Below are 115,343 nucleotides of genomic sequence, written 5' to 3'. Positions count from 1 at the left end.
TGCCCGTAGAAACTCAAAGTTCCTCTGGATCAGGCAGAATGAACCCGAAGTCTATAACAGGACACACAAATTCGCACAGGTAACCGGTTTTTTCGTACATAAGCTCACAGGGAAATTCCGCGATTCATACGCCATGGTGTCTGGCATATCGCCCTTCGACTATAAACACCTGCGTTATTTCGGCGCACCAATGGGTTTTATATACAATGCGCTGGGGATAGAAAAAAGACAATGTGTCGAGCTTTTCCCTCCCGGAACAGTGCTGGGACATATAAGTACTGAAGCTTCGCATGCAACAGGTCTGCCTGAAGGACTGCCGCTTGTGGTTGGAGGCGGCGACAAACAAAGCGAGATGCTGGGCGCCGGAGCAATCGATCCTTCAATAGCAGTTATAAGTTTTGGCACCGGCACATCGATGGAAGTGGTTTCACGCACCTATCTGAATGATCCGACCATGCGTTATTTCACATGGCCTGCCGCAATACCTGATGTCTGGGTTCTCGAAACATTCATCATGCGCGGCTTCTGGATGGTGACCTGGTTCAAGCAGGAATTCGGATATCGTGAAGGGATTGAGGCTGCAAGGCGCAATGTTGCCCCTGAGGCAATTCTGGATGAGGTCATCAAGGATATACCCCCGGGATCGATGGGCCTCATGCTGCATCCACACTGGTCCCCTTCGGTAAGCAGCAAGTATTCTAAAGGTTCCATCATCGGATTCTCGGATGTCCATAACCGCGCATGTATATACCGTGCAATTCTTGAAGGCATATGCTTCGAACTCAGGCGAATGCAGGAAATAGTACAGAAAAGGACCCGCATTCCAATCATAGAAATAAGAGTGGGCGGCGGCGGTTCGCTGAGTAATGCTGCGGTACAGATAGCTTCAGACATGTTCAATCTGCCTGTATCCCGAATGGCGACACATGAAACGGCAGCTTTAGGCGCTGCAATGGATGCTGCTGTAGGTACAAGAATGTATGAAACAATTGATGAAGCGGTTGCCTCCATGACAGGCAGGGGTTGCACATTCCTGCCTGACCCATGCAATCACCAGATTTACAGTCGTCTCTTCGAGGAAGTGTATAAAAATTCATTTATCAGCTTGGAGCCGATTTATCGCCGGATAGCAGACATAACAGGATATCCGTGTTGAGAATAGTGTGAGCTAGAACTGATAGTCGTACGCAAGTGCGAATGTCCAGTCCATGCCCCTGCTCGAAAGGCCTTTCAATACCGAAATTCCGACTGAATTCTGCATATTCAGGTTTCTCGTATAACTCACCCCAGCAAGAACCCTCGCCGTGCCGTCTTCAAGCTGATCCGGCGTATAGCCCGAAAACTGGGCGCTTATCTCGTTTGACTCATCTGGACTGTAATCAAGTTCGGCCTGAAAGGAGTAGTTGAAATAATAATCATCCTCCTCCGAGTCGGCCAGATATGTCGAACCCAGCGTAAGCGAGACTGTGAAATCCCCGAACCCTCTGCTTGCCTCAAGCCACAGGGTAGGCTCGGCCACTGCCTCCGCAAATGCAGCCGATCCAGTAGGCAACTCCAGGTAGCCGATAAACGCCAGATTTACATATTTATCAAAAAAGTCCCACCTCAGGCCGAAAGATATATCCGAGAACCCGAAGTCGGGATTCTGATAAGTGACGGTGTCGCTTGCAAACTGGAATTCAAGTTTATCCGTTATATCCGCACTGACATAGATACCCAGGGCATAACAATCCGCATCATTCTTCTCCGTCTCCAGATACGGTGCAAGCTCAATCAGATATTTGAAGTTTCGATCCTCTCTTTTTGTATCGGGTAAAATCTGCGTTATTGCCGGTTTATAAGATTGTTCCGCTGCAAAAGCATCCTGATATAATAGAACGAACAGAACCATCAGCCATAATTCAATATATGGCCTCAGCCTTTGCTTATTATGAATTTCAGGCTTTCTTTTCATTTATTAAAATCCTCAACAGTCTTGTTCTCAAATATATAAACCTTCTGCACATCATCGCATTCATCTTATAGGCAAAATATGCTAAATGATGCCGGGATTATAAATGAAAAAAAGGTCTTTGAGGAGGACAGTCTTGAAAAACACAGCGATGGTACTATCTGTAATTTCAATTTTGCTGACATCTTCAACTGTATGGGCGGATGTCACCATAGAAAGATGGACGAGATCGGATTTCGTTATCGGTTTCGAGTCTTACTCCACATCGAAAATACAGGGGTTGAAAGAGTACAGCAGCAGCAATGTCAAATTTGACAGCAGGCTGATCGGCTTTTTTGCAAATGACACCCCTATTCTCCTGATAACAAGGGTGGACAAAGGCCTGATATGGACACTCAACGTCCAGAAAAAGACATACACCGAGATCCCCTTATCAGTCTTTGACCTCAACAGGATGATAAAAATAAAAAATGAGAACAGCAATGACAAAAAAACACGGAATGGAAATCCAGAGAAATCAAGATACCAACTAATAAAGAGCGACTTCAAGGTAAATAGAACCGGCTCAAAAATGCTCATTAACGGATTTGACTGTGAAGAATATGATGCTGTCTTAACCGCAGTGATTGAAGATATGGAGACTGAAGGAAGACTTACCGAAATAATTGAAACAAACCTCTTCACAACACCTGAAACCGGAAAAATAGTTAAGGTGCAACAGGAAGAAGCCGCCTATTATGATGCCCTCTTTAAAAAACTTGGCCTGGACGGAATGTCAGGAACGTTCTCCAGGATACTGAACATGGACAAGGTGGATTTTCCGGTAAAGCTGACAGAGAGCGATATGAAAAAATATGCATCTGAATTCTCCACGATCGAAGGTTATCCGATAAGGACAATCGTCAAGTCCCGGACAATAGAGGATGAAAAGCAAAAGGCCGCCCGCCTGAAAAGAGAACAGCAGGAAAACAAAAGCCCGACAAAGGACATGCAGAAAGCGGACAGCAGGAAGAAAGAAGCCGACAGGAGCAAACCGGTAGTATGGTTCACAAGCGAAGTCAGGAAGATAAGCATCGACCCGGTCAATGCGGATATTTTCGAGATTCCGGCAAAATATAAGAAGATTCAGGATTGAAAATTATTTTAGATTTTTAAACAAAAGGCATAATCAAAGCCTTTCTGTAAAGCAGATTACAATGAGCGGTCTTATCAGATAAAGTGCAGAAGTTGTAATCCCTTCTGCACTGTTTTTATGACGATACCTCTCAGGCAAGCGCCTTCTTGATTCTTTCAAGCCCTTCTATGATGTTTTTATCAGAGGTGGCGAAAGAAAGCCTGAAGTGCTCGTCGCTTCCGAACTCGATTCCCGGAACTATGGCAACAAGCGCCTGATCGAGAAGGAAATTAGCAAAATCGGTTGAACCCGAGAACCTGCCTATAAGCCCCTTCATTGAAGGGAAGCAGTAAAACGCACCTTCAGGCGGAATGATCTCGAGGCCGGGAATCTCCCTTATTTTGGAGACCATGAGGTCGCGGCGCTTCTCGAATATTTTCGTACGTTCGGCCACAATGCTCTGATCACCTGTCAGCGACTGGTAAGCCCCATACTGTGCGAATGAAGTAGCATTTGATGTGCTCTGGCTCTGAAGCCTCCCCATTGCCGCAATTACATCCTTGTCGCCTATGCAGTATCCGATTCTCCAGCCGGTCATGGAAAATGTCTTTGATGCGCCTATTACTATAAATGACCTGGCTGCAACTTCAGGTCCGAGTGAAGCTATGCTGGTAAAGGTATTCCCGGAAAAAACAAGCTTCTGATAAATGTCATCAGCAACTATTGCCATGTCGTGTTTGATGCAAAGTTCGGCAATCTTCTCAAGCTCCTTCTTTTCGATTATCATGCCGGTCGGGTTTGATGGAGAATTGATTATTATACCGCGGGTTTTCGGGGTAATAGCCTGTTTTACCTGCTCGGCCTGAAGTTTAAGGCCCGTGCCCCTTGTATCTACAAGAACCGGTTTGGCGCCTGCAATTTCGATCATTGCTGAATAGGAAACCCAGTAGGGAGAAGGGCATATTACCTCATCACCGGCATCGAATATTGTTACGAAGAGATTATAGAGGCTGTGTTTCGCCCCGCATGAAACAAGCACATTTGCAGGTGACATTTTAGTTCCGTACTCCTTATTGACTACATCGGCTACGGCTTTTCTGAGTTCCGGTATTCCTGCTACCGGGGTATATTTTGTCTTGCCGTCTTTTATCGCCTTAATTGCTGCCTCCTTGATATCATCCGGCGTATCGAAATCGGGCTCCCCTGCACCGAAGCCTATTATATCCTTACCTTCCGCCTTCAGCGCATTCACCTTGGCCGTGATAGCCAGGGTCGCCGACTCCTCAATGCCCGATACAAGTTTAGAAATTTTCATATCTTTTCCTCCGAGACAAACAGGTTTTATATAATGTCAATCAGTGTTCATAAACGGAAATTTCTCTTTTAGCTTATATAGTACAGGGTCCGGCACCAGTCCTCTGACAGAACCTCCTGCAGATACTGTTGCTTTTATAATCGTAGAGCTTACAAACAGATTCCTGAAATCGGTCATTAAAAAATAGGTGTCGACTTCACCGTAAAGCTTTCTGTTCATAAGAGACAGCTGCATTTCCCATTCAAAATCCGATACGACCCTTAAACCTCTTAATATTGCACATGCGCCGATTTTTTTTACATAGTCGACAAGAAGTCCCTCAAATACATCAACACTTATCCTTCCATTGGATGGAGCAACGCATTCTTTAATCATTTCTACCTTTTCTTCGGTAGTAAATAAGTCCTGTTTCAAGGCATTGTGGCCGACAGCGACAACCACCTTGTCAAAAACCCCCAGACCCCTCCTGATGATATCAATATGACCGTTTGTTATCGGATCGAATGAACCGGGACATACAGCTATTCTCTCGCTCATTTAGGGCTCCCTTCTTATAAATGTCAGCATCGTATCTCCGTACTGCTTTTGTTTGTATGTATTCATATTGAGCGCTTCTCTGGGCGAATGCTCCACCACCATTGTCCCGCCCGGCTTAATCAGAAAATATAGCTCAGGTGCAAGTTGTGAAGCAAGACCTTTATTGTATGGAGGATCCATGAAAACAAGATCAAACGAATGCCTGCATTTCCTTATATATGCCATGACATCTGATCTGATAATTACACACTTATTCTCAATGCCGAGCAGGGAAGCATTTTTCCTTATATGATTTATACTTAAGGCGGAACTGTCAACAAATGTTGCTGTTTTTGCCCCCCTGCTGAGGGCCTCTATACCGAGTGATCCGCTGCCTGCAAAAACATCAAGGACGTCAATATCCCTGAAATCGACCAGCAAAGCTGAAAACAGGGCCTCTTTAACCCTGTCGGAGGTTGGCCTGATGTCTTCAGGACAGGCTATTCTTCTTGACTTATACAATCCTGAACATATTCTCACTGACATAATATTTTGAGTTATACATCAGATTATAAATGGTCAAGAAATAAACATAAATATCCATGTGTAAAATATTTCCTAGCGACAGAAGGTAAAATCATTCGTTATTGTGTAATATATTTCCCACATATCCCTGAAAATTCTACTTACCATTTTGCCGTCAAACAGGTTATAATCATTATGTGTTGACAACGAGAACCGCGTTATTCATAATAATTTGAATTTTAAAGATTTTATGCGGTTTTCAATATGCAGGGGGAAGAGAATTCAGTGTTCACAATAATCGGGCATACCCTTTGCATTATTAAAATCCAGGAGGGTCTAAACATATGAAGAAGATCAGCAAACTTATCGTAGCGGCCTTGATACTGTTAGGTCTAACAATCTCAGCGTGCGATAAACGTTCAGACGTAACAAGAGACAGTCTTTCATTCGAAGGCATCAATACCGAAGAGGTTCTCAGCGGTGAAGATACTAAGGAGTTGAGCAAACTGCTTGGAAACCTGACATTCGGACAGGTCCTGGACCTTCTCGGAAACAGCCTGAAGACTCTTGATGCCCTTGGCAAGCAGGGATACACTACACGGGAAGACTATCAGACTCTTCTTAATATTATAAAGAATACTTATACATATATGCTGGAAGAAAAAGCCGCATATGAAGCAGACCCCGAAGCATATGAAGAAGCACATCCGGAATCTGCAAGTTCGATATCCTCGCTCTTTAAAATGGCCGTGGATGCCAAAGTAGGCGTTCTGCTCAATCAGGTCATCAAACAGGCCGGTTCACAGTGTATTACACAGAACATCTATCCCATGATAGCCTACGTACTTAATGCTGATGATGATATATTGAAAAACGCAATCAGCGGCGGATCAAACAACGCCGAAATCAATAAAATAGAACGCGCAGAGTTTGATAAGCTCATAGAACTTGTCAATAAGCTGGTTGATAAAGAAGGCGACTATAAGGCATTGCACAACAGTCTGTCCATATTCAGAACGAAACTGGATACAGAACCCAATTCAGTAACGGTCGATGACGTCAAGGCTTTATTGAAAGATCTGGATACCCTTTCAGGTCCATACGGTACATCCGAAACTGAGGAAACAGTACCCGGTCCATATACTGACGAACAGAGTAAGCAGATATGGGACAAAGCAGCGCAGGTGCTAAAGAACACCTTAAAGAACGACAGTGCGGTACAAGATGATTTAGAAGATTTTTCCAAGGCTCTCAGTATATATATGACTTCCAATGATTTCAAATCGACATTGGACGGCTTAACGTATACTCTCGCTACCGACCCTGTAATTCTGAAGAATTTCGTTACCAAGGCACTGGTAGGACTTGCCTCGTCATCAGGTTCCGATTCCATGAGCAACATGGCGCCTTATCTTGCCAATATCAATGTTAATGACATAGACGGCATAGCAAAAGGCCTTATCAGCATACTCTGGACGGACTGGTACTATAAAAGCGGTCCCAATGCGCGACCAGATGTCAAGACAAGCGGACTCAGGGCACTTATGTACATGATGCAGGAATCGGGTAATGCAAATAACGTTTTAAACAGGTTCCAGATAATAAACCTCATGTCCTCTCCTGATGACACTACATACAAGTGGATACCCTCAAACTGGTATACGAACAACGTAGCCGAATGGACAATCGGTGAAGTTGTACGGGCAGTTGACAAGTTCGGCCCGACAAAAGGCATAGATTATGTCTTATATAAAAAGCCATATAAACTGGCCGCATTTACTCTCTTTGGCATTTCTTTCAGCGCTAAAGACTATAAGGGTATGAATGCCATGATGTCTGATTCCATGATGGATATGTTCAGGGAAGAAAGCACATTAATGAAATTGGTCCAACTCTTTGATGGCAGCATTGAAGGTGTAGATGGAATTCTTGATCCGTTCCCTGCGTTCAAAGAACTTGCAGGAGGAGACGGTAAAACCGATGGAACAGCAGGAACCCGCCATAAACTGATCTGTCTCTTTGCCCCCCTGATGAAATCAGCCTGGCAGGCAGACGTCGACGATTTTCTCGGCAAGAACAACATGCCGAAAACCCGCGCAACCGTCGATATGATGGCAAAGCTCAATGAAATAAACCACGAGAGTTATCATTCTCTTAAAAGTTCGTCTCCAACATTTGTGAAGGACGACCAGGGTTCTGTAATCAAAAAGGCTGAACCCGCACTTCTGATGGCGCTAATGGACAGAAGCACCCCCGGCCAGACTGACCCCGGGCTTGTTGCACCTATTCTGAAGGTTGCAATTACCATAGCAAAAAGATTGAATGAAACCGATTGTCCTGTCGTAAACAAACAGAAGCTTCTTGTCTCCATCATCAAAGACCTCAACATGCAGCCGATGACCTTAGCAGACCAGAACGAACTGGTTGCCAAACTGTTCAGCGATAAGAACGAACAGAACCAGAAGACGCTTATAGAAAACGTAAACCTGTTCCTTACAAACATCAACACTACGACAGGAAAAACAAATACCGACAACATAGTAGAGTTCGCCAGAGTCATGGGTACAGCCATGAATACGAGCAATATAGGCGGAAGCCTTGTCGATATTATACCCGACCTGATCGCGGATTACGATGATGTATCCTCGATCATATCAAAGTTCATACCCGAATCGACCGATACAGGTGACGATTCTACATCGAGCGAGCTCATGGATTATCTTACCGCTAAAATAAACGAAGGAAAGGACGATAATCCGTTTATCGCCAATTCCAAGACGCTTCTTTACAAGGCGCTGGATGTCCAGGACGATATCTACAATCCGGGCGGATTCATTAAAGGGAGCACACCGGTAACAGGACCTGACAGCCTTCTCAAGCACCTTTCAGACCTGTACCTTGTGACAAACTGGTATGGAGGCGATATCGAACCTATAACCACTTTCCTTACCGAGGCAACCGGCACCGAGGAAGGTCAGGAAGCCCTCTGGTCGGTTCTTGACCAATTCTACAACAAAAGCGACAGCAAAGAAGTCGGCATGCTGACAAAGATTATGGGCGGCGAAGGTGCCGGTGAGAACTACATAAAGATAAGCATCGAACCTAAGTTCATAAGGGCGCTCTTCACTCCGGTTGACAACAACGGCGACGGCGTGAAGGAAGATGCGGTTGCATATGCCCTCTTCAAGCAGGTCAAACTCAGTTATGTCGATACCGACAAGGAATTCATGCAGAGAATACTCGGTGAACTTTATGATCTCACTCAGGGGTCAAGCGGGCCTTCAATTCTCAGCCCGAAATCAGAAGGTTATAACAATCTTGTTCTGACGCTCAAGAATCTACTTGATAATATTACAGTCAAATGAACAAAAAAGATTAAATCGACACGATTTCCGCTTCTATGATTTCCCGGGGGATGATGAAATATTCATCCCCTTTTAAACTATTTTATTGAAAGGGGTTACAAAATGGGCAAGAAACTGCTTCTTTTCTTATCGGTATTTCTTTGTTCAGGTCTAAGCGCCCATGCAGCCGGTTTCGCCGACACCTGGGGATTCGGATCAAGGGCCGTTTCACTGGGGGGCGCTTTTACCGCAGTTGCGGATGACTATTCAGCCGCTTACTACAATCCGGCCGGTCTTGCGATGAGCAGCAAAAATTACTTTACCCTGGATTACATGTACACCGCACCCAAGATAAAAGTCGAAGACTCAAGCGGAAACGACCTTGTCGTGACCAACCCCAACGGAAGCGTCAGGACAGACCCATCCCAATACAGGGGAAGCTCGAGGGGCCTCAATCTCTCAATACCGCTCATAGGTATCGGGATAAGCGTAAATGACATCATCAATCTGCCTGTAAATGTTCAGTTCGGTATGGCAATGTCCATGCCCGAACGCAGCGACACAATGTACAGGATATACTCCTACCCGGTCGATCAGCCGCATTTCATAAGATACGGCGATAATATCGACCGTATCCATGCCGCTGTAGGCCTCGGCGTCGAATGCTGGAAAGACCTCGTTTATATAGGCCTTGGTGCACAGACAATGCTTTACGGCGACGGCATGATATACGTTGACGGGCTTAATACAACGGAAGCAAACGGTGAAGCAGTTGCAGAGGTGAAGCAGTCAAATCTTCTGAAGATGGACCCTCTTGCAAGCATTATGGTGACACCTCTTAATAAAAAACTGAAAATCGGCTTCACGTTCAGAGACAAGGAACAGGTTGAAATCGATCCTCTACCTACGCTCATTACCGCTATATCCTCACCATTTCAGGGAAATATCGGGATAGTGATGGGACTCTATGCATTCTATACTCCGAGAGAATATTCCCTTGGCGCCTCATACGATTTTGATTTTCTTCTTGTATCGGCCGAAGCCAACTACCAGGAATGGAGCGATTACAAAGTCATGCCTGAAGAAACTGTAAATGAGCTTACGAAAACTGCATTCGCAAATATGCCCGACTTCAAGAATACAATAAATTACAGACTGGGGCTTGAATGGAGGATCAATAAAAACACGAACGTCTCTTTCGGCTATTGTCACCAGCCGACACCCGTACCGAACCAGTCAGGTGTGGTTTCCAACTATATCGATATGGATAAGGATATATTTTCTCTCGGCGGAAGATATACATTCAATGTACCATTTGCACTTAACAAACCGATGTCCGTAGGGGCGATGTTTGCATATCAGCTGCTTGATACCCTTCATGTCAACAAGGATGGAGTTCAAGGGCCGACCTGGGTAGATCAGAAGAGCTACACGGTCAAAGGTGATGCATATGCCGGCGGAATCAATCTCAGCTTTAGCTGGTAATACAATGAAGAAGGATAAGACGATGAAAAACAAAACAATCCTTTATATATCGGTAATTTTTGCAGCCGTTGTGTGCAGCTCTCCGGTTTTCGCTTCCAGCTATGCAGACACATACGGCCTGGGCAACAGGGCAATCTCACTGGGTGGAGCTTTCACTGCTGTTGCGGATGATTTCTCCGCCGCATATTACAACCCGGCAGGCCTTGCACAGAGCAAGGATTTCGGGCTGTCAATCCAATATCTGTACACATCCCCCAGTATAAAAGTCGATAAGCTAAGCGGCGGGTCGCTTAAGATATACAACAATCCCAACAACATTGATTCAGGCATCAGGAATGACCCGACCGAAGCAACAGCGGCCAACGGACTCAATCTCGGCATACCTGTCATCGGCCTCATGATGGATATCAACAGGATAGTCAAACTGCCATTCCATGTTCAGCTTGGAATTACCGCTGCCATTCCCGAAATGGGCGACGTATCATACAGGATTCATGACTGGCCGCCGGACCAGCCTCATTTCATCAGGTATGGGGATGACATTAACCGTATCACGCTGGCTGCAGGGCTCGGGATAGAAGCTGTCAAGGATATAGCCTATATAGGCGCAGGAATTCAAGCAATGCTCCACGGACCCGGAACATTTTATGTAAACGGCCTCTTCAGCGGCGGGTCGGGTGACAGCCCTTACAACAGCTATCAGGATGTCGAAGCCCAGTCTGAATTCGGCGCCGTATTCGATTATGTACCGACCGCCGGTCTCTTGCTGTGCACCCCCGCACTTGAACAAACACTCAATACAAAGATAAAACTGGGGTTCTCCTGGCGTGATGAGCAGGAACTCAAGCTTGGCCCCATTCCTGTAACAACGGTTCTGGATATAGGCGGGCTAACATATACCATGCCCATGATGCTGGACATGAATGCGTATTTCACACCTGAAGAATATTCACTGGGTCTGGCTGTCGATACCGACCCCATACTTGTTTCAGTCGAGGCGAACCGCCAGAGATGGAGCAAGTACGGCCTGTCATACACCGACAGCATAAACGGATATCCGGACCCTGACTTCAGCGATACGACAAACTATCGTGTAGGCGTATCATACAAAGGGATAAAGAATCTGAGCATAAATGCAGGCTATGCCTATCAGCCGTCCCCGATTCCAGATCAGTCCGGCAGGGTTTCAAATTACATAGACCTTGATAAGAATACCTTCTCGCTCGGTGCAGGATATCAGTTCATATTTCCATGGTGGAATCTTTTCAAACAGCCCCTCAAAGTCGAAGGCGTGCTTCAATATCAGAAGCTGAAGGAAATAACCGTGTATAAGAACGGCATATCAGGCCAGAGCTGGGCAAATCAGGTCAGTTACGAAGTCAAAGGCAGCGCCATAGCCGGAGGCTTGAATCTAAACATTGCCTGGTAGCACATTGATTTACTAAGAGGCGGATTTAAAGTCCGCCTCTTTATCTTCCGATGATATGATTCATGGAACGGTTTACTCTCAACAAGATCCTGGTACTTCTCTTCATAATAGCCGTAACGGCACTTTTTTTTTACATGATACGGGATTTTCTCATGGCGATCTTTCTTGCCGCCATCTTCTCATCCCTTTCGCAGCCTTTATACGGCTTCATATGCCGATGCGTCAGAGGCAGAAAGAATCTTGCATCGTTCATCACAATAGCAACAATATTCCTTATTTTCTTCATTCCCATTGGCGTGCTGCTGGGAATGGTTGCAAATGAGGCCGTTAAAATAAGCGCCAATGTAAAACCCTGGATTGACCAGTGGATGAACCAGCCGAATGCCTTTGAAAGGATTACTCAATATTATCCTCAGTTCAATCTTCTTGAAAACTACCATACCGTCATTCTTGAAAAAGCAGGCGAATTTGTAAGTAAGATAAGCAATATACTGGTTTCCGGTGCATCAACCTTTACACTCAAGACAATCAGTTTTGTTTTCCAGTTCTTTTTATTTCTCTATGCAATGTTCTTTTTCTTGAGCGAAGGTTCAGTCATGCTGAAAAAAATAGTCTCCTACATACCGCTTGCTGAAAGCTCCATGGAAAGAATCCTTGACAGATTTACATCGGTATCCCGCGCGGCGATTAAAGGAACGCTCGTCATAGGTATAGTTCAGGGAGGACTTCAGGGCATTGCATTCGCTTTCATGGGTATTGACAGTGCTCTATTCTGGGGAACCGTAATGGCCTTCGCCTCGATTATTCCAGTAGTGGGAACAGCCATCGTATGGTTTCCTGCAGTAATCATCCTGGCACTGACAGGGCACATTATAAAGGCCGTAATCCTTCTGCTCTTTTGCAGCATTGTCGTCGGCAGCATAGATAATCTGATGAGACCCTGGCTTGTGGGAAGGGATACCGAGATGCACGAACTGATGATACTTTTCAGCACACTCGGCGGCTTGAGCCTTTTCGGCATAATCGGCTTCATAATAGGCCCGATTGTCGCCTCGCTCTTCATTACCGCATGGAATATCTATGAAGAGACCTTTTACGAAAAAGACGGTACATAAAAATGCTTTAAAATAAATTTCCGATAGATTTCCGCTTAAGTCTTCTGAATTATTAAAGTTAATTTCATTAACCAGCTTATTCCAGAATATTAACCTTATCGTCTTCGACAACCTTCAATCCGGTACGTATGTCATCAAGCCTGAATATTATTGTGAATTCGACCTCTGAATCAACCGGCCTGCCGCTTTTCATCGTAGGCGAAAATCTAGAGGAGCTTATTCCGTTCATGGCAACCCTGTCCAGTCTCGGATAACCGGAAGACCGTTTGATCTTAACGTTCCTGGGATTGCCGGATTTGTCAATTTCAAGGTCTATGCTGACGCTGCCTTCTTCACCGCGTCTCCTTGATATCTCGTCATACCGGATATCAGGAGCCTTAAGCAGACGCGCCTTTGTAACGTCGTATTGAATGCCGCCCGGGGCGCCTCCTGCAAGGGCATACTCATTTTCTCCGTTTGCGCCTTTTGTTCCCTGCCCTGCAGTACCGGCTTCCAGAGCTTCCCCTCCCTTTTCGTTTGCCGGATTTGTGTAAACGTTCCCTGATCGAGATATTTCTGAAACATCATGGGCCTGCGCATCAAGCGCTTCTTTCATGTAAGAGGAACCTCTTACGGACTGCACATTTTCCGGCCCTGATGCCGTATCAACTTTTTCAGGTCCCGGAATTTTCCAGACAGTTTTATCTTCTCCGGATTTCTTTATGGCATCAGTTCCTGATCTGAGAGATTCCACAAGGCTCACATTCTGAACAAAAACAAAAGGCAGGCGCTTACCTGCAGGTTTATACGCTATTACAAGGCCTGCAATTATCACGTGGAATCCAATTGATAACAACAGACATGCGGCAAATAAATTTCTGTACATCACTCTTAATGATTCAGGCGCAACTCTTTTCAGGCGGCAGTCTCAATTTCAGATACAATCATCTCGACTGCCTTCACCGGATCAGCCGCCGCGCTTATGGGTCTTCCGATTACGAGCAGGCTCGAACCGGCCTTTATTGCAGAAGCCGGGGTTGCAATCCTTGACTGGTCACCTTTGTCAGCCCCGGCGGGTCTTATGCCCGGAGTTATGATTGTAAAACCTTTCGGCGCAAGGGGCTTTATGCGGTCAAGATCGGCTGCCGAGCATACCATGCCGTCAGCACCTGATTTCAATGCGACCTCGAGAAGTGTCGTGACCTGCTCCACTGCATTCGCCCTGAACCCGAGCTCTCTCATATCCGAGTCGCCAAGCGAAGTGAGCACGCTGACACCGATAATTTTCGGCCTCTTTATACCGAGATTGGCCGACTCTTCACGGGCTGCTTCAACGCCTGCTGCAATCATAGCTCTGCCGCCTGAAAGGTGAAGGGTCATCATGTCGACACCCAGCCTTACCGCCGATCTGACCGCACCGGCTACCGTATTCGGTATGTCATGAAATTTAAGATCGAGAAAAACCTTTATTCCCGCTTCCTTGACCATACCGACCACATCAGGGCCTGCTGCAGTGAAAAGCTCCAGACCGATTTTGAAGAAGCCCACCCGGCCTTTGAGAACTGATACCCATTTAGCGGCCTCATCAGTATCCGCAACATCCAGAGCAAAGATTATTTTATCTTTTGCAGCCATGATATCCTCCCGGCGGTCTGTTTTGCCGTCATTGAATAGGCCGTGATAATCGTTTCAATATCCTTAAGAGCTTTATGAAGGGAATCATTGACAACAATGTAGTCATACATCTCCCAGCAGCAAAGCTCCTTTTTCGCATTATCAAGCCTTATTGCAAGCGTTTTCCTGTCCTCTGTTCCCCTGCCTACAAGACGCTTTTCTAGTTCGGCCATATCAGGCGGGATAATCATTATATAAAGGCCTTCGGAACCTCCCGCTTTGGCCTGTCTCACGCCCTGCACATCGATATCGAAGAGTATGCTCCTCCCTTGTTTTTCCATTTCATCAACCCATTTGACAGATGTCCCGTAGTAGTCCTTATGTACATGCGCCCATTCAAGAAAACCCGATTCTGAAATCATTTTTTCAAACTCAGGTTTCTGAACAAAGAAATATTCCCTGCCGTTGAGTTCAGAGGGCCTGGGAGTGCGGGTTGTATATGAGATTGACAGGACTATTTCGGGATGGCGCTGAAGCAGCTCCCCGATTATTGTTGTTTTGCCGACCCCCGAGGGTCCGGAGATGAATATCCTCAATCCTGCTCCTTTACCGCCAGCCTGTCCTCTTCCCTGAGGGCTCCTTCGTTGAGTCTGTTTGCAATGGTCTCCGACTGGATTGCGCTAAGGATGACATGCGAACTGTCGGTTATTATTATCGAACGGGTTTTTCTTCCCTGTGTCGCATCGATAAGCTGTCCCCTTTCCTTTGCATCTTCGCGAAGCCTTTTCATCGGAGATGAAGCCGGATTCACAATGGCAATGATCCTGTTCGAAACTACACCGTTGTTAAAACCTATATTCAAAAGCTTGCTCTCGTTTCTGGCCATGAAACACCCCTTAAAAATTTTATTCAATATTCTGCAGCTGTTCCCTTATCTTCTCTAGCTCGGTCTTTGCATCTATAACAAAAATGCTGATGGAGGTATCCTGAGACTTCGAACCTATGGTATTGAATTCCCTGTTTATCTCCTGGAGAATGAATTCGAGCCTCCTGCCTGCCGCATTTGCCGATTTAAGCGTCTGTCTGAAGACATCGAAATGGCTCTTAAGCCTCACCACCTCTTCCGTTATATCGCACCGTTCGGCCATTATTGCAATCTCCTGTGCAAGCCTTATCTCATCAACCTGGGGCTTGCCCTGCAGCAGGATATTGATATTCGAGTGAAGTCTCTCGGCAAATATTTCAGGCATCCCTTGCGAAGCCTTCTCAATCGAGAGGCGTATGCCTTCAAGAACCTGTATCCTCTCGGCCATATCCCTCCCCAGCTTTTCCCCCTCTTCCATCCTTGAATCAAGGAAACCTTTCAATGCCTTTTCAAGGACAGGGCTGATCAATGCCCACAGTTCCTCCACCCTTTTCTCTTCTTCACCTGTTACGCCCGGAACTGCAATTACATCCCTGAAAGAGGGCTCTCCCCCGAAATGTCCGGCCATTGTCCTCAAATCTTCAAAAACAGCTTTTGCATAATCCCAGTTTATATTTAGCCCCTGCTTTTCAGCCTCGACAATGTTTCTGGTTATTATCACATCCGCCTTTCCTCTATGTATCGCATCGGAAACTGCCGAACGAACCTGCATTTCAATCGGGTTCATGTCTCGCGGCAGTTTCACCCGGATATCCTTATACCTGTTGTTCAATCCTTTTATTTCTACTGAATAGCCTCCCTCTTCCGCATGGCCGTAGCCTGTCATGCTGCCTGGCATCTGAGCCTCCCTTTATAAATATTTCTTATCTCTTTGAAGACCGCCCTGAGTTTATCCGAAGCATAATCAGGATATGTCCATTCAAGGCTTGAATACGTATCCCCTTTGTAAATCAATGTCACTTCAGCCCATATGCCGCGGGAAAGATATATACGGTGGCTGTAGGGTTTCGTCGTTGCCAGACATACATTCTCAAGAGAGAGGATTCCCGGATCAATATTTATACCTCTTTTCCCTTCGGTCAGAAACTTGTCTTCAATTTCATTCGACCTGATTTTCGCTTCAGGCATGAAATCTCTCGGGACAAGCCTCTTAAAAGCGACTATCATCCTTTTCAGCCCCGGGCCCATTTCCGCTTCATAATAATTCGTATAATCAAACGGCAGTTCATCACTCTGATAAATCGTGTCTCCGAATTCCTTTTCAAGAAAAGCCATCACATCATCCGGATAATGCCGGTAGATAATGCTGGAAAACAACATCACGTCCCTGGGAAGCCGTATGCTACCCACCAAGCTCCTCCATGCAGATTTGCTTCAACATCTCAAAGTCTACCGTCGCTGCACCGATCTCTCCAACAACTATTCCCGCCGCAATATTGGCTATCGCGGCCGCCTCGACCGGTGTCGCTCCTGTTGCGCTTGCAAGCGTAAACACCGATATTACTGTGTCGCCGGCGCCTGTTACATCAAACACGGTCTTTGCAGCAGTAGGGATATGGGTCACATTGTCCCTGCTCATAAAAAGGCTCATGCCCTCTGCCCCGCGAGTTGCGAGGATCATTCCGCATCCGAGCATATCAAATATCCTGCCCGCGGCTTCCGCCATGTCCCTTTCCGAAGAAATCGTCATGCCTGCGCCGAAGGCAAGCTCCTTCTTGTTGGGTGTAATGATCCCTGCATTCTTGTAATGCGGGAAATTCCTTTCTTTGGGATCAACACTCACGAGCAGTCCGTATCTGCCGGCCTCGGCGATTATATCTGCAATGAGTCCCACGCTGAGCAGCCCTTTTCCGTAATCGGAAAGGACAACGGCATCGGCTTTGTTCATCTTTTCCTTTACCGCCGACAACAGGGCCTTTCTGTTGTCATCCGATATGTGTTCCCTGTCTTCCTTGTCTATCCTGACGACCTGCTGCGTGTGGGCGATAATACGTGTCTTGACTATTGTCTTTCTGGAAACATCCCTGATGAGGCCGTCCGGACTAACACCCTCATCACTGAGCAGGCTTAATATGTTGTCGCCCTGCCTGTCATCTCCGATGACTGAAAATATCTGCACGCCTGCCTTGAGGCTGCTCAAATTCCTGACTACGTTGCCGGCCCCGCCCAGTCTGAAGGTCTCTTCCCTGACATCAACAACAGGCACGGGCGCCTCGGGTGATATGCGTTCGACCGTTCCCCAGATATACTCATCCAGCATGATGTCGCCGATAATGAGAATGTTTTTATCGGGCATCGCATCAAATATCCCGGCAAGTTTTCCGGCAGGAATTTTTATCATCGGCCCCTCAGTCAACATTATTTTTGAATAAAGCGTCCACGAAATGCCCGGCGTCAAACTCCTGAAGGTCATCCATGGCCTCGCCGACACCCACAAAACGTATGGGAATGTCAAACTCGTCCGCAATGCCTACAATGACACCGCCCTTTGATGAACCGTCCATCTTCGTAAGCACGATGCCGGTCACGCCGAGTGCGTTGTTGAACTGGCGCGTCTGCTCAATGGCATTCTGCCCGATTGTCGCATCGAGAACAAGCAGCACTTCATTCGGTGCTCCCGGCATTTTTTTGTCCAGAACGCGTTTAGTCTTTTTCAGCTCTTCCATAAGATTCTCGCGCGTATGGAGCCTGCCTGCGGTATCGATTATGAGCACGTCGTGCCCCCTCTTTATTGCTGCTTCCAGTCCGTCATAGGCAACAGCCGTCGGATCCGCCCCTTCCTGTGACTTTATGAAATCCGCGCCTGCCTTGTTCGCCCAGTGTTCGAGCTGCTCTATTGCGGCCGCTCTGAATGTGTCCGCCGCTGCAACGATTACGCTCCTGCCCTGGTTCTTAAGGAGCCAGGCGATCTTCGCAATGGTCGTGGTTTTCCCCGAGCCGTTGACGCCGCTCACCATTATGACAAACGGCTTTGATTCATCTTTGATTTCAAGGCGCCTTTCCCTTTGAGAAAGAATCCGGCTGATTTCCGCCCGCACCTTTTCCATGGCCGCATCTGCAGTGTCAACAGAAGCAATGTCCTTTTTCAGGTCTTCAAATATCTTATAGGCCGTCTTTATACCTATGTCCGTACCGACCAGCGTTTCTTCCAGTTCATTCAAGACGGCGGCATCGATCCTGTCATGCCTGCTGAAAACGGATGCTATCCTGTCTATGAAGCCCTTGTGGGTCTTTGCCAGACCTTTTTCGAGCTTTTTCTGAGCAGATACCGCCTCTTTTTCCGGGACAGGCTTTTCCGCAGGTATTGCCTTTATCTCTTCCGCAGGCGGCAGTCCGGGAGGAAGTTCTTCAGGTTTCGGAAGCCTGGGGTGTATGCCGGGCAGAGGCAATACCCAGGCATTTAAAATAAACGCTATGACGAGATATATCCATGCCGGCAGATCAACAGGAAGCAATGCCGGGTTTGACAGATCAATTGCAAAAAGGGCGAAGAAGACATAGCTTAAAATAAAGATGATATAATCGTGAGCTTTAAACGTGTAATTCAAGGGAACACCTCCAGTAGTTCATCCAAAAAATTCCTAACACAGGCCTGTCAAAAGGACAAGCCGCGGATTCTTTTTGATAAATCAGGCCGAATATATTTTCATTTGCAATAAAATCAAACCGCCGGATACCTGATGAAACATAAAAAGTCACAACAAAACTACAGCGGGCGAAAAGGCATTATTTTATGGTTTGCCTCTACAGCCATTGTTCTATATTATGTCCGATATTGCTGATCAGGCCTGATCCTCATTAAGCTCACAACCACGACTGTATGCATGACAGGAACCTGTCCGGTGAGGAGAAACCGGCCTGGATATAACAAATTAATTAAGGGAGGCTTAGATGAAATCATCCTTCAAATCTGTTTTGCTCCTTGCAATGATCCTGACCTTTAACGCCTGCTCGTCTTTGAACTGGTATTTCAAGGACTCTGTACCCAAGCCTTCGGGAACAATAAGCCTTCAGGGTATTCATTCTCCTGTGAGGATAATGAGGGACGATCTTGGCATACCCTGCATTGAAGCGCAGAACGAGGACGACCTGTTTTTCGCCGCCGGTTATGCAATGGCCACCGACAGGCTCTGGCAGATGTACCTGATGAGCATGGCCGCTCAGGGCAGGCTCTCGGAACTGGCCGGCAAATCGATGCTCGACATGGACATATATCTGAGGACAATCGACATGAGGGGCATCCTCGAAGAGAGCAGAAAAGATCTCGACGAAAGATCATTGAGGTCGCTCGAAAGCTTCTCCAGGGGCGTCACCGCATACATCAGGACCCATCCGAATCTGCCTCCTGAATTCAGGCTTACTGGCTTTAAACCCAAAGAATGGACGCCGGATGACTCCCTCCTGGCTTTATGTCTGTTCTGCTTCAGACTTTCATCCAATGCATCCGAAGAACTGGCTTTTCTCGAAATTGCAGGCAAGATCGGCTGGGACAAGGCGGCATGGCTTTTTGATACATATCCCGGAGAACCTGTTCAGACAGCGGAAGCCGGCAAACTTAAAACCATTGACATCAGAGATCTCTATCCTGACGGCGCAGCAAAAGAAGACGTCCATGCCGCATCCATATCTGGAATGGTCAATGCTGCGTCGAACAACTGGGCCATCATGGGAACAAGGACTGCCAGCGGCAAATCGATAATAGCCAATGACCCTCATCTTTTCCTCTCGATCCCCGGCCCGTGGATGATAATGCACCTTAAATGCCCGACATATGAGGCCGCAGGCGTCACGCTGCCGGGCATGCCTTTCATCGCTCTGGGTTACAACGGTAATGTCGCCTGGGGTGCAACCATGGTCATGGCCGACAGCCAGGATCTCTTCATCGAGAAGATCATGAAGGACCGTAATAATTTCAGATACCTCTATAAAGGCGAGTGGAAGCTCGTAAATGACAGGACGGAACTGTTCAAGATAAAAGGCCAAAGAAAGCCTGTGAAAAAGACGGTGCTTTCCACCATTCACGGCCCCATACTGAATTCAAACCTGACAAAAATCCTCGATACGAAGCTGCCTGCCTTCGATAAATACGGGATTGCATTCTGCGGTGCCAAAGAAGGATTCGTGGGCGCATTCAAAACATTCCTCGACATGGGCAATGTAAGTAACGCCGCCGGGATGAGGAGCCAAATACTGACCATAAAGGGCACATACTTCAATCTGGTATACGGCGATGCGGATAACATAGGCTGGCAGATTTCCGGCGCATATCCGATCAGGAAAAAAGGAATGGGTTTCTTCCCGTCACCCGGATGGGACGGAGAATACGACTGGACCGGCTTTATCCCCATGGCCGAACTGCCGCATATCGAAAATCCGGCACAGGGTTTCGTAGCAACCGCGAACAACAGGACGGTCGATGAAACATATCCCTACAGGATTTCCAATTCATGGGTGTCGGATGAACGGGTAAGCAGAATCAGGGAGGTCCTGGGCAAAACCGATAAGGCAACCCTAAAGTCCGTTATGGATCTTCAATTCGACAGAAAGTCCATATTCGCCGGCAAACTCCAGGGGGTATTATATTCCGACGGATTCAAAGGCGAACTCGAGAGGGCCATCGATTCACTGGGCGATGAAAAGAAAATCCGGAATGCAAAAGAGGCCCTGGCCTTTCTGAACCCCGATAAATTCGACGGTGTTCTTTCGCCTGAATCCGCATCCGCCGCAGTCTACGAGGCATTCCTCTTCTCTTTTGACAAAAACTTTATCTTTGACGAAACAGGCCCGTATTTCCCCGTTCTCAACCGGAATTACAACCAGATAGTATACAGGACGGATTCCCCGTTCTGGGACAATATGAAAACAGATAAAACAGAGACCAGGGCAGACGTCATTGCGATGACCCTTTCTGACGCAATAAGCCTGTGCGAGAGCAATATGGAAACCGACAGATCGAAATGGCAGTGGGGAAAGATGCATACATATTGTTTCAAAAACATGGCGTCCAAATCCGGCATAACCGAATGCCTGCTGGGAAGCTATATGAACACAAAGGCCTTTCCGGCCGGTGGCGACTGGGACACGGTGAACGTCAGCGGATACTTGATGGGTAAGAGCTTCGACTCGATTGTCATACCGTCCATGCGATTTATCGTCGATTTCGGACTGGACGAGCCTGCATGTCTTGTGTCAGTCCCTGGAGAGTCCGGAAACCCGTCCAGTCCCCACTATTCGGACATGGTGCCCTATTTTCTGAAGGGCAAAAATCACCCGTTGCCTTTCAAGGAGGAAAACATCAGAAAACAGTATTACGACGTGCTTACCATTATGCCACCTGAAAAATAGAAACTTCGGTAATCCGGCATGCCGAAAAATAAAAAAATATACTCGCGTGCAATACCGACAGAGCCTTCACCGGCCCGGTCAGGCCGGTCCCTGTCTGATGTTTTCTACCCTCTGGCCTGCGGTGCAAGCCTGCTGGTAGTCTTCTTTCTTGCCTTTTTCCCTGTTCAAAGCGAGGATATTTATATGTACCTGTCGCTGGGGCGGCTGTTTGCAGCCACGGGACATTTCCCTGCTACAGACCCGTTTCTTTTCAGCATCACCGGATACCACTGGAATATTTTACATGAGTGGGGCAATCACCTGCTGTGGTACGGTCTTTTCGTTCTGGGCAAATGGAATGCCCTGATCATCTTCAAAACCCTGGTTATTCTGGCATCAGCAGCATTGCCCGCTGTTGTTGCCTGGCGCATGAAGTTCAGGTCGCCGGTTGTGCCAGTCCTTATCCTTCTGGCCGGGTATGCCGCCTCCTGCCGATTTATCGAAAGGGCCAGCCTGTTTTCCGAGCTTTTTACACCTCTGGTGCTGACCATTCTGCTGCTGCAGATTCGCAGGCCAACAAGGCTCCCCCTTGTTCTGCCCGCTATCTTTCTCGTGTGGGCAAACTTTCATCCGGGATTTCATATCGGTCTTATGCTGCTCGCCCTGTGGGTTCTTTTCAATATAAAGGACTGGCGCCGGCCGCAGGTGCGCATCGTTGCCATAGCAACACTTGCATCAGCGGCCGCATGTTTTGTCAACCCCAAAGGCGCCGGTGGGTTCTTTTTCCCCCTGCGTACCGTGCTGAGTACGGGCTGGGAATTCTCGCGTCAATACAACAACGAGTGGATGCCGACCTTGAGCAGGATGTTTGCTTCCATGCCCGAGGTGAAGATTTTTCTCCTGCTGGTCATCTGCACCGCCTCATTGCTCATAGGGGTACGCAAGTCGCGGCCATGGTTCGAAACGGCGGCATTTCTCTTTCTGGTATATCTGGGCCTTTCCGCCATCAGATTCATGCCCGTATCAGCCTTCAGTCTTTCGGTTCTTTCCACTTATCTTGCGGCACGGTCCGGGTTCATGTCGCTTGCTCACCCTGAAAAGCCATTGCACACTTTGGCCCAGTGGCTTACTCCTGCAACCCTTGCGCTTGGCCTCATCATCGCCCTGAAAATAGCTTTTTCCGGCTACACAACGTTCATGGGTCCCCGTCATTTCGGCCTGGGTGCTGATACATTCAGTCAGCCGGTCATGGCGGCAGATTTTCTGGACGCGATCGACCTGAAAACACCGCTTTTCAATCAACAGGATTTCGGCTGCTATCTGGCATGGCACTGGAACGGCGGGCGAAAGATATTCTATCACGGTTTCGTTGATGACATGCAATTTTACAGCAATGATTACCTGGCCGTAAACCGCTCACAGGAAGACTTCGACCGCATCGTCAACAAGTACGGCATCGGCGCTTTCATGCTCAGACGCTACGATATGACGTCGCCCCGCCAGCCGCTGATCTACAGCTTACTTCTATCGCGCCCAGAGTGGCACCTGGTATATGCCGACAGCATTGCCATGATATTTCTGAAAGACCTGCCGGAAAACCGGGAAGCTATAAGCCGGTATGAGTTTCCCATGTCTGAGGAATGAAAAGGTCTGTCTGTTGCGACGTTAAATTATCCTCAGAAGCCTGAGAAATTATAATTTCAATTTTCTTTCAGGATTGATTTTCAGTGTTTTATATTTCCCTTGAGTCCAGTCCTCAAGACCTGATGCATACCACTTTGAAAACCTCCTGTCGCTGGGGCCGCCGGCAATCGAGGAGAAAAATTCCTCTTTAGCAAAATCCATTACGAACCTGTATGACGGGGCAAACGTGGTCTGTCTGTTCGCGCTTCTGTAAATCTGCCCCTGATGTATTGTGGCCCGGCCGCCGATAATCGTGACCGGGCCCCTGTCGAATCCGAGGAATTCCGGCACCTTTCCGCCCAGTAAGATATGCCTCAGCATTACCTTCTGAACATCACCCCATTTTTTGGGGTTTATTGACAATACTTTTTCAAGCGACTTCTTGTATATGTCTTCCCTTTTCCGGCCGTTGAACCAAGATGATGTTTCCATCAGCAGTATCCTGTCGAAATTCAGATAGAAATCAACAAATGCGCCTGTCTCTTTTTTCAGGAAATCCACAACCCCTGTCCCCATATTGTTTTCACCGAATACTTCCCGGTAAAGCTCTTTATAGAATTCCTCAAAAAGATAAGCTCCCTCGGATTCGGGGTCATATCTCAAATCCCAGTTGATAAGTATCTTGCCGTTTCCGGTATCAGGCAGAAGAGGTTTCAATATTTTCATGAATGCCTCAGCCTGAACGGAATAGACATCCATATGCATGCTGAAAATGTCTTCTACCGAGAATTTTTTATCCTCGCTTAAAACCTGCGCTATCCGTTCGGCCCTGTAAGGCCCCATGGGCATATTGATCGGCCTGACCTTCCCGTATTCGTTGAGGTCCTGGTTTGCAGTGACAAAAAATCCGCTTTCAGGATTTACAATGCGGGGAAGCTCTTCAAAGCTGACAAACCCTTTCCAGTCATTATCACTGATCCATCCGGGAAGCGGCACGAACCCGCTGATCCCGTCTCGCCTTACAGGCATCAATCCGCTCATCTGATATCCGATATTTCCTTTGCTGTCAGCCAAGACGAAATTCCACGAACTTTCCACCCTGCCCAGACAGTTCATCCCTTCCTCAACCGTTGCAGCATCCAGCAGTTTCAGTACGTTAATTATCGTATCCGCTCCTGATTTGCCTGTGGCCCATTTTGTCGCCAGGTAGAGGCCTTCGATGGACGGATCTCCATCCAGCACACCGTGATCGTTTTCATAAAAAATCACTTCAACGGGTTCCCTGTTTTTTCTTTTTATGATTTCCTTTCTTTTTTCAAAAGGAATCCAGCCGTCTTCCTCCCTGTAGAACTTCTCATCCCTGCATTTTTCTATCCAGGAGTCCTCGGCATCCATGAAAGTATATGTCGCACCCCAGGACAGATCGTTGGTCCTTCCTACGAAAATTCCCGGAACTCCTGGCATGGTGCCGCCATAAACAAATTTGTCTTGCTGCTCGAAAAACAATTCGCACCAGACATTGGGAAGCCTGTTAACTTCAAGATGGGGATCATTTGAAAGTATCGCTTTTCCTGAAACAGTTTTTTTGCCGGATATTACCCAGTTGTTAGAAGCCATCATCCTTGGAGCAGCAATATTCCATAATTGAGAATTCGGGACTATCCTTTCAGTCAAGACCACCTTCTTTAAAAGTTCGATATCCAGTCCGCCCAGTATTCCTGGGAACAGTTCTTCAAGCTTTTCACGGCTGATCCCTGCCTGCACCATTTCAACGAACAATCTCTCCATTTCCGCCTGGGACTGGGAAAGCGTCAGGTAGCCTATCATCCTCGATATCTGGATTATGTCTTCAATCTTCCATGGCTCGAATTTCATTCCCAGCAGTTTCAGTTCCCAGGGAAATTTTTTCGAAAACGCAACATTTGCCCCATCACAATATGCGCTCAGATATATCCTTGTCTCTTCCGGCAGTTTTTTTATTTCTTCCCCGATGCATCCGTACCAGTTCATTTTTCTGAAAAACCTGTCTATCGCAACCATCTCATCGCCGGGGTCAAGAAGTTCAGCGGCCCTGCCCTGCCCGAGAGTTCTCATCAGGATCATCTGCATGCCCCTGTCGGTTGCATGAACATAACCCTGTCCACGAAACAAGTCTTCTTTCGTTCTGCATTTTATATGGGGTATGCCGTGTTCATCTCTGTAGATATTTTCATAAATTCCCATTAGAAAACCTCCGGAAGGGTTTTATGCAGCAAAAAATATCATAAACAACACCCCTGTTCAATCATGCATGGCCATGTTTTGTATAATGATTCCTCTTTATTGTAATTCCGGACATTAATTTATGGACATGATAAAAAACCAGTATTATAATTTAAGTATAGATTCATCTGATTCCGCCGACATAATTTCCATCCATGATATCAGAAGACAATCATTAAATAACTAGGAGGAGGTTTCTTATGAAGAGATTCACATTTTTGGTACCGGCAATGATCTTATTTATCGCAGTAATCAGTCTAAGCGGTTGCACGCTGCCAATCGTGGCAATCAACAACGCAATGCTTGCGCTCGCAGCGGACTCGGGCAGCGGAACAGAATCAAATCCATACATTATTGAGAACAAGACATTCGACATGGCTGGCAAGAATGTCAATGCGGGCATCCATCTCAGGAACACAACAGCCTATCTCGAAATCCGGAACATCACGGTCAAGAACGGGATAGAGGCCTTAGGCCAGAAGGACAATCTATCGAGCGCCAACTGTCTGGGCATCTTGCTTGAGAACGTATCCCATGTCACCATCAAGGACTGCCACTTCGAAAACAACAATATGGGTATGTGGCTCGAAGGGTGCTTCAATGTATCAGCAATAAACAACACGGTTCTGAATAACCGCTACCGCGGCATCTACCTGATGGATTCCAACAACTGCAGAATTGAAGGTAATACTGTTAACAGCGACAACGCGGAATATGATAACAACATCCTACTTAACATCAATACGCAGAAGCCCGCCAGTGTATGCAAATTCAACAAGGTGTGGAATAACGAAACAAAGGAAGTCACCCTGTCCGGCAATGAAAACACGGCCTACAATGATATTACGGGCAATTCTTGGGGAGGCGTTCCGGCCGCTGTCCATGTCGGCACCAATGTAGGCCCAAACTATATCTATTAACTGAACAATTGCACTACCAGAGCCCTTTCATCCATTGCGGGGCTCTGGTAGTGTTTCATCTTGAATACAGTACGAATAAGCATCCGGGATAATTTTCATGTCTGTTTAATGTTTTCTGTATTAAGGGGGAGGTTTTCATGAGAAAATTAATTCTGATAATAATCTGTATTTTCTCCCTCACGACGGCATCATGCCTGCCTGATGCGAAAGGACAATGGCACCCTGAAAGAAGGGATTATCCAAGGACCATGTACAAGGCGTCCGACCTTCCGGTTATAAGGGAAAGGATTAATCGGGAGCCTTACAAAACGCTTTTTTACCATGTTGTAGGCAGAGCGAATTCAACCCCTGCTCCCTCGAGCGGAAGCTATAATCCTTCAGTCGAATACACTAATTCGAACATCGCAAAGGACGCCGCTTTTGTCTATGCAGTAACAGGGGACATAAGATACCGTGACAAATCTGTCGCCATACTTGAGAGGCTCAATTACGACACAGGCCTGTTAACCCCTGACCTGTTTGACAAGGGCATCCATATTTCCGAAGCGATCATGGGTTACTGCCAGGCGTTTGATATGCTCATGGGCGCCGGCATCAACCGCCTAGACAGGTACAGGATTGAATACAGACTCGAAAGACTTGTCGATGATTTCTTCGTGAAGTGGGCCAACCTCACCTGCATGTATTATGAACTTGTACGCAACAATCACCACACAAAGGCAGTGGCCGCAATAGGCATGGCGGCTATTGTTCTCAACAGGAACCCCATGGCAAAGAGATGGATCGATTATGCAATGACCGAACTCGAAACCGATCTCGATTCCATGGTCACAAGCGATGGCGCATGTGCTGAAGGACCATATTACTGGGTATACGGGGCCGTACAGGTTCTGCCCTTTGTGTGGGCATATCATAACTTTACCCATGGCAGAGGTGAAAAGTTTATGAAGCGCGACTGCCACCTGATAAAGCTTGAAGAATGCGGCGAGAAGGTCTTCGTTGACGATTACTTCAAATCGCCAAGACTAAGGGCTGCCTCGGACTGGATGATAAAGCTGAGACAGCCGGACGGCTCTTCGCCTGGAATAGACGATGCCAACCACACGGGTTATTTCGGGGCTATGGTTACCTCCATGTACAAAGACGGCACATATTCCTGGGACTGGCTGAACGCGCCCGCCGAACCGCTCTTTTCCGAACACTGCACCGACATGACGGCGGACATCATAAGCTCCTATGATGACAGCATCAGAGCTGTTCCTCCTTCTTATAACCCGAGCCTTATGCTTTATGATGGCGGCAATGCCATCTTCAGGAGCGGCTGGGGAGAGGATGACAGCTATGTGCTGTTTCTGGCAGAACACGGACAGGCTAGGATTGCAGGCGCCGGGCATGAACATCCGGACGGGCTCAGCTTCATATATTACGATCATAACCAGCTGCTTGCACTTGACAGCGGCTATATCAAATGGGAGGAGCATGGCCTTGTAAATAGAGGCAAAAACCACAACATTGTGCTCGTGGACGGCAAAGGTCCTGAACCGGATCCCCTTGGTCTTTTAGCTTTTGGAAAGGATGCTTTCTTTACATCGTTCATAACCACGAGTTTCCTTGATTATGCCCTTGCTTGGACAGAACACGATGATGCGATGCATACAAGGGCGCTTCTCTTTCCCTGGAAGAGATATCTCATTGTTGCGGATGAACTCGATTCATTAAGCCGTCTCCCGCACAGCTATCAGATGCTGCTTCACGGAAACGGCGGTGGCTCTACTGGAGGCACTTACGAGCAGCAGCCCGATGGAGGCATCTGGACAAACAAGAATGCAAAGATAAAGGCCGTCGTCACCTCACCCGAAGGGATGCCTGCTTTCAGAACATACGATGACTGGCATGGCCTTGAATACGGGCAGAAGCTTACCCATACAGTTCTCGAATCCACGGTGAAAGGAAGAGATATCAGGTTCCTTTCAGTGTTGTTCCCGGCGAAAGCAGACTTGCAATTCCCGGAGATTATCGCCCTTCCCGGGATTAAAGACGGTTCGGCGATCCTTGTCGATGAACCGGACAGCATATCAGTAACCCGCCTGCAGGCAGCAGGAAAAAGAGGGGCTTTCTGGACAATGCAGAGTCCTGACGGATATCCTTCAGTGCCAGAGTTTTGCAGTGATGCTGACATGGCTTTTCTGGAAACCGACTCCATTTCGGGACAGCTGAAGACAATCTTCCTTGAAGATTTTTCAATGCTGATATCAGACCAGAAACCATTTATCATAAGCAGCTCAAGGGGTTCCATAACAGTAAATTACAGCCCTGACGCCGTTCTCGGAAAAATCCTCTGCAAAGGAAAATGTACTGTCTGTTTTTATACAGGGAATACACCTGCAGATGTCTTCGGGGAGTCCGTAACAGATTATGCCCAGATTCCCGGGACAGGTATAACAAGTGTCACCTTCTCCGGAGATGGATGGTTTTCGATTGAAATGTAGCATAGAATACCTTTTCATGAGTATTTTCGGAAAATCAGACCGAATAATGATGGCTTCTGTTTATTATATTCTCTTATAATCCCTTGACATGCTTAAACACTTAATATTAGGTTCATCCATTATGTCGCCCGGGTGGTGGAATCGGCAGACACAAGGGACTTAAAATCCCTCGGCCTCTGAGGCCGTGCGGGTTCGACCCCCGCCCCGGGCACTCTTTATTTGAGCTTATCTGCAGATTGTCTTCCTTTTTATCCGCTTCACCCATGCCAAAAGATGTAATGCCTTTCATATAAAGCATTCCCATTGCTGCAGATGCCTGGTCATTCATAAATATCCTCCTTAAGAGTTCAGACAGTGTTGACTTTTCAGTATCAAGACAAGCAGAGCGGCACCCGACAACGGATGCCGCTCTGTAATATCTGTTAAACCTTTCAAGGATCAATTGTTACTTATATAAGCGCGGGTAAGCACCTGTCGTTGTTGGTCTCGTCTCCAAGCTGGCCGTAGAAATTCCCTCCCCAGGTCCATATCGACTCATCAATCTTGACAGCCAATGTATGATAGCCCCCACTGTCAATAACAGCCCAATTAATGTCGTTGCCAATCCTTACAGGCACATTCCTGTCAACCATCATCCCATCACCTATCTGTCCACTGTTATTGTGTCCCCAGGCCCAGAGCTCTCCACAAGTGCTTATGGCCATGCTACTATAACTTCCTGCGGCAATGGAAGCCCAGTCGCTACAGATGCCTATACGGGATGGTACATTACTGTTCGTATTGGTCCCGTCACCGAGCTGGCCTTCTATATTGCGTCCCCAGGTCCATAGTGTCCCGTCGGTCTTGATAGCGATACTATGATGGTAACCTGCAGCAATCATTTTCCAATCTGTGTTGGTTCCAATATGTGTGGGCTCATTTTTGTTTTGGAATGTCGCATCACCTATCTGACCGCAATCATTATAACCCCAGCCCCAGAGAGATCCGTCTTTTTTTACCGCAATGCTGTGGTACCCGCCTGCGGCAACAGCTGCCCAGTCTTTGTCGGTCCCTATCTGCCTGGGTACATTACTCTTAAAATAAGTTCCATCCCCCAATTGACCTGTTGCATTAAAACCCCAGGCCCATAAAGACCCGTCGGTTTTGATGGCCAGACTGTGAGCGTCTCCGGCGGAAATCACAGCCCAGTCGTTGTCAGTTCCTATCCGCTCAAAAGCATTTCTCATCGTATTCGTCCCGTCACCAACCTGACCGTCAGTATTCTCACCACAGGCCCATAGAGACCCATCAGTCTTTATGGCAAGGGTATGGAAAGCCCCTGCGGCAACAGTAGCACAGTCATTGTCGGTACCTATCCTTACGGGATCGTTTTCATTTATGTAAGTCCCTGTTCCTAGCGCCCCTGTGCCGTTATACCCCCAGGCCCATAGCGACCCGTCGGTTTTGATGGCAACGTTATGCTCCCATCCGGCAGAGACGGAAGCCCAGTTGTTCAGATAAACAGTGATCGAACAAGAAGCCGAGGACTGGAATCCCTTTAAGTCGATCACCGTGAGCTTAAATGACAGTTTCGATCCCTCGGGGACAGATGCGGTGAATCCCGCAACAGCGTTGCCGGCGTTTGTTATCGCAACAGCCGGTCCGCCGGTTTGCTCCCACTGGTAGGAGACAATATAATCGTCCAGATCGGTAGATGCAGAACCATCAAGTACAACCGCTGCATCTGTATATACGGTTCGATATGCTTTGATGACTGCTGTCGGCGGACTGGGCACTTTTATGGTCCATCTCTGCTGATCTGAAGAAGAACCATGTTCTGCCCTTACTGCAAGAACATGTATTCCTGCTTCAGCGGCAGTATATACATAGGATTTACCTGTATTTTGAATACACATCTCATCAAGAGTCCAGGTATATGTAGAATTAGCCGGGAAAATCTTTACACTGAAAGTTTTCTGCTCACCCAGATTCATAGTGACAATGCTCGCGACCGGTGTTCTTGATATGACGCATCCATTAATAATTAAAACCGATAATATGACGTACATTAAACAAATAGATTTATCCATGAAATACCTCCTTATAAAAAGTAATTAAAATTAAGACGCAAATTAATTTAATAATATTAACAAGATAGGCAAATTAAAATGCATGTCAAGATATCCAAAAGTATACCATTAAAAAGCTATTTTTAGTGCTCCAGGTAATATATTTTTGCTGGAAGATAATACAAACGAGTCTCTGAGTATCAAAAAGTATACTGTAAATTAAATTTAATGAATTTCAAAAATTTTACTCAGTGCGCCTCGGCCCAGTTGCCGCCGGAGCCGAGTTCGGCGATTACCGGTACATCAAGCGGAAATGCGTTTTCCATCTCGTGTTTGACCATGACCTTTAATTCTTCAAGCTCGTTAAATGCCGCCTCGAACAGGAGTTCGTCATGCACCTGAAGGATCATGCGGGATTTCATGGTCTTGATACGTTTCTGGATATTTATCATGGCAATCTTGATGATATCCGCGGCCGTTCCCTGAATCGGCGTATTAATCGCCATGCGTCGTGCGCCTTCCCTTTCGCTGAAATTGCGAGAGTTGATTTCCGGAAGAGAGCGTCGTCTTCCGAGCAGCGTAGTTACATAGCCGGTGGACGAGGCGGTCTCCGACATTTCTTCCATATACCTGCCGACTCCGGGGTATTTTGCCAGATAATTCTCAATATACTGCTTTGCAACCGACTGCTTTATGCCGAGTTCGACCGAGAGTTTGTGCGGCCCCATGCCGTATATGATGCCGAAGTTTATGGTCTTGGCGTATCGCCTCATATCGGGTGTTACCTCATTAAGTGCTACGCCGAACACCTCGGAGGCCGTGCGTGTATGTATGTCGATACCCGCCATGAAAGACTCCACCAGCGCCCTGTCCTTAGTTATGTGGGCCAGTATCCTGAGCTCAATCTGTGAATAGTCGGCACTTAACATGGTAAAGCCTTCGGCAGGTATGAAGGCCTCCCTTATTCTCCTTCCTATGGCAGAGCGAATCGGGATGTTCTGGAGGTTTGGGTCCGACGACGAGATGCGTCCTGTCGCCGTTACCGCCTGGTTCAATTTCGTATGAACCCTTCCTGTTTTTTTGTCGATCATTTCCGGCAGTGTATCCACATAGGTGTTTTTCAGCTTGAAAAGCCCTCTGTATTCCAGGATCTTTGCAGGCAGATCGTGTTTTTCAGCAAGATTTTCAAGGACCGCACTGTCGGTTGAAGCACCGGTCTTGGTCTTTTTTATCACCGGCAGCCCGAGATCTTCGAACAGAATCCTGCCGAGCTGCATGGGCGAATTGATGTTGAAGGTTTTTCCTGCAAGGCCGTATATTTCGTTTTCCATAAGCGAAATCTGCTCAGTTATTTCAACAGACAACTTTGCCAGAACACTTTTATCGACAAGTATTCCAAGCCCTTCCATCCCGGCCAGTACGAATGTAAGAGGCATTTCTATCTCGCTGAAGAGCTTTTCCACACCCGCTTTTTTCATATCAAGATAGAGCCCCTCTTTCAGTTCAACAAGCGCTTCGGCATGAGCGGCAAGGAATGACGCCTTTTCATCATCAGGGATAAGCCCCGGGTGGCGTGCGTTTTTTCCCGAGCCGAGAAAGTCTTTTATTGAGGGAAGCATTTTCTCGAGTCTTGAAGAGGCAAGCGTTTCAAGGCTTACGGAATTGTTAGCCGCATCGATGCAGTATGCCGCAAGCATGACATCAAAGAAACCAGCCTTTGTCGTGATGCCTTTCTCTCCTGCCCTTACAATGGCCTCTTTTGCATCATGGATGATTATCTCCGCCGATGGATCGGATAGAATCCTGAGCGCTGACGTATCATCAAAAGATGCCCATGCCCTTTTTCCGTCGGAAAGACAGCAGCCTATACCGGCAATCGAATAAAACCCGGCAATTCCTTTAAACTCTTCAGGAAATCCCTGTTCGATTTTGATCTCCCGAACCGGTGCTGTCTGCTGCACTGGTGCCTCCGGCATAAGGCCTTTAAATTCAAGTTCGGTAAATAAGCGAAGCAGTTCTTCCTGATCACCTGGCTTCAGCTTCATTCCATCCATATCCGTCTCGACGGGCACATCATGGTCGAGTTTTACAAGTTCAAGGCTCATGATCGCCTTGTCGATGTTTTCGCTGAACGATCTCCTCAGTTTCTCGGGCTTGATTGTATCAGCCTTCTTGATGATGTCTTCGATATGGCCGTATGTTTTTACAAGTTCAAGTGCACCCTTTTCGCCTATGCCTGGAATTCCGGGTATGTTGTCTGAACTGTCGCCCATTATTGCGAGCAGGTCGGCTATATATTCAGGCCCGACGCCGAATTTCTTTTCTACCCCTGCCGGATCATAAAGGACGTCCTTGAGCGTGTCCCACATCACGACATTGCCGCCTACGAGCTGCATCAGATCCTTATCACCCGATATGATGACGACCTTGTTTGTGTCCGATAGTTTTCTGGCCAGCGCCGCTATTACATCATCGGCTTCCCATTTTTCGATCTGGACAATGGGTATGCCGAGGGCCTTCACCACATCCAGTATGTATGGAAACTGCACCGAAAGGGCTTCCGGCATCCTCTGACGGGTTGCCTTATATTCTTCGTATTTCTCATGGCGGTGCGTGGGGCCTCGCGGGTCAAGCACAAAGGCCATATGTTCGGGCGCTTTATCCTTGATGAGCTTTATCAGCATCCTAGTGAGGATATAGACGGCGTTGGTAGGCAATCCCTTTGAATTGTTCAGGGCTCTCATGGCATAAAACGCCCTGTAAACATAAGAGCTCCCGTCTATAAGGTAAATCTCTTTCATAATGCATCCTCAGTGAATGCGGCTATAAAATCATCAGGCTCTATCACTTTGATTAACCCTTTAGCCCTTTCAATCTGTTCCCTGTCTCTTGAAAGAAGAACGGCCTTTCTTTCCGCCGCAACGGCACAATACAATGCATCCGCCCCTCTTATCTTCAGTCTCGATGCAATAACCGCAGCATCCCTGGCAAGTTCAAGGGTTACAGGCATTAGTTCGATGTTGGGAAGTTCGGAAACAAGCCTTGAAAACAAGATGCCTGCTTTTTCGTCACCGGTTGCACGAGAGACACTGGCTGCAAGTTCAACTATAAGTATGGAAGGTGAAAACACTGGTATATTCATCTCTTCAATTATCATCAGCGCTTTTTTGCTTTGATTATAGCCTTTTTCCCTTGGAGAACGTGCATTTATCCAGACACTGGCATCGACGGTCAACCTGAGGGTTTCCTTCTCCTGCTTACTTTTCACGGCTGCGCCTGTCATCAAGCAGATGTTTTGTTAAACCGGAACCTTTTGTACCAATTTCCGAAACTCCCTCTGTCATTTCCCAGAATCTGGCCCAGGCGTTTTTGCTGTCGCTGTCTTTCCTGTCCAGCGCTTCAAGATATGCCCGGACCCCCTTTTTGATCAGCCAGGCCTTCGGTCTGTCAAGTGCCGCTGCATGCTTTTCAAGCAGGCTGTATGTCTGGTGGTCTATCCTTAAAGATATAAGATGATTCTGCATAATATCCTCCTGCATCTTTGTATTTTATTGTATTACATTGTTGTCATTATAACCAGATAATTATTCATGTATAGATTGTCAGGATTTGTCCAAAATACTTAAACCCCGTCTATCAGATATATCCCTTAACAAGTTCCTTTAATCGCTAATCCATATTCTTTTAAAAGCTTTCTTTTTTCTGTCCCAATAAAAGAATGAATTCGCGCTCTCTGTTTGAAAAAAATTTATTGCCGGCAGCTTCAGGTTTATTACTTCCGGTTCATTCTTCTCACATTTCCAGTAACCTTTGCCGCAAGCTGTCTTGTATATATCAGGGTTAGCAACATCTACACCCATAGATATAATTGACATCTTATCTTCACTTTCATCGAGTAAGATTGGAATGTTTGAATTGCGGCCGAGTATAACGAATAAGCCCATTCTATTCTATTTATCATTAACTAAAAGGCTGGCTGTATCCTTTTTGCCATCACCGTCAAAATCAGCTTCGGCTTTCAAATAGAGATTTTTGCTTTCTTTCCTCCAGTCAATATCTCCGGCAAGTTCGGTTTTAGTGGGCTTTCGCCAGCCTGACATATCATATGAAAGAACAGGAAGCGGGATTAAAGCTAATAACAGTAGCAGACAAATTATTTTAACTTTTATTCTTTTAGTCATTTCTTTTTTTCTTCCCTGATTCGCACAAAGCATAGTCTCCAAGGATTTTGGCATGGTCAAAGGCAAGCGGCTCGGGTAAGGCGTCAAGTGAGAATATCTGCGCTTCCTCGGCATCATCATGGCCTTCCGGCACGCCCTCGGCCGTCGCTTTAAAAACGGTCGAAATCGTATGGAACCTCGGGTCCCTTGCCGGGTCGGAATACACACCCAGAAGCCCGGTGAGCTTTACATCGAGGCCGGTCTCTTCCTTTGCCTCCCTGACAGCGGCATGCTCCACGCTTTCCCCGTAATCCACAAATCCGCCCGGAATCGCCCATCCAAAGGGCGGGTTTTTTCTTTTAACAAGAACAATCCCTCCCGAGGTTTCAATAATTATATCTACAGTGGGCGAAGGCGTCAGGTATCTACCGGTATTCTTTCCGCAATGAGGACAGATGATTTTCCCGGTAGCCATCAATTGTCTTTAATTCTCAGCCTTACTGTCAGGCCTTCGGTATCGCAGACGGAAACGGCTGCATATTCCTTGAGATATAAACAGGCTGTGTCTATTGCCTCCTTTATTTCAGGGGTTAAAACAACTTCGGGACAGGCAATCGAAATTGTGTCCTCTGAAAAACCAGCCCTTATTGTCCGCCCTTTTTCCGTTGTGTCTATTATAAGGCTGATAATCGAGGTCACCGCCCATGAAAGTGCGTTATAGTCGAGTTTTGTGTAAAAAGACCTTGCGCCGTCTATGTTCAGTTCAAGCTTCGTTTCATGCTTGAATCTCATGTCCGCAAGCAGAAAATCCATTTCGCTTTTTAGATATTCCCTGATCTCTATTGCAGTGAACCCTTCCGTCGCCATCTGAACCTTATAGCTGAGATTCTTGAGAATGAAGTCTATCTTTTCCGCACCCTGATTTATGGAATCTATGTCCTTCGTATTCTTTTCCTTTGTTTTCAGAAAATCCTCGTCGTTCATAGTCCTGATTTTCTCCAGGCCCTCATTCCTTGACATAAGAAGCTGTGAGCGTCCCATTATCCACATAAGCGGGGTATTCAGGTTGTGAATCATTCCTCCCAGCAGCGAGGCTGCATGTCCAAGTACTTTATCCTTCATTTTTCCTCCAGGAATGCGAGATAAGAAAGGTAGGCGGAGTATGCATCCGCTTTGCTTGCAAGCTCGAACGGCGAATGCATCGACAGCAGAGCAGGTCCCATATCCACTATATCCATGCCGTATTCAGCCAGATGTCTTGCAATGGTTCCGCCGCCGCCTTCATCAACCCTGCCGAGTTCCCCCGTCTGCCATGGTATCCTCCTTTTATTCAAGATACCGCGAATCCAGCCCAGGTACTCAGCAGAAGCCTCGCTTGTGCCGGATTTGCCGCGTGAACCTGTAAATTTGGTCATGCATACGCCCATCCCCATCTTCGCTGCATTGGCCTTTTCATGAACCTCGGGATAATCCGGGTCAAAAGCGGCATTCACGTCTGCCGAAATAGCCCTGCTTCTGTAAAGGACCCGGGCCGGGGACAAAGTCTCATTGAACTTTTCGGAAAGCTCGTAAATGACCTCTTCAAGAAACCGGCTCTTTATGCCGGTATTGCCGTCACTGCCGGTCTCTTCCCTGTCCGCAAGAAGCACTATGGAGGTGAACGGAAGCCTCTCCGCGTCTTTTATTGCGGCAAATGCCGCCCATGCGCAGATCCTGTCATCCTGGCCGTAACCGCCTATCATAGACCGGTCGATGCCAACCTCGCGTGCGGGCCCTGCCGGCACTATTTCAATATCGGCCGAGACAAAATCCTCCTCCACGATGCCGTATTTCGCTTTCAGGATGGAAAGTATGTTTTTCTTCACCCCTCCATCCTCAGCCTTCATATCCGGGATCGAGCCTGCAATGATGTTGAGCTTTTCTCCCTGAAAGGCATCTGAGACTTTCTTGTCGTTATGGACCTTGTGTGAAAGATGAGGAAGAAGGTCATCAATTGTAAAGCACGGGTCATCCCCGTCTTCACCTATTGTTATCTCCAATGTCTTTTTGCCGGCTTTGACAACCAATCCATGAAGGGCAAGCGGCCTGGCAAGCCACTGGTACTTTTTTATCCCCCCATAATAGTGGGTTTTCAGCATGGCGATCCCCGTATCCTCGTAAAGGGGCCTGGCCTTGAGGTCAAGCCTGGGGCTGTCTATATGCGCTGCAATAATTCTTAATCCCTCATGCATCGGGGCCTTGCCTTTTCTGCACAAGGCGATCGACCTTCCCCTGTTCTTGATTTCAATGATACCGTCAGCGGATTTTGATGAAATAAACCTTACAGCCTCGCGTTCGGTTTTGGCTGCTGAAAGGAATTCCATATAATCCCGGCAATAGGCATCAATCCTTTTCTCACTCCCCTTAAGCATTTCCCAGACTTTTACTGGCTTTTCTCTGTCCCTGGCGAGTTTTGACATCCCTGCTAGCATCTCCCTTAAAATAGTAAGGAATAGTGACGGGCGATGGTCAGCAAACCAAGAGCCCGTTTTTAAATATTTCGGCGTTTGCTTGTTAAAACTTCACACTAAATAATATTTTCATAATAAATCTTTGGATATTGTCCGCTAATTTTTAAACCTTCCTGCAATGACATTGCCGCAGATCGAGCAGGCATTACCCTTGAGCCTGTTTTCGAGAACCGAAAAACCCATACGTCTGAGTACGACATTCCCGCATGAAGGACAGTATGTGTTCTCGCTCGCCGTGCCGGGAACATTGCCCGTATAGACATAATGAAGGCCCTCGGCCAGACCTGTTTCCCTTGCCTTTTCCAGTGAGGCCGGCGGAGTTGAAGGCGCCTTGTCATAACGGTAGCGGGGATAATAGCGGCTTATATGCCAGGGAATGTCCGGACTTATTGACTTTATAAACCGTGCTATATCCCTGACTTCCCCGTCACTGTCATTTTCCCCGGGAATGAGAAGCGTAGTTATCTCTATCCAGACACCTGCCTCGTAATATGCCTTTATCGCATCAAGGACAGGGGCAAGCCTTGCCTTGCAGAGCCTGCGGTAAAACCGGTCCGTGAACGCCTTCAGGTCGATGTTCGCCGCATCCATCAGTCCTGGAAATTCCTTTTTTATTACGTCCACGGATGTGAATCCGTTTGATACGATCGTATTGAGGATGCCCTTATCTCTTGCGAGCCTGGATATATCGAGGACATACTCCATGAAAACCGTCGGCTCCGTGTAGGTGTACGATATGCACTCACAACCATGTTCCGCCGCCTCCTTTATTATCGTTTCAGGCGGCATTTCCCGGCCTGTTATCTTTCCTGTCTCGGCCGGGTACTGGGAAATATCGCTGTTCTGGCAGAACGAACATTTAAGGTTGCAGCCAACAGTTGCAATCGAGAACGCCCTTGAACCCGGAAGCACATGAAACAGCGGTTTCTTTTCAATAGGGTCGATGCTGGCGGCAATCGAACTTCCCCAGACGAGAGAATACAGAATTCCGCACCTGTTTTCGCGTACCCCGCATATGCCCCTTGCCCCTTCCCTGATGATGCAGTTATGAGGACACAGCTCACATCTGACAGAACCATCATCTTTTTTCGTCCAGAATCTCGCCTCTTTCATTATCCTTGCTCGGCTTTTGTTTTGCCCATCAACCTTTCAGTTTCAGGCTTACAAGCTTCCTTTTAATCTCTATATCTGGCCCCCTTGTCTGCAGAAAGGCTCATGTCGGCGTAACGTTTGAGGATGCCGGTGAGCTTCTTTTTTTTCGGACTGAATCCCTGTTTCCTCTTATCCAGCTCCTTTTCCGGGACAAGCAGATCCAGCTTTCGTGCAGGAATGTCTATTGAAATAATATCTCCTTCTTTGACTAATGCAATAGGCCCGCCGAGCGCGGCCTCGGGGGAGACATGGCCTATCGCAGCACCTCTGGTGCCGCCGCTGAAGCGACCATCCGTGATCAGCGCCACGTCATTGCCAAGACCCATGCCCACAATATTTGCCGTTGGCGATAGCATTTCTCGCATACCGGGGCCTCCTTTGGGGCCCTCATAGCGGATAATAACGATGTCGCCCTTCTTTATCCTTTTACCCAGGATCGCATTGGAAGCATCATGTTCCGAATCGAAGACCCTTGCCGGGCCTTTTCTTTTCATCATTTCGGGCGCAACGCCCGACTGTTTTACGACCGCACCGTCAGGTGCCAGGGTACCCTTTAAAATCGCAATGCCACCTTCCTTATGATAGGCCTTTTTTACCGGTCTTATGACATCTTCATCTGAAATACGGGCATTCTTGAGGTTCTCCTTTAGCGTCCTGCCTGTTGCCGTCATTACCTTAAGGTCAAGAACCTTTAATTCAGCCAGGCGCTTCAGCACCCCCTGAACCCCGCCTGCCATGTACAGGTCTTCAAGATGATGAGGCCCGGCCGGTGACATGCTGCATATGTGTGGAACCTTAAGGCTCGTTTTGTCAAAATCGTCAAGTTCGAGATCCACTCCCGCTTCATAAGCAATCGCAGGCACATGAAGAACCGTGTTGGTGGAACATCCGAGTGCAACGTCAACGGCTATAGCGTTCAAGAAGGCTTCTCGTGTGGCTATGTCCCCGGGTTTGATATCCTTTTCGACAAGCTGCATCACGGCCATTCCGGCCTTTTTTGCAAGCCGTATCCTCTCGGAATAAACGGCCGGTATGGTGCCGTTGCCGGGAAGTCCGAGTCCTAATGCCTCGGTAAGACAGTTCATGGAATTGGCGGTGAACATCCCCGAACATGAACCGCATGTGGGACATGCGCAGTCTTCGAGTTCGTCAAGCTCGTTCTGTGACATTTTTCCAGACCTTACCCTGCCTACACCTTCGAACACGCTGATGAGGTCGACGCTTTTGCCGTTCATTACCCCTGCAAGCATGGGGCCGCCGGAGATAAAGACCGAAGGAAGGTTAAGTCTGAGGCAGGCCATGAGCATACCTGGTATAATCTTATCGCAGTTGGTTATAAACACCAGTGCATCGAACGGATGCGCCCTGGCCATAATCTCGATGGAATCCGCAATCATCTCCCTTGAAGGCAATGAATAATGCATACCTTCATGGTGCATGGCCAGTCCGTCGCATACCCCAATTACCGAAAATTCAAGCGGTGTGCCCCCGGCCATCCTGACGCCCGACTTTGCCGCAGCGGCTATCTGGTTAAGGTGAATATGACCCGGAATGATCTCGTTTGCGGAATTCACTATCCCTACAAAAGGCCTTTTAATCTCTTCGTTTGTAAGTCCTATCGCCTTCAGAAGCGAACGGTGGCCCGCCTTTTCCACGCCTTTTTTCATCAAATCACTTCTCATATTTGTCCTCCTCGCATATCCGGGAATACTTACCCTTTTTTTCATTTCCTTTTCGGTTGTTAACCATGACTTAGTTTTAAACGGTTCACCGGCACTTGACCTCACCTTTTAAAGTATTATTTTTTTCACAGTACAACAAGTTTTTAATTTACGAGACTTTTAAATTTAATAATGGAGGCATTCATGGCAATACGCTTCAGATTGTTACTTGTATATTTGATAATTTTCCTTTCGTGCGTCATATCCGGCTGTTCAAAATCATCAAGCGATGATACTGCCGCCGCAGGCGGAACAGCGGAAGACACTTCAAACAACCCTGAAATTAAAGGTTCTCCGCTTGATGTCACGGTAAGCCAGGGTGTTTTAAGGGGCAAGGCCGACCGGTATAATACCCTTGCATGGCTGGGAATCCCATTTGCCAAACCTCCCCTCGGCAATCTCAGGTGGAGAGCCCCTCAGGAACCGGAACCATGGGACGGGATAAGAGATGCCACAAAATTCTGCAGCTTCTGTACCCAGTACGGTAATTTCCTTTCCGAGACCGGGGCGGATACGCTTTCTGATATCATCGGCGACGGCAAGGTGACCGGCAGCGAAAACTGCCTGTTTCTGAATATCTGGCGACCCAATACCACAGAGGTAAAACTTCCTGTTTATGTTTTCATATACGGAGGCGGCAACATAATCGGCAGGTCGGATGTAAGCATATATAACGGCGCCAGGGTTTCATCAGACGGCAATTTCGTTTTCGTGACGGTAAACTACAGGATAGGCTACCTCGGGTGGTTCAGGCACCCAGCCCTGCTCACTGGCGACAAGCTCGATGACTCAGGTAATTACGGCACACTCGACATTATCCAGTCTCTCAAATGGATAAAACAGAATATTGCCGCATTCGGCGGCGACCCGGACAACGTGACAATCTCCGGTCAGTCCGCAGGCGGCATCAATACATTGACCATGATGGCCTCGCCCCTTGCGAAAGGGCTCTTTAACAAGGCAATCATCCACAGCGGGTTCAGCAATTCCTGCACAACCGACAGTGCCGGGAAAAAAGCACAAATGATGCTCGAAAGGCTTATCGTCCAGGACGGGCTCGCAACCAAATCAGGTGTCAGCGATTTTCTTAAAGACAAATCAAATGAATGGGTCAGCAATTATCTCCGCTCAAAGACCATCGAAGAAATATACCCCCCGGACAACTGCGGGCCGTTTACGCTCCCCATGGACAGCATAACCGTGGCGGATGCCATGATGGGAGTTTACGAAGACGGCTATGTGGTGCCCAAAGCGCAGATAGACTGCATAAAGGAAGGAAATTATAATAAAGTGTCCGTAATCATCGGCTGCACAAAGGAGGAACTGAGGCTCCTCATATCCCAGCTGGTTTTCAACCCCAAGAGATTGTGGGCTGCCACCCAGGCATATGACCCGGACAATCCGAATTTCGATTTGAACAAGCTTCTTGACCCGGTCTCTTACCCTATACTGGCGCTTTACGGACCGGCAACCGCGATCGGCCAGCTGTATATGGAAGGCTTCGGTGTGGATCAGACGGTAGCCGCATTAAAGAAGTGGCAGAATGATGTATGGGTCTACAAGTTCATGTGGGATGAAGAGCCTGAGCCGTTTGATTTCTTTATTGGTGCAGGCCATGCGATGGACCTGCCTTTCGTGTTCGGCAATTTCATTACCGACAAGTCCAGCCTGGCGTTTTTTGCATGGAACAAGAAGAACCTGCCCGGAGCAGAGGCGCTTTCTGCGGTCATGAGAAAGTATTACGCCAACTTCGTGCATTCGGGTGACCCCAACGGCGGAGAACTCACAAGCTGGACTGCATGGTCTGCCAAAAAGGGCGAGCCCAAGAGGCTGCTGTTCAACCTGAAAAATGAAGGCGGTACGGGAAATGAAACGCCTGACATAAAGATGTCAGCCGAGATGATAGAACCTGAACAGATCCCCGACCCCCGGAAGACATGGAACAGCATCATTAAAATGCTTCTGGGCGCCGCTGGCGTGAAAGGATAATTTTTTGTGAACCGTTTCCTTTCATTATTTCAAGGAAAGGTTCACAATATTACTTATCAACCATGCTTGTTCATGTTATAAAAATATTATGGAAAATGTTGAATGCCTTATAAAACATGGTGACTGTCTTGATATCCTGAAAGACTTTCCCGACAATTCCTTTGATATGATAATAACTTCTCCCCCTTATGCTGATTGTAGGGAAAAAACATACGGAGGTATTTCTCCAGACAAATATGTTGAATGGTTTTCTCCGCGAAGCTCTGAATTTTTTAGAGTACTGAAACCATCAGGAACTTTTATTCTTAATATTAAAGAAAAAGTTGTTAATGGAGAAAGGCATACATATGTAATTGAACTTATCCTTGAAATGCGTAGACAAGGTTGGCTATGGACAGAAGAATTTGTCTGGCATAAAAAAAACTGCCACCCAGGTAAATGGCCGAATAGATTCAGAGATGCATGGGAGAGATGCCTTCAATTCAATAAGACAAAACAATTCAAAATGTATCAGGATGCCGTAATGGTTCCAATAGGTGACTGGGCAAAATCAAGACTTAAAAACTTAGGCAAAAATGATATTATAAGATTCAATTCACAGGTTAAAAGCGGTTTCGGTAAAAATATTTCTAACTGGGTTGGTCGAGAAATGGCATATCCATCAAATGTACTGCACCTTGCCACTGAAACAGGAAATAGAAATCACAGCGCTGCATTCCCAAAAGCTTTACCTGAATGGTTCATTAAGCTTTTTTCAAGAGAAGGAGACTGGATTCTCGATCCATTTATGGGAAGTGGTACAACTTTGGAAGTGGCTAAATCTCTGGGCAGAAACTCATTGGGAATTGATATCCTCGAAGAATATATTACCTTGGTCAAAGAGAATATTTGTGAAAAACAGTTACTTTTATCTGAGGTTATTCTTTAATGGGTAAGATTACTATTTTTGAGATCACGAGCTATATAGAAAATAACATTAAAGGTTTTCACGACAGAAGAATTGATAATCTTTTAAAACTGAAATTAAACAAGATAATCGCAAGAAAAAATCCATATTTATTTAAAGCAAGAAACATAAATATTGCCGAGGAACTTGTTAAAACACTTCTAGATGCACATCTCTCATCTCAGGAAGAAGGTATTTTTGGAGACTTTCTTGAAGGTCTTGCTATTTTTGTATGTAGCAAGGTTTATGGAGGGAAAAAATCATCAGCTACTGGTATTGATCTAGAATTCGAGAATAAAGATAAAAGATATATTATTTCAATTAAATCTGGTCCTAATTGGGGAAACAGCCGTCAGATTGCAAAAATGAAAGATGACTTTAAACGGACTAAACAAACATTAAGGACAAGCAATTCTAATATTATTACCATCGCTATCAATGGGTGCTGTTACGGTCAAGATAATAAACCCGATAAAGGTGACTATTACAAGTTATGTGGGCAGAGATTTTGGGAATTTATTTCTGGGAACGAATTCCTCTATACGGATATAATTGAACCATTAGGACATAAAGCGAAACAAAGGAATGATGAATTTAATAAAGAATATGCGAAAGTGATTAACAGGTTTACCGTTGAATTTTCAAAAGACTATTGCAGTTCTGATGGTGCTATACTTTGGGAAAAACTGGTTAAATATAATTCAGGCAAAAAAAACGTTTAAGAATCAAGTATATTTCTGTTTTATTCAAGTTGCAGAGCTATTCGGCCGAACAAATTCTTGGGCATTCAATTCAACTAACCGGAGCATAACATGGAAAATGAACTCTTTCAGAAAAATAATGACAGGAAGGATTCCGTAAGGTTCGGACTCGGGCTTGAAGATTTAAGACAGGCGTTTGAAGACCAGCTGCTCTGCATGCAGGGCAGGCTTACGACACTCAAGATCACCAGGAACGATGCCTTCATGGCCTTTGCCTACATCGTGCGCGACAGGATGATCATGCGTGAATCCGAAAGCATGGTTGCCGGATTTCAAAAGGCGGCCAAGGTGGTGGCTTATTTTTCCGCAGAGTTTCTGGTAGGCCCCCAGCTCGGCAACAACCTTATCAATCTCGGAATATTCGATGAAGTATTGAATGCGCTCAAGGCGCAGGGATACAGCCTCAATTATATACTGGGTCAGGAGCATGAACCAGGCCTCGGGAATGGAGGTTTGGGCAGGCTTGCATCATGCTACCTCGACTCGCTGGCAACCCTTGAGGTCCCGGCGATTGGCTACGGCATCAGATATGAGTTCGGAATATTCGATCAGGTAATTCAGGACGGCTGGCAGCATGAGGTGACCGACAAGTGGCTGCAGGACGGCAACCCCTGGGAAATCCCAAGACCGGAACTGGCGGTCAACGTCAAGATAAGCGGGCATACCGAGTCTTATACCGATGAATCGGGCCGCTACAGGGTGAACTGGATTCCTCACCATGAAGTGCGCGGCGTTGCATATGACATGTGGATACCCGGATACCGTGTCCCAAACTGCAGCCTGATGCGGCTATGGAAAGCAGAGGCCGCCGAATCTTTCGATTTTCAGGCATTCAACCACGGCGATTATTACAAGGCCGTGGAAGACAAGATATATTCGGAAAACATCACCAAGGTTCTTTACCCAAACGACGAGAACTTCTCGGGCAGGCAATTAAGGCTCGCCCAGCAGTATTTCTTTGTGACATGTTCGCTCCAGGATATGCTCAGGACATTGTCCGACATGGAAAGATCCCCCCGGGAATTCCACAAGATCTGGGCTGTGCAGCTTAACGACACGCACCCCTCGATCGCAGTGGCCGAGTTGATGAGGCTTCTTGTTGACGAACACGACCTCGACTGGGACGATGCCTGGGAGATAACCGTCAACACATTCTCCTACACAAACCATACCCTCATGCCCGAAGCGCTTGAAAAGTGGGACTTCGAGCTGTTCAACCATATCCTCCCGCGTCACATGGAGATAATATACGAAATAAACCGCCGGTTCCTCGAAGAAGTAAGACGGCTGTTCCCCGGCGATGAGGAAAAGGTGAGAAGGCTCTCGATAATAGACGAGACCGGAGGCCGCCATGTAAGGATGGCCAATCTCGCATGCATAGGAAGCCACAAGATAAACGGTGTTGCGAAGCTTCATTCCGAGCTCGTCAAAAATGAGCTTCTGAAAGACTTTCATGATATGTGGCCTCATAAATTCCTCAACATAACAAACGGAGTCACTCCAAGAAGATGGATGCTTCTGAGCAACCCGGCCATGAGCTGCCTTATAAAAGAGACCATAGGTGAGACATGGGTGACAAAACCCGAAGAGCTCAGAAAGCTTGAACCACAAGCCAAGGACAAATCCTTTTGCGATAAATGGCGGAAAATCAAGTATGACAACAAATGCGGCCTGGCAAAACTCATAAAGAACAAGACCGGCATCATTGTGGATCCTTCATCCATGTTCGACTGCCAGGTAAAGCGCATACATGAATACAAGAGACAGCACTTGAACGTTCTGAACATAATAACACAATACAACAGGCTCAGGCACAATCCCGGCATTGAAACAACGCCACGCACATTCATATTCGGTGGCAAGGCCGCGCCCGGCTATCATATGGCCAAGCTCATCATCAAATTCATCAATTCTGTGGGTGATGTCGTGAACAACGACCCTGTTTCGAAAGATATCTTGAAGGTCGTCTTCTTCCCCGATTTCGGGGTCAAATCCGGACAGAGGATATATCCCGCTGCTGAGCTTTCAGAACAGATTTCGACGGCAGGACTCGAGGCCTCGGGCACAGGCAACATGAAATTTTCCTTTAACGGCGCCCTTACAATCGGCACTCTCGACGGGGCGAATATAGAGATCAGGCAGGAGGTTGGCGAAGACAACTTCTTCCTCTTCGGCAATACGGCCGAAGAGGTGAAGAAACTAAAGGACGCGGCATATAATCCTCGCGACTGGTATGAATCAAACTCAGAACTCAGAGAGGCAATCGACCTTATAAGCTCCGGATATTTTTCAGGGGGAGACAGGGAGCTTTTCAAACCGCTTGTCGATAACCTGCTGAATTACGACCCGTTCATGCTTTTTGCCGACTACCAGTCATACATCGACTGTCAGAACAGGGTATCATCAGCCTACAGGGACAAAGAACACTGGACGGAAATGTCGGTCCTGAACGTTGCCAGAATGGGCAAATTTTCTTCAGACCGTTCCATCAGGGAATATTGCGAGAATATATGGGGCATAAAAACACCGAAATGACTTTAATGATAAAGGCGCGTCTGCTGCCCCTTGTCATTCTTACGTTATTCTGCCTCACCGCCAATGCCTATGGGCAAAGCGAAGAGACAGGACTTATCAGCCTTTCCGAAAGGCTTCAGAACCCCCTGAGCGATCTCTTGAGCGTATCAATTGAGGACACGGCATATTTCAGATACGGACCCGGCCGCAACGAAACGATGGACACGCTTGATTTCAGCGCCTCGCTTCCCTTTCATGCAGGCGCCGGAATGGACATAATCGTCAAACCGGACATCCCGCTCGTCTATGTTCCCTGGCCTGAGAAGCAGGCGGGATTTGGTGATATGAAAATCACTGCATTACTGGCCGGTTCGCTGCATGAAGGCATCTCATGGGGCATAGGGCCGGTCATCGGCATACCGACTGCAACTGGCGATCTCCTTGGGACTGGCAGATGGACAGCAGGACCTTCAGCTGCACTGGTTTACACGGGCCGTAACGTGGTTGCAGGCGTCTCTACTTACGGGCTCTTCTCTTTCGCAGGTCCCGTCAGCAGGGGCGAGGTCGACCGGCTCTACATAAGGCCGTTCATCTATGTGAACCTGGAAAAAGGCTGGTATATGTATATAGACCCCGAATTTCAATGCGACTACAACCTGCCCGGCTCTCAGCAATGGACGGTGCCTCTGGGAGGAGGTATTGGAAGGACATTCACGGCAGGCAAACAGGTTCTCTCGGCATATGTATCCTGCTACGCGAAATTCGAACATCCTCAGGATGCCTCTGACTTGTACATGAAGGCCGGACTCAACCTGCCGTTAGGGAAATAAGCCGCACGGGCCTTGTCAGGCTTTTGTAACCAGTTTGAGCCCAACGATGCCCGTTACAATCAGGAATATGCAGAAAAGCCTGGCGGCGTCCCTGGGTTCACCAAAAAGGATCATACCGCAAACGGCTGTGCCGATTGCGCCTATCCCGGTCCAGATCGCATATGCGGTGCCTACCGGAAGAGTTTTCAACGACTGGGCCAGAAGCAGCACGCTAACCAGCATGAAGACCACAGTAAAAACGCTCGGCCATATCCTTGTAAAACCTTCCGTGTACTTCATGCCCACGGCCCAGCATATCTCGGAAAGACCGGCAAAAAATAAAATTATCCAGGCAGTCAAATGCTTATCCCCTCATTAATGATTTTTTCACTATTTCATCCAGTGTGTTAACAGCATCATCCATCGAGGAGGTATTGAGGATATAGGCGTCCGCGAGCGCTACAGGAACGGCTGTACCGTATTCGATCTCGCGCATGTCGCGCGCGTCGAACGCTTCCGCCGAATCATCCGAGCGTCCCCGGCTCATGATTCTTTCGAGCCTTAATTTTCTGGGTGCAAGAAAAGCTATAACACAGGCATCAGCACTTTCCTTAATAAGTTTAATTTCCGGCCATGAGCGCATGCCTTCGAGGAATACGACGGGCGAATTCTGGTTAAGCGCTGTTGAAAGCGCCTGCCTGGTAACCCCCAGACCGTCAGCCCCCCTCATCTCGGTCGAAACACTGCCCATGTTTTCAGCATTGGCCTCAATTGCTCTTTTTGCCACTTCCATCCTGACAATATCACCTGTTGCAAAATACGGATAACCCTTGGCCTTTGCGTAATCCTTCGCACAGTTCTTGCCCGAAGCAGGCATGCCGACGATTATGAATATGGTCATTTGCTCTCCCTTAAAATCATTGTTCTTTCAGGTTTTTCTCACCACAATATCAACTTATTTTATTTGAGCGCTTCCAAATCTTCATCTTCCCCGCTTCTTTTATAAGCCAGTCCCTGAAGTCCGGATGAGCTATCGATATGAGCGCCTCGGCCCTTTCCCAGGTGCTCTTCCCCTTCATGCTCACTACGCCGTATTCGGTCGCGATCATATGTACAGCCGTTCTCGGGCAGGTGACAATCGTTCCGGGATCGAGCGTCGGCCTGATCCTCGAAAGAACCTTGCCTTTCTTGTCATAAGTTGAAGCAAGACATAAAAAGCTCATGCCTCCGTTTGACTTGTATGCGCCTTCGACGAAATCCAGCTGTCCGCCGGTACCGCTTTTGTGTATATGCCCGACGCTTTCCGAGGCCACCTGACCGAAGAGATCGACCTCGATGCATGCGTTTATGGAAATGAAATCGTCGATCATGGAGATGTTCCTGGGATCATTGGTGTAGTCAACCGGATACGATATCACGCCCGGGTTGTCGTCAATAAAATCATAGAGGTCTCTTGACCCTATGGCAAATGAAAAGACCTGCTTGTAGCGGTCTATAGGCTTCTTCGAGCATGTGATTCTTCCTGCCTTATACATCTTGAGATAGGCGTCCACATACATCTCGGTATGAACGCCAAGGTCTTTCAGGTCGGATTCCGATATCATGGTGCCGATCGCGCTCGGGACACCGCCTATGCCCAGCTGAAGACAGCAGCCGTCACGCATGTACTCGATTATGTTCGAAGCAATCTTTTTTTCTATCTCATTCGGTTCCAGTACGGGAATCGTAGGCAGCGGCGGATTTGACGTCTCAACGATATAGTCAACCCGTGAAATGTGAATGCACTCCTGATTTCCGCCCAGGACTCTCGGCATGTTGGTATTAACCTCGAGGATCACGTATTCGGCCTTTTCCACGGCAGCCAGAGATGCCGGAGAGTTTGACCCGAAATTGAAATATCCGTGCTTGTCCATCGGACTTACTGTCGCCATGAATATCCTTGCAGGCACACATTCGTTTCGTGTCATGTCAGGACATTCGTTGAACTTCATGGGCACATATGAAAGCTGACCCTTGTTGTAGTATTCGCGCTCCTTTACGCTGAAATGCCAGCTGTTCCAGTGAAAAGCCCTTTTTTCGGGATCCGCCTCGAGCGTATGGTGAGGCCAGAGCCCGATGCAGACACGGATGTTCACATCGGCAAGCTCGTCTTTTCTTTTTGCAAGCGCTCTGTCCAGTTCATTCGGCGAACTGAGCCCGAAGGAATAATCAAGCCAGTCCCCTGACCTTACCACCTTTACGGCCTCATCCGCACTTACGAGCTTTTTCCGGTATTCCTTTCGATAGTCATCCATAATCGCTGTCTCCAAGTTCTTTTTCAGGAATCTGAACAATAAAAACCGGCTTTTTGTCAATGCTATAAAAAAATTAAATTTCTATGGAAAAATATCGAGAGGGTTATGCCTGAATACTATCGCTGAATATTGAGCATTGTTGTCTCATATGTTTGGACATTCTTTTCATCCAGAAGAAGATTATTAGTTTCTTTCACTTAAACCAGACCAGAATATTATTTCCAGGTTTTCAATTATTTCAGATTCCGAAAACACACCCTGATGAATCAAGGCTGCCGCATATTCTGACATCCCCATGACAATATATCCGGCAAGATTGATGTCGATATCATCCCGGACCTCGCCGAGTTTCTGCATACGTTCTATATCCTGGGTTATCGGGCCGACGATTTCGCTTATGACCTGGCGGAACTTTTCCTTGAAGACGGGATTGTCTCCCACTGCGTTGCTCCGCAGGAGATTCATCATGACTACCCAGCGGGGATAGGAGGAAAAATAGGCAATGGCGCGCTTGCGGAAACGTCGCATCATATCCTTCTCATTCCGGATCTCCTGCCATACATCCCTGTACATTTCATGGAAAATACGATCGGCGCAGGCGATGAAAAGCTCTTCCTTATTCTTGAAGTAAAGATAGAAAGTCTCCTTGCTGATCCTTGCTTCGGATGCAATGTCAGCGATGGTGGTTTCTGCTAAACCCTTTGCAAAGAAGACCTCTATGGCAGATGTTATTATGTCCTCCCTTCTTCCTGCGGGAATATTCTCATCATTGGTTTCAATATGTGAGCGGCTGAGCACATGGGACATTTCTTCACGTATGACCGATAGCGGTTTGTGCTCCATGATCTGTTTTTGCCTGACAAGTCCGAGTGCATCAATATGTTCCTGGTTATAGTAGGCTCGTGTCCGGCCCGCTTTGACAGGAGGAGGCAGGATTCCTTCCCATATGTAATACCTGATGGTCGAGACAGGCACACCCGTCAGGAAGGAGAACTCCGATATCTTCATGCGTTTTATCGTACTCATCATTTATCCTCTGAGGATTTGTTCTTTCCTCTGACTGCTACACCTCCGAAGACAAGGGTCCAGCCTCTCGATATGATCTCTTCCGGATCGAGACCGCGATCGATCTCATAATAAAGACTGTATTCAGTCGCACCGACCAGCAGGTGTGCGATAAGGTTACTGTTCATGGGGCGTATGCTGCCCTGGGATATAGCTGTTTCAACATCGGCCTTGATGGGTTCTATAAAATTATGCATGATCTGTTCTAGTTTTGCCTTATAGGCGGGATTTTCCCTGATGGAGGCACCCCGCGCCAGGTTCAACATGTCGTAAACGTGTCGGGTGGTTCGTGTCATAGCCATGGAACGGTTCCTGAGTCGTTTGAGACCGTCGGTTTCATCCCTCACCGCGGGATCGTCTTTGGCGATGTCATAAAAAATACTCTCTGCACATTCGAAGAAAAGGTCTTCTTTGCCCTTGAAATACTGATATATGGTTCCCTTTCCGGTATGAGCCCTTCCGGCGATATCCATTATGCTTGTGGACTCATATCCCTTTTCGCGAAATAGTTCGACGGCGGCAGTGATAATTGTTTCACGCGTTCGCGTATGAAAAACCTCGTTCCTGGCTGCAGGCATTATCTGGGTGCTGGACATGAGGTTCTCTTTTATCGATTGCAGGCCGTGTCCCTCGTTTTTCAGCCGCTTGATGGATTCAAGCCTCTGTATATGAATGTCGTCATAGTAAGCCATTGTCCTGCCGGTCTTCAAAGGCCTGGGCAGCAAACCCTTTCTGACGTAATATCTGATAGTGGCGGGACTTGTCCCTGTCTGTTCGCTTATTTCTGATATTTTCAAGCGCCGTGGATGTCGCGGCATAAATTCATCTCCTTTTGGTTCTAATATCTCATAAACCATATCATCGATAAAGCCCTGTTACCAAGGAATATGGCCTGCATCCCTTATTCAAAAATTATTTTTTAAAACACGATTGACATACATGAATAATGAGATTACTATTAACTATAGTACCGAACGGTACTGTTTATCAAGTTATAAATAATTAACACTCATTTCATCGATAAAGGAGAGCTTATGAGTAAAGGGAAAATCGCAATCATCGGCATTGGCGAGGTTCCGACTGCCAACCGGCCTGAGCGCACGCATTGGGATATCATCTATGACACCTGCATGGAGGCGGTAAGGGACTCAGGGCTTCACAAAAATGACATTGAGGGCGTCATCAGTGTAACCCCTCAGGCCCAGCCCAAGATCGCGGCTGAACTTTCTTTCGGCAAGCTTCCGGAAGAACTCGGCCTCAAGGGCTGTAAGGATGCGGTCAGTGTTAATGCCGGCGGGGCTTCAACTTCGAACGCCATCCGGCTGGCCGAGCAGTGGATAACTAGCGGCGTGGCAAAGGCTGTAATAGTGCAGCATGTCACGATTCATTCCACCATTCCGCTTATCGATCAGATCAACTTCTTCGCCAAGGCCGGTGTTGACCTGCAATGGGAATACCCCTATGGCACCACCTACAATATCATCATGGGCCTGATGGCCAACCGCTTCATGTATGAGTCGGGCTGCACGCCCGAGCAGATGGCCTCGGTGGTGACCGCCCTCAGGAGCTGGGCATCCAAAGACCCCAATTCGTTCTTCTTTGGCAAGGAAGTGCCGTCCGTTGAGAAGGTCCTGTCTTCAGATCTGCTCAATACACCTCTGCACAAACGTGAGAGTAATGTTCTGGGTGACGGCGGCTGCGCAATGGTCATCGTTTCTGCCAAGGATGCAAAAAAGATGAAGCGTCCGGCCGCCTATAAGCTGGGCGACTCGGTGCGCTATTTCAGCGGTACCTGCGTTATGCGGGATTTCAAGAAGGTGGAAGAAGGCTTCCGTGTAACCGCCAAGGAGGCCATGGCCCAGGCCGGCATTTCCAAGGATGATGTCAGCCTCTGGAACTGTTATCTGGCCTACCCTCTGGCTCATCCGCTGGTATGCGAGTGGCTCGAGGTGGCCCCTCCGGGACAGGGCGGCAAATACTTCCTTGAAGGCCACATGTCCTTTGGGGGTGATATCCCGTGGTCGACTATCGGTGATGCTCCCGGACGCGGCCATACAGGCTCGGGCGTGAGCGCGGCAACTTATGTCGAGACCGCCCGCCAGCTCATGGGCAAAGCAGGCGAGCGCCAGGTCAAGAACTGCAGATATGTCTATCAGAATGCAGGTGGAGGATCAGGATTCAACAATATAGCTACCATTTGGGGAAAGGAGGCCTGACATGGAATTCGAAATGAAAAAACCGGTTCCCGAAACACAGCCCTGGTCGGAGAAATTCTGGGAAGGAACAAAACAGGGCAAGCTTCTTATCCAGTTCTGCAATGACTGCAAATCTCATATATTCTACCCCCGGAAATTCTGCCCGGAATGCTGGTCGGGCAACCTTGGCTGGATCGAGGCCAGCGGCAAGGCCAGGATATTAACTTTTTCCACTGCCTACAGCATGGTCGAGCCCAAGTTCATGGACGAGCTGCCCTACACCATCGCCTATGTTGATCTTGACGAAGGCATCCGCATGATGACCCGCATCGTTGAATGCGACCCCAAGGACATCAAGTTCGATATGGAAGTCGAGGTCGTGTTCCACGAGCGCGAAGGATTCTACCTGCCGTATTTCCGGCCGGTCAAAAAGTGAGGTGTTCATCATGGTTGATTATACAACCATACTTTATGAGATCAACGGCCCCGTTTGCACCATAACGCTCAACCGGCCTGACAAGTACAACGCCATCAACCGAGAAATGGCTGCAGAGCTTCTCGATGCCTTTCGCAAAGTCAGAGATGAAACCGCCGTGGCTGTGGTGGTTCTGGCCGGAAACGGAAAGGCCTTCTGCACTGGCGGCGACCTGAGCATATTCCCGTCACTTGCAGAACACATGGAGTCGATGAACTGGCTTGCTCACCAGGGCTATGGAATCGGTAAGGCGATCGAGCTCTGCGAAAAGGTGGTGATCGCAAAAGTTACCGGACACTGTCTTGCCGGCGGACTTGAGCTGGCTCTCATGTGCGACCTCATCTACGCCAGGGAGTCCGCCAAATTCGGCACCACCGAAATCAACATGGGAATCCTGCCCGGCTGGGGAGGCACGGTTCGCATCGCCCGCTCAATGCCCATCTACCGGGCGCGCGAGATTATCTACAGCGGCCGCAAGGATTTCCTTGCCAAGGACATGTACGAGATGGGTTTTCTGACGAGAGTGTTCAAGGACGAGGAGTTCGAAGCCAGGTTCAGCGAAGTGCTCGCAAATATCAGCTCGAAGAAGGTCATCGCACTGCGCATGGCCAAGGAGGTCATGGGACGCTCGCTGGAGTGCGGTAGCATGGATGCGGCTCTGGCCCTTGAGCGCGGCGCCATCCAATGGCTGACATATGCACCTGACATTCAGGCCGTGATGGATACGTTCAGAAAAAAACCCGATGACCTGGTTGCCGCACAGAAGCAGGCAAACATCGCCACTGACGAGAAAAAATAAGGAGGTCTTATATGGATTTCTGCCTAAACGAAGACCAGATACTCATGCAACAGACCATGAAGAAATTCTGCGAGAAGGAACTCAATTATGAATATGTCAGGTGGATGGATGAAAACGTAGACTTTCCGCCAGATGAGCTCTGGAAGAAGTTTATCGATATCGGAATCCTATCCGGGCCGGTACCGGTGGAATACGGAGGACAAGGCCTGGGAATGGTCGACACGATGATCGGGTACGAGCAGATCTGCAAGGCATCCATGTCTGTGGCTCTGGCGGTCGGCGTAACCATGGGCTTTGGTCTCAGATTTCTGAACGAACTCGGCACCAAAGAGCAGAAAGACACATATCTGCCGCTGCTGGCGGAAGGAAAATTCAAGACCGCCATGGCCCTCACGGAACCCGGTGGCGGCACTGACATCCTGGGAGCGTTGTCCACCTTTGCAGAGGACAAGGGCGACACATGGGTGATCAACGGCCAGAAGGTCTTCATAACCGGCGCGCATGTTGCAGACTCGCTCTTCACGGTGTGCAAGACTGAGCGTGACGTTAAAAAAAGCATGTCCTGGAGCACCATCATGGTGCCGCGGGAAACCCCGGGTGTGACTATCCGCAAGGTCGGCAAGATAAGCTGTCACCATTGCGAGAGTGTTGAGATTTTCTATGAGGACGTGGTCGTGCCCAAGTCTAATCTCATAGGCACACGAGGCAATGCCTTCTATGAGATCATGACCGTGCTTAACCCCGAGCGTATCGGCGTGGCAATGATGGGAGTGGGTATCATCGCCGCCATATATGATTACTGTTTCAAGTATGTCCAGGAACGCAACGCCTTTGGCGGTCCCATCAGCCGCTTCCAGATACTGCAGAACTACCTGGCCGACATGTACATCAACCTGGAAAACTCCCGCAACCTTACCTATAAGGCCGCATGGCTCTGCGATCACGGCAAACCATATCATCTTGAGGCCACAATGGCCAAGCTCGTTGCTGCCGAGGGTGCGCGCCATGCAGGCACCTACGGGTCAGAAATATTCGGCGGTTATGGCATATGCAATGAATATCCGGTCTCCATGTTCCTGCGTGACGCCTACCAGATCCAGTTTTCGCCAATATCGAACGAGATGAGCCGCAACATGCTCATGCAGTTCCAGGGCCTTCCGAAGTCATGGTCATGAGCCCAATAACTTAAGGAGGTTGAAATATGTATACACTTGGAGATATTCCGCGCACCTCGGCTATCAATTATCCCGAGCGAGTAGCGGTCGTGTTTGAAGGCTTACGATGGACATACAAAGAATTCAACAATCGCATAAACCGATTAGCTAATGCACTTGTCGTGCTTGGCTGCAGGAAGGGCGGCCGAATCACAGTGATGGCCGACAACTGCTCAAAATATCTCGAGGCCTATTTTGCAGCCGCCAAGCTGGGAATGAGCGTGACCCCTCTGAATACTCGTCTGGGTGATGATGAAATCATCTATATTATAAATGACAGCGAGGCGACCCTCCTGATTGCGGGAGACGGATATGAGGAAAAGGTGTGTGGGCTAAAGCCGAAGCTTGGCAATATCAAGACATGGATCAGCTTCGACAACCCGACTGACGGATTCCTCGATTATGACAGCCTTCTGAAAGAGGCTTCTAATGCCGAACCCGATCTCGATGAATATGACGTACAGGAGGATGATCTTGCCATCCTGATGTACACCGGCGGCACAACAGGCCTGCCCAAAGGTGTAATGCTCTCACACCGCAACTGCGTGCTCTCAGGAATCATGGCCGCCCTGAGCATGAATCTGAACCGTGATGACTCCACCTGCTATGTGCTCCCTATTTTCCATGTCTCCTGGTGGCCTATTCTGGCAATAATGGTTGTGTGCGGCAAGGTCTGCATCAACCGAAGGCCCAATCTCGATATGATCTTTCAGCTCATCCAGGATGAGAAGTGCACGCACATGAATCTGGTGCCCACCATCTACGGATGGATTGTGGACTATCCCAATGTCGAGAAATATGATCTTTCCAGTCTGCGCATCCTCTCTTATGCCGGCAGCCCGTTTCCTACCGAGATTCTTGTACGCTGCATCAAAAAATTCGGCAATATATTCGCTCAGGGTTATGGTTCCACCGAAACCGCAGGTGCGCCGGTGACCATGTTGAGCTGGGATGACCACCACCTGGAGGGGCCCAAAACCAGATACCTTACCAGTGCAGGAAAGGAAGCCCCCTGTTCACGCGTCAAAATCATGGATGAGAACGACAATCCCGTTCCGACCGGTGAAATCGGCGAGATATGCGTAAAGGGCAAGCATGTCATGCTGGGCTACTGGAAGAATCCCAGGCTTACGGCCGAGGTCTTGCGCGGCGGCTGGCTGCATATGGGTGATATGGGGTTCATGGACAAGGAGGGCTATGTCTACATGACAGACCGCAAGGCCGACATGATCATCTCCGGCGGCGAAAACGTATATCCCAAGGAGGTCGAGGATATCATCTATCAGCATCAGGCTGTCAGCGAATGTACCGTGGTGTCCGCACCCGATCCCAAATGGGGTGAGATAGTGCAGGCCGTGGTTGTTCTCAAGCCCGGGATGAAGGCCACTGAAGAGGACATTATCGAGCACTGCAAGACAAGGCTTGCAGGCTACAAATGCCCCAAGGCTGTTGCATTCTGGGATTCCATCCCCAAGACCATCGTGGGGAAAATCGAGAAAAAGAAGATAAAGGAAAGCTTCTGGCAGGGCAGAGCGCGGAAGGTCAATTGATCATATATAAAACGATGTTATCTGTTCCTTTTTGATTCATGCAGGGCGGAAATGTCGGATTTCACTATTAAAAAATGGGAGGGATATAAATGTCTGACAGAAAGGAGTTTGCACACGTATTATCAAAGATAAAAATTGGACCGGTCGAATTGAAAAACAGGATTGCCCTGGCGCCTATGAACGAAACCATGTCCGGGGTCAACGGTGAAGCAACGGAACAGATGCTGGCCTATTTCGCTGCAAGGGCCAAGGGCGGAGCAGGTCTCGTGAGTACAGGGGCTGTCATGGGAACGCGCCTGGCCTCGGAATTCGTGTGGGGCCGCAACCTGTACCTCTTTCACCCCGGACATCTGCAGGGATTGGGAATGTTATCCGAGAGGATCCATTATTTCGGGTCAAAGGCCGCCATCCAGATGACCATCGGTTTCGGCCGGCAGGGACATTCCTATGATCATCATAAACTTGCACCCGCCCCCACCGCAGGGCTGCCCTACGAGATAGCAGCCGAAAAATCACCTAACCACTGCGCGGATCTGTATGCCGTCATTGAATATTCACGCTACTTCATGACAGGGCAAATGACACGCGAGATGACCATAGAGGAGATACGCAGCGAGCAGAAAGAATTCGCACAGAGCTGCCAGCTGGCCGTGATTGCCGGTTTCGATGTGATTGAGATCCATGCCCCGCACGGTTATCTCGAGCATGAGTTTCTATCCCCGCTTTCCAATAAGCGCACTGACCTGTACGGCGGGGAGTGGCGCAATCGTAAGCGCTTCCTGCTGGAAATCGCCGAGCAGATACGTTTTGCCTGCCCGGGCGTTGCGGTCGGATGCCGCATCAGCGCGGAAGAGCACATGCAGGGCGGGCTCACCGAAGAGGAAATGATTGATGTGGCTAAAGACCTGGAGGCCAGGGGTCTGGATTATATAAGCCTGTCAGACGGCGCCGGCTATGAGGAAAGCGGGCACCTCATCACCGACATGGACCGCTCCAGGCATATACCGGAGCATGGTGAGGCCTTCAAGAAGGCGCTCAAGATACCGGTTATCGTGGCCTCACAGCATGATCCGGTCAAGATCGACAAGAACATCGCCGATGGCAAATATGACATACAGGCGCTCGGAAGACAGCTTTTCTGCGACCCTGAATATCCCAACAAGCTCGCTGCAGGGAAACCCAAGGAGATCGTCCGATGCTCGCGCTGCAATACATGCCTCATGCGCTGTCTGGCCGGAACTACGCCGGCCTGTCCAAACAACCCTAACCTCGGACGGGAATACGTCATGGATGAATACAGGATCGGGCCGTGGCAGAAACATGAGTCCATTATCCCAGAGGGCATGATGATGGCGCCAATGCCGTCACTTGATAGGCCCTGGTGGAAAAATGAACTGGGTTATATCGAAAAGAGCTGGCGGCAGCTTCAAGGCCGTACGCCCAGGTAAACAAAAGGAGGAAGACCATGGCAGCAAAAGTATCCAAGGACAATTATTTCAAGATAGACCCGGAATGCCACCTTGTCGGCGACATGGAGCATGTGAATTATTTCCCGGGGGTGCAGATGTGGTGGCGGGCAATCGACAATATCAAGCGTCCTCTCTTGACCGGTGCGCCATGGGAATTGCTAGCACCGATGGCTGAGGGCATGGAAGAGCGAGAGATGCTAAAAGATCCCAGTCCGGATAACATCATCTGGGCAATGGACAGGTATGGCGTGGACATCGCATGTCTTCTGCCAGAGTCCATGATGGACTCTACCAACTACACGACACGCTGGGTTACAAATGGCCAGATGGCTAAAATCGTGGAGACGAATCCTGAGCGTTTCATGTATCAGCCCAATGTTTCGCCCATCAAGTTCAAGGGTGTGCAGAATACCATCAAGGAAATGACCTACTGGGTCAAGGAACGAGGGGCCAAAATCTTCAAGTTCTATCCGCCGGAAGACACCTACATGAACGACCCCGAGATATGGCCGTTCTATGAAAAGGCGCAGGAACTCGGGATAGTGCTCGATATCCATACCGGATTCTGCTGGGTGCCGCCGGGCAAGAGCAAATATGCCCTGCCGGTGCAGCTCGACGATGTGGCGCGGGATTTCCCGGAACTCAAGATCAATGCCTTCCACATGGGCTACCCATACAGCGACGACCTCAACATGATCGCCATGCAGCACCCCAATGTTTATATCTGCCTGAGCCTGCTGATACCCTGGTCTTTATCGGCGCCGCGCAAATTCGGCAAACTGCTGGGCGAGGCCATGAGGTGGGTCGGCCCTGACAAGATCACATGGGGCACCGACTACGCAGGTTATGCTGTGCAGATCCGGGGCGCCGTCAAGGGGTTCATTGATTTCCAGATACCCGAGGACCTGCAAACTCAGTATGGTTATCAGCCAATCACTGACGAGGATAAGGCCAAAATCTTCGGCGGCAACCTCGGCCGGCTCCTTGGTATCGACACAACAAAGCGGAGGATCAAAACTTAATTGCACGATGCCCGGCAGGAATCAATCAGATCAGCTTGCTTACCGGGGTGCTGACTGGATGCGGCATTTTGAATTCGGCATGCCGTCATGAGTGAAACCAGAACAGGCAATGGGGGCGAATATGATGGGAAATAACCGTTATTCAGCAGAAAGACTGAAATGCCTGAACGGGATTCCGGTTGCTGTTCTGTCAATATTTGCAATGTTGATATCCTCGTGCTCAGGCCTGCAGGATTACATGCAGGACAGATTGATCGAGCACAGGCTGGCCAATCACAACAGGAGCGACGCTTTGAATGATGCTGGGGTAATACGGATAATACTTGCAGGAACTGGTTCCCCTCAGCCGAATACTAAGAGCAACCAGCCGTGCACCCTCGTTGTGATTCAGGGCAAGGTCTTTGTCTTCGATACAGGGGAAAACGCCATTAAAGCCATCCAGGGAAGCGGTGTTCCCATACGGAATGTCACGAACGTGTTCATCACCCACTGGCACTCCGATCACTATTTCGGGCTCGGCGGGGTCATTTACAACAGCTGGAACGAGGGCAGAGATGAACGGCTGAGCGTGTACGGACCCGAGGGTGTGGATGAAATCGTCAACGGACTGGCAGATGTGTACCGGCTGGATGTGAAGTACCGGGCCGCCCATTTCGTGCCGCACCCTGAACTCGCTCCGTCACTGGCGATCAAAGTAGAGATCCCCGAGGGTGCCGATTCAACCGCCGTGTACGACAAAGATGATGTGCACATAGATGCATGGCGTGTCGACCATCAGCCGGTGGAAAATGCAGTGGGATACCTTATAACCTTTCGCGGCAGAAAGGTCTTTATCAGCGGTGATACCAGGATTGTTCCCTCTTATCTGCCGGCAATGAAAGACGCTGACCTCGTAGTGCATGAGGCAGTAAACAGCACCATTATCAGGAAGGCCGCAGCCATCATGCGGTCTTGTGGAAGGGACAGCGAAGCCAATCAGGCCGAGCGAATCCTGGAATATCACACGGACACGCTGGAGCTGGCAAAGACAGCGCAAAACCTGGGAGTCAAACACCTGGCGCTCACCCACATCACACCGGAGGCCGATGGTTTTCTGGCGCGCAGAAATTTTGTCAGGGGAATGAAGGATTTTTATCGGGGAAACCTTACTCTTGGAAGGGATTATATGGTTATTGACATACCCGCGGGTTGATTCAGCTACCTGGAGGCTGATGGTTTACTTGCTTGCAGGAATTTCATCAGGAGCATACCGGCGTTTTCAAGGATCCGGGATTGAGCGGAAGTCATGAAGATCAGATATTCCCGGAGAACGCCTGGTACTTGTACAGGCTGCTTTAACATTCCATTCCGGCCATAAGGAGCCATACCATGAGCAGGCTTATGAAGATGGTTGATGAAAAAGCCAACAAAAGGACGATTACGGTAGCGACATACAAGGCTGGTCCAGGCAAGGCAGTAGTTGAGGGCAGGCTGGTGGATAAGCGGTTCAGGGAAAATTTCCTCCTGACCGGGGAGAAAAAACCTGCCGGTGAGTTTCATGACATGATTGTGAGGTTGCTTGTCGATGCAGCCTGCATGATGATTGAAGATGTCGAGGTGGAACTCGTGAAGGTTCCCAGGCAGGAGTGCTCAGGTCTTAATGACAGCCTTTCCGTAATTAAGGGCGTGCGGATATCCAAAGGGTTCACAAAAAAAGTAAAATCTCTTCTGGGAGGGGTCCAGAGCTGTTCCCATCTTCGGGAACTTGTGGAGGCGATGGGGCCGTCCGCAATACAGGGCATGTATTGCATCATGGCGGAAAACGAGTCGAATCTGAAGGCGCTTGCAGAAACCCCTCAGATGAGAAGGTACTTTGCAGATTCTGTTGTCAATTCCTGCCGTGTATGGAGGGAAGACGGTACTGAGCTGAAAAAGATACTGGGTTTGCTCGATGATAAACAAAAAATCCAGGATATTCGAGATATCGGGGAATTACAATGAACGAAAACAATGGGTACTGGTTACCGGAGCGGCTTCGGGTATAGGCAGGGCAACGGCGCTCTTGCTCGTCCAGAAGGGTTTTGGAGTGTATGCAACAGATATGGCGCTGGGAGAATTGGATGACCTGAACCGGATAAACGGCATTGAGACCTTCAAACTCGATATCACCGATGATGCCGATGTCTGCAATGCATTTGACTTTATCGGTGCAAAGGCAACCGGCCTTTTCGCCCTGATAAATAATGCTGGAATCTTCAGCCCGGGGCCCCTGATGGTGCTTCCCATGGAGAGATTTGAGAAACAATTCTCGGTAAACGTATTCGGGACGCAGAGAATCACAAAGGCTCTCTTCCCATTTCTTCTGAAATCACGTGGGAGGATTGTCAATATGTCAAGCGTTGCCGGGTATGTTGCTACGCCTTTTTCCGGTCCTTACGCATCATCCAAACATGCCATCGAAGGATGGTCGGATGCGCTGCGGAGGGAACTCATGCCGTTTGATATCAAGGTGATCGTGATGGAACCGGCCCTGATCAACACGCCATTATGGGATAAGGATTCAGAGGGAAGGTTTGAACAATACAGGGATACGATCTTTTACGAGGTCAACAGACGCAAGATCGAGCATGAGACGTCCGAAGCCAAGGCGCATGGTGTGGATCCAGATGTGGTGGCCGAGGCTGTTTACATGGCCTTGACCATGCCGAATCCCAAGACCCGCTATCTGGTGAGCAACAATCCGGTGCTGCACAGGCTGGTCAGGTTTTTGCCGGATGCACTGCTGGATAAGCTGGTGACGAAGGAATTCTAGTTTCTTACCAGCTGGCATGGCCGGATGAGAGAGGGGTTGAATGAGACTAAAAGATAAAGTGGCAGTTATTACCGGCGGTGGAAACGGCATCGGACGGGCCATATGCCTTGCCTTTGCGGATGAAGGGGCCTCTGTCGTGGTAGCGGATATTGATGATAAATCCGCCGGCATCGTGGCTGGAGAGATTACTAGAAAAGGCGGACATGCCCTTGCGGTTAAGATGGATGTCACGAATCCTCAGGAAGTGAATAAATGTGTTGCGCAGACCATACAGAAATTCGGCAAGGTTCACATCCTCGTTAACAATGCCGGCGTCGAGGGCCATCGAGCCAATATCTGGGAGGCCGGCGATCAGGATTGGCGCAGAACTATCGAGGTGCACCTCTTCGGCAATTATAACTGCACAAAAGCCTTTCTCCCAAGGATCATGGAGCAGGGATGGGGAAGGATAATCAACATGGCCTCCATTCAGGCAAAGCAGGCCAGCCCTCAGAACAGCTCCTATACCGCAGCCAAGCATGCGATACTGGGAATTACTAGGACTGCGGCCCATGAGGTGGCCATGGCCGGATACCCGCAGATAACCGTCAATGCGATCTGTCCCGGCATAGTTGCCACTGATCTGGTTCTGGGGCCGGAAGGGGCTTTGGAACAGATAGCCGATCAGTACCACATGCCCAAGGAACAGGTGATTGCCATTGCAAAGTCCAAGTGTCTTCAGAACCGGTTCCTTGAAGTGAATGAGATTGCAGCCATGGCGGTGTTCCTGGCCTCGAATGATGCGCAGGGTATCACCGGTCAGACCGTCAACGTCTGCGGCGGGGCCGTATTCCATTGAGGTGAAACAATGAAGATATATTTTCTCGCTACAGGTTTCGGAAGTGTGGTCAAAGGTCTTTTCGTGCAGGGCGCGGGTCTTAAGAATATCCAGTTCCCAATCCTCAGCGTTCTTATCGAGCGTGATAATGACCTGGTGCTCTTCGATACCGGGATAGGAACGCGAATCGAAGCCGAGATGCGGCCTCCTATCTATTGGGGCAACTTCTTTTTCCTTCGCTGTGTGATGCGAACACAGTTTAATCCGCGGCTCGACGCTCTGGTGAATCAACTGCCGCAGCTCGGGTTTAAGCCTTCAGATGTAAAACACGTGATCATCTCGCACCTGCACTGGGACCATGCCGGCGGTATGCGCGATTTTCCAGATGCCCACTTTTATGTTGGCCGCAGAGAGTGGGATTTTGCCTCCAACCTCTCGGGGGCCTCTCTGTTCAAGAACGCCTTCATAAAGGAGCAGTTCTGCGGGGCAGGCCTGGATATTGAATTAATCGAAACCGATTCACACAAACCTTTTAAAAACTTTCCTGCATCATGCGACCTCTTCAACGACGGCTCCATGGTGCTGGTGGATCTGCCCGGCCACAGCCCGGGCCTCATGGGCATGTATCTCACCTTGCCGTCCGGCAGGCGGTTCTTTTTCAGCGCCGACACCTTCTATTTTCCAGAGGGGCTGGAACAGAGGATCCCCAAATCAAAAATTATGGCCTCGCTGGTGAGTGAAGGCCCTGAAGCAGGTGCCAGCATCGAACAGGTATACAGACTCATGTGCTCAGAACCCGGTCTGGAGATAGTGGGCAGCCACGACCACAGGATACCGGGCCGATATGATCTGGCACCGGACTTTTACTATTAGATTTTTTTCTCAGGCATTGGATCGATTCAAATAGATTTACATGAAAATGGAGGAAGTTGAATGGCTTATTCCAATCTGAGTGAACTGGGCATGGCTTTGTCAGACTTGAATGAAGACAAGGTGGAGATAATTATACGGAGGTCACTCGATGCAGGGATTGCGGCTGAAGATATTATCACCGGGCTTTCAGACGGTATGACCAGGGTCGGTGAACTTTTTCGGCTGGAGGAATACTTTCTGACAGAACTGATCTATTCCGGGGAGATATTCAAGAAAGCCATGGCCATCCTGCAACCATTCTGCAAAATCTCATCGGTAAATAATGACAGTGCCGTGGTCGTCATTGGCACTGTTCAGGGAGACATCCATGACCTCGGCAAGAACATTGTCGCATCTCTGCTGGAGTGCTCTGGCTTCAGGGTGGTTGATGTAGGTGTTGATGTATCTCCTCAGCGTTTTGTGGATGCCGTGAAAGAATCCGGGGCTGAACTTCTTGGGATGAGCATGTTGCTGACGACAGCTTTTGATGCGGCACAGGAAACCATTGCCGCATTTACGAAGGCTGATATGCGTAATAAGGTGAAGATAATGATCGGCGGAAGTGTGACAGATGAGAGCGTACGGCAGCACCTGGGCGCCGACTTCTGGGGAAGGGACGCTACGGCAGCTGTTGATATCGCCAGGATGGTATACCAATGAATGCGAGGCAGCGTATTGATGCGGTTCTGGCACTTCAGAAACCTGACCGGGTACCTGTGGCCCCCTTATTGGACCATTATGCCGCGACCTATTCAGGCTATACAAATGCCGAAATAATGACTCAAGGGGATAAACGCATCACGGCGATTATCAAAACCGCTACAGAACTGGGGCCATGGGACATGACATTTCTGGCCGATACAGCCAATGCCGTCCTGCTGCAGATGGGTGTGGCAGCAAAGATAAAGATCCCCGGCCGGGATCTTCCGGAAAACGCGGTTCATCAATTTGAAGAGACAGAGTTCCTTACCCCTGACGATTATTCACTCCTTGCGCACAAAGGAACCGTTCCTTTTCTGATGGAGGTCATGGGAAGGCTGAACCCAGCATGGAAGGGATTGCGGGGTTTTATGCCTCTAGTGAGGACCCTGCTTGAATACCGGAAACATGTCAGGATGGTTCGGGCCAGGGGCATGGAGGCGGCGGTCGGCTTTATCCACCCCGGGGTAGTTTACGAATACTTTTCCCTTGGCCGCGGGATCACTGCCATGAGCGCCGATACCTTCAAACGCAAGGATGACATCCTCGCAGCAGGCAGGGTATGGGCAAAGGGCATGGCGGATATGGCGATCATGTCAGCACGCTTCACGGGAGTCCCCCGTGTCTTCATAGGCATGTCACGTGCATCACCGGATTTCATATCACGCCGTAATTTTGAAGAGCTGGTGCTGCCCGACCTGGAATACACAGTAAACAGGTTTGTTGCTGCAGACATCACCCCGGTCCTGCACTGCGATACGAACTGGACCAGGTTCTTCGAGCTTTTCCTGCGTTTCCCAGCGCGGAAATGCATCCTTGAACTGGACGGTAAATCCGATATATTCAAAGCGAAGGAGATGCTCGGCAGGCATATGTGCATTATGGGCGATGTCCCTGCGGAACTTCTGGTACTTGGTTCAAAGGAAGAGGTCATGGACTATTGTCGAAGACTGATCGAAGAAGTCGGCAAAGGCGGCGGGTTCATCCTTTCGTCCGGATGCTCGCTGCCCGCCAATGCTAAAAAGGAGAATGTCCGCGCACTGTACGAGGCTGCCCAGAAGTGGGGCCGGTATTGATAGGAAGGAAATTATGCAGATGGATTTGAGAGGAAGGGTGGCTCTGGTGACCGGCGCATCGAGGGGGCTTGGCCATGCCATAGCACTGTCACTGGGCCGGGCCGGTGCAGATGTGGTTCTGACTGACATCCTCCTGGAGAACGAGGAGAATGACCCTGAAAGACTTAGCGGATACAGTATGCTCGCAGGACACTTTGCAAAGTCAGGCGATGTCAATACCCTTTCCGGGGCGAAACAGATCCAGGACATGGGCTCAAGGAGCCGCGCCTTTAAAATGGATGTTTCAGACTATGACGAAGTACGGCGGGTTATGGAAACTGTCGCAGAAGAGATTGGGACAGTGGACATACTAGTCAACAATGCCGCGGTCATGGACAATCTGGGCAAATTCGAAGAGCAGCAGCCTGCGCGCTGGCAGCGGGACCTCAATGTCAACCTCACCGGTGCGTATAATTGCTGCAAGGCGGTCTGGTCGGGCATGGTAAAGAAAAGCTGGGGCCGTATAATCAACATCTCTTCAGTTGCCGCGCTCATGGGGGCTTCACTTCAGCCGTCCTATGGAGCTACCAAGTCAGGGCTTATAGGTTTGAGCAAGTCGCTGGCAATTGAGGCAGGTCGGCATGGGATTACGGTCAATACAGTCTGTCCAGGCTTTATAGCCACAGAGGCGGTTCAACTCTATGACGCCCGGATGAAGGAACGGATCGAGAAAAAAACCGCATTAAAACGTATGGGTCGACCTGAGGAAGTTGCACAAGTTGTTGCCTTCCTGGCCTCGGATGCCGCTTCCTACATCACAGGAGCGGTAATCCCGGTGACAGGCGGTATCGACATGCTCATCCTTTGAGCCGGAAATATAAGCAGGATATTCAGCATATCTAAATGTTTTCTGTCATAAACCCTGGATAGTGCTGTAAAGAACTGCGGATTAACTGTTCTGTAAAGTCTTCAGATCACTGAAGGCATGCTCTCGTAATGCCGTTTTCTTTGAGCTTCCGGCAGTCTGAGAAAATTTTCAATAACACCCATCATGGCAGGTTTGTCCTTCATAAGCTCGCCATGTACCTGGATATAATTGTTTGCATGATCGCATGTGAAATAGGTGCCGCTGCAGGCAAGTCCGGAAAGAATTTCCCTTAACTCGACAACAGTTCCCTCCGGCGTCTGCTCTTTGAATTCACCCGACTCGATCAGAGCGTTCAGGCGCGATGCGGGATGAACCCAGAGTCTGCGCACCCTCACGAAATCGGGCCCAGCCTCGTTGATCACCCTGACCGAACCGTCAATATGTTCTCTGCTCAGAGCCTGACCGCCCAACCCCAGCAGCAGGTAGAAACTCACCTCGAAACCGGCCGCCCTGGCGCGCCGGCCCGCCTCGATCAGCTGCTTCGAACTCGTTCCCTTCTTCTGCAGTTTGAGGACATCATCCGAGCCGCTTTCCATTCCTATGTGCAGCCTGTCGAGCCCTGCCGCCCTTATTGCATTAAGTTCCTCGTCGGTTTTTTTCCAGATGCTTGAGGCCCTGCCATAGGCGGTAACCCTCTCAAGATTGGGAAACCTCATCTTCAGATGTCTAAGTATGTCAACAAGGTCTCCGGCAGGCATGTCGAGCGGATTGGCGTCTCCCAGGAAGGCGGTCTTGAACCGGTCTGAATGTCTTTTTGCAAGCGCGTCTATATCGAGCTTGACCTCTTCAGCAGTCCGTGTCGAATATGGCGTTCCGAACAGATCATATATGCCGCAGAAGAGGCATCTGTTCCAGTTGCAGCCTCGCGTAAGCCTGACTAGAAGGCTCCGCGCTTCACTGGGCGGTCTTATTACCAGTTGTTCGGGTTCGTGCATGGGTATAATATAGGAACAGTGTATTTATCCGTCAACTTAAAGGTTTAACGTACCGAAAGGATTTTTTATGAGACAGACTCTTTTGCAGCAGTTCATAACCTTGTTCGTGGTAATAGACCCTGTGGGGCTTATCCCGGTTTTCCTGGCCCTGGCAGGAAGGCTCGACGACAAACAGAGGATGCGTATCTCGGTAAAGGCGGTGCTAGTAAGCGGAGTTCTCCTTCTAGGCTTCATGGTGCTCGGACAGATACTACTCAACTCGCTGGGAATCGGCATGGATTCGTTCAAGATTGCAGGCGGCATAATACTTTTTATAATTGCACTGAGGATGGTGCTCTACGATACGCACACCGGATGGGGGAAAGAAGACGGCGGAACAGAAGGCGACATGGCCATTTTCCCTCTCGCCATGCCCATGATAGCGGGTCCGGCGTCCATAATGGCGGTCATGGTGCTTTCCGACAGCAACAGAAACAGCATACCCGACCTTATGGCGACAGGTTTCCTGGTCATAGTCATGCTGACCGTCACATGGCTGTGCCTGAGGCTGTCCGAACCCATAATCAGGCTTTTAAAGCGCGACGGGACCGACATATTGAGCCGGATAATGGGGCTCATCCTTGCGGCGCTGTCGGTCGAGAACATCGTGGCCGGCATCAGGGGGCTCATTTCAGCAGGGATGCAGATACAGGTATAAAGATAACATGGCGCAAGGTTTCAAAACCTTTGCGCCATGTTCTGAAAATCGTATAGACACTTCAGCTCAAAGAGGCTTTACCGAAGTAACCGGAATCCTGAGCACCGGCTTGTCACAGTAATTGAAACTCACCCTGTAATCCGGTCTGTCAGGGAATCCGCAGCGTTTATCATAGGTATCGAAGACAACCGCCAGCCTGTGACCTTTCTTGAGCCTGAAGGCAATCGCCTGAAATTCAAAGGAAAGCCTTTTCTTTACACAAGGCTGCACGTTCCAGAGTGTCCATGCGCTGTGGCTTATAAGTTCGCCCTGTCCGAACATATTGACGTCGTACAGGTATGCAATCACCTGGGCGTCTTTACGCGACGGCGTAACCGAGATATCCAGCAGCGGAATTCCTGCAATTATGGTCTCGTCAGCAGCTGCGTCAGAGATATGGGTCATCGCATAATCTTTGTCGAGCTTGAAAATATTGATCTTTGTATCCACATTGAGCATCTGTGAGACTGTATCATCAGGCCCCAGAGACGCCTTGGAACCTTCACCGCTTTTTATCTGAGTAAAAAGCAGGGAGAACTGAGGTGAACTGTCCAGGCTGCCCCTGCCTGTCGAAAGGCTTTTGATACCATCGAGGTTAAGGTAATAATTTCTGTATTTAATCTGATCAGTGGGCCACGATGCAAAATAGAGCCTTGTCTTTTCGTCCTTGAGTCCGAAGCTTACCGGTGTTCTTGCGAGCCTGTCCGAAATGCCCCTGTCAATACCCTTGAGATAATAGTCGAACCACTTGTAAACCGTATCCCATGTGACCTCGGGCAGCGACAGGCATCCGTACCCGACAGGGAATGCATGCATTCCGTCGTTCAGATCCAATATCTTGTCCGGTATATCAAGGAGCGAATAGAAATCCATGACGCTGTTAGGGGAAAAGAGCGGGTCCGCATAATAGTTGGAAATGTAGACACTGAGCCTGCCGTTTGTCCTGGCATAGTCGTCGATAAGTCTGAAAGGTGAGATGTCATCAAGCCATTTCAATATGTCATCGACATTACGTCCCTGCTCCAGGTCGATGACCCTGTCTCCGATCATGTTCGTATCTCCTCCGGTCTGTGTCGAAGACCAGGACTTGTTTGGTGTATCCTGATGGTACAGGGCGTCACGCATGACGGCAGTACCACTGAGGGAAGCGACAGCCTTTACCCGGCTGTCATATATACCGATCTGAAGCGACCGGCAGGCGCCCATTGATATACCGGCTACCCCTATATTACGTGCATCGGCAGGATAATTTTTGAGCACGAAATCAATGATGGTCGAGATATCGCGCATGTCGTTTTCCTCACCGACATTTATCTTTCCGGTGGAATTGAACCATCCCCTTGCCGAATATGAAACCGCGATATAGCCTTCACCTGCCATCTTTCTTGACGGGAAAAGATATTCTATCTTGGGCAGCCCCCAGCTTGGCGAAAAGATTATTACAGGAAGATTGCTGCCGCTCTTGGGTGCATAAACATCACAGTCCAGCTTGTAGCCGTCATACGTGGTTATCCAGTGCTGTGTCACCTTTATAGGATATTGTGCGGCGTGAACGCTAGAAACAGGCAAAAGCAAGACAATACAAAACAACAGCATGATGAATATCTTTCTGATTTCCATGTATTCCTCCTCATGTTAATTCTAAAACAATACTTTATTATAACTAAATAAATGGCTGATTATCAATCTTTTTGTGTACATGAATCAAGAACGAGACAGATTTGTAACTGGGGTTTTACTTAACAGCTCAACAGCTTATCAGCTTAAATACTTTTTTTATAATACGACAACGGTATGGAAGTTATAGCGCCTTATAGATACATGGCATCAGAACAAAGCAGGTCAAGGAGTGACGAAATCGAGGAGTGAGGCATACTTAAACGTATGCCGCAACGACGAAATGAGGAGCGACGCAGAGATGCAAAGTTATGATGCCATGTAATTTACCAGAAGATGATATTAAGCGCCACTGCGCAAATAAGCACTATCACAGCCAGCACAGCGGGCCTGTTGTACCAGGCAATCCCGGTCTCCTTGACCTTCTCGGTAAGCGAATATACGAGCCCCTTGAGGTCTTCATCGGTTTTTCTTCGCTTGGTGAGAAGCGAGATTATTATCGTCACACTCATGCAGACAAGGAATGCATAGATCGCGGTCCAGAAATTCTGGGCCATCTCGCTGTGGTATTTTGTAACGACAGTCCCGAGCCAGCCGCCCTTTATGCCTGGATGCGAGCCCATGGGCAGAGACAGTCCGTGGTTTACGGCAGCGGCCAGCGTGCCCGACAGCAGTCCGAAAAAGGCACCGTGACCCGTCGTCCTCTTCCAGAACATGCCCAGCATGAATGTAGCAAAGAGAGGGGCATTTACGAATGCGCAGACGAGCTGGAGCATGTCGTTTATGTTGTTGAAGCTCGCCGCCACATATGCTGCGACGACGCTCAGCAGTATACCTGCTACGGTCGCGGCCCTGCCCATAAGGAAATAGTGCCTGTCAGATTTCCCGGGATTTATATAGCTCTGGTAGATATCATAGGTCCAGACGGTGTTGAAGGCTGTGACATTGCCGGCCATGCCCGACATGAATGAGGCCATCAGAGCTGTAAGACCTAGGCCCAGAAGTCCGGGCGGGAAATAGTGGCCTATCATAACAGGGATAACCATGTTGTAGTTGAGCGTGCCGTCCTCGAGCACCGGCAGAAAGTTCTTCCCGATCGCCACAGCTTCATGCGTGGGAATGAACCTGTGCATACCGGCAGTATAGTGAAGCGCTATAGCAATCATACCCGGCAATATGACTATGAAGGGAAAGAGCATCTTGGGAAATGCAGCAATGAGTGGCGTCCTTCTGGCAGCATTCATTGAGTTGGCGGCAAGCGCCCTCTGCACGACGAGAAAGTCCGTGCACCAGTATCCGAAAGAAAGCACGAATCCCAGCCCGAACACCATGCCGAACCACTCGACGCCCATGGGGTTGTTCTCGGACGAGGCCATGGGTCTCCACGACTCAGACCATGTTCCAGGGGCGAATCCGTGCAGCAGGCTTACGGTATTCAGCCTCTCCACAAGCCCGTGCCAGCCGCCTATATCGATCAGGCCGATTACGACAAGCGGCAGGAATCCCAGCACTATGAGAAAGAACTGCAGGACCTCGTTGTAGATGGCGGATGTCAACCCGCCCAGGAATATGTATGCAAGCACGAAGAGACCGGAGACAATGATGCTGAAGTGAAAATTCCAGCCGAGCAGCAGTTCGAGAAGAACGGACAGGGCATACATGGATATCCCGGATGAGAATATGGTCATGAACGCGAATGATATCGCATTGAAGCCCCTCGTCTTCTCGTCGAACCTCATCTTGAGGTATTCCGGTACCGACCTCACCTTCGAGCCGTAGTAGAAGGGCATCATGAACACGCCCATGAACACCATGGCCGGTATCGCGCCCACCCAGTAGAACTGGCTCGTCATGAGGCCGTATTTTGCGCCGGATGCGGCCATGCCCAGAAGCTCCTGCGCGCCCAGATTGGCAGATATGAAGGCAAGTCCCGTAATCCAGGCCGGTATGGAGCGTCCCGAGAGGAAGAAGTCTTCACTCGTCTTCATGTTCCTCTTGAGCATCCAACCTATACCCAGGACGAACGCGAAATAGGTGCAGAGCAGGATGTAATCTACAGGGGCAAGCTCGATAAACCGCATGGGCTACTCCTTCTTTTTCGAAGCCTTCCAGGCCATGCCGGACATTACCGCACCGAATGCGACCAGTACGAAGCCCCACAGGAGGTTCACGTTTATGTCGAGCGAGCGGAAATAAATCTCGGGGTTAGAGATAAAACCCCATGCCACAAGTATAAGCCCCATTATCAAAAACATCAGACCGATAGGTGTTCTAATATCCATCATGGCAAGCCTCCATCACCAGAAGATTATATTGAGGGCCACTGCACAGCCGAGTACGATTATTCCCAGCAGCGCGGGCCTTCTGTACCAGGGTATGCCTTCCTCAACCACGCGGCCTGTAAGTGAATATACAAGCCCCTTCAGCTCATCGTCCGATTTCTTTCTCGTCGTAAGTAGCGATATTATCCCTGTCACGACAAAACAGGTGGTCCATGCATAAATGGCGGTCCAGAAGTTCTGCGCCATCTCGCTCGGGTAATGGTGCGCGATCACACCCAGCCATCCTCCGTGAATACCTGCCCTGAGAGCGTCCGCAGGAAGCGTGAGCCCGTGATGAATTGCAGCGGCAAGGGTTCCCGTCAGGAGGCCGAAAAATGCGCCATGGCCTGTCGTCCTCTTCCAGAACATGCCCAGCATGAATGTCGCGAACAAGGGCGCGTTCACGAATGCGAACACGAGCTGCAGCATGTCCATGATGTTGTTGAATCGCGTGGCAAGGTATGCGGTTCCGATGCTCAGAGCAATGCCTACTACCGTGGTGGCCCTGCCAACATTGAGATAGTGCGTATCAGGCTTCCCCGGGCGGATATAGCTCTGATATATGTCGTATGTGAACACCGTATTGAAGGCAGTGACATTACCCGCCATGCCCGACATGAATGATGCGATGAGCGCGGTCATGCCCAGGCCGAGAAGTCCAGTGGGAAAGTAGTGCGCCAGCATTACCGGTATCGTCATGTTGTAGTTGAGAGACCCGTCCAGCGCCTTGGGCAGAAAACCTCCGGGCAGGGTATATTGAAGCGAAATCGCTATCATGCCCGGAAGGATGACAAGTGCCGGATAAAGCATCTTGGGAAATGCTGCTATGATGGGCGTCTTGCGTGCGGCAGTCATGGAGTTTGCAGCCATCGCCCTCTGTATAACAAGGAAGTCGGTGCACCAGTACCCGAATGAAAGGACAAAACCCAGCCCCATGACCATGCCGAACCATTCCACACCCATGGGGTTCGCGGATGCCGATTGCATATGGCTCCATGAGTTTGTCCATGTGCCGGGCGCAAAGCCGTTGGCGGTTGCAACGCCATTTAGCTTAGCCACGAGCCCGCTCCAGCCGCCTACATCAATGAGTCCAAGAAAGACAAGCGGCAGAAAGCCCAGCACTATGAGGAAAAACTGAAGCACTTCGTTGTATATTGCAGAAGTGAGCCCGCCCAGGAATATATAGGCAAGGACTATTATCGCTGAGACGAATATGCTCATATTGAAGTTCCAGCCGAGCAGCAGCTCGAAAAGTGAGGCCAGCGCATACATGGATATTCCGGACGAAAACAGCGTCATGATGGCGAAGCTGAAAGCATTAAACCCCCGGGTCTTCTCGTCGTATCTCAGCTTCAGGTATTCAGGGACCGACCGAGCCTTTGACCCGTAATAGAAAGGCATCATGAATATCCCGACGAATACCATGGCAGGAATGGCGCCAACCCAGTAGAAATGGCTGGTCATGATCCCGTATTTTGCGCCTGAGGCAGCCATGCCGAGAAGTTCCTGGGCGCCCAGGTTGGCGGAAAGGAATGCGATACCCGTTATCCACGCAGGAATGGAACGGCCCGAAAGGAAGAAATCCTCGCTTGATTTCATGTTACGCTTGAGCATCCAGCCGATTCCCAGGACAAAGAGGAAATATACAACAAGCAGTATATAGTCAACCGCCCCCATTGCAATGGTATGCATATGTACCTCCTGGATTACTTAATTTTATTTGGTAATACTGTTCGGAATTATTTCTGATTTTTATAAAAAAAATTAGGCCTCTTGCTTTAAAGTCATACAAACTTATTAGAATTTACATGAATTGTTTTAGGAGGTCATCATGCAGACACGTATTTTTCTGGCTATCGCGGTTATATTGATTCTTTGTGCGGCAGGCTGTTCCTCATCCGACAGCGGCGATAACGGCGGTTCGGCCAGTTCCCTTTCTTCTTCCGTGATTGATTATCAATCGGTACTCGACGCTCAGGGCTACAAGATCATCGATTCGGTGACGACAGGGGATGACACCGGCTATCTTGCAGAGAACAAGGCCGGCAAAAAGTGTGTCGTCCTGAAAGGCAGCGCATTCAACATGGGCTATCAGTTTGGCAGACTCATGCCGGAAGCAACATACAGAATGACAACGGAATATCCTTTTAACATGGTTGCCGATTTTATCGGATTCAGCAAGGAATCGGCCCCCGGACTCTTTGACCTCATTTTCAAGACAGCCAATGCATTGTGCGAAGGTGCGGTTAAGGACAGGTCCATACCCTCATACCTTCTTGAGGAAATGAAAGGAATGGCGGCAGGTGCTACAGACGGCGGTTTCAAAGTCAAATATGAGGATGTGCTGCTCGTAAATGAGGGTATCGATGCACTTTACTCAATCATACTTTCAGGCATAGTACCTGCGCTTAATGAGGCTAACGTTATTTTAAAGAACAGTGAATCGGCAGGCCTTGTGAAAATCGAGGACGGCAGGGTATTTTTTCCAAAGGCAAATCTGAGCGCCATGGGATGCAACGGTTTTGTTGTATCAGGCAAAGCGACAGTGGGAGGCAATGTGTATCACGGCCGCGATTTCATGTTTCCGACAGGCGGATATTATCACAAACTCGCCCTGATGGCCGTTTACCTCCCTGATGACGGCTTGCCGTTCGTAACGCTCGCCGCGCCCGGATTTGTAGGTCTTACGACCGGTCTTAACGCCGAAGGCGTTTCCATGGGTGTTGACGTGGTTTTCGGCGCCGCAACAAGGGCGACCCCGGGGACAGGCTGCCTGCTGGTCGTAAGGGATATTATCCAGAACAGTGCAAGCCTGGATGACGCAGTCAGCCGTATGAAAAAGCTCAACAGGGGCGTATCATGGCTATATGTCCTTGCCGACGGAAACAGGAGTACGAAATACACAAACGGGATAGTTTGTGAGACAGGCATGAAGGAAGATATTGACGGCAACGAGTTCACCTATGCCCCGGATCTTTTCAAACCCTTGGAAAAGCTGCTCTATGCAGGCTTGATCAGGAAGCTCGAAAAGCTGCCGAAAGCCGAAGACGGTGTGATGGTACGTGATCAGAACTGGGTTTACCCTGAATCATTTGAAGGTGTTCAGAATTTCGACGGGCAGAAAGAAAACATCGATGACCTTGTAGTGGCCACAAACCATTACATAATCCCCAACATGGCCTTTACAACACTTACCCCGCTTATGCTTTTCATGGCAGGGGCGGAAAAGAAGACATCGAAAAGTGTTGAGCGCTATGACGATCTCCTGGGCAGGCTCACCGCTGATGGCGTTTACGGACATATAGACTATGATACCGCAAAAAACCTGATCGATTTCATGAACCCGAACAGGAACACCGGACAAAGCGATCCGTGGAACGGCTATTACAAAGTTGACGGCCAGGTTGGAGGCCATCACGACATATTTGACAATACAAATCTCACCATGGAATGCCTTTACGGTTATTATCACCCCGATGAACCGTGGGCGAAAATAGATCTCAAACCTTTTGCCGGAACAGACAGATGAGACCTGCTGACGTTATTATTTCCCGGACAAACAGGATCAGTTCCCTTTCAGGATGAATTACCGGATACAAGTGCTGAAATAATACCATACCCCAATGGTGTTGCCGGACCGGTATTGCTAGAAGTCACGATGAAAGGACATTCGCATCTGAGGGTTTATGGATACCGGGCCTATGACGTTCGGACTGTCTGCATAAGACGGCCCGATAAATGCGAAGGAACCGGTAATGATCCACTCATGGCCTGCCACACTGTTAATACCCTTGGCGATGCAGTTGACAGGGTCAAGCAGGAACACAGAGGTATATCCCAGCCACTTGCTACCCAGTATCCTGTAATCGTTGGATTTAATTGTGTTTTCCGTCCTATATGCCCACTCTCCATATAACCATCCCCCGACAGGTGTAACTATGAGGTCCTGTATCGAGGGTACCTCGGCAAATGCCTCAAAGCCGTATTCCCAGAAAAAGGTGGACATCAGAGCGGTGTAAACAAAGCTGTCCCACTGAGAGTATCCCGAGTTTCGCGCAATCTGGTAATAAACACCCCCATCGTACGGGTGTGCAATATAATTGAGGTACCATTCGTCATTGTCCCATACCGGCCCGCTTGATACGTTGTCCCACCATTTCTGAAGCATGGTCCCGGCTGTCACACCTTCCATGTCCCATTTGGATACACTTTCCGGCATGGCCCAGAGAATCCCTGCGGCGACAAGGCCCATTCCGAACATAAGGCCTGTTTGCGACTGAAGCCTTGCTAGGTCGGCATCTTCAGTCCTGAACAGAAAGCACTTGCGCCAGTGATTTGAAATCTTCGAGTACATCGCCATGGGTTCCACAGGTTCAGAATCGATTGAAGACAGGGACATTTTACTGAAAAAACTGGGTTCATCAGTGTCGAACGGTATATCCCGGGCAGGTTCAGAAGGTTTAAAAGTGAACCTCGGCATGTCCGTGCTTTTAAGAACATCCTGAAAACCTGTCCTGTTAAACAAACCGCCTTCGAACAGATTCATGCCTTTGCTCAAGTCGAGCGTTTGTGCCAGGATTGTATTCTGTGCATTGACAGATTCCGTGCAGCAGCCGAGAAAAACAGCTATAATAAGTAACCCGGTCATGATCCTGTTCAAACTCAACAGATGGCCTTTTCCATTGAGCGAATTGCCGGACTCAAAACGCAGCCTTGAAGGCCTCATTTTCTTCTGGACCATATAACCTTCTCCAATACTTTCTTAACTGGAAAACACTGATGCCAAAAAATCATCAAGTGATTAATTTTGCAGTCAGTTTGAAAACACACGAAATTGGGTTGTATTTCATATACCCGGTACCAGTCAAGCCATATCAAACGGTCTAAATCTTGAGCCTGTCTTTAAGAAGGCTCAATCTGACGGCTGTGTTGGCATTCTTAATCGCAAGCGCTACGGCCCTTGAACTGCCGACCACGGCCACATATTTCCTGCCTCTGGTTATCGCTGTATACAGGAGATTTCTCTGAAGCATCACATAGTGCTGGGTATGCATGGCTATTACCACGGCAGGGTACTCGCTGCCCTGGGCTTTATGGATGGAACATGCATAGGCAAGCGTGATGTCATCGAGATCAGCGGACATGAGAGGCACAATCCGGCCGTCGAAATCCGCTTCGATTTCACCGGTTTCGGTTTCGATTGCAGTAATCCTTCCTATATCCCCGTTGAATATTCCCAGATCATAATTATTGCGGACCTGCATGATTTTATCTCCCAGGCAGAACCTGTATCCGCCCCTGAAAATGCCTTCACCCGGAGGATTCAGAACTGCCTGAAGCATCAGGTTGAGGCTGAAAACCCCCAATACTCCCTTGTGCATGGGGGTCAGCACCTGTATGTCGTTTACGGGATCGAATCCGAACCTTGAGGGAATCTTTTCCGTTACAAGCGTTCTGATATCATTGAGAGCCTCTTCCGCATCCTCTATTTTTATAAACTCATAATCATTCCTGCCATAGCTTGAACTCGGATAAGGCATCTCGCCGTTGTTTACCCTGTGTGCGTTCACGACTATAAGGCTTTGCCGGGCCTGACGGAAAATCCTTGTCAGATGGATGGTCCTGATCCTATTTGATTCGATCAGGTCATTCAGTACATTTCCGGGACCAACCGAGGGAAGCTGGTCCGCATCACCCACAAGTATGAGTTTTGCCGGGGCGGGCAATGCCTTCATGATATGATAGAAAAGAACGATGTCCACCATCGAGACCTCATCCAGGATCAGGAGGTCGGTCTTGAGAGGCTTTTCCTGATTCCTTTCGAACTGCATGGTTGCAGGATTGAACTCGAGCAGACGATGGATTGTCTTTGAAGTCCTTCTCGTGGCCTCGAACATCCTCTTGGCGGCCCTGCCTGTCGGTGCTGCAAGCTGGATAGCGAGATTCTTTTTCTCAAGTATTTCTATTATAGCCCTTATTATAGTGGTCTTGCCTGTCCCCGGACCGCCTGTGATTATCATGATCTTTTCATTAACGGCAGCCGCAATCGCATCGCGCTGTTCAGGTGCAAGCTCCATTTTGTGACCCGCTTCAAACCATGCGACAGCCCTGGCAATATCGATGGGAAACTTCTTCTGTGGCTGTCCGATGAATGACTCTATAAGCCTTTTGACGCCTGTCTCGGAAACGAAAAGTGATTTCAGATAGGCGTAGCTATCACTGCTCCTCCTTTCAACTACAAGTTGCCCTTCCCTCACCAGATTATCAATGGCCTTCTTCAGCACATCCTGATTTATCTGCAGCTCTTCCTGCGCCATTTCAATAAGGGTGTTGACCCGGCAGCATACATTGCCTTTTTCAGAGAACTGTCCGAGCACATAAAGAACGCCCGCCATGGCCCTCTCGGGCGAATCATGTCCGATGCCCAGCTTTTCAGCAATCCTGTCTGCGGTCTTGAAGCCAATGCCCCAGACATCGGTGGCTATTCTGTATGGTTCCTCCCTGACCACCCTTATGGAATCATTTCCGTAATTTTTGTAAATCCTTGCAGCATAGGCAGGTGAGATGCCGAGTGATTGCAGAAATATCATGACCTCCTTGATGTCCCTGTGCCTGCGCCAGCCTTCAGTAATGCAGTTAAGCCTGTGTTCGCCGATCCCGTTGACCCGCATAAGGCTTTTGGGGTGATTTTCAATGACATCGATAACATTGATGCCGAAGGCCTTTACCATCCTTTTCGCCATTTCCTTGCCGATGCCGTGAATCATGCCCGAACCCAGGTACTTTTCTATCCCCGTCAATGTATCGGGCAGTATATTGATACATGTATCGAAATGAAATTCCGGGCCGTACTGCTTGTTCTGAACCCACCTTCCGCTCAGTTTGAGGCTTTCACCGGGCTGCACCGCGGTCAGTATGCCCACGGCGGTCACAGTCTTCCTCTTTTTTGCCGTAAGCCTTATTACACTCCATCCGCTCTCTTCATTATGGTAGACAAACCTCTCCAGCATTCCCTCGATATCATAAACGGGCTTATTGACTTCTTCGTTCATGTTTCAGAAAAGGGCCTCGGATGACCCCTTGTCCGTCATAAAGATAACCTGGGTGACGTTTTCGGAAAGTTTCAGGATATCGGCAATGCCAGCACGCCCTTCTCTTTCGACAGCCGATATTTCGGAGATACTTCTTCCATCTGCCTCATTTTCACTGACACCGGATTCAATAATATAACCCGGGACATATGCATATATGCACCCGCCGACACCGCAGCAGGAAGTATCAATCGAGCCAAGCCCGACATAATATAAAACTTTACGGTTTTTTATAAGAAGGGTCCCTTCTTTTACAAATGTATAATGTCCGCCTATGGCATTAACCTCTTCGAAAAGTACGGGATGGACATATCTCATTTGCAGCCATGTTAATGATTTTTACATGTTCATGCAAGCAGTTGATTTGATTCGGCAGACAACAATTTATCCGCCATATTATATAGATATAAAAGAATCCAAATATAAAATATTTCTAAAGTTTACGCTTTTCTTCACCGATTAACCCTAATACAGAGATGTTATTTATAAGAAAGGTGCAAAAAGATGGGTTTTTTTGATTCTCTTCTTGGAAAGAAGAAGCCTTCAAAGGAAATCGACGACTGTCAGGCGGCTCTCGAAAGCCGTCCTAACGATCCGAACCTGCTGAAGAAGCTCGGCGACTTGTATCTTAAAGCGAATGATACGACCAACGCCTCGGATATCTATATAAAGCTGGGGGACTTCTACAAGTCCAAAGGTTTTTATCCCAAATCGATCGCCCTCTACAAGCAGGCGGAGAAAATACATCCCAACTGGGAAAAGCCGCTGGAAAGACTGGCGGAACTCTACAAGGTTCAGGGGTTCCCCAGGGAAGCCGCCGCCCAGTATGTCAAGCTTTCCGAATATTATGAAAAGAAAGGCGACAGCGACAGGGCAATGGCATGCCTTCAGAGTGCAGCCGAAATCTCGCCGGCCCATGCCGATATGCTCAAGAAAGTCGAGACTTTTAATGTCAAGGAAGCAGCAATGAATGAACCCATGCCTGCCTCCAATGCACCGGAAATTAAACCAAAGGCCGATTTCTTCGACCTCAACAAGGAACTGGACAAGGAGATCGAAGAGCTCAACATAGATGAAAACACACAGGTCCAGGGAGACATCGATATCGGTACCGTCCTGAACGCAATCAAAGAAAATGCCCCGGATGAAAGCAAGGGTGATGCGCTTTTTCTTTACAACATGGGACTGGCCTACAGGGAGACAGGGCTTATCGACGAAGCAATCGAAGCCTTTCGGAAAGTTATAAATACCGGAGAAAAACTCTTTGATTCCTACGTGATGCTCGGCATCTGCTTAAGGGATGCCGGACGCTTTGAAGAATCCCTCAAATCGCTTCATGACGGCGGTATAATTGAAAATCTGACAATGTCGATGAAGATAGGTGTCCTTTACGAGGTGGCCCAGACATACAAAGCCATGGGTGATTCAAAGAAGGCTCTCGCGATATTCAAGGAAATCCATAAAGAGCGGCAGGATTTCAAGAATGTGGAAAGTGAAATCAAGAAACTGTCCGATGGAGGCTGATTTATGGCTGTAATCAATTACCTCAAGAAGGAGATCTCGGCTAAAATTGTTTATTACGGTCCATCGCTTTGCGGAAAAACAACCAATATCCAATCCATATACACAGGAATAAAGCCTGAGCAGAAAGGAAAGCTGGTATCTCTTGCAACTGAAGCCGACAGGACACTCTTTTTCGATTTCCTTCCAATAGAAATTGCAAATGTCAGAGGTTTCAAGACCAGGCTCCATTTCTATACGGTTCCCGGACAGGTTTATTACAATTCGACAAGAAGGGCTGTTCTGACAGGCGTCGACGGGCTAGTGTTCGTGGCGGACTCCCAGAGAGACAAGATGGAGGAGAATATCGAAAGCCTCAATAATCTTGAAGAGAACCTGAACTATTACGGAAAGAGCATTAAAACGTTACCGCTTGTCATTCAATACAACAAGAGAGACCTTCAGGACGTGATATCGGTTGCGGAAATGAACCAGATAATGAACCCCGATGGCTATCCTTCAACCGAGGCGGTGGCGACATCGGGCATAGGCGTTCTTGAAACGCTCACCCTGATTACAAAGATGGTGCTGCAGCATATTGAAAAAGGGGCAGGCCCGCAGCAGAAGAAATTTCAGTCAGGCTTCCAGGCTGTCCGGCCCTCAACCGCAGAACCGGATAAGGAACCCCCGGCAGCTCCAAAAGTTTCGCATGCCGGAGCCGAAGAAGGCGACACAGCCTCGGGCAGAGTGATCCCTGAAGACCTTGTCGACCTTGCGGCTGAAGAACCTGTTCAGGCATCTTCCGGATTCACCGGCGGGAGAATCAGGATTGTAAGTACAGGCACGCCGAGCATCATTTCCGCCAATGCATTCAATCTCCCCGTTAAAATAAAAATAGAAAATGACGATAAGATATATATCATGGATATGGCAATCAAACTGGATAAGATTGTACCGGAAGGTTGAACATGCCGCAGGGCCCTATTATATCAACTTTCAAGGCCCTGTCTTTCAGCGACCCGTCCTGGATTTTATGGCCCGATGCAGCAGCACTTTCAGGAAACCTGTATTTTCTATTTCTGACAAGTGCGGTGCTTATGTTCTTCCTCTTCGGATTATGCATAACCATAAAATATGCCTCATATCTTCTGAATGACTTCAAAACAATTTCAGACAGTAATGTGCCCGACATAGCGATAAAGCTGTGGTTTGCAATGATACTGTCTCTGCCTTTATTCCTGGATGCGGGACCTCTATGGTTCACGATATGGTGGGCGGTCATATTCAGCGGTTATATAAACAGGGCTGAAAAAAAGGTTATCGTCATCCTGTTCATGTTTTTCATGATTTCGGGCCTGCTTTCCGGCATCGGAGGAAAACTGATTACATATGCATCAACTCAGGCCGACAAAGAGATATTTCTTGTTGAAGAGAGCATGGAAAATCAGGATGACATCGCATATCTGTCAAACTGGGTGAACAAAAACAAGAACGACTCGGATCCGGCCAATGCACTGGCCATTTCGAAAATCAGGATCGGGGAATATGATGAAGCCATCGCGCTTTTGAGCCGCTGTATAGCAAATAGCCCCAATGATTCCATTTACTACAATACAATGGGCATTGTCCTCGCCGCGCAACAGAAAATAAATGAGGCTGTAACCGCATTTGATAATGCATCCAAGCTAGACCCAGGGGAAGTTGTCTATTATTTCAATCTGAGCAGGGCCTATCTTGATATCTTCAATCTGTTTGAAGCCGACAGGCAGGTTGAAAAAATGACGGCGATCGATCCGAGAGAGGCCAGCAGACTCCTTTCGCGGAACACATATCCGATGTACGTCTACAAGAAGACACCCCTTAAAGACATGTTCAGAAGACAGATGAGATCTTCAACCGAAGCTTCATTGGCGGCTGATGAACTCTGGAAATCGGCAATCGGTCTGCTGAAGCCTTCCTGGGCGCCATGGGCCGGTATAATAATGCTCGTCTGCTTTCTGTTCCTCGGATATATTCCCAGGGACAGATTTACTAAAAAATGTTCAAAATGCGGCAATCATTTCTACATGGGGGCCGTTACATCAAAGGGTTACCCCATATGCCTGCAGTGCAATCTGATTGAAACCCGGAGCAGGAAACAGCACAATATCGTTGTCCATCACAAGCTGCAGGAGATAAGAAATTTCGGTATTCTCAACAGACGTAAAACCACCAGATTCGAGATGATATTGCCCGGTCTTGGCTCGCTCATTGCAAACAGGACAATTAGGTCCCTGGTGATGCTGTTCATTTTCAGTTTCGGGATAATACTGGCAATATCAGGCGGAATGTTCATGTATTCATTCATGCCTTCAGGCTCTCATTATATCCTTTACTTCCGTTTGACCGGTATCGCGGCTTTAATATTACTGTACCTGATTGCCTTCAGATACCCACCTGTCAAGAAAGGAATATAAAATGGCACTGATCGGCACATTAAAGGGTTTTGGTATAACCGACATATTCCAGCTTATATCCCAGCAGATAAAAACAGGTCTCCTGGTCCTTACGTCCACAAAAGAGACCATAACAGTAGCTTTCAGGGACGGGATCATACAGGGTGTTTCTTCGGATAAATGGGAATTCGATCCGAGGATGGATATCCTTTTGAAAGCAAGATTTATAAATGAAAAAGAACTGAGAGATTCGATTGAAAACCAGAAAAGAAACAAGGGCGCCTGGTATGATTACCTTATTTCAAAGGGCATCATTAAAGAGAATATTTTAGATAAGGCTTCCATTATCATTTTCAGGAATACGATGCTGGATGTTTTCCAGTGGGAGGATGGAAATTACAGGTTTGAAGACCGTGATATAAACACAGAGAGCATGATGGCATGCAGCCTGCCTACAGAAGGGGTGGTGCTGGATACATTGAGGATCATAGACGAGCTCCCTATCATAAGACCCAAAACGCCACCTCTGGATTACTGCCCTATAGCCATAACACCCCTTACCCAGGAGATAAGCATAAGATATGATCTAAACAGTATCGATGTTGTCATATACAACCTGATTGACGGTGAAAAAACCGTACAGGACATAATAAATCAGTCGCTTGAACTGCCCTTTGAAGCGCTCGCTTCCATCGTAAAACTGATCGAAGCGGGAATCGTAGAGGTCTTCCCGAGAGGTTCGATGGATAAACGGGACAAGACTATTGCAAAGGAGGAGGCCATCCGCAGGATAAAAGTGGCTGCCGTTTATTTGAGCCTCCTGATTTGCATCATACTGCTCATCATTTTAGGAAAGCCGAGGCTTCTTGAAAATCCGCTTGAAATAGGCCCGGTAGTATCCTCACAGATTAAGGAACAGAAATCGCTTGCCGAAAGGATCGCTAAGCAGGTGAAAGCGCCTTCAAAGCCAGATAAAGATAACTATGACCGTTAATGCGTCTCTGCACCGGCGAAAAAGCAATATCGAGTTTTTTTGACAGGCTGTTTCCATTGCCGTTTACCGTGTACCCGAGCGTATGAAATACCCTGCCTGAATGCTGAAGCATGAACTTTACCTGTGAACCTTCAAGCTTCTTGGAACTGAGCACCTCCATGCCCGACATCATGAAGACCGGTTCGGGATTGCCGTCCCCGTATGGAGAAAGCATCTCAAGCTCCTTAAGAAGCCCCGGGGTTATATCTGAAGGTGATATTCTCATATCGACTTCGATTTTCGATTCAGAGGGCCTTATTTTGGATACTACTGCCTCGAGCGAGCCTGCGAAATGAATTATCTTGTCTGCGTCGATGGTAAGGCCAACCGCCATCTTATGACCGCCGCACCCGAGCAGTAGATGGGAGCATTCATTAATGGCGGCATGAAGATCGACGCCTTCAACCGATCTTCCTGAACCTTTGCCAATATTGTCAATGATGGAAATCACCACCGCGGGTCTCTGATAGCGCTCTGAAAGCCTGGACGCCACGATGCCCACAACACCGGTATGCCAGCTTGTCCCTGCAACAACGATAACCTTTGGAAGATGAGGCCTGACTTCAACCATTGATATGGCTTCTTTCAGAACCTTCTGCTCCTCGGACTGCCTTCTCTGGTTTAATAGGTGCAGTTCGGATGCAATCCGGTTCGCAGTAACCTCATCATCGGTTGTGAGAAGTTCGAATGCCTTCCTTGCGTCCGAAATCCTGCCGGCCGCATTGATACGGGGGCCGAGTATATACCCGAGGTCATGGGCATAAACCTCACGGTTGATTCCGGAGACCTTCGCCAGAGCGGCTATCCCTGCGCGTTCATGGGAATTCAGCACCACAAGACCCTCTTTTATCAATATGCGGTTGACACCCGAGAGCGATACCACATCAGCTACTGTAGCCATTGCGACAAGATCGAGGTCTTCACGCAAATTCGGCAGATTTTCAAAACCCATTTTTCTGAGATGGGCCCTGAGCGCGATTATCAGGTGAAACACAACACCTGCCCCGCAAAGGTCTTCACCATAGAACGGGCAGCTTTCCTGTTTCGGATTTATTATGCTCAATGCCTCTGGCAATATTCCTTCGGGTTCATGGTGATCGGTTACAATAACATCTATGCCCAGCTTCTTTGCATAATTAACCTCGGCAGATGAGTTAATGCCGCAGTCAGAAGTTATGATAAGCGTTGCACCCTGGCCATGAAGGATGTCTATCCCCCTGATATTAAGCCCGTAACCGTCAATGGTCCTGTCGGGAATAAATACTATCGGCGCCGGAATGCCCAGCTTTATGAAAAATCTGTGAAGAAGTGCGGCGCTACATACGCCATCGACATCATAATCAGTAAAAACCCCGATTTTTTCCTTATTGATGATGGCGCTGGCCAATCTCTCGCAGGCGATTTCGATCCCTGACATTGAAACGGGATCTTTCATATCGTTCAGTTTCGGAGATATGAACCTCATAGCATCATCATAAGTTCTTATTCCCCTCATTTTCAAAAGGGATGTAAAGACCGGCGAAAAATCGAGTCCGGGGATGGCATTGTCTTCAACTCTTCCCCTGATTCGCCATGATGATGAATGAGTGATCATATGTTCCTTTTTCGAATAATTGAAACCTATCTGTATTTATTTATCTCGTTTATGAGCATTCCTTCCGGCATGGCCCCGACAATGTCGCCCATCTTTGCGCCGTCTTTAAAAACGATCAGGTTAGGTATCGTGCGGATCCCGTATTTTCCGGCAGTTGCCGGATTAGTATCGACGTCGAGCTTACCGAATACGATATCACCCTGATGTTTCTTTGCAAGGCTTTCAATGATCGGGCCGAGCATCCGGCACGGACCGCACCATTGAGCCCAGCAGTCTACAACCAGAAAGGGATATTTTTTAATCGTTTCATCAATGTTCGAATCCGTTAAAACAAGCGGGGTATCTGGCATTTCATTTGTACTGTCCATACCTTCCTCCAAAAAAGTTTATTTCTTTCTTCCCTCATAGGCGGTTCCATGAATATCTTCAACGTAGTGCTGGGCCGAAAAAGCGGCCGTTGCGCCGTCCCCGCATGCAGTTACAACCTGTCTGAGCAGTTTTTTATTGCAGTCACCGCATGAAAAGATGCCGGGAGCGGTTGTCCTCATGTCGCCGTCAACTATAATATAACCGTTTGCATCAAGTTCCGCTATGCCTTTGAGCAGCTGTGTGTTCGGAATAAGGCCGGTAAATATGAACACGCCATCCGTACGGAGATTCTTATTTGTCCCGGTTTTCTTGTTTTTGAGAACAATGCCTTCTACAAGTTTGTCCCCGTAAACAGATTCGACGATAGAATCGAGTTCAAACACTATTTTTTCATTTGCCATGGCCCTTTCCCTCAGTACGGCTGTCGCCCTGAGGCTGTCCCTGCGGTGGACAAGTGTAACCTTCGATGCAAATTTTGTCAGGAAAATAGCCTCCTGGACTGCGGTATCACCTCCGCCGACAACGACGACCTCCCTGTCCCGGTAAAAAGGTCCGTCGCAGGTTGCACAGTATGAAACGCCTTTCCCTGTAAATTCCACCTCTCCCGGGCAGCCGAGTTTTGCATGGTTCGCCCCTGTTGCAAATATGACTGCATGGGCAAAATAGTCTTCATCCGCAATGACCTTCCAGACAGGATAACCGTCAACGGATTCCCGGACAATTCCGCTCACATCACCGAAAGCCGATTTCAAACCGCAGTTAACAGCCTGTTGTCTGAACTTTTCAACGATATCAAACCCTCCTATGCCTTCGGGAAACCCGGGATAGTTTTCCACCCAGTCGGTTATGGTTATAAGGCTTGGAGAAAATGTGCTTTCTATAAGGATGACATCCATGCTGGCCCTTGCCGCATATATGCCAGCTGTAAGCCCTGCCGGTCCCCCGCCGATAATGATCATGTCATGTATACTTTTCTCCACTGATAAGGACCTCTCTGAATTTTTTTAAAAGAATCATAAAACCCTGACTCATTATTTAATAAAGGTCTCATGCTTAATAATCAAGGCTTTATTAAGATGGATTTCTCAAGATGGATATAAGGATGCGGCACATGTGCCGCATCCTGAATTTTTGTTCTAAAGAGCAGGAGGCCCGACAGGTGCCGGGGCTTCGACTGCAATCATGACCGCAACGCTTATGTTGAGGATTACATCGTCGCCTGCTTTGATATTCCTGAATTTGCCCACACTTTTATCAAACGGGAATGTCTTGGTTTCGCCGCTCACCGTACTGATCGTAATCGTTCCTTTATCCATGTCGATTGATGTTACCCTTGCCACCACTTCGAATGTGTCTGTAAGGGTCATGCTCGGCTTTTCACCCCTTGCAGCCACGCTCACCGATTTGCTGACTGTCGCATCTGGGTTTTCATCAGATTTTCTTACAGCAACTGCAACTGACTCGATCACGGATGATTTGACGATGTCTCCCACTTTTATCTGGTCAAAGTTCTTTACATTATCGCCCAGCACATAGCTCTGTACGCTTCCGTCTTCCCTTTTAAGCGTAACAACCCTTTTTGCAGTGTCGATATTCACTACGGTTGCCGTATGAGTTATCTGTTCAACAACAACCGCTCCCGGTTTTGATGTGGTTGCACAACCCGAAAAAACAAACACGAGAAGTATCGCCAGTCCAAAAGAAACCCTTGAAATCAGTTTTAATTCTTTCATTTAAATGCCTCCTGAAATTTTATTTTCCGGCATACTACTACATCCGTGTATCTCTTGAAATCGATAAATTACGACCCTAAATATATCCCAGAAAAAAATCACGGAGGTGTAGAAGATGTTTACAATACTAAATCCATTTAGAGAATTTCAGGATTTTGATCAGGATATGGGAAGGATTTTCTCAAGAGGAAGACAGGCCTACCCTCCTGTCAATGTTTATGTGACGGGAGACGATGTAGTCGTAACTTCTGAAGTTCCCGGGATTGAAGCAAGCCAGATCGACCTTACCGTCGCGGGGGACATGCTTACTCTTAAGGCGGAGAAAAAACCCGTTGACCTGAAGGAAGGAGAGAAATGGCACAGAAACGAACGCGCATACGGAAGCTTCAACAGAACCGTAAAGCTGCCATACAATGTTGACAGCAGTAAAATCGAAGCACTGTATGACAAGGGAATACTCAAGCTGACGCTGCCCAGGGCGGAATCGGACAAACCCAGAAAAATAAATGTAAGGACAACCGAATAAACGGAGGTGAATGAGTATGGCTGAAGAAATAACTGCAAAAACCGAAACGAAAACGGCAGGTGCGGAAAGGACCAAAGATTCGCGTACATACATGCCCAGGGTGGATATCTATGAAACGAACGATAGCCTCTACCTTCTGGCCGATATGCCCGGCACTGACGAATCCAGGGTAAATATAACATTGGAGAAGGACATTCTGACGATTGAGGCAGGCGTCGATGAAAGCATCTACGGCCAGAGGAAGGCGACATATATCGAATACGGAATCGGCGATTATTACAGGCAGTTCACCCTTAGCGACGAGATCGACAGGGAAAAGATCGAGGCCAGCATGAAGGATGGCGTCCTTAAGGTCGTTCTCCCGAAGGCCGAACCTGTCAAGACAAGAAAAATCGCCATACAGGCAGGCTAAGAAATATCTTTAAGAAAAGGAGGTAAAAATCATGAGATATCTGTCACCATTTAGATTCGGAAGATCAGGCAATTTGGCAAAAACCGGAGAGAACCCGGCGGTAACCTTCCAGAGGGCGCTCAACAACCTCTTTGACGATTTCTTCAGCGGCTTCGAGGTCACACCGTTTGACGAAAAATTCGGAGCGTTCAACCCGAAAATCGACATGACTGAAGACGAGAAAGAGATCAAGGTTACGGCCGAACTACCCGGACTCGAGGAAAAAGACATCGAGGTCAACCTTTCCAAGGACATCCTCACCATTAAAGGAGAGAAGACCCAGGAAAAGGAAGAAAAAGGAAAGGAAACCTACTATTCCGAAAGGAGCTACGGCAGCTTCAGCAGGACGATCCAGATACCTTCCGAAGTCGAGCACGACAAGATCGACGCGACATTCAAAAAAGGCGTCCTCAACATCACGCTGCCCAAGGTCGCAAAGCCTGTAGAGCAGCAGAAAAAAATCCAGATAAAATCGGCGTAGGCCGCCGCATAGCTTCAGTGGAATTTTAACCGAGGGCCGGGATATCGCCCCGGCCCGCATGGATTTTCAGACAAAATATCTTGGAATAATATAAGGAACCTGCCTTATCAGGTCTTTGTAAAATCTCTTCTTGGAATCAGAAAGTCTTGACCAGCAGACGAAGCCGGCAGCCAGAACCGCAATAGAAAGCAGTTTGCATTTCATATTTCACCTCGCTCAGTTTTCATATTTTTCAATAAGGTCTGCGGCTATCATACCTGAAGCTATAACCGTTGGAACGCCGCCTCCGGGATGTGTGGATGCACCTGTCAGATAAAGACCTTTTATGTTCTTCGACTTCGCAGCAGGTCTGAACACCATGGAGGACATCAGGTCCTGCCTGAGCGCATATATGGCTCCTTCGGGTGATAAGAGCCTTCTCTCGAAATCCCTGGGTGTTGAAAAGCTGGCCACCTTTATGTGCTCTTCAAGACCCGGGATGCACTTCTTCTCCATGAATCTTATTACGCGGTCCATTATCTCGGGCTTTGCCTCGTCCCAGTCCTTGCCCTGAAGCTTATACGGGCCGGGCGAAAGCGTGAGCACGATAATGTTGCAGCCTTTGGGTGCGAGCCCGGGGTCGGTCTTGGACGTATAGCTTATTATCGCATACTGCTCGGTCGGGAAGAGTCCCTTCAGATAGTAATCGTTCCAGAACTTGTTGGTTTCAGCGACAGGCAGCGTGATTATCGTATGGTGGCTGTCGAGCGGCGGCTCATAATCCACGCCAAGATATATCATGGGTGTGGCCATTGCATATCGATAGCTTTTCACGCCCACCTGGGCCAGCCACGGCAGATGCTCAAGGCCGATCAGGTCGGTATAGAGCTGCCTGGCGTTGATGTTGGAGACTATGAGCCTGGCGGTAATCTCAGTCCCGTCACCAAGCTGGACACCCACCGCACGACCGTTCTTTACAATCACTTTCTTTACAAGTGTATTAAGCCTCAGCTCCATGCCGAGCCTCTGTCCGCATTTTACGAGCGCCTCGGGTATGCCCTTCATCCCGCCTTTCGTATAGTAGACCCCTTCATGTTCTGAATAGGGGATCATGGCGCTGTGGCCCGGGCCGAGTTCGGGCGGAAGCCCGAAGAAATAGCTCTGGTATGCGATCGATTCCATAATCTTGTCGCTCTTGAAGAACTTCTCCAGAACCGACTGATAGTTCGTGGCAAACAGCGGGAAAAACTTGAGCAGTGCTGGCGTCCTTACGAACATCATGGCCATGTCTGTCAGCGTGTTGCCGGGTGAGAGGAAGAAGCCCTTGAACGCCGCATCGAGGAATGCCTTCATGTAGTCGGCGTATCTCCTCCAGCCGTCTTCATCTTCGGGGCTGATCGTTCCGATCAGTTTTGCGGTCTCTTCGCTGGACAGGGGATATGTGATCTTGGTCCCGTCCTTCAGTATGACCGTGTATATGGGATCGCATTTTATCATTTCCGTTTCCTTGAAGACGGAAGTTCCAAGCCTCTCGAAGCACCAGTTGATCACTTCCACGTCCTCGAGAATGGATGCACCGAGGTCGAAACTGAAACCTTCCTGCTCGAACGTGGAGCAGCATCCGCCCACAAGGGAACTCTGCTCAAGCACAAGCGTCTTACATCCCTTTTTTGCAAGCAGCGCCCCTGCACTGAGCCCGCCGCATCCTGCGCCGATGACAATCACATCATAGTCACTCATAAATTCTCCTTTCTGATATCCTATTTTGTGGCAGGTGGTATTACCAAATGACTCAAGCAATTTACCCTTCTCAAGGCCTTAAGTCAAATGTTCGTTGCTGAAAATCTTGTGAAATTGAAGTTTGGATTTTAATATTGAGGGTGAGTAGTATTTGGAGAACCAAAATGCCCACAATATAAAATTTATTAATAATGAATCGAAATATAATATCGAATATTAAGATAATATGGTACTATTTTAAATTATTATATTTGATTTTTCATATTTGTCTCAACAAATAACTATGATTAAAAAGGTAATTAATCATGTCACGAAAAGAAATTCCAGATAATGCAATAGAAGCGGTTGCAAAACATATAAACAGTAGAAGCAATAAAAATTACAACATCAATCCCATAGGCGTTGAAGATAATATTGAAACGCCACAAATATTTGAAATTACCCCATTCAACGAGATCGACAATACAGATAGAAGCTTTTATGCAATTGATGGAAGTTTCAATAGTGAACAGTTTTATAATGGTTTGGCTATTGTTATGTATACTGCTGGATATATCTGCTACCAATATGGTAAGCAAGTTCGTATGAATTCGCTTGATGATCCTATAATCCTGGGACAAGCATATTATCCTGAAAATATACTTGTAACCAGCCAAGATCATCTTTGTGCAATATATGATGAATTGCTAAACATAAAGCCGGTTAAACGATTACTCGAATTTTGGGCAGAAAAACCAGGAGATACCCCTGAAAATATTTTTGCATATGACAAAGAAAAGATTTGCGTTAACTTATCGACACTCCTTTCATTTTGTCAGGAAATTCTTGAAATCTCTCTTATCCTTGAAGTCGCAGAACTCAACCATACAAAACCAGGTGATTTTATACTCCGAGATGGAACACTTCGTCCGCTTCAAATTAAACAAGAATATTTGGTTCGGTTGGGAAAATATCTTCATGAAAAAGGAATTAAGACCATTTCTATAACAAAACAATCTCCTATAAAGATGGAGCTATCTTATACATTCAAACAGATAGATGACTACCTTCAAGACCAGCTTAAATATAAATATCCATTTACTGAGAAAGATCCAAAGAGAAAAAAACTGTGTTGCTGGTTTGAAGTGCCAACACCAGTCTTAAAAGCTTCATACCAAGGTGAGATGTTTGTTAAAAAAGGAATACATGGCGGACGTGGTTTCGGTCTATTTGTAGCTGCTCGTTTAGATTATGTTGAAAAACTTCAAAATTTTGACTGGGTCATAATTGATGTAAATATCTTTGACGCAATTCCTGGAATTGAAGGTTCTGTATTGGATCGCGACAAAACAGAGCTTGCATTGATATTCAAAGAGCTGACACGACTGACTCAAGAACATTACATTTTAGGATATCCTTACCCCTTAGCTGAAGTCCACAACTTCATCTCTCTTAAAAAAAACTTCAAAGAAGAAATTATTAATAGATTGAAATATTCACTGTATAAAGATCAAAGAATGGATCATATTGATATTGAAAACTTATTCTTAGACACACATGACAGATTCTAAATAGGAGGCAAAACTTGAGTAAGCAAGCTGATTTTGGTGTTCTGTATGGCCAGAAGACCACGGAAGATGCTTTACTTATTTACTCTTCTTATGAAGATGCCAAAGCTAGTCCCCAAACAGGTGATTTTATTGTCTTGACACCCAAAGACGAAGGAAGCACTAAATTCCTCGCTCGCGTTGAGGCTGAAATTTATGATGAAGATCCCATTTTTAAATCTCAAGACAAAACGCTAATTGCCGTTCATTATGCCCGAATTGCTGAAAGGGAACTTTCTGAACGTGATAAACAAAAGATGTTCAGTTATACTTATAAAGTTAGAATTCTTGGAACTTACACTGATACTGGAACATCAATAAACTTTACAACAGCTGTTCGTAAATTACCTACAGTTTCATATATTGCAAGGCATTTGAACAAACGTGAAATAGAGTCAATCCTGAACAAGGCAAATGAAAATGGTGCGCCAATAGGGCACCTTTGCATAGGGGAAAATGTATTCAAAGATAAAGGGCATATACTGTTCAAGATAGATAAATTACGTAACAAAAGAACTATGATATTTGCACAATCTGGTTTCGGTAAAACAAATTTGGTTAAAGTACTCCTACGCAATATGACAGAAGATACCCATTACGGAAAGCTTATCTTTGATTTAAATGGTGAATATTTCCTGAGGGGTCTGTCAACATATGGGCTTGGGGATATTGATGACCCGGCCATAAGAAACAATGTTGTTGTTTATACAGATAAGGAACTTCCGAATGAGTACAAAAACAATAAACGTTTTATATTTGGTGGCAAAGTACTATTGAACATGCATAACAACCTCACAGTTGGGGATATCCTGAATTTTGGAGCGGGTTTTTCCGAAGTTATGAAATCATTTTTGTTATATTTGGATGAAGAAGGTGTTGGCGATTTTATAAAAAATATCGACCAGTATGTTTCAAACCCAGGAAGACTTCATACAGATTTTGCCGACTTTTTTGGTGAAGTAAAACTTGACAGTAAAGGTATGCCTAAAGAGGATGTTAGTGCCAGGAAAACCATCATGGCCATTAGAAAACGAATTAGACACCTCATTGATGAAGGCAAAGGTATACATTCAAATTCTTCAGACCTTGTAGAAAAAGTCTTTGAATATTTAAAACAGGGGAAAACCATTATTATTGATTTATCACTTAAAGACAATATGGATGCGAGCATAATTTCTACAATATTTGTTCGCAAACTGTTTGATAATAACAAGGAAAATTTCACATCTGACAACCCTGAAAAGGTTATCAATACAGTTATTTTTGTTGAAGAAGCACAGAATGTATTATCTGAGGAATTTGTCAAATCTAATGCAAATCCGTTTGTCAGAGTAGCAAAAGAAGGTAGAAAGTTTGGATTAGGTGTGGTTGCCATTACCCAGCGTCCATCAGCGATCTCCGAAGAAATAAGAACACAAGCAGAGAACTTCTTTACTTTTCATATGGGAAATTCAGATGATATTCGAGCTTTGATTAAGTCGAATATAAACTACGATGGAGTAATTGCAAATTTTATCCAACGAGAAACAATTCCTGGAAACCTTTACATGGTATCTTCCGATCAAGCTTTTGCTTTGCCTGTAAGAGTCACCGAATTCGAAAAGCTTATTGAGAACATAGTTTACAAAGAATCCAAGTTCGTTAAGTAGGATATGCTAGACTTAAAGTTAAAACATAATAGTCAATTACACAGGCTTATTTCAGAACATAAACCTGATGTTCCAATATTTACAGAATCTTCTGAAGATAGGGTTAAACTTCTAATAGTTCGTGATCTTTTAAGATTGGGATGGGAAATGAAAACAAATACTAATCGGATTTCCTTTACCCCTCCATCTTTTTATAACAAGCAAATCGTTAAGGATTCGATGCAGATTAAAAGACAAGAATCCATACAAAAAAATAAAAAGTGGATAACTGAAAATATTTTATTAGCAAGGCATAATTTAGCAGATGGTCATTTGGTGTGGGAATCTAAGATTGAGCCAATGATTGAGGTATGTGAAGAACAAAAACAATTCGACCTATTTCGTATCTTTCGTTATTACTGGTCTTCGCCTTACAGCGACTATGTAGGAAGAAGAATTAAACTTTTAATCCGTGATAATGCATTACCAAATAAACCTTTAATAGGAATTGCTGCTCTTGGGAGTTCAATTGTTCATATTCCGGACCGTGATAACTGGATTGGTTGGAACAAGGAAACTCGCACAAAAAACTTGGTTTATACAATGGATGCCTATGTATTAGGGGCCTTGCCACCTTATAATCATCTTTTGGGTGGTAAGCTCATTTCTTACATAATTGCATCGAACGAGGTCAGAAACATTTATAAGCGAAAATATAAAGATACGATTACTAATATCTCCAAACGTAAAGCAAATGATCTTGCTTGTCTTTTTACAACTAGTCTGTACGGGAAAAGCTCTCAATATAATCGCATCAAAATAGATAATAACTTGTTATATATACCAATTGGACAAACTAAAGGTTTCGGAACCTTGCATTTAACAGACGAAACTTTCGAAGCAATGCGCGAGTTGCTTCGAAATAACAATATCGATGTTACTAATAAATTCGGCGATGGCCCAATATGGAGAATGCGTGTAATTCGTACTGCTGCTGACATTCTTGGATTTAATTCCGATCTTTTACTTAATCACTCTTTTAAAAGACAAATATACGCTATACCTCTGGCAGATAACTTTAAAGAGTTCCTGAACGGTAACCAAAAAAAACCTCATTATTTAAACTACACATTAGATGAGCTAGTTAATCATTGGAAAGAGCGATGGCTAATAAATCGAAAAAAAAACATTGATGTAAAAAACAATATACACAATTTTTGTGCAAAAGATTTCAACATAAATTAGTAAAGTGTCAGTCGCTTTTTATTGAGAAAAGTATAGGTGTAAGGCACCTCTTCATGCAAGAAAAAGCTATAGCAGTAAGGTTACAATAATAATGATAAATGAAATGACATGGCGTCAGAACGATGCAGGTCAAGAAGCGACGCAGTCGAGGAATGAGGCGTACATTGCTGTACGCCGCAGTGACGAGACAAGGAAGTGACACAGAGATGCGAAGTTATCACGCCATGTCGGTCTTTATCTCGACAGAGATATGCAGCGTCCCTCCTTTCTTATCGGACTCCCGTTGTTATACGAATAAAGATCCACAAATTCGATATTGTCAAAAGGCGTTATTACAACGAAGCTCTGCTCAGGGTAGCCGGATGCGACCTTATCAACCCATGTCCCGGTATTGGCATAGATCGAATGCGAATTCTTACCGATCTTTTTCAGATAGCTGTTGGTCATGAGAGACAACATACCCTTATGCGTATGTCCGAACACCACTATCCTTTTCGTGCAGCCATCGTGAGAAAAATACTCTTCACTCATGAGATCCATCAGCGGATCGTACACACCGTTTAAAATGGCGATCAATACGGCAATATGTTCAGGGACATTGTTGATTGTCTGAAGATTATCCCAGTTCGCGGCCTTTGCGTTGTCCTTGTAAATAATCCGGTCGTCGGTTGTATTGCTACCTATCACATCCTTGTAGCTGTAGGTTTCCGTGAAGCCGTCAATGCCGGTATTGAATGATTTTTCTTCCCAGCCGAAATTCGTCGGGTATTTTATAAGTATGGGTATCCATGCTGCCTGATAGAGGTCTATCGGAATGCCGCTGCCGGTTCCCCCGGACAACCCGTTCCCGAACAGTTCATTGGGAACAAACTCTTCCTGAGGATGCTGCCTCAAAGATGTTACCGAATCCTTCGTTACAAAAAAGCCCGGCGCAAGAATCGTATGCTGTCCGGTAACACCTGCATTCGAAACCGAATCAGGGGAATTGAAGAAGTCATACCTGTGGCTGTGCTCTATAACGATCTCGGAACGGCCGTCCGGAATGTACGAACCCAGCCCAGAGTTGACGCCGCCCACATCATCCCTGGCATTGTTGATTCCCGGGAACCTCTCATCCATATCGGCCCTTGTCACAAGCATGTCATGGTTTCCGGGAACATATGTAACCTTTATGTCTCCATCCTCGATTATGCCGTTGAGGGCGTCTACTATGCCCTCGTTAGCGTCGCAGATATCATTGAAGAAATCGTTCTCGTCTTTGCCATTGAATGTCTCATATTCCATCGGGCATACCCATTCGTCAAACATGTCTCCGGCTATGACCAGTTCCTTTACCGTCGGGTTGACCCTCAACTGAAGAAGGAAATTCTCCAGGTGGATTCTGTTCGCGATCTGCCAGCCGTAATTCTCATCCTGCGCTCTCAAATCCCCGAGATGCATATCGCTTATAACGACAATCTGCTTCCTCTCTCCCCCCAGTTCCTGACAGCCTGAATGAACACCGAAAGAAATCCCGACCGTAAAATAGCCCTTATACTCCTTAAACAGTGTTTTTCCCGAGGAGGATGAGGCGCCGGACTTGACTATGATTTCATATTCATTCCCTGCTATGAAATTATCACCGCTTGAAAGCGAGACTCGAACGATGGCTGGTGAGAGGCTTGTAAATTCAGCATCCAGGGGCACAGGTTCGCCGGTGCCACCAATAAGATAAAGATATGTGTTCCCGCTTATTGAACTGAAATCAAATTCTTCGCTGAATATGAGGTCAATATAATTCGTCTTTTCGAATATCGCTGGATTATCCGCATAGGAAGAAGCAGACGTTTCACCGACAAACGCCGTTACCGAAAACGGGGCGCTGCTGGCATTATCAGAACTAGTGGAACAACCCGCATAGAAAAGAACGGCTGAGACGCATACTAATAAGCAGACTGATTTTTTCATGAGAAATATCATCCTTTTTTAATATTGTTACTTATAGAATCGGTGTTTTGATGGTTTTGCTTAACAACTGAATTTCTTAACAGCTTAACAGCTCTTAACCATGCCGCTGTGACGAGACAAGGAAACGACACAGGCAGAAATAACTACCTCGATTACGACATGGCGTCAGAACAAATTTTCGCTTCACGAAAATTGACGCATCGAAGATGCGCCCGAAGGGTGAGGGCCGACAATAGCCCGAATCAAGGCAGGTCAAGGAGCGACGATGTCGAAAAGTGAGGCATACTTTTGGCGTATGTCTCTTCGCCTTTGCTACGCTCGGCTTGAGGAGCGTAACAGGATGCTCATGATCCCAATTTCGCAACTTTGAGACAAGGAAGTGACGCAGAGATGCGAAGTTATCACGCCATGTCAAAGACACGTTTGAATATCGTGTCTATGTACTTCATATGATGCGACAGATCGAACAGGTCGTCGATTTTTTCCCTGCTGAGTTTTGCCGTGACCTCGGGGTCGTTCAGGAGCGCTTCCTTGAAATCACCCTTGCCTTCCCATACGGGAAGTGCATTTCTCTGCACGACGGCATAGGCGTCGTCTCGCAGCATGCCCGCATCGACAAGCGCAAGCAGGACATTCTGCGAATGCCATAACCCCTTTGTGAGTTCGAGGTTCTTCTTCACATTTTCCGGGAACACGACAAGGCCTTCTATCAAACCTTTCAGTCTCTTGAGTGCAAAGTCAAGCAGGGTCGTGGCATCCGGGCCGATAACGCGCTCGACGCTGGAATGGCTTATATCGCGCTCATGCCAGAGCGCCACGTTTTCCATGGCCGAGAGTGCATAGCCGCGCAGAAGCCTTGCCATACCTGTCAGATTTTCGGAGAGTATAGGATTCTTTTTGTGAGGCATTGCAGACGAACCCTTCTGCCCCTTGCCGAAAGGCTCCATTGCCTCGAGCACCTCGGTGCGCTGCAGGTGCCTTATCTCTATGGCAATCTTTTCGATTGTGCAGCCGATGAGCGCAATCGTGGTGAAGAACTGGGCATGCCTGTCGCGCTGGACGATCTGCGTGCTGAGCGGCTCTGCCGTAAGCCCGAGCTTTGCGCATACATATTCTTCGACCTCGGGCGGGACATTTGCGAACGTGCCGACCGCGCCCGATATCTTGCCGCATGCGATCACATCGATGGCCTCGTTCATGCGTTTAAGGTTTCGCCCCATTTCCGCATACCACAGAGCGAACTTTGAACCGAAAGAAACGGGTTCTGCGTGAATACCGTGGGAACGTCCCATTGCGGGCAGGTCTTTATATTCATAGGCCCTTTTCTTAAGGGCCTCCATCAGCATCCTCATGTCTTCGATTATTACAGCTCCCGCCTCCTTGCACTGAAGCGCATAGGCGGTATCCAGCACGTCTGAGCTCGTGAGTCCCATGTGCACGTAACGCGCGTCCTCACCTATATATTCGGCCACACAGCTTACGAATGCGATTACATCGTGTTTTGTGATGTTCTCGATTTCTTCGATCCGCGCAACATCGAACCTGGAATTCTTCCGGATATTCTCAAGACTTGCCTGCGGGATTTTACCCAGCTTCGCCCAGGCCTCGCAGGCTGCAATTTCCACATCCAGCCACTTCCGGTATCTGTTCTGATCCGACCAGATTTCATTCATCACCTTTGTGGAGTATCGGGGAATCATAATTTCACCTTATCCTTGCGCCGACTTTGACTTCCCTGTCGAAGCCGATCAGGGAAAGACCGCCATCTTCAGTGTCTGTAGCCAGAAGCATTCCGAAGCTCTCTATGCCCATGAGTTTGGCAGGTTTGAGGTTGGTTACAACGGCTATCTTTTTACCGGTAAGTTCTTCAGGTGTATATGCCTTTCCTATGCCTGCAACGACCTGTCGCTCCTCGCCGGTATCGACCTTCATCAGTATGAGCTTGTCGCTCTTCGGTACGCGCTCGGCGCTTATAATTCTGCCCACCTTGATCTCTGCTCTGGCGAATTCGGAGATGTCTATCAGATTGAGCGCCTCTTTCTTTTCTTCCTTTTTCTCTTTATTTATCTCCGCCTCTTTTTCGGTTCCGGCCGCACCTTCAATGGCCTCAAATTTTTCCACCCTGGGGAAGAGCACTTTGGGTTCCTGAGTCTTCACGCCGGCCTTCAAAAAGCCGAATACATTGAGACTGTCGATATCCAAATTATCCTCTGTGCCGATCATCGCCAGGATCCTTCTCGATGCATCTGGCATCACGGGATACGTCATGACGGCAATAAACCTGATGCCTTCCATGATATTGTACATGACCGCAGCAAGACGCTTCTGATCCGTTTTAACCAGAGTCCACGGCGCCGATTTATCAATGTATTTATTGAGTCCCGAGACCAGCGACCATGTGGCGGCAAGCGCGTTCTGCATCTCGACGGATTTCATCCTTGAACGGTAGTGGACTGCAGCGCTGAGCGCAAGATCCCTCATCTGGATATCCTCTTCATTCTGAGGCTCGCCCGTTTCCGGTATTATGCCGCCATAATATTTTTTCAGCATGCCCAGGCTTCTGTTTACAAGGTTGCCCAGGTCATTGGCAAGGTCTGCATTGTATCGGTCGATCATGGCATCTTCCGAGAAGTTCGAATCAAGCCCGAATACCATATCGCGTACGAGATAGTACCTGAATGCGTCGAGCCCGTATTTTTCCTTGAGATCAAGAGGATTGACGACATTACCGAGGCTTTTGCTCATCTTCGCCATATCGACATTCCAGTAGCCGTGGACATTGAGATGCTTATAAGGCTCGATCCCGGCTGCCTTGAGCATGGTGGGCCAGTAAACACCGTGCGGCTTCAGGATATCTTTCGCAATAAGGTGCTGCGCAGCCCCCCAATAGTCGCTGAAATGCGCGCCATCGGGATAGCCGATGCCTGTCAGATAGTTTATTAGGGCGTCAAACCAGACATAGCAGACGTAGTCATTGTCGAAAGGCAGGTCAATGCCCCATGACAGGCGCTGCTTGGGCCGTGATATACACAGGTCATCGAGAGGTTCGCGAAGCATTCCGAGCACCTCGTTCCTGTACCTTTGGGGTCTTATGAAATCCGGGTTGGCGTTTATATGATCTATCAGCCACTGCCTGTATTTTTCCATCTTGAAGAAATAGTTCTTTTCCTTGATATGAGTGGGTTCAACCTGATGCTGCGGACACTTGCCGTTTTCAAGTTCGCTGTCGGTCAGGAAACGTTCGCACCCCAGGCAGTAGTTGCCGCCGTATTCACCGAAATAGATGTCGCCCGAATCATAAACCTTCTGGAGTATTGACTGGACTACCCTCACATGATCAGGTTCGGTAGTTCGTATGAACCGGTCGTTTTCCACCGACATCTCTGGAAGAATCGCCCTGAACAGCGCACTGTTTTCATCGACAAGCTCTCTTGGCGTCCTCCCCTGCTTCTGGGCGGTCTGGGCAATCTTGTCGCCGTGTTCGTCTGTTCCCGTCAGAAAGAACACATTCTTGCCTGAAATACGGTTGAAACGCGAAAGCACATCCGCGATTACAGAGGTATAGACATGCCCGAGGTGAGGCCTGGAATTAACATAGTATATGGGAGTGGTTATATAAAAATAGTTCATCATTGCTCTGGTTTCCTCCTGGACCTGTTGCGCCGGTTCCGGTTATGGCGCCTGCCCTTGTCCTTTTTCTCTTCGCTTTGTCCTTCCGCTTTTGCCTGAGGGGGTTTGACCGGTGCGGGTGCCGGTGCCTGCTGAGGTTTTCTCTGCTGAGGCTGCTGTTTTTGTTCGGGAAGCTTCCGAAATTCCTCTTCGGTAAGTATGTCCGAAGCCTTTGCTTTAACAAAACGCCTGTCTGCGAGTTTTGCAATAAAGGTCTGGTTGATGACGTTTATGCTGATTACAACGGCCTCACCCTGTTCAAGGAAAACCGTCTTTCCGGCCTTGGGCAGGTTGTCTATAAGGTTTGCGTAGGCCTCTTTTTCATATGCAAGGCAGCATTTAAGCTTGCCGCACATTCCTGATATCTTTGTCGGATTGAGCGTCATGTTCTGGTTTTTCGCCATCTTGACGGATATGCGCTGGAAGTTCGTCAGAAAGCATGCGCAGCAAAGCTCCCGCCCGCAGCTCCCTATACCGCCGAGAATGCATGTCTCCTGACGGGAACCGATCTGCCTCAATTCTATTCTTGTCCTGTATTTTTCAACAAGGTCTTTGAGCAGTTCCCTGAAATCCACCCTGCCCTCGGAAACAAAGAAAAACGTGATCTTGTTGCCGTCAAAAGCATGCTCGACACTGATAAGCTTCATGGGAAGATTTCTGGCGATTATACGCTCCTTGCAGAAATTAAAGCACAGCTTCTCCTTTGCCTTGATGTCGCTAAGCTTCTTTTTATCGGTGTCGTTGAGCAGTCTCAGAACCGGTTTTATCTCATCAAGTCCTGCGGCATCCTCTTCATCGGTAAACGCAAGCACCTTGCCTGCAGCAAGCCCCTGTTCTGTTTCCACAACCGCCATCATGCCGGGCTTTAAATCAAGTTCTCCCGCATTGAATATATACGGCGTAAGCATGCTGGAAAACCTTATATAAACAAGCTTTCTTGGTGCGACCACCTGCATTGCATCATTTTGTACAGATTCGGAATTTTCCATAAAAGTCATGTTATCAATCTTAAAACCTATTTTGCAAGCGCATCTTTTCTAAAACACCCGGGGCATCCATAGCAAAGAATATTAATTACATTATCGTAACCCTGATTACGCCTGATATGTAATCTTTCGCCGGATGCATTTTTCAATCTCCATAAATCATTGAGTTTTTGGAGTGGCTTACTGATTGCTTCCTTCTCTTACAGATAAAAGATTTGGAGGAGCATCCATGAAGAAAAAAATTACGATATTATCATTAACCTTGGCAACGGCAATTTTATTCCCGATATCACTGATAGCCGCATCCATAGAAGTAAGCTGGAACGCCAATACGGAGCCAGATCTTGCCGGTTACAAGATATATTACGGGACTCAATCGGGAACATATACCTCAACAGTAAATACCGGCAAAGTAACAACCATGACGATCGACAATCTCGAGACCGGTAAAACATATTACGTTGCAATGAGCGCATATGATACATCCGCAAACGAATCTGAGAAATCGGCAGAAGTCTCAGTATCAATCCCTGTCCCTGACACAATCCCGCCTACAGGAAGCATAACGATAAACGCAGGCGCTGCAACCGCCTCCTCAAGAACTGTAACGCTGAGTCTTTCGGCAACCGATAATGCAGGAACAATCGCCGGCATGATGATAAGCAACGACGGCGTCACATGGTCTTCCGAAGCCGCCTTTTCAGCATCACAGGCATGGGTCCTGACCGAGGGTGACGGAATCAAGACCGTATATGCAAAATTCAAGGATTCAAACGGCAACTGGATGACGACACCTGTAAGCGACACAATAACTCTCTTGCTTGATTCGGACAACGACGGCATGCCTGATGTTTGGGAAAACACAAACGGCCTGAACCCGAACAACGCATCGGACGCAGGCCTTGACAGCGACGGAGACGGCTATAACAATCTGGAAGAGTATGTAAACAATTCAAACCCGAACTACAAATATGACTATGCACCAACAGTAGAGGCCGGTGCAAACCAGCAGAGCGATCCGACAAGAATATACTTAAACGGTTCGGCTACAGATCCTAACGGCGATATCATCACATATTCTTGGTCTCTTGTTTCAGGCCCGGTCCCGGTCACTATCGATAACGCCACCTCAAGCAGGGCCAGTTTTCTTGGCGTCAAGTCGGGCACCTACAGGTTTATGCTGACCTGCTCCGATGCAAGATCCTCTTCAACCGATACAGTCGACATCAAAATTAACAATGTGGCTCCAAACGTAAATGCGGGCAGCGACATGACTGTCGATTCAGGCACCACGATAACGCTTCATTCAGTCGGCTCAGACCCTAATGACGATGCACTTGTCTACACATGGTCGCTTCTCGAAGGCCCAGGCATCGCACTGCCGTCAATGACGACCCAGGATATAGTTATCACACCGCAGAATGCAGGTTTGTACAGGTTTGCAGTCGTCTGCTCCGACGGTGTAAACTCAAGCCAGGCCGATGAGGTCCTGATCACTGTCAATGCAGTCAACCGTGCTCCGACTGCTGATGCAGGAGCTGATATCGATGTGCAGTCCGGCACTGTAGTAACCCTCGACGGAAGCGGATCAAGCGATCCTGACAACGACACCCTCACCTATACGTGGACACAGGTTTCAGGCACCAGGGTTCAGCTGACGAATGCAACCAGCGCAAAGGCAAGCTTTACCGCCTCTGCAACCGGTACGTACGTATTCGAACTGATCGTGTCTGATTCAAAAGTTAGTTCGACACCAGATACAGTTACTGTAAGGGTGTTGAAACAGAATACCGCCCCTGTCGCCGAAGCAGGTGATGATCAGGATACCAAGGTCGGGACATTGGTGAGCCTTGATGCAGGCGCATCCTATGACCCTGATGCTGATGCCTTAACATTCACATGGTCCCAGATAAGCGGTGCATCAGTTGAAATGACCGGTGCCAATACCGCAAGAATGACATTCACCCCGACTGTATCAGGCGTCCTGGAGTTCAAGGTAACCGTTTCCGACGGTCAGGCAAAGGCTGAAGACACAGTCAAGGTAACAGTCGAAAGCGTTAACCATGTCCCTGTAGCTGATGCGGGCGAACCCCAGACCGTTAACCTGACTCCGACACTGGGACTGAAAGTTACACTTGACGGCAGAGGCAGTTGGGACGCCGACGGCAACACGCTCTCCTACATATGGTCTCAGATCTCTGGCCCCAGCGTATCGCTGAGCGGAGCTAACACTGCTACCCCGTCATTTACTCCGGGAACCGCCGGAACCTATGTATTCGAACTCAAGGTATATGACGGCAAAGATACAAGCCTTGCGGACACCGTCACGATTACGGTCCAGAACATCCAGACCAGCATCAAACTTACCGCACCGCTTAACGGCGCACAGATATCCAGCGCTCCTACGCTTAAATGGACCGGCGCCAATATGACGGGTTATGGAGTATATATAGCGCTGGACGGAAAGAATTATGTAATGATGTATTCCGGCAGTTCCACATCATACACCATTCACTCTGTGCTCTGGTACTGGTTCATTCCGAAAAACACCATGATTAACTGGTATGTCGTCGGACAGTCAGGCTCCAGCCAGGCAAAGAGCACAGTATTCACGTTCAAAAAAGTATAGTGCTCAAAGCACTACAGCCTAGAAGGGGCCATGAGGCCCCTTCTTTTTTTCTTAATACCTTGAAATATCGCTCAAGTTGCATATTATTAGACATAAGAATCTTTCGGGAGGTTATATAATGAAAAAGGCATTCTGGTTGTTACTTATGATCGGTTCCCTTTTCGGATGGGCATTTGCCATAACCGGGCTTGTCAAGCCCTTTGAAGATGAAAAGATTAAAAAAATCTGGAAAAGCATTTTCTGCACGTGGGTTTTCGGCCATCCGCTCGAGCTTGCCCTGTCTCTCGGGATAGGTAAAAAGGCTGGACTGTCAGGGCTCAGGACTGTCATAAAAACGCTTGCATTCGGATTCACCTGGTGGGTTCCGCTTAAGCTCGGAATCATTAAAAAATAATTTTTCATGAGAGGCCCTGATGATAACAGTCAAAGATATCATGACTACCGAACTGGTGACATTTTCCCCGGATGACGAAATAGCAAAAGCCACAAAAATTCTTCTGGAAAAGAGATTCAACGGTGCGCCGGTAGTTGATTCTCAGGGCAAACTGGTGGGTATTTTATGCCAGAGCGACCTTATAGCCCAGCAGAAAAGCTTCCCCATCCCCACCATATTTACAGTGTTTGACGGCTTTATCCCGCTCACTTCCGTTAAACATCTTGAAAAAGAGGTTGAAAAGATTTCGGCAGCTCTGGTTTCCCAGGCCATGACGCCGGACCCTGTTACCGTAAGGCCGGAGACGGAAATCGAGAAGGTTGCAAAGCTGATGGTTGACAAGAATTTTCATACGCTCCCTGTTGTGGACGAAAACGGTAACCTCATCGGAATAATTGGAAAACACGATATACTTAAAACCCTGATCAAGGATACCCAGCAATAAAACTCAGACTTGCCATCAGGGCTAAAAGAATATAATTATTATCATTCTATGAAAATTGGATTGCGTGAAAAACTTGCAATGACCTTTATGGTCTATCTGGTAGTAATATTGGGCCTATGTATATTACTGCTTTATGTTTCTTCAAGCCTCGGAGGCGTGACGGCCGAGGTGTACAGTCTTGACTACAAAAAAAAGGACACCGGCGAAACCTTGAATCAGTGCCTTATCAACCTTGACGAGGCATCCCGCAAGTATATTCTGCTTCAGGACCCTTCGTATATGGGTACTGTCAAGGAGAATGCCACAGAGATTTCAAATGCTTTCTCATATTTGAAAGGCAGCAAAGTCGCTTACGACAGCAAAGAGGCTGAATTGATAAAGATTTCCGAAACCAGATGGAATGACTTCATCAAGGCTTACTATCTTGAAGCTCAGAACATACCATCAGACCCCAGGCTGATAGATAAGATGTTTGAAAAAAACGATAAAATCATCGATGAACTTGTCGAGACCGCAAAGACTGTCAGACAGAATGCTGTAAAGTCGATTGACGAAAAGATTTTCAAACTTAAAACACTTGGAGAAAAGGTGGTGACCATAACATGGTGGTCATTTATAACAGCCCTTGCTCTCGGACTGTTCATCCCTTTGATAATCTATATCGGCATATCCAAAGAAATAGGTCTTATTAACACAGGGACAAGACACATCTCAGAGGGTGATTTTACATACAGGATTCCTATTGATTCAAAAGACGAGCTTGGCAAACTTGCGGAATCGTTCAACAAGATGGCTACGCGGCTGAAAGAGCTCGATGACATGAAATCAGAATTTATCTCAATTGTTTCTCATGAGCTGAAAACACCTCTCACATCGATGAAGGAAGCTGCCAGCCTTCTTATGGACGGCATTGGCGGTGAACTTGACGGAAAGCAGAAAAGACTTATCTCGATAATGGATCAGGGAATAAACAGGCTGCTGCAGATAATAAATGAGCTGCTGGACATGTCCAGACTTGAAGCCGGATTATTGAGACTTGACCTTCAGCCGAATGATTTAAGGATTATAATATCCGAATTCGTTACAGAAATTATGCCTTATTCTCAGAATAAAGGCATAGACCTGATATTCAGGAATCCCGATTCAGCATGTATGGCAAATGTGGATAAAAATAAGATCCTGCAGGTGTTGACAAATCTGACCCACAATGCAATCAAATATTCGGAAGACGGTGGAAGAGTTGAAATAAGACTCAGCCGCAAGGGAAATGATTTTATCATTGAAGTCCAGGATCATGGAAAGGGTATTCCAGAGGAAGACATACCTCTCATTTTTGAAAAGTTTTATCAATCCAGGACTACCAGAGGTCACAGCGGAATCGGCCTGGGACTTGCAATCGCCAAACATATTGTGGAGACGCACGGAGGAAAGATACATGCGCAGAGCAGGGTTGGAAAGGGCAGCTTGTTTTATTTCAGTATTCCTGTCGGTGCTTGAACTGATACTTGCCGGTTGCGCTCCGCTGCTGCCGCAGGAGATAGTAACAGCCGAGGACAGTATTGCTGCAGGTAAAGCGCTTAAATCGACAGCATCACTGGATATTCCCATTGACCATCCTGATATCGAGGCAAGAAAAAAGATCATTTTGATTATGAACTCGATTATAACAGAAGAATATTCAACAGCTGAAACAAAGGCTGCTTTAATGGCCATCAGGAATGACCCCGACGTTTCAAGGGATCTGAAGGTCGATGCCGGCTATATCATTTCACTTGTCGAGATCATCGGCGAAAGGAACAAGGATATCGACTTTCTCCAGAACAAGAATACGAAATGCCTCAATGACAGGGCGGAACTGGAGAAGACCCATAAGGAAGATGAGAAGAGATTGAAGGAAACTGAAAGAATATTGGCTCAGAAGGAAGAACTTATAGCGATTCTTGCAGAGGAGAAGAAAGAACTTAAGTTCAAACTCAATAAACTTGAAGAGATTATTGAGAAGTCTGAGAGGAAAAGAGGTCTTAGAAAATGAACCCTGAAATCATCATACTGGATGATGAACCAAATATTGTTGAGGTACTGATTACCCGTCTCGAGACCAAGGGTTATAATGTGAAGGGTTTTACCAAACCGGACAGCGCACTCGAAGCGATTAAAAACGGCAATGCCTGCGTGCTGCTGACTGATATGAAGATGCCGGAGAAAGACGGTATTACCGTCCTTAACGAGGCCAAGGAACTGGATCCTGACATCGAGGTGATCATACTTACAGCCCACGGCACAATTTCCAGCGCGGTTGAAGCAATGAAACAGGGTGCATACGATTATATTCTCAAGCCTTTCAACCCTGCAGAACTTATTGCCAAACTGAACAGAGCTCTTGATAAACAGGAACTTAAACAGAGGGTTCGTGCGCTGGAAAAAAAAGTGGAGCTCTCGTCCGACAGTCCGATATATGCGGTCAGCCATTCAATGAACCATGTCGTACGCCTCGCAAAACAGGTAAGTTCAACCGATGCCACGGTGCTTATCACAGGTGAATCAGGGACAGGCAAAGAGCTTATTGCAAGGCTTATCCACAGCGAGAGCAAACGTGCAGCCAGAAACTTCGTAATCATGGACTGCGGGGCGACACCTTCAGGGCTTATCGAATCCGAGATGTTCGGTTATGTCAAGGGTGCTTTCACCGGCGCAATAAAAGACAAGACAGGAATTATCGAAGAGGCGGACAAAGGGACGCTGTTCCTTGACGAGATAGGTAACATATCTCCCGAACTCCAGAACAGGCTGCTAAGGGTTATCGAGTATGGAGAGTTCCGCCGTGTAGGCGATGTCACTCAGAAACATTCGGATATCAGGGTTATCGCCGCCACAAATGCAGACCTGATGTCGCTTGTAAAAAGCGGCTCTTTCAGGGAAGATCTTTACTACAGACTCAAAGTCATTAATATCGACATTCCCCCTCTAAGAGAAAGGACTGAGGATATACCGGGTCTGGTCCAGATATTTGTCAATGAGTTTTCCCAGAAAACCGGCAAACATATCCTCGGCATATCAAAGGACGCACTTGAGATCATGAAAAAACATCACTGGCCTGGAAACGTCAGGGAGCTCAAAAACACGGTACAATCGGCAGTTGTTCTGTGCAGCAACGACATCATCACCAGAGACGACCTTCTCATTTCAGGAATCTGCGAACCTGAAGAAGTGTTTGACGATAGCCTTAACAAGCTGGAGGAGACGGAAAAGGATATGGTCATTGACGCCTTGAAAAAGTCCAGATGGGTTCAGAACGAAGCGGCAAAAACACTGGGCATATCAAGGCGCGTAATGCATTACAAGATCAAGAAGTACAACATTAATATAAACGAAAAAACAGTCTGAGAATTCGTTTATATTTCCTTTCCGCGCAATCTTGTACCGAGGAAGCATGTTTTAGCACCATGCAAACCTGAATAATCGTGCTCATATATTTTCATGTCATAGCTCGAGAAAACCAGCTTCCTGTTCTTTGTGTCTATAAGAGGGCCAAACGACCTTCCGCTGCAGATAATTTCTTTTGATATGAATTTTCCGGTTCCCGCTTCATATATGCTCAGATACGAATATCCGGTATCTATTCCTCCACAGGGACTTCCTTCTGAAAAATGGACTAAATAAACCCTGCCATCCATTATCAGCATCCGGATAATTTCAGGGTTCTCGATTTTTTGTGACCATAAAGGCTTCTGCATATTCGTACAGAAAACCGTATCCTTCGTACAGCCGCATAGGAAAAGGGATTTTCTGAATGTATATGAGTGGACATCAAGGATTTCATCCGTTACCCCGGCTGCTATTACGTATCTGGTAATCAGTTCAGGAGTCAGTATGAATATTTTTCCGTGTGATGTCCCTGCATAAACCAGTGATTCATTAGGATCATAATTGATGGTTGTGATCTTTTCGCCAAGGCTCACGCTGAACAACTTGTTGCCTGAAGAAAGTTCCAAGGCTTGCACATTATTGTTTTTTGCAAGAAATACCATATTTTCTGAAACGTCGAACAAATCCGCATTTGATTTCCAGGCCAACTCCGGTGTGTTTCTAAAGCAGAACAGGCTGCCATCGGAAGAAGGTCCTGCCACTACATGTCCACCGGTACTTCTTATCCGGCCTCCCGGACCCTTGACAGACCATATAAGACTGCCTGATGCCAGGTCTATCAGACTTATTGAATTTCCTGAGGTTGAGACATAGAGGTTATCTCCCTCGTTATATACGGATTCCGCCGGTCCGGGATAATCAAAGGCCTGGGACTGGATTAACTCACCGGTTGAACTGATCCTGTAATATTTTGATCCATTTCTGTTAACCCATGACGGATTTAAACGGCCGAACCTGTTTTCAAGAAACACCGTTTTGTCTTTTCTTTCAAGCGGCATGGTACCGGTAAAAGGTGTTTCCGTAATAAGGTCATTCACACCGGGCATATATTTGCCTTTTCCTTTGAGAACCACTGCTTCAAGGAAATCGGTTTGAGGCCCCAGTATATGCACGAAAATATTCTTGGATGCCGAATAACAGCTAACATCATCAAGACAGTGAGAACCCGCTCCTGAAATATGTGTATCACCGGAATTCAGATCCCCGTCATAATCTCTCAGCCAGAGCGGAATATCTCCGTCATCCCTGGCCAGACCGTCGGTTAAAAAAACTATATGCCTTGTTGTTGCGCATTCTTCAGGAAACTTTTCGACAATCCCGTAAAGAGATTTCGCAAGTCTCGCCTTGTCATCATTGAAACTGATCTTGTTCAGCATCTTGATAAGTTTGTCTCTTTCCTCCCCGAAGGGTACGGTTATCCCTTTTGTAACCGATGCAAGAGCCGCCTCTGAAATGCTTACTGAACCCGCAATTTCCCGCATGACCTGCATATAAAGCGTCGAAATCGGCATTGAACCTGAGCATCCGCTCAAATCTGAGGCAGGCGCCTTAAAGTGTGAGTTTCCATATGAACCCTTGAAATATGTACCATCACCGGTGTTTACATAATCTCCATCTTTAATAATGAAGTCTGAAATGGAAATTTCCCCTTTCTTGTTCTTAAAATAAACCGTGCTCTCATCATAGTCGCTTCCACTGGCCTGCATAAGACTTTCAGAGTCCTGTACAAGAAAGAGAATGTAGGGTCTGCTGCATGTAAGTTTTATATCTTCTTTCATGTGACAACTATTGTTTGCCTTTTCAGATTGCCAGTAATATTCATTCTTTCCGCTTCCATATTTCTTTTCAATGATATCTGTCTTGAAAACCATGTGGTCCCATCCTTCAGGCGCGGGCAGTCTGTAATGATTTATTGTGCACCCGCTGTCTTCAATCCCGGAACCTTCGAGAATATGTTCAAATCCTGCCCCTGTTGCCAGTCTGAACCTTGCAACCGCATAAGCCGATGCCGATATCGACAGGATCAGAATCAGGAAGACAAGGGTATAAACAAGAACCCAGCCTTCATTCTCCGAGGCTGTAATTAAAGCTGATCTCTTTTGCTGTCTCATTTCTTCTTGCCCTCATAATTATTTTAATTTCACCGCCTGAGTGTTCTACTGAAAGTCCTGTGATATTTTCCGATATAAGCTGATTGTTCCTGTAAAGACCCTCTCCCGTAACCTGATACAAAACTGCAGGTACTGTCCTGTCGCCGGCTTTCGGAGTTCCTCCTTTAAGAGGTATCGGGGTGTTTCCCCTTGAATAATTGTTCATGATTTCATAAGCTCCGCTGTCGCTTATAATTCCCTGGCCGGCAATGTAATCAGGCTTACCGTCTGTATCAATATCCAATGTATCCAGCACTATTGAATCTTTATTTACTGATGATACGGTTGAATAATATGGCGGAGCATATGATGAATTTATTGAAAGACCCTTGTTATCATTAGTTGCAGTAAGTCCGGCAATAAACAATTTATCGCCGCTGAATACAACTTTCAGATCACGGGGAAGCAGGTAGGCGCATTCCTCAATATCCCTGTCAAGTATATGCATTGCAGTTCTTAATGACTGCATGCATATCCAGTCAGATCTCTGTGAACCATAAGCCCATGCCACGGCAATATATAAGCTTGAAACCGAAAGCAATATCAGCGATCCCAGCAGCAAAACGATAATGAACTCTATCAGAGTCATTCCTTTGGACATTTGCACCCCCCCCATAAATAATTAAAAAAATCCAAATGGCAGATATTACCAACGCCTACAAATGACAACTTAACTTATTTCTAATATTCTATATCATACTGGTAATAATATTATTTGTCAATTCCTATTTTTATATTTTTTGTTGATGCGACAATATCGTCGAAATGAAGAGAATCGTGATAAAACGTTAAGGTGTGCCTCCGGCGAGACAATAAAAAGGCCTCTTATGGACCCTTCAATAAGCCATATTCAAATTCAGTCTGCCGGACGGCGGAAGAGATTATTTATTATATACTCCTGTTATCAATCACACGGACCGCCTTGCCAACTTCATTATAAGGCAGACTGTCGGGTTCGCAGAGTTCGACTTCGGGTGTCAGCAGTATCTCATCATGCAGTTCCCTTACAATCCTGTTTCTTAATGAGGCCAGAACCACCTTGTTGCCCTCAAAGAAAGCCTGATCCACTTCAACCTTTACTATCATGTGGTCATTGTGGCCTTTATTCATAAGGATAATCTGATAATTCCGCCTGACCCCTTCGATGCCTATAAGCACTTCTTCTATCTGTACAGGGAAGATATTGACGCCCTTCAATATGATCATATCATCCGATCTTCCTGTTATTCGACTGATTCTGCGGTGTATCCTTCCGCATTCGCATTGACCTTCAACAATACTTGTCAGATCTTTTGTACGGTATCTTAAAATAGGCATCGCCTCGTGCGTCAGCGGCGTAAGCACAAGTTCACCAGTTTCACCGGTCTTGACCGGTTCGAGAGTAACAGGATCCAGTATCTCGACATAAAACGAGTCTTCCCAGATATGCATGCCGCTCTTATACGGGCATTCGAAAGCGACTCCGGGACCGCACATTTCAGAGAGCCCGTAAGAATTGAAGCAATCTATGCCGAAAAAGTCCTCGATCTTTTTTCTTGTCTCTTCCGAGTATGGTTCCGCACCGGCAAATGCAAATTTCAGATATGGAAAGTCCTTTTTCGGATCGACACCATTCTTTTCAAGGGTATCGGCAAGGTGCAGCGCGTAGCTTGGAATGACATGAATTGCAGTTACACCGTAATCTTTCATGAATTTTAGCTGGCGCTTCGTATTGCCCGGCCCCGAAGGAATTGTAAGGCAGCCTATTTTTTCCGCTCCGTAATGGAAACCCAATCCCCCTGTAAAAAGGCCGTATCCGATCATGTTCAGAAAGACATCTTTATTGCGTACACCTGCCATATACATACACCTAGCAACAAGCTCCGCCCATAAATCAATGTCGGTCTTGCTGTGATAGACGACTGTGGGAATTCCCGTGGTGCCCGATGAAGAATGGAGTCTCACCACTTTCTCAAGAGGCACGGAAAGCATTCTGTACGGGTAGGAATCCCTCAAATCCTGCTTCACGGTAAATGGAAGCCTTGAAATGTCTTCCAGTGTATTTATTTTTATATCCGACAGGCCCTTGTCCTGATAAAATGGTGAATTTGATGCCGCCTTAACTGTTTCTTTCAGTCTCTTCAGTTGAAGCTCTTCAAGTTCTGCTCTCGGCATGGTTTCGGCTTTTTTGTCCCAGTACACTTTAAACTCCTTGAAATATATTTGAAAACCCATATAAGTGGATACAGAAAAAAGGTAATCAAGTCAAACCTTGCAGGAGAGAAAAACATGAAAATCTGCATGATCGGATCAGGATATGTCGGTCTCGTAACAGGCGCCTGCCTTGCCGAAATGGGAAACGATATAATCTGTGTTGATGAGGACAAGAAAAAGATAGATCTGCTGGAAAAGGGCGAAATCCCGATATATGAACCCGGCCTTAAAGACATGGTCATAAGGAACAGGGATGAAGGCAGGCTTAGATTCACTCTTGACCTCGCTGAAGGCGTCAACAGCAGCCTTTTGTGCTTTATCTGCGTGGGCACCCCGCAGGATAAGGATGGTTCGGCAGATCTTTCTTATGTGCTGCGCGTGGCAAAGCAGATAGGTGAAATCATGACCGAGTATAAGATAATAGTGGACAAATCTACCGTGCCAGTCGGTACCGGGGACAAGGTCAGGGACATAATCAGGACAAGCCTTGACAGCAGGGGTTTGAGTGGTGTCGAGTTTGACGTTGTTTCAAACCCCGAGTTTCTGAAAGAAGGCAACGCCGTGCAGGATTTCATGAGGCCTGACCGTGTTGTGATTGGGACCGACAATGTAAGGACGGCGACAATATTAAAAGAGCTTTATATTCCGTTTGTCAGAACGACAAACAATCCCATGCTTGTAATGGATATTAAGAGCGCCGAACTCTCCAAGTATGCGGCAAACGCCTTTCTTGCAACAAAGGTGTCATTCATAAACGAGCTTTCGATACTTTGCGATAAAATGGGTGCCGACATATCTCATGTCAGGGAAGGCATGGGTACCGATGACCGGATAGGACCCAGATTTCTGCTGGCAGGCCCGGGATTCGGCGGCTCCTGCTTCCCCAAGGACGTTCAGGCCCTTATCGCCACATCACGCAGTTATGACCATGTTCTTGAAATAACGGAGGCGACATGGCGTGCAAACCAGCGCCAGATGAAATATTTTGCAGACAAGATACTTTCATACTACCCTGACCCATCCAAAAAAACACTTGCTGTCTGGGGGCTTACCTTCAAGCCGAAGACCGATGATGTCCGTGAATCCCCTGCCCTGTATGTTATAGAAATGCTTCTTGAAAAGGGGATGAAAGTAAGGGCATTTGATCCCAAGGGCATTGAAAATACAAAAAAGATATTCGAAGATAAAATATTCTATGCGAAAGATGCATACAATGCGCTCGAAGGGGCCGACGGACTGGCAATCATAACGGAATGGAACATGTTCAAGAGCCCTGACTTTGACAGAATTAAAGAAACCCTTAAGACCCCTGTAATCTTTGACGGCAGAAACCTCTTCGATCCTAAAGAGATCAAGGATAAGGGATTTGAATATTTCGGGATAGGACGCGGTTAATTTAAAACATTAAAACCGGATACCGGAGAAGAATATTTAGTCCCCCCTGAAGGAGCACTTAAGCCCATGATATAATTGGCATAAAGCTCATTTTAAAATGTTATTATCTGCATAAAAATGGTAGTATGTGCATAGATTTCTTGCAGATTTTGATTTTCAGGAGGGCAGATGATACCGAGGAAAGATGAGCAGGTTCAGATGGGTTTGTTCAAGGAGGATCTGTCTGAAATGTTCAACCCGAAACA

Annotated in this window: 97 protein-coding genes, 1 tRNA gene and 1 pseudogene (1 of these 99 running past the window's edge); 50 read left to right on the top strand and 49 right to left on the bottom strand. The window is 47.6% G+C overall.

What is annotated here, in order from left to right; genetic code table 11:
• Window positions 1–1,156: the 3' portion of an FGGY-family carbohydrate kinase gene (locus tag VIS94_05180; protein ID HEY9160461.1), read on the top strand. It extends 404 nt beyond the left edge of the window; 1,156 of the gene's 1,560 nt are visible here — the last part of the coding sequence; its start codon lies beyond the left edge, outside the window; the stop codon is at window positions 1,154–1,156.
• 12 nt (window positions 1,157–1,168) lie between these two features.
• On the opposite strand, the gene VIS94_05175 is transcribed toward VIS94_05180, so the two are convergent.
• Entirely contained in the window at window positions 1,169–1,954 is a 786-nt protein-coding gene (locus VIS94_05175) for a hypothetical protein (GenBank protein HEY9160460.1), read from the bottom strand.
• A gap of 133 nt (window positions 1,955–2,087) precedes the next feature.
• Here VIS94_05175 and VIS94_05170 point away from each other — a divergent pair, with 133 nt between their 5' ends.
• Window positions 2,088–3,086 carry a hypothetical protein gene (locus VIS94_05170; protein ID HEY9160459.1) on the top strand — a complete coding sequence of 333 codons (999 nt, stop codon included), beginning with the start codon at window positions 2,088–2,090 and terminating at the stop codon, window positions 3,084–3,086.
• A 130-nt stretch (window positions 3,087–3,216) separates the two neighbouring features.
• On the opposite strand, the gene VIS94_05165 is transcribed toward VIS94_05170, so the two are convergent.
• From VIS94_05165 to rsmD, 3 genes are read right to left on the bottom strand one after another with little or no spacing between them, the layout of a single operon-like run.
• Window positions 3,217–4,380 carry a pyridoxal phosphate-dependent aminotransferase gene (locus VIS94_05165; protein HEY9160458.1) on the bottom strand — a complete coding sequence of 388 codons (1,164 nt, stop codon included), beginning with the start codon at window positions 4,378–4,380 and terminating at the stop codon, window positions 3,217–3,219.
• A 36-nt stretch (window positions 4,381–4,416) separates the two neighbouring features.
• Window positions 4,417–4,917 (bottom strand): pantetheine-phosphate adenylyltransferase, encoded by a 501-nt coding sequence (gene coaD, locus VIS94_05160; GenBank protein HEY9160457.1) that lies wholly within the window; start codon window positions 4,915–4,917, stop codon window positions 4,417–4,419.
• On the bottom strand, window positions 4,918–5,442 hold the full coding sequence (gene rsmD / locus VIS94_05155) for a 16S rRNA (guanine(966)-N(2))-methyltransferase RsmD (protein HEY9160456.1): 525 nt from the start codon (window positions 5,440–5,442) through the stop codon (window positions 4,918–4,920). It abuts the gene before it with no gap.
• A gap of 323 nt (window positions 5,443–5,765) precedes the next feature.
• Between rsmD and VIS94_05150 the strand changes: the two genes are divergently transcribed.
• From VIS94_05150 to VIS94_05135, 4 genes are all read left to right on the top strand, one after another.
• Window positions 5,766–8,786, top strand: a complete 3,021-nt coding sequence (locus VIS94_05150; GenBank protein HEY9160455.1) for a hypothetical protein — start codon at window positions 5,766–5,768, stop codon at window positions 8,784–8,786.
• A gap of 102 nt (window positions 8,787–8,888) precedes the next feature.
• Window positions 8,889–10,250: an outer membrane protein transport protein gene (locus VIS94_05145; GenBank protein HEY9160454.1), complete on the top strand. Its 1,362-nt coding sequence runs from the start codon at window positions 8,889–8,891 to the stop codon at window positions 10,248–10,250.
• A gap of 22 nt (window positions 10,251–10,272) precedes the next feature.
• Window positions 10,273–11,679: an outer membrane protein transport protein gene (locus VIS94_05140; GenBank protein ID HEY9160453.1), complete on the top strand. Its 1,407-nt coding sequence runs from the start codon at window positions 10,273–10,275 to the stop codon at window positions 11,677–11,679.
• A 62-nt stretch (window positions 11,680–11,741) separates the two neighbouring features.
• The gene (locus VIS94_05135) at window positions 11,742–12,794 is read left to right on the top strand and encodes an AI-2E family transporter (GenBank protein ID HEY9160452.1); all 1,053 of its coding nucleotides are present in this window, start codon (window positions 11,742–11,744) and stop codon (window positions 12,792–12,794) included.
• A 76-nt stretch (window positions 12,795–12,870) separates the two neighbouring features.
• On the opposite strand, the gene VIS94_05130 is transcribed toward VIS94_05135, so the two are convergent.
• The 8 genes from VIS94_05130 to ftsY are packed head-to-tail and all read right to left on the bottom strand — an operon-like array spanning window position 12,871 to window position 18,860.
• Window positions 12,871–13,659, bottom strand: coding sequence for an energy transducer TonB (locus tag VIS94_05130; GenBank protein ID HEY9160451.1), 789 nt, complete (start codon window positions 13,657–13,659; stop codon window positions 12,871–12,873).
• A gap of 29 nt (window positions 13,660–13,688) precedes the next feature.
• Window positions 13,689–14,408, bottom strand: a complete 720-nt coding sequence (gene pyrF / locus VIS94_05125) for an orotidine-5'-phosphate decarboxylase (GenBank protein HEY9160450.1) — start codon at window positions 14,406–14,408, stop codon at window positions 13,689–13,691.
• Entirely contained in the window at window positions 14,387–14,983 is a 597-nt protein-coding gene (gmk, locus tag VIS94_05120) for a guanylate kinase (protein HEY9160449.1), read from the bottom strand. Before gmk ends, pyrF begins: the two co-directional genes overlap by 22 nt.
• Window positions 14,980–15,273 carry a DUF370 domain-containing protein gene (locus tag VIS94_05115; protein ID HEY9160448.1) on the bottom strand — a complete coding sequence of 98 codons (294 nt, stop codon included), beginning with the start codon at window positions 15,271–15,273 and terminating at the stop codon, window positions 14,980–14,982. The genes gmk and VIS94_05115 overlap by 4 nt, the downstream gene beginning before the upstream one ends.
• 19 nt (window positions 15,274–15,292) lie before the next feature.
• Complete coding sequence (locus VIS94_05110) at window positions 15,293–16,150, bottom strand: YicC/YloC family endoribonuclease (GenBank protein HEY9160447.1); 858 nt, start codon at window positions 16,148–16,150, stop codon at window positions 15,293–15,295.
• The gene (locus VIS94_05105) at window positions 16,135–16,662 is read right to left on the bottom strand and encodes a DUF4416 family protein (protein HEY9160446.1); all 528 of its coding nucleotides are present in this window, start codon (window positions 16,660–16,662) and stop codon (window positions 16,135–16,137) included. The genes VIS94_05110 and VIS94_05105 overlap by 16 nt, the downstream gene beginning before the upstream one ends.
• Window positions 16,655–17,653, bottom strand: a complete 999-nt coding sequence (gene rfaE1 / locus VIS94_05100) for a D-glycero-beta-D-manno-heptose-7-phosphate kinase (protein ID HEY9160445.1) — start codon at window positions 17,651–17,653, stop codon at window positions 16,655–16,657. Before rfaE1 ends, VIS94_05105 begins: the two co-directional genes overlap by 8 nt.
• 7 nt (window positions 17,654–17,660) lie before the next feature.
• Window positions 17,661–18,860, bottom strand: a complete 1,200-nt coding sequence (gene ftsY, locus VIS94_05095) for a signal recognition particle-docking protein FtsY (protein HEY9160444.1) — start codon at window positions 18,858–18,860, stop codon at window positions 17,661–17,663.
• 343 nt (window positions 18,861–19,203) lie between these two features.
• On the opposite strand from ftsY, the gene VIS94_05090 reads away from it, so the two are divergent.
• The gene (locus tag VIS94_05090; GenBank protein HEY9160443.1) at window positions 19,204–21,657 is read left to right on the top strand and encodes a penicillin acylase family protein; all 2,454 of its coding nucleotides are present in this window, start codon (window positions 19,204–19,206) and stop codon (window positions 21,655–21,657) included.
• Window positions 21,658–21,675: 18 nt separating this feature from the next.
• Entirely contained in the window at window positions 21,676–23,280 is a 1,605-nt protein-coding gene (locus tag VIS94_05085; protein HEY9160442.1) for a hypothetical protein, read from the top strand.
• 48 nt (window positions 23,281–23,328) lie between these two features.
• Here the strand turns inward: VIS94_05085 and VIS94_05080 are convergent, their stop codons facing one another.
• A complete protein-coding gene (locus VIS94_05080) occupies window positions 23,329–25,482 on the bottom strand; it encodes a penicillin acylase family protein (protein HEY9160441.1) in 2,154 nt (717 codons plus the stop codon).
• A 239-nt stretch (window positions 25,483–25,721) separates the two neighbouring features.
• On the opposite strand from VIS94_05080, the gene VIS94_05075 reads away from it, so the two are divergent.
• From VIS94_05075 to VIS94_05065, 3 genes are all read left to right on the top strand, one after another.
• Complete coding sequence (locus VIS94_05075; protein ID HEY9160440.1) at window positions 25,722–26,441, top strand: right-handed parallel beta-helix repeat-containing protein; 720 nt, start codon at window positions 25,722–25,724, stop codon at window positions 26,439–26,441.
• A 137-nt stretch (window positions 26,442–26,578) separates the two neighbouring features.
• Window positions 26,579–28,930, top strand: a complete 2,352-nt coding sequence (locus VIS94_05070; GenBank protein HEY9160439.1) for a heparinase II/III family protein — start codon at window positions 26,579–26,581, stop codon at window positions 28,928–28,930.
• Window positions 28,931–29,056: 126 nt separating this feature from the next.
• Window positions 29,057–29,141 (top strand) — tRNA-Leu (locus tag VIS94_05065).
• A 238-nt stretch (window positions 29,142–29,379) separates the two neighbouring features.
• Here VIS94_05065 and VIS94_05060 read toward each other — a convergent pair.
• The 10 genes from VIS94_05060 to ilvD form a co-directional block, all read right to left on the bottom strand.
• The gene (locus VIS94_05060) at window positions 29,380–30,999 is read right to left on the bottom strand and encodes a hypothetical protein (GenBank protein HEY9160438.1); all 1,620 of its coding nucleotides are present in this window, start codon (window positions 30,997–30,999) and stop codon (window positions 29,380–29,382) included.
• Between the two features lie 227 nt (window positions 31,000–31,226).
• On the bottom strand, window positions 31,227–33,779 hold the full coding sequence (gene polA / locus VIS94_05055; GenBank protein HEY9160437.1) for a DNA polymerase I: 2,553 nt from the start codon (window positions 33,777–33,779) through the stop codon (window positions 31,227–31,229).
• Window positions 33,776–34,246, bottom strand: a complete 471-nt coding sequence (locus VIS94_05050) for a PIN domain-containing protein (protein ID HEY9160436.1) — start codon at window positions 34,244–34,246, stop codon at window positions 33,776–33,778. The genes polA and VIS94_05050 overlap by 4 nt, the downstream gene beginning before the upstream one ends.
• Complete coding sequence (locus VIS94_05045) at window positions 34,236–34,502, bottom strand: hypothetical protein (GenBank protein ID HEY9160435.1); 267 nt, start codon at window positions 34,500–34,502, stop codon at window positions 34,236–34,238. Before VIS94_05045 ends, VIS94_05050 begins: the two co-directional genes overlap by 11 nt.
• Before the next feature lie 426 nt (window positions 34,503–34,928).
• Window positions 34,929–35,159 carry a hypothetical protein gene (locus tag VIS94_05040; protein HEY9160434.1) on the bottom strand — a complete coding sequence of 77 codons (231 nt, stop codon included), beginning with the start codon at window positions 35,157–35,159 and terminating at the stop codon, window positions 34,929–34,931.
• Window positions 35,152–35,613, bottom strand: coding sequence for an NUDIX hydrolase (locus tag VIS94_05035; protein HEY9160433.1), 462 nt, complete (start codon window positions 35,611–35,613; stop codon window positions 35,152–35,154). Before VIS94_05035 ends, VIS94_05040 begins: the two co-directional genes overlap by 8 nt.
• On the bottom strand, window positions 35,613–36,260 hold the full coding sequence (locus VIS94_05030) for a hypothetical protein (GenBank protein ID HEY9160432.1): 648 nt from the start codon (window positions 36,258–36,260) through the stop codon (window positions 35,613–35,615). The genes VIS94_05035 and VIS94_05030 overlap by 1 nt, the downstream gene beginning before the upstream one ends.
• On the bottom strand, window positions 36,257–37,597 hold the full coding sequence (locus VIS94_05025; GenBank protein ID HEY9160431.1) for an aminopeptidase: 1,341 nt from the start codon (window positions 37,595–37,597) through the stop codon (window positions 36,257–36,259). Before VIS94_05025 ends, VIS94_05030 begins: the two co-directional genes overlap by 4 nt.
• A 147-nt stretch (window positions 37,598–37,744) precedes the next feature.
• The gene (gene amrS / locus VIS94_05020; GenBank protein ID HEY9160430.1) at window positions 37,745–38,761 is read right to left on the bottom strand and encodes an AmmeMemoRadiSam system radical SAM enzyme; all 1,017 of its coding nucleotides are present in this window, start codon (window positions 38,759–38,761) and stop codon (window positions 37,745–37,747) included.
• A 62-nt stretch (window positions 38,762–38,823) separates the two neighbouring features.
• Complete coding sequence (gene ilvD, locus VIS94_05015; GenBank protein ID HEY9160429.1) at window positions 38,824–40,482, bottom strand: dihydroxy-acid dehydratase; 1,659 nt, start codon at window positions 40,480–40,482, stop codon at window positions 38,824–38,826.
• 183 nt (window positions 40,483–40,665) lie between these two features.
• On the opposite strand from ilvD, the gene VIS94_05010 reads away from it, so the two are divergent.
• From VIS94_05010 to VIS94_04990, 5 genes are all read left to right on the top strand, one after another.
• Window positions 40,666–42,510: a carboxylesterase family protein gene (locus VIS94_05010; protein ID HEY9160428.1), complete on the top strand. Its 1,845-nt coding sequence runs from the start codon at window positions 40,666–40,668 to the stop codon at window positions 42,508–42,510.
• 88 nt (window positions 42,511–42,598) lie between these two features.
• On the top strand, window positions 42,599–43,438 hold the full coding sequence (locus VIS94_05005) for a site-specific DNA-methyltransferase (protein ID HEY9160427.1): 840 nt from the start codon (window positions 42,599–42,601) through the stop codon (window positions 43,436–43,438).
• Window positions 43,438–44,178 carry a PmeII family type II restriction endonuclease gene (locus VIS94_05000; protein ID HEY9160426.1) on the top strand — a complete coding sequence of 247 codons (741 nt, stop codon included), beginning with the start codon at window positions 43,438–43,440 and terminating at the stop codon, window positions 44,176–44,178. Before VIS94_05005 ends, VIS94_05000 begins: the two co-directional genes overlap by 1 nt.
• 90 nt (window positions 44,179–44,268) lie before the next feature.
• Window positions 44,269–46,752 carry a glycogen/starch/alpha-glucan phosphorylase gene (locus VIS94_04995; protein HEY9160425.1) on the top strand — a complete coding sequence of 828 codons (2,484 nt, stop codon included), beginning with the start codon at window positions 44,269–44,271 and terminating at the stop codon, window positions 46,750–46,752.
• Window positions 46,728–47,561, top strand: coding sequence for a hypothetical protein (locus VIS94_04990; protein HEY9160424.1), 834 nt, complete (start codon window positions 46,728–46,730; stop codon window positions 47,559–47,561). The genes VIS94_04995 and VIS94_04990 overlap by 25 nt, the downstream gene beginning before the upstream one ends.
• A 15-nt stretch (window positions 47,562–47,576) precedes the next feature.
• Here the strand turns inward: VIS94_04990 and sugE are convergent, their stop codons facing one another.
• The 5 genes from sugE to VIS94_04965 form a co-directional block, all read right to left on the bottom strand.
• A complete protein-coding gene (gene sugE / locus VIS94_04985) occupies window positions 47,577–47,900 on the bottom strand; it encodes a quaternary ammonium compound efflux SMR transporter SugE (GenBank protein ID HEY9160423.1) in 324 nt (107 codons plus the stop codon).
• A 4-nt stretch (window positions 47,901–47,904) separates the two neighbouring features.
• Window positions 47,905–48,441 carry an AAA family ATPase gene (locus VIS94_04980; GenBank protein ID HEY9160422.1) on the bottom strand — a complete coding sequence of 179 codons (537 nt, stop codon included), beginning with the start codon at window positions 48,439–48,441 and terminating at the stop codon, window positions 47,905–47,907.
• Between the two features lie 49 nt (window positions 48,442–48,490).
• Window positions 48,491–49,834 (bottom strand): acetyl-CoA hydrolase/transferase C-terminal domain-containing protein, encoded by a 1,344-nt coding sequence (locus tag VIS94_04975; protein ID HEY9160421.1) that lies wholly within the window; start codon window positions 49,832–49,834, stop codon window positions 48,491–48,493.
• A gap of 183 nt (window positions 49,835–50,017) precedes the next feature.
• Window positions 50,018–50,863: a TetR family transcriptional regulator gene (locus VIS94_04970; GenBank protein ID HEY9160420.1), complete on the bottom strand. Its 846-nt coding sequence runs from the start codon at window positions 50,861–50,863 to the stop codon at window positions 50,018–50,020.
• On the bottom strand, window positions 50,860–51,717 hold the full coding sequence (locus VIS94_04965; GenBank protein ID HEY9160419.1) for a TetR family transcriptional regulator: 858 nt from the start codon (window positions 51,715–51,717) through the stop codon (window positions 50,860–50,862). Before VIS94_04965 ends, VIS94_04970 begins: the two co-directional genes overlap by 4 nt.
• 216 nt (window positions 51,718–51,933) lie before the next feature.
• Here VIS94_04965 and VIS94_04960 point away from each other — a divergent pair, with 216 nt between their 5' ends.
• The 15 genes from VIS94_04960 (at window position 51,934) to VIS94_04890 (ending at window position 66,765) form a co-directional block, all read left to right on the top strand.
• Window positions 51,934–53,115, top strand: coding sequence for a thiolase family protein (locus VIS94_04960; protein ID HEY9160418.1), 1,182 nt, complete (start codon window positions 51,934–51,936; stop codon window positions 53,113–53,115).
• A gap of 1 nt (window position 53,116) precedes the next feature.
• Window positions 53,117–53,530: a Zn-ribbon domain-containing OB-fold protein gene (locus VIS94_04955; GenBank protein ID HEY9160417.1), complete on the top strand. Its 414-nt coding sequence runs from the start codon at window positions 53,117–53,119 to the stop codon at window positions 53,528–53,530.
• Between the two features lie 10 nt (window positions 53,531–53,540).
• Window positions 53,541–54,368: an enoyl-CoA hydratase/isomerase family protein gene (locus VIS94_04950; protein ID HEY9160416.1), complete on the top strand. Its 828-nt coding sequence runs from the start codon at window positions 53,541–53,543 to the stop codon at window positions 54,366–54,368.
• An 11-nt stretch (window positions 54,369–54,379) separates the two neighbouring features.
• Complete coding sequence (locus VIS94_04945) at window positions 54,380–55,543, top strand: acyl-CoA dehydrogenase family protein (GenBank protein ID HEY9160415.1); 1,164 nt, start codon at window positions 54,380–54,382, stop codon at window positions 55,541–55,543.
• Window positions 55,544–55,569: 26 nt separating this feature from the next.
• Entirely contained in the window at window positions 55,570–57,132 is a 1,563-nt protein-coding gene (locus VIS94_04940) for a long-chain-fatty-acid--CoA ligase (GenBank protein HEY9160414.1), read from the top strand.
• An 89-nt stretch (window positions 57,133–57,221) separates the two neighbouring features.
• Window positions 57,222–58,580: an NADH:flavin oxidoreductase gene (locus VIS94_04935; GenBank protein HEY9160413.1), complete on the top strand. Its 1,359-nt coding sequence runs from the start codon at window positions 57,222–57,224 to the stop codon at window positions 58,578–58,580.
• A 17-nt stretch (window positions 58,581–58,597) separates the two neighbouring features.
• A complete protein-coding gene (locus VIS94_04930) occupies window positions 58,598–59,623 on the top strand; it encodes an amidohydrolase family protein (GenBank protein HEY9160412.1) in 1,026 nt (341 codons plus the stop codon).
• A 121-nt stretch (window positions 59,624–59,744) separates the two neighbouring features.
• The gene (locus tag VIS94_04925; GenBank protein HEY9160411.1) at window positions 59,745–60,815 is read left to right on the top strand and encodes an MBL fold metallo-hydrolase; all 1,071 of its coding nucleotides are present in this window, start codon (window positions 59,745–59,747) and stop codon (window positions 60,813–60,815) included.
• Window positions 60,816–60,991: 176 nt separating this feature from the next.
• Complete coding sequence (locus VIS94_04920) at window positions 60,992–61,603, top strand: DUF2889 domain-containing protein (GenBank protein HEY9160410.1); 612 nt, start codon at window positions 60,992–60,994, stop codon at window positions 61,601–61,603.
• Window positions 61,554–62,414: an SDR family oxidoreductase gene (locus VIS94_04915; GenBank protein HEY9160409.1), complete on the top strand. Its 861-nt coding sequence runs from the start codon at window positions 61,554–61,556 to the stop codon at window positions 62,412–62,414. The genes VIS94_04920 and VIS94_04915 overlap by 50 nt, the downstream gene beginning before the upstream one ends.
• 40 nt (window positions 62,415–62,454) lie before the next feature.
• Entirely contained in the window at window positions 62,455–63,252 is a 798-nt protein-coding gene (locus VIS94_04910) for an SDR family oxidoreductase (GenBank protein HEY9160408.1), read from the top strand.
• Between the two features lie 9 nt (window positions 63,253–63,261).
• Window positions 63,262–64,104: an MBL fold metallo-hydrolase gene (locus tag VIS94_04905; GenBank protein HEY9160407.1), complete on the top strand. Its 843-nt coding sequence runs from the start codon at window positions 63,262–63,264 to the stop codon at window positions 64,102–64,104.
• Between the two features lie 60 nt (window positions 64,105–64,164).
• Window positions 64,165–64,803, top strand: coding sequence for a cobalamin-dependent protein (locus VIS94_04900; GenBank protein HEY9160406.1), 639 nt, complete (start codon window positions 64,165–64,167; stop codon window positions 64,801–64,803).
• Window positions 64,800–65,918: a uroporphyrinogen decarboxylase family protein gene (locus VIS94_04895; protein HEY9160405.1), complete on the top strand. Its 1,119-nt coding sequence runs from the start codon at window positions 64,800–64,802 to the stop codon at window positions 65,916–65,918. The genes VIS94_04900 and VIS94_04895 overlap by 4 nt, the downstream gene beginning before the upstream one ends.
• 13 nt (window positions 65,919–65,931) lie before the next feature.
• Window positions 65,932–66,765, top strand: a complete 834-nt coding sequence (locus tag VIS94_04890) for an SDR family NAD(P)-dependent oxidoreductase (GenBank protein HEY9160404.1) — start codon at window positions 65,932–65,934, stop codon at window positions 66,763–66,765.
• Window positions 66,766–66,866: 101 nt separating this feature from the next.
• Here the strand turns inward: VIS94_04890 and VIS94_04885 are convergent, their stop codons facing one another.
• Window positions 66,867–67,760: a radical SAM protein gene (locus VIS94_04885; protein ID HEY9160403.1), complete on the bottom strand. Its 894-nt coding sequence runs from the start codon at window positions 67,758–67,760 to the stop codon at window positions 66,867–66,869.
• Between the two features lie 67 nt (window positions 67,761–67,827).
• Here VIS94_04885 and VIS94_04880 point away from each other — a divergent pair, with 67 nt between their 5' ends.
• Window positions 67,828–68,457, top strand: a complete 630-nt coding sequence (locus VIS94_04880) for a MarC family protein (protein HEY9160402.1) — start codon at window positions 67,828–67,830, stop codon at window positions 68,455–68,457.
• Between the two features lie 66 nt (window positions 68,458–68,523).
• Here VIS94_04880 and VIS94_04875 read toward each other — a convergent pair whose 3' ends face one another.
• From VIS94_04875 to VIS94_04860, 4 genes are all read right to left on the bottom strand, one after another.
• Window positions 68,524–70,116 (bottom strand): CocE/NonD family hydrolase, encoded by a 1,593-nt coding sequence (locus VIS94_04875; protein ID HEY9160401.1) that lies wholly within the window; start codon window positions 70,114–70,116, stop codon window positions 68,524–68,526.
• A 323-nt stretch (window positions 70,117–70,439) separates the two neighbouring features.
• Complete coding sequence (locus VIS94_04870) at window positions 70,440–72,194, bottom strand: sodium:solute symporter family protein (GenBank protein HEY9160400.1); 1,755 nt, start codon at window positions 72,192–72,194, stop codon at window positions 70,440–70,442.
• Between the two features lie 3 nt (window positions 72,195–72,197).
• Window positions 72,198–72,398, bottom strand: a complete 201-nt coding sequence (locus VIS94_04865) for a hypothetical protein (protein ID HEY9160399.1) — start codon at window positions 72,396–72,398, stop codon at window positions 72,198–72,200.
• 12 nt (window positions 72,399–72,410) lie between these two features.
• Window positions 72,411–74,126, bottom strand: a complete 1,716-nt coding sequence (locus VIS94_04860; protein HEY9160398.1) for a sodium:solute symporter family protein — start codon at window positions 74,124–74,126, stop codon at window positions 72,411–72,413.
• A gap of 139 nt (window positions 74,127–74,265) precedes the next feature.
• Here VIS94_04860 and VIS94_04855 point away from each other — a divergent pair, with 139 nt between their 5' ends.
• Window positions 74,266–75,963, top strand: coding sequence for a C45 family autoproteolytic acyltransferase/hydrolase (locus tag VIS94_04855; GenBank protein ID HEY9160397.1), 1,698 nt, complete (start codon window positions 74,266–74,268; stop codon window positions 75,961–75,963).
• 117 nt (window positions 75,964–76,080) lie between these two features.
• Here the strand turns inward: VIS94_04855 and VIS94_04850 are convergent, their stop codons facing one another.
• The 3 genes from VIS94_04850 to VIS94_04840 all read right to left on the bottom strand — a co-directional run bounded on the left by VIS94_04850 (window position 76,081) and on the right by VIS94_04840 (window position 79,843).
• Complete coding sequence (locus tag VIS94_04850) at window positions 76,081–77,175, bottom strand: DUF3943 domain-containing protein (protein HEY9160396.1); 1,095 nt, start codon at window positions 77,173–77,175, stop codon at window positions 76,081–76,083.
• A 142-nt stretch (window positions 77,176–77,317) separates the two neighbouring features.
• Window positions 77,318–79,486 carry an ATP-dependent RecD-like DNA helicase gene (locus VIS94_04845; GenBank protein HEY9160395.1) on the bottom strand — a complete coding sequence of 723 codons (2,169 nt, stop codon included), beginning with the start codon at window positions 79,484–79,486 and terminating at the stop codon, window positions 77,318–77,320.
• A gap of 3 nt (window positions 79,487–79,489) precedes the next feature.
• A complete protein-coding gene (locus VIS94_04840; protein ID HEY9160394.1) occupies window positions 79,490–79,843 on the bottom strand; it encodes a hypothetical protein in 354 nt (117 codons plus the stop codon).
• A 186-nt stretch (window positions 79,844–80,029) separates the two neighbouring features.
• On the opposite strand from VIS94_04840, the gene VIS94_04835 reads away from it, so the two are divergent.
• The 4 genes and pseudogenes from VIS94_04835 (at window position 80,030) to VIS94_04820 (ending at window position 84,454) form a co-directional block, all read left to right on the top strand.
• Window positions 80,030–81,049, top strand: coding sequence for a tetratricopeptide repeat protein (locus VIS94_04835; protein HEY9160393.1), 1,020 nt, complete (start codon window positions 80,030–80,032; stop codon window positions 81,047–81,049).
• 3 nt (window positions 81,050–81,052) lie between these two features.
• A pseudogene (locus VIS94_04830) lies at window positions 81,053–81,634 on the top strand (ADP-ribosylation factor-like protein).
• Window positions 81,635–81,993: 359 nt separating this feature from the next.
• The gene (locus VIS94_04825) at window positions 81,994–83,481 is read left to right on the top strand and encodes a hypothetical protein (protein HEY9160392.1); all 1,488 of its coding nucleotides are present in this window, start codon (window positions 81,994–81,996) and stop codon (window positions 83,479–83,481) included.
• 1 nt (window position 83,482) lies between these two features.
• Complete coding sequence (locus tag VIS94_04820) at window positions 83,483–84,454, top strand: DUF4388 domain-containing protein (GenBank protein HEY9160391.1); 972 nt, start codon at window positions 83,483–83,485, stop codon at window positions 84,452–84,454.
• Here the strand turns inward: VIS94_04820 and recJ are convergent.
• The 4 genes from recJ to VIS94_04800 form a co-directional block, all read right to left on the bottom strand.
• On the bottom strand, window positions 84,402–86,087 hold the full coding sequence (gene recJ / locus VIS94_04815) for a single-stranded-DNA-specific exonuclease RecJ (GenBank protein HEY9160390.1): 1,686 nt from the start codon (window positions 86,085–86,087) through the stop codon (window positions 84,402–84,404). The genes VIS94_04820 and recJ overlap by 53 nt on opposite strands.
• A 26-nt stretch (window positions 86,088–86,113) precedes the next feature.
• Window positions 86,114–86,455, bottom strand: coding sequence for a thioredoxin (gene trxA / locus VIS94_04810; GenBank protein ID HEY9160389.1), 342 nt, complete (start codon window positions 86,453–86,455; stop codon window positions 86,114–86,116).
• Window positions 86,456–86,473: 18 nt separating this feature from the next.
• Window positions 86,474–87,436 (bottom strand): thioredoxin-disulfide reductase, encoded by a 963-nt coding sequence (trxB, locus tag VIS94_04805; protein ID HEY9160388.1) that lies wholly within the window; start codon window positions 87,434–87,436, stop codon window positions 86,474–86,476.
• Between the two features lie 156 nt (window positions 87,437–87,592).
• Entirely contained in the window at window positions 87,593–88,189 is a 597-nt protein-coding gene (locus VIS94_04800; protein HEY9160387.1) for a hypothetical protein, read from the bottom strand.
• A 115-nt stretch (window positions 88,190–88,304) separates the two neighbouring features.
• Between VIS94_04800 and VIS94_04795 the strand changes: the two genes are divergently transcribed.
• The 3 genes from VIS94_04795 to VIS94_04785 are packed head-to-tail and all read left to right on the top strand — an operon-like array spanning window position 88,305 to window position 89,647.
• Window positions 88,305–88,715, top strand: a complete 411-nt coding sequence (locus tag VIS94_04795) for an Hsp20/alpha crystallin family protein (protein HEY9160386.1) — start codon at window positions 88,305–88,307, stop codon at window positions 88,713–88,715.
• Between the two features lie 16 nt (window positions 88,716–88,731).
• Window positions 88,732–89,127: an Hsp20/alpha crystallin family protein gene (locus VIS94_04790; GenBank protein ID HEY9160385.1), complete on the top strand. Its 396-nt coding sequence runs from the start codon at window positions 88,732–88,734 to the stop codon at window positions 89,125–89,127.
• A gap of 31 nt (window positions 89,128–89,158) precedes the next feature.
• On the top strand, window positions 89,159–89,647 hold the full coding sequence (locus VIS94_04785; GenBank protein HEY9160384.1) for an Hsp20/alpha crystallin family protein: 489 nt from the start codon (window positions 89,159–89,161) through the stop codon (window positions 89,645–89,647).
• A 66-nt stretch (window positions 89,648–89,713) separates the two neighbouring features.
• Here VIS94_04785 and VIS94_04780 read toward each other — a convergent pair whose 3' ends face one another.
• Window positions 89,714–89,851 (bottom strand): hypothetical protein, encoded by a 138-nt coding sequence (locus tag VIS94_04780; protein ID HEY9160383.1) that lies wholly within the window; start codon window positions 89,849–89,851, stop codon window positions 89,714–89,716.
• A gap of 12 nt (window positions 89,852–89,863) precedes the next feature.
• Entirely contained in the window at window positions 89,864–91,366 is a 1,503-nt protein-coding gene (locus VIS94_04775; GenBank protein HEY9160382.1) for an NAD(P)/FAD-dependent oxidoreductase, read from the bottom strand.
• 305 nt (window positions 91,367–91,671) lie between these two features.
• Between VIS94_04775 and VIS94_04770 the strand changes: the two genes are divergently transcribed.
• The 3 genes from VIS94_04770 to VIS94_04760 are packed head-to-tail and all read left to right on the top strand — an operon-like array spanning window position 91,672 to window position 95,825.
• Complete coding sequence (locus tag VIS94_04770; GenBank protein HEY9160381.1) at window positions 91,672–92,916, top strand: DNA double-strand break repair nuclease NurA; 1,245 nt, start codon at window positions 91,672–91,674, stop codon at window positions 92,914–92,916.
• 14 nt (window positions 92,917–92,930) lie between these two features.
• Window positions 92,931–94,601 (top strand): ATP-binding protein, encoded by a 1,671-nt coding sequence (locus tag VIS94_04765; protein HEY9160380.1) that lies wholly within the window; start codon window positions 92,931–92,933, stop codon window positions 94,599–94,601.
• Between the two features lie 3 nt (window positions 94,602–94,604).
• Window positions 94,605–95,825 (top strand): Druantia anti-phage system protein DruA, encoded by a 1,221-nt coding sequence (locus tag VIS94_04760; protein HEY9160379.1) that lies wholly within the window; start codon window positions 94,605–94,607, stop codon window positions 95,823–95,825.
• Window positions 95,826–96,059: 234 nt separating this feature from the next.
• Here the strand turns inward: VIS94_04760 and VIS94_04755 are convergent, their stop codons facing one another.
• From VIS94_04755 to ricT, 4 genes are all read right to left on the bottom strand, one after another.
• A complete protein-coding gene (locus VIS94_04755) occupies window positions 96,060–97,772 on the bottom strand; it encodes a metallophosphoesterase (GenBank protein ID HEY9160378.1) in 1,713 nt (570 codons plus the stop codon).
• Window positions 97,773–98,173: 401 nt separating this feature from the next.
• Window positions 98,174–99,472 carry an adenylosuccinate lyase gene (gene purB, locus VIS94_04750; protein ID HEY9160377.1) on the bottom strand — a complete coding sequence of 433 codons (1,299 nt, stop codon included), beginning with the start codon at window positions 99,470–99,472 and terminating at the stop codon, window positions 98,174–98,176.
• Between the two features lie 4 nt (window positions 99,473–99,476).
• Entirely contained in the window at window positions 99,477–101,405 is a 1,929-nt protein-coding gene (metG, locus tag VIS94_04745; protein HEY9160376.1) for a methionine--tRNA ligase, read from the bottom strand.
• Window positions 101,402–102,430, bottom strand: coding sequence for a regulatory iron-sulfur-containing complex subunit RicT (ricT, locus tag VIS94_04740; GenBank protein ID HEY9160375.1), 1,029 nt, complete (start codon window positions 102,428–102,430; stop codon window positions 101,402–101,404). The genes metG and ricT overlap by 4 nt, the downstream gene beginning before the upstream one ends.
• A gap of 226 nt (window positions 102,431–102,656) precedes the next feature.
• On the opposite strand from ricT, the gene VIS94_04735 reads away from it, so the two are divergent.
• The 6 genes from VIS94_04735 (at window position 102,657) to VIS94_04710 (ending at window position 109,318) form a co-directional block, all read left to right on the top strand.
• On the top strand, window positions 102,657–105,056 hold the full coding sequence (locus VIS94_04735) for a PKD domain-containing protein (GenBank protein HEY9160374.1): 2,400 nt from the start codon (window positions 102,657–102,659) through the stop codon (window positions 105,054–105,056).
• 118 nt (window positions 105,057–105,174) lie between these two features.
• Complete coding sequence (locus tag VIS94_04730; protein HEY9160373.1) at window positions 105,175–105,450, top strand: hypothetical protein; 276 nt, start codon at window positions 105,175–105,177, stop codon at window positions 105,448–105,450.
• 19 nt (window positions 105,451–105,469) lie between these two features.
• The gene (locus VIS94_04725; protein HEY9160372.1) at window positions 105,470–105,934 is read left to right on the top strand and encodes a CBS domain-containing protein; all 465 of its coding nucleotides are present in this window, start codon (window positions 105,470–105,472) and stop codon (window positions 105,932–105,934) included.
• A gap of 60 nt (window positions 105,935–105,994) precedes the next feature.
• On the top strand, window positions 105,995–107,431 hold the full coding sequence (locus VIS94_04720) for a HAMP domain-containing sensor histidine kinase (protein ID HEY9160371.1): 1,437 nt from the start codon (window positions 105,995–105,997) through the stop codon (window positions 107,429–107,431).
• On the top strand, window positions 107,370–107,966 hold the full coding sequence (locus VIS94_04715; GenBank protein HEY9160370.1) for a hypothetical protein: 597 nt from the start codon (window positions 107,370–107,372) through the stop codon (window positions 107,964–107,966). The genes VIS94_04720 and VIS94_04715 overlap by 62 nt, the downstream gene beginning before the upstream one ends.
• Window positions 107,963–109,318: a sigma-54 dependent transcriptional regulator gene (locus VIS94_04710; protein HEY9160369.1), complete on the top strand. Its 1,356-nt coding sequence runs from the start codon at window positions 107,963–107,965 to the stop codon at window positions 109,316–109,318. Before VIS94_04715 ends, VIS94_04710 begins: the two co-directional genes overlap by 4 nt.
• A gap of 8 nt (window positions 109,319–109,326) precedes the next feature.
• On the opposite strand, the gene VIS94_04705 is transcribed toward VIS94_04710, so the two are convergent.
• The 3 genes from VIS94_04705 to VIS94_04695 all read right to left on the bottom strand — a co-directional run bounded on the left by VIS94_04705 (window position 109,327) and on the right by VIS94_04695 (window position 113,691).
• Window positions 109,327–111,471 (bottom strand): PQQ-binding-like beta-propeller repeat protein, encoded by a 2,145-nt coding sequence (locus VIS94_04705; protein HEY9160368.1) that lies wholly within the window; start codon window positions 111,469–111,471, stop codon window positions 109,327–109,329.
• Entirely contained in the window at window positions 111,425–112,111 is a 687-nt protein-coding gene (locus VIS94_04700; protein ID HEY9160367.1) for a prepilin-type N-terminal cleavage/methylation domain-containing protein, read from the bottom strand. The genes VIS94_04705 and VIS94_04700 overlap by 47 nt, the downstream gene beginning before the upstream one ends.
• Before the next feature lie 287 nt (window positions 112,112–112,398).
• A complete protein-coding gene (locus VIS94_04695; protein ID HEY9160366.1) occupies window positions 112,399–113,691 on the bottom strand; it encodes a phenylacetate--CoA ligase in 1,293 nt (430 codons plus the stop codon).
• An 87-nt stretch (window positions 113,692–113,778) separates the two neighbouring features.
• Here VIS94_04695 and VIS94_04690 point away from each other — a divergent pair, with 87 nt between their 5' ends.
• Window positions 113,779–115,098, top strand: a complete 1,320-nt coding sequence (locus VIS94_04690) for a UDP-glucose/GDP-mannose dehydrogenase family protein (protein ID HEY9160365.1) — start codon at window positions 113,779–113,781, stop codon at window positions 115,096–115,098.
• The last annotated feature ends 245 nt before the right edge of the window (window positions 115,099–115,343 follow it).

This window comes from Desulfomonilia bacterium, assembly GCA_036567785.1.
Taxonomy (GTDB): domain Bacteria; phylum Desulfobacterota; class Desulfomonilia; order UBA1062; family UBA1062; genus DATCTV01.
This window is presented reverse-complemented; position numbering and strand designations above follow the sequence as displayed.

Excerpts from the sequence above, each read along its gene's own strand:
- VIS94_05165 (HEY9160458.1), bottom strand. The coding sequence starts at position 4,380 with ATGAAAATTTCTAAACTTGTATCGGGCATTGAGGAGTCGGCGACCCTG.
- VIS94_04895 (HEY9160405.1), top strand. The coding sequence starts at position 64,800 with ATGAATGCGAGGCAGCGTATTGATGCGGTTCTGGCACTTCAGAAACCT.
- VIS94_05135 (HEY9160452.1), top strand. The coding sequence starts at position 11,742 with ATGGAACGGTTTACTCTCAACAAGATCCTGGTACTTCTCTTCATAATA.
- VIS94_05140 (HEY9160453.1), top strand. The coding sequence starts at position 10,273 with ATGAAAAACAAAACAATCCTTTATATATCGGTAATTTTTGCAGCCGTT.
- VIS94_05090 (HEY9160443.1), top strand. The coding sequence starts at position 19,204 with ATGAAATCATCCTTCAAATCTGTTTTGCTCCTTGCAATGATCCTGACC.
- VIS94_04860 (HEY9160398.1), bottom strand. The coding sequence starts at position 74,126 with ATGCATACCATTGCAATGGGGGCGGTTGACTATATACTGCTTGTTGTA.
- VIS94_04705 (HEY9160368.1), bottom strand. The coding sequence starts at position 111,471 with ATGAGACAGCAAAAGAGATCAGCTTTAATTACAGCCTCGGAGAATGAA.
- VIS94_05085 (HEY9160442.1), top strand. The coding sequence starts at position 21,676 with ATGCCGAAAAATAAAAAAATATACTCGCGTGCAATACCGACAGAGCCT.
- VIS94_05110 (HEY9160447.1), bottom strand. The coding sequence starts at position 16,150 with ATGCCAGGCAGCATGACAGGCTACGGCCATGCGGAAGAGGGAGGCTAT.
- ricT (HEY9160375.1), bottom strand. The coding sequence starts at position 102,430 with ATGGAAAATTCCGAATCTGTACAAAATGATGCAATGCAGGTGGTCGCA.
- rfaE1 (HEY9160445.1), bottom strand. The coding sequence starts at position 17,653 with ATGATAAAAATTCCTGCCGGAAAACTTGCCGGGATATTTGATGCGATG.
- VIS94_04945 (HEY9160415.1), top strand. The coding sequence starts at position 54,380 with ATGGATTTCTGCCTAAACGAAGACCAGATACTCATGCAACAGACCATG.
- VIS94_04920 (HEY9160410.1), top strand. The coding sequence starts at position 60,992 with ATGAGCAGGCTTATGAAGATGGTTGATGAAAAAGCCAACAAAAGGACG.
- rsmD (HEY9160456.1), bottom strand. The coding sequence starts at position 5,442 with ATGTCAGTGAGAATATGTTCAGGATTGTATAAGTCAAGAAGAATAGCC.
- VIS94_04970 (HEY9160420.1), bottom strand. The coding sequence starts at position 50,863 with ATGATGAGTACGATAAAACGCATGAAGATATCGGAGTTCTCCTTCCTG.
- VIS94_05035 (HEY9160433.1), bottom strand. The coding sequence starts at position 35,613 with ATGGCTACCGGGAAAATCATCTGTCCTCATTGCGGAAAGAATACCGGT.
- VIS94_04880 (HEY9160402.1), top strand. The coding sequence starts at position 67,828 with ATGAGACAGACTCTTTTGCAGCAGTTCATAACCTTGTTCGTGGTAATA.
- VIS94_05005 (HEY9160427.1), top strand. The coding sequence starts at position 42,599 with ATGGAAAATGTTGAATGCCTTATAAAACATGGTGACTGTCTTGATATC.
- VIS94_04930 (HEY9160412.1), top strand. The coding sequence starts at position 58,598 with ATGGCAGCAAAAGTATCCAAGGACAATTATTTCAAGATAGACCCGGAA.
- VIS94_04980 (HEY9160422.1), bottom strand. The coding sequence starts at position 48,441 with ATGACCATATTCATAATCGTCGGCATGCCTGCTTCGGGCAAGAACTGT.
- VIS94_05030 (HEY9160432.1), bottom strand. The coding sequence starts at position 36,260 with ATGAAGGATAAAGTACTTGGACATGCAGCCTCGCTGCTGGGAGGAATG.
- VIS94_05080 (HEY9160441.1), bottom strand. The coding sequence starts at position 25,482 with ATGGGAATTTATGAAAATATCTACAGAGATGAACACGGCATACCCCAT.
- VIS94_04755 (HEY9160378.1), bottom strand. The coding sequence starts at position 97,772 with ATGAAAAAATCAGTCTGCTTATTAGTATGCGTCTCAGCCGTTCTTTTC.
- VIS94_04955 (HEY9160417.1), top strand. The coding sequence starts at position 53,117 with ATGGAATTCGAAATGAAAAAACCGGTTCCCGAAACACAGCCCTGGTCG.
- VIS94_04900 (HEY9160406.1), top strand. The coding sequence starts at position 64,165 with ATGGCTTATTCCAATCTGAGTGAACTGGGCATGGCTTTGTCAGACTTG.
- VIS94_04770 (HEY9160381.1), top strand. The coding sequence starts at position 91,672 with ATGTCACGAAAAGAAATTCCAGATAATGCAATAGAAGCGGTTGCAAAA.
- VIS94_05145 (HEY9160454.1), top strand. The coding sequence starts at position 8,889 with ATGGGCAAGAAACTGCTTCTTTTCTTATCGGTATTTCTTTGTTCAGGT.
- VIS94_04925 (HEY9160411.1), top strand. The coding sequence starts at position 59,745 with ATGATGGGAAATAACCGTTATTCAGCAGAAAGACTGAAATGCCTGAAC.
- VIS94_04690 (HEY9160365.1), top strand. The coding sequence starts at position 113,779 with ATGAAAATCTGCATGATCGGATCAGGATATGTCGGTCTCGTAACAGGC.
- VIS94_05075 (HEY9160440.1), top strand. The coding sequence starts at position 25,722 with ATGAAGAGATTCACATTTTTGGTACCGGCAATGATCTTATTTATCGCA.
- VIS94_05130 (HEY9160451.1), bottom strand. The coding sequence starts at position 13,659 with ATGTACAGAAATTTATTTGCCGCATGTCTGTTGTTATCAATTGGATTC.
- VIS94_04940 (HEY9160414.1), top strand. The coding sequence starts at position 55,570 with ATGTATACACTTGGAGATATTCCGCGCACCTCGGCTATCAATTATCCC.
- VIS94_04865 (HEY9160399.1), bottom strand. The coding sequence starts at position 72,398 with ATGATGGATATTAGAACACCTATCGGTCTGATGTTTTTGATAATGGGG.
- VIS94_04850 (HEY9160396.1), bottom strand. The coding sequence starts at position 77,175 with ATGGTCCAGAAGAAAATGAGGCCTTCAAGGCTGCGTTTTGAGTCCGGC.
- amrS (HEY9160430.1), bottom strand. The coding sequence starts at position 38,761 with ATGAAAGAGGCGAGATTCTGGACGAAAAAAGATGATGGTTCTGTCAGA.
- VIS94_04760 (HEY9160379.1), top strand. The coding sequence starts at position 94,605 with ATGCTAGACTTAAAGTTAAAACATAATAGTCAATTACACAGGCTTATT.
- VIS94_05150 (HEY9160455.1), top strand. The coding sequence starts at position 5,766 with ATGAAGAAGATCAGCAAACTTATCGTAGCGGCCTTGATACTGTTAGGT.
- purB (HEY9160377.1), bottom strand. The coding sequence starts at position 99,472 with ATGATTCCCCGATACTCCACAAAGGTGATGAATGAAATCTGGTCGGAT.
- VIS94_05115 (HEY9160448.1), bottom strand. The coding sequence starts at position 15,273 with ATGGCCAGAAACGAGAGCAAGCTTTTGAATATAGGTTTTAACAACGGT.
- VIS94_05045 (HEY9160435.1), bottom strand. The coding sequence starts at position 34,502 with ATGCAGAATCATCTTATATCTTTAAGGATAGACCACCAGACATACAGC.
- VIS94_04875 (HEY9160401.1), bottom strand. The coding sequence starts at position 70,116 with ATGGAAATCAGAAAGATATTCATCATGCTGTTGTTTTGTATTGTCTTG.
- VIS94_05060 (HEY9160438.1), bottom strand. The coding sequence starts at position 30,999 with ATGGATAAATCTATTTGTTTAATGTACGTCATATTATCGGTTTTAATT.
- VIS94_04800 (HEY9160387.1), bottom strand. The coding sequence starts at position 88,189 with ATGAAAGAATTAAAACTGATTTCAAGGGTTTCTTTTGGACTGGCGATA.
- ilvD (HEY9160429.1), bottom strand. The coding sequence starts at position 40,482 with ATGAGAAGTGATTTGATGAAAAAAGGCGTGGAAAAGGCGGGCCACCGT.
- VIS94_04735 (HEY9160374.1), top strand. The coding sequence starts at position 102,657 with ATGAAGAAAAAAATTACGATATTATCATTAACCTTGGCAACGGCAATT.
- VIS94_04715 (HEY9160370.1), top strand. The coding sequence starts at position 107,370 with ATGCGCAGAGCAGGGTTGGAAAGGGCAGCTTGTTTTATTTCAGTATTC.
- VIS94_04870 (HEY9160400.1), bottom strand. The coding sequence starts at position 72,194 with ATGCGGTTTATCGAGCTTGCCCCTGTAGATTACATCCTGCTCTGCACC.
- recJ (HEY9160390.1), bottom strand. The coding sequence starts at position 86,087 with ATGATCACTCATTCATCATCATGGCGAATCAGGGGAAGAGTTGAAGAC.
- VIS94_05000 (HEY9160426.1), top strand. The coding sequence starts at position 43,438 with ATGGGTAAGATTACTATTTTTGAGATCACGAGCTATATAGAAAATAAC.
- VIS94_05010 (HEY9160428.1), top strand. The coding sequence starts at position 40,666 with ATGGCAATACGCTTCAGATTGTTACTTGTATATTTGATAATTTTCCTT.
- VIS94_04700 (HEY9160367.1), bottom strand. The coding sequence starts at position 112,111 with ATGTCCAAAGGAATGACTCTGATAGAGTTCATTATCGTTTTGCTGCTG.
- VIS94_04995 (HEY9160425.1), top strand. The coding sequence starts at position 44,269 with ATGGAAAATGAACTCTTTCAGAAAAATAATGACAGGAAGGATTCCGTA.
- VIS94_04820 (HEY9160391.1), top strand. The coding sequence starts at position 83,483 with ATGGCACTGATCGGCACATTAAAGGGTTTTGGTATAACCGACATATTC.
- VIS94_04855 (HEY9160397.1), top strand. The coding sequence starts at position 74,266 with ATGCAGACACGTATTTTTCTGGCTATCGCGGTTATATTGATTCTTTGT.
- VIS94_04840 (HEY9160394.1), bottom strand. The coding sequence starts at position 79,843 with ATGAGATATGTCCATCCCGTACTTTTCGAAGAGGTTAATGCCATAGGC.
- VIS94_04890 (HEY9160404.1), top strand. The coding sequence starts at position 65,932 with ATGCAGATGGATTTGAGAGGAAGGGTGGCTCTGGTGACCGGCGCATCG.
- VIS94_04960 (HEY9160418.1), top strand. The coding sequence starts at position 51,934 with ATGAGTAAAGGGAAAATCGCAATCATCGGCATTGGCGAGGTTCCGACT.
- VIS94_04845 (HEY9160395.1), bottom strand. The coding sequence starts at position 79,486 with ATGAACGAAGAAGTCAATAAGCCCGTTTATGATATCGAGGGAATGCTG.
- VIS94_04885 (HEY9160403.1), bottom strand. The coding sequence starts at position 67,760 with ATGCACGAACCCGAACAACTGGTAATAAGACCGCCCAGTGAAGCGCGG.
- VIS94_04950 (HEY9160416.1), top strand. The coding sequence starts at position 53,541 with ATGGTTGATTATACAACCATACTTTATGAGATCAACGGCCCCGTTTGC.
- VIS94_04965 (HEY9160419.1), bottom strand. The coding sequence starts at position 51,717 with ATGCCGCGACATCCACGGCGCTTGAAAATATCAGAAATAAGCGAACAG.
- VIS94_04730 (HEY9160373.1), top strand. The coding sequence starts at position 105,175 with ATGAAAAAGGCATTCTGGTTGTTACTTATGATCGGTTCCCTTTTCGGA.
- VIS94_04825 (HEY9160392.1), top strand. The coding sequence starts at position 81,994 with ATGCCGCAGGGCCCTATTATATCAACTTTCAAGGCCCTGTCTTTCAGC.
- VIS94_05070 (HEY9160439.1), top strand. The coding sequence starts at position 26,579 with ATGAGAAAATTAATTCTGATAATAATCTGTATTTTCTCCCTCACGACG.
- VIS94_05040 (HEY9160434.1), bottom strand. The coding sequence starts at position 35,159 with ATGACTAAAAGAATAAAAGTTAAAATAATTTGTCTGCTACTGTTATTA.
- VIS94_04795 (HEY9160386.1), top strand. The coding sequence starts at position 88,305 with ATGTTTACAATACTAAATCCATTTAGAGAATTTCAGGATTTTGATCAG.
- VIS94_04975 (HEY9160421.1), bottom strand. The coding sequence starts at position 49,834 with ATGGATGACTATCGAAAGGAATACCGGAAAAAGCTCGTAAGTGCGGAT.
- trxA (HEY9160389.1), bottom strand. The coding sequence starts at position 86,455 with ATGGACAGTACAAATGAAATGCCAGATACCCCGCTTGTTTTAACGGAT.
- VIS94_04910 (HEY9160408.1), top strand. The coding sequence starts at position 62,455 with ATGAGACTAAAAGATAAAGTGGCAGTTATTACCGGCGGTGGAAACGGC.
- VIS94_04710 (HEY9160369.1), top strand. The coding sequence starts at position 107,963 with ATGAACCCTGAAATCATCATACTGGATGATGAACCAAATATTGTTGAG.
- VIS94_04775 (HEY9160382.1), bottom strand. The coding sequence starts at position 91,366 with ATGAGTGACTATGATGTGATTGTCATCGGCGCAGGATGCGGCGGGCTC.
- VIS94_05175 (HEY9160460.1), bottom strand. The coding sequence starts at position 1,954 with ATGAAAAGAAAGCCTGAAATTCATAATAAGCAAAGGCTGAGGCCATAT.
- VIS94_04790 (HEY9160385.1), top strand. The coding sequence starts at position 88,732 with ATGGCTGAAGAAATAACTGCAAAAACCGAAACGAAAACGGCAGGTGCG.
- pyrF (HEY9160450.1), bottom strand. The coding sequence starts at position 14,408 with ATGGCTGCAAAAGATAAAATAATCTTTGCTCTGGATGTTGCGGATACT.
- VIS94_05025 (HEY9160431.1), bottom strand. The coding sequence starts at position 37,597 with ATGTCAAAACTCGCCAGGGACAGAGAAAAGCCAGTAAAAGTCTGGGAA.
- metG (HEY9160376.1), bottom strand. The coding sequence starts at position 101,405 with ATGATGAACTATTTTTATATAACCACTCCCATATACTATGTTAATTCC.
- coaD (HEY9160457.1), bottom strand. The coding sequence starts at position 4,917 with ATGAGCGAGAGAATAGCTGTATGTCCCGGTTCATTCGATCCGATAACA.
- VIS94_04780 (HEY9160383.1), bottom strand. The coding sequence starts at position 89,851 with ATGAAATGCAAACTGCTTTCTATTGCGGTTCTGGCTGCCGGCTTCGTC.
- VIS94_04990 (HEY9160424.1), top strand. The coding sequence starts at position 46,728 with ATGGGGCATAAAAACACCGAAATGACTTTAATGATAAAGGCGCGTCTG.
- VIS94_04835 (HEY9160393.1), top strand. The coding sequence starts at position 80,030 with ATGGGTTTTTTTGATTCTCTTCTTGGAAAGAAGAAGCCTTCAAAGGAA.
- VIS94_04905 (HEY9160407.1), top strand. The coding sequence starts at position 63,262 with ATGAAGATATATTTTCTCGCTACAGGTTTCGGAAGTGTGGTCAAAGGT.
- VIS94_04785 (HEY9160384.1), top strand. The coding sequence starts at position 89,159 with ATGAGATATCTGTCACCATTTAGATTCGGAAGATCAGGCAATTTGGCA.
- VIS94_04935 (HEY9160413.1), top strand. The coding sequence starts at position 57,222 with ATGTCTGACAGAAAGGAGTTTGCACACGTATTATCAAAGATAAAAATT.
- VIS94_04725 (HEY9160372.1), top strand. The coding sequence starts at position 105,470 with ATGATAACAGTCAAAGATATCATGACTACCGAACTGGTGACATTTTCC.
- VIS94_04915 (HEY9160409.1), top strand. The coding sequence starts at position 61,554 with ATGATAAACAAAAAATCCAGGATATTCGAGATATCGGGGAATTACAAT.
- polA (HEY9160437.1), bottom strand. The coding sequence starts at position 33,779 with ATGAAAGAGATTTACCTTATAGACGGGAGCTCTTATGTTTACAGGGCG.